Source organism: Pedobacter sp. D749 (assembly GCF_019317285.1).
Taxonomy (GTDB): domain Bacteria; phylum Bacteroidota; class Bacteroidia; order Sphingobacteriales; family Sphingobacteriaceae; genus Pedobacter.
Map to the genome: position 1 here is coordinate 1,038,083 of NZ_CP079218.1, position 115,343 is coordinate 1,153,425.

Sequence of the window (115,343 nt, forward strand, 5' to 3'; positions counted from 1 at the left end):
CCCTATCGGATTGGCATCAAAATCGACATAGTCTGCCGTAAAATAGCCAACCCTGGAATCTGAAAATCTTGGCTTCATGGGTATTTTAGGCAACAGCATGATAGAACTGTTCAGTTCCAGTGTAGCCGCTGAAGCACCGATTATTGCATCGCCGATAAGCGGGGATTTATTATAGGTCTTTACGGCACGTACCTCAACATTAAGCGGGAAAGCTTTTACGCTTTCCAGGTACGACCTATCGGCGATGAGTGCACCCAGTGATAAACCTCTTTTGGTAATGGTGTTAAAGTAAAAGAGCTCATTGTCACTGTTAAGGATGTCTGTCATCTCTATTACAGTGCCCTTCATTCCTGAAATTGAATCCTTTGCATAAGCTTTGATATCAAATGAACTCAGTATCGGTTGGATATTAGAATTCATGACAGACCGGTTCATGCCGGTGCTGTCATTTGATCTTTCCTCAAAGGAGATGCTCCTGATAAATAATTTATGGTTTGGGCCCTTTTCAAATCTGATTACATTTTCATTAATCTGATCGCCTGCATATCCCATCATTAAGCCCCGTACGCCAGCGCCTGATTTACTGATGCGGCTAACAATCAAAATATCTCTCCCCAATATGGAGTCAGCAATTTCAAAAAAATACTTTTGCTCAATTTTGTGGACCTTAATCATGCCAGGGCTTGTGATCGCCTTATCCGTAATGATTTCTTTATAAGGTTTAGGTTCACTTACGGGCTTTGCCGCCTCTATAGTCTTCTTCGCCGAAATTTTGCTTTGCAGAGAATCTTTGGTTGTTTTCGGATTTTTTTCCTGCCCTTTTACCAGGCTTGTAACCATGAGTAACGTTGAGCAGAGTATTAAAAATTTGTACATTTAGGTATAAATAATTGGTCTATTTGAATTTAAAAGTAATTGCTCTGAAATATACCGAAGGCATTTCTCCCTGTTCCGCCAGGTACTCCCTTAACCACCAGCGAAATGTTCTTGAAATAGCCGGAATTTGGCGTAAGTGTTAAGCTAAAGTTTGCAATCAGCAATTCACCGGTTGCTGCATTTCGCACTTCAAAATTGTATACCGTTCTGGTGGCAGCTTTGGTTGGGTATTTACTCCATGGAGAAATTTCGCGGTAAGCCAATGCTACAGGTGCTGTAACCGATGGAACATTTGCCTGGATAGGGGAGTCTGGCACATTTAACGCATCTTTTAAAATGACTTTCAGTACCGTGCTTTCTGACGACAGGTTTACAAACCGGATGTGCGAAACACTGTCTGCAGCTATAGGTGTTCTATCCGTCTGGATATAAGGGATATCCACTTCGGCCCGCAATATGGTGTCAGGTTTCAAGGCCGTACCACAAAGATACATGGAGTAATTCATCTGCTTGAGGGTATAAGTCCCGGAGAAAAGCACATTCTTACCATCTTTAGAAGAAACCGTTATCATTGCAGGGGATTCTGCCTTAGGGTAAATTAAAACACTACTTGCAAAATTTAGCGTAGCATTCAACTTTACGGCATCTTGACCGGTCCATGCATTTACCACCCTTACTGTTGCAAACCGTTCTTTGCTTTCCTCCTTTTTGCAGGCTCCGATTGCCAGCACAAAAAGAAACATTAAGCTTAAATATCTTATATTCATTTTCTATCTCTTAATTTGACTTCGTGATTAATTTTGTGAAATGCCGGATTTCGTAATTTCATCTAATGGAATCGGCATCGCGTAACGCTTATCATTTGGTGGAAGCGTATAAACCACACCATCTATTTCTCTGGACAGGGTGATATTAGCGCCCTCTACATTCAGGCGCCGCACATCAAACCACCTTGCGCCGCGGTACAACAATTCCCTTCTACGCTCGAGTAAAACGAGGTCAAGTGCTGCTTCCGGAGTTAAGGCGCTGAGCACGGGAGCCAATCCCACAGGAAAACGCTTTGTAGCCATCATATTCAAAATTTCAAGTGCCGGAGCTACTTCTTTCTTCCGTGCCAGACATTCTGCCAAAATCAGGTAAACCTCGTCAGTTGCCAAACCGTTAAACGGCACATAGCGTAAGGCTATATTTTGGTACAAAGCTTTGATATACTTAGCCGGATCATTAGCACTCCTGATGAAAAAACACAGTTTTAATCTCAGGTCATCTTGATCGTAAAGGGCAATTTGCTTCGGGCTCACCTTCGACTTGAAAGTATAACCGTAATCGGAGTAGTTTAACGCATAAAAATCGTAGCCAACAGAAGCGTCGCCATGAAAAGTAGTGTAAATCACTTCCGGATTCCCGCCCTCAAATGGCGTGTTGGAATTTACGTCAAGGTCATTGTAGTCGAGTAGCGTTCCCTTGATCTTTAAAGCCTCCCGCGCGCTTTCCATTGCCTTATCGTAGTTCATCATGCACAAATGAACCCTTGCCAGCAAAGCCAGGGCCGCCACTTTAGAGCCTAATGTCGGTTTTGTAGTGGACTCAGAGGTAAAACTCATTTTTGCGGTTTCCAGATCAGACAAGATCTGAGCATAGGTAACCGCTATGGATGAACGCTGCAGAGGATTATTGGCATTTACCTCCAGAGGCAAAGGGATGCCGGGTGTAACTGCCGCATTCTTCGGGTCATAAGGCATTGCAAAAGCCTGTGCAATCTGAAAAAAAGTATGGGCACGCAGAAAGTAGGCCTGCCCTTTAACATCCCCATATTTTGCTGCATTAGCAGGTGTTTTTGCCAATTCATTTAAGCCTGTAATGATGGTGTTGGCGTATAGGAGCGTTTTGTAGGAATTGTTCCAGTCTAAAGAAGTTTGATAAACAGTCGGATTCCAGTTGTAACTGTTGCGAATGGGCTCCTCTTTCGACTGCCAGATACTGGTAGATAAGTATTCGTATTCATCGCCACAGAACATGGAAAAACTCTGGGTATTGTTGATTACTGAGAAGTTGTTTAATAGTCCTTCAAAATCGGCCAGGCTTTCCGGGATCAGGTTTGCCATTACCGGCTTTTTATCCAGAAATTCCTTTTTACAGCTTCCTAACAAAACAGATGCAACCAGTATAATGACAAAAAGTGATTTATTATAAAAAAAAGGCTTTTTCATATGTGTAAATTTGTTTTTAATGGTTATGAAGCTATCATGATTTTTTCACAAGTTTCTATCGTGCTTTAGTGTTCAAGAACTCGCAAGCTCGGTTTACTAATTAGTGTTTGTGATTGGCAAAATCATGATGGTTTCATATCTAATTTTTTAATGGGAGTAATTGATTACAATGTGGTTCTTAAGCCAAATGAATATTGTCTTGGTGATCTTGCTGAAGTTGGGAAATCCGGATCAATGGGAAGCTTTGTCGATTTCCACAACAGACCAATATTATTGGCATAGGCATACACCTGGAGACTTTTGAAGGGCAGCTTTTTAAACTTTGTTTTGCTGATACTGTACGAAAGCTGGATATCCTGTAGTCTGAAACTGTCTCCTTTTTCTACCAGGGCATCCGACGAATCGTAAGTGAGTTGTGCGTAGGTATTATAAGGGTAATTCGTCATTGCCGGAACATTAGTAACCAATTCGTCACCGGGTTTTTGCCATCTGTTTGCAAAATCAGAGAAGAAATAATTGCCAAAGAAAAGGCTGTTGTAGTCCAAGGCCTGACGTTTAAAATAATGACCCAGGCGGTAGGCAATTAAAAATGATAAGGATAGGTTTTTGTAGTTAAAATCATTTCGGATACCGCCAGAAAATTTTGGAATATTATTGCCGATATATACAATATCCTGCTCATTGGCCGCACTAATTACCGAAGCCAGGTCAGTCGTGGCCACACCATTGGAATAAATCATAGGTTGACCAAGTCCGTTTAAACCTGCGTAACGGTAAGTGAACAATGCGGAATAGGCATAACCCAGCCTTGGAATAGTAGAATTGTTCAATACTGAATTTCTCGGGTTTTGTTTGAGGTCGAGTTTAGTGATTTTGTCTATTGCAGAACTTAGATTCAAACTTGTTGACCATGAAAAATCTTTACCTGATATTTGTCTTGAATTGAGGGAGAGGTCGAAACCTTGTGTCTTTACGTCAGCAAAATTCCCGGTAAAATTGATTACACCAACCTGAGGGGCAACGCTCTGTCCGGATATCAAATCGCGGGCATTCTTCCTGAAAAACTCAATACTGCCGCTAATCAGGTTATTCTTGAATCCGAAATCCAATCCAAGGTTCGTTTGTTGTACTTTTTCCCATCTCAATTCTGCATTGGGCGGATTGTTGATCTGATAAAAGGACCCCAAACCGGAATTATTTCCTGCTGATAGGCTGGCAATTGTTTTTGCTGAAGCGCTGGGACTGGTATTTCCACTGTAGCCATTAGTGAGGCGTAGCTTTAACATCGGAAGCCAGTCTATATGGTAAAATGATTCGCGGTTAATTATCCAGGCCACACCAGCAGACCAAAGCGGCACCCCTTTTTGATTAGACGCTACACCAAAAAGATTGGATTCGTCTTTACGGGCACTCGCCGAAATAATATATTTATTTTGATAGGAATAAGAAGCATTGGCAAATAGCGAAACAAAGCGATTGGTGGTATTGCTATTTCCAAATTGTATGGGGATAGTGCTGTTTGCACCACTAAATATAGTTTGATAAATCATATTCTGGTTCACACGCTGATAGGTGTCGAACTCTTTGATATAACCAAGCTCTTGCCTTGTAGAGCCCACATTATTGGTGTTTCTGACTTCCGCACCTGCCAGTGCCGAAATCTGATGATCAGACCCCAATGTCTCGTTGTAAACCAGATTTGCCCTTAGGTTATTGTTATTGTATTTACTGTTTTTAATCAAATTGGTTCCACCATAGGGAAAATTCTGGGTGATTACTCCGGTGGCGGAATTGTAAGTCGTAAACATGTTGATCATTTCGCGTGTTTGAAACGATTCCACATCAAAAATGCTGTTATAGTTGGAAATTCCACTTCCATATTGATAAATGGCACTGAACTGTAATGTTGGCTTAATACTATAGCTAACGTCTGCTTTAATGCTATAGTCCTGAATATGATTTACATTCCTGCCATAATTATATTCATCAAGCGGGATAAAAGTCATATCAATCAGCTTTCCACCTGCTAACCCCGAAATTCGTGTTTTTGAATACTTGTAAGGAATCTCCAGCGGGTTCCCCTGGTCATCTGCCAACCTGGTATAGGGGAAAATTGCACCAGTAGGTAAGCTAAAGTTGGATCCACTCCGCTGCGTGTCAGAAAAAGAAATATCTGCACCAATTTGCAGCTTCCTGTTGAAAAAACTGAATCGTTCGCTCAACACAAAGTTCTTCCGGCTGGAGTTGGATTTATCTGCAGAATGTCCGTTATCTAAACTTCCCGATACGTAGTATTGGTTTTGTGGACCACCGCCCCTGATGCTTAAATTGTATTGCTGATTAAAAGTATTGTCCTGTGTATAACGGGTCAGGTCATCACGGATATCAGTGTTTCTCAGTTGAGCAATCTGCCTTTCTGCTTCAATGGCGCTGATTTTATTACTGCGTTGCTGATCTAAGATGCTGACCAATGGGGAAACCACACTCCCGGGATCTGAAAGGGAATAATCATAATAGCCTTTGCCGAACAAAAAGCTTTCTACATCAATAAATTCTGAAGAACTTAGTTGTGGAACAGAATACAGGTCGGACTTGCCAGCCATGGTAAAACTGGTATTTAAGGATACTTGTGCTGGTTGGTTCAGTTTACCCTTTTTCAAAGTGATCACCAATACCCCATTTCCTCCTCTGGCGCCCCATATGGAAGTGGCTGCGGCATCTTTCAGAATGGTGACACTTTCTACATCATTTGGATTGATGGAATTGATGTCTCCTTCAAAGGGATAGTTATCTACCACAACCAGTGGTTCTACTGCAGACCGGATTGTGCTTCGGCCACGAATAGAAAAACTTGCTTCATTGACAGAGTTGGAGGGATTTCGCAGCGTTAGAATTCCTGGTGCCATGTTTTCAATCCTATCGATAATATTAGGACTAACGCCCCTGTTGATTACGCTGGAATCTAAAAATTCATAGGATCCTGTAGCCCGCTCTCTGGAGATTTTCTGATAACCATTGGATACTACTGCAACTTCCTGTAAGCTTTCTGTATTGACAACCAAAACAATAGGTTGATCGGTAATCGCTTTAGCTGCGATCGTTTTAGCGGTATAGCCCGTGTAAGAAATGATGATCAAGGCATCTTCATCGACATTTTTAATTTCGAAAACGCCCAGTTGATTGGTGATCACACTTCTATTGAAATCTTTCAGTTTTACACTTGCACCAGCCAGGGGATTTCCTTTCTCATCCACAACCTTGCCTCTGATGTCCATATTTTTAAAGACATTTATCAAGGCGTCGAGCACAGTTTTTTTCTTTTCGGCTACAACGATGGTTTTGTCTTCAATAACATAGTTCATCACAGTGCCTTTTAAGCAAACTTCCATCACTTCTTCAAGCGATGCACCGCTAAATTTAGCCTGGATGGTTATTCCGGCGTTCAATTTATCGGGTTCCCAAAGCACATGGAAGCCGGTTTGTTTCCCAATTTCTTTAAACACCTGGGCAAGGGTGATTTTGTTTTGGTTTAAAGTAACCTTTTGAGCAAGTGCAGAGGCACTTACCTGCATGATGAAAGCCAATAATAATACAGCAACGAGTTTAATTCGCATGAGCCATTTTCTAAAAATGTGGCACGGAGGACCACATAAAACTTTAGTGGAAATTTTATACATTTGAGTAGGTTTGGTTTAGAAGTGCTTATACTTTAGCGAGCAGCGCACTTCATCTGTAGTTGATTAATTTATTAATCTTATAAAGCCAGATTATTAGGATTCCGATGGCCATCGGAATCCTTTTTTTTTGAGGCGTCGTGATTAATAGCTTTGCATTTCCGTAGGTAGTTCTTTTTTCATGTTGTTTGGTTGGTTTGGTTATGTTGATTTTGGTTATTTCATTACAATGATAGTGTTGCCCTGTATCTCAAATCGAACGGAGCGGGTTAAGCTCAGTTTACTCAATACATGCGAAACTTTAACATACTTGGAGATGCTTCCACTAAACATCTTTTTCTTCAATTCTTCATCTTTAAACTTTACGTCTAGATCGTACCAACGGCCAATATCGTTCATGATCTGTTCAAGAGGCTCATTGTCAAAATTAAAAAAGCCATTCTTCCAGGAAACAGCGTTGTCTGTATCCACATTTTTCACCTCAATCCGGCCTGCTGTTAAAGTTGATTCTTCGCCGGGTTTCAAAATGACCTGATTTACTTTAACACTTCCTTCCAGTAAAGTAGTCCTGGTACGCAAACCATTTTCATATACATTCAGATTAAAATGTGTTCCAAGTACCTCCACTTCCTGATGTATACTTTTAACGATAAAAGGATGTGCCTTATCTTTCGCTACTTCAAAATAAGCTTCTCCCTGAAGTTCTACATTTCGTGTTGATCCTTGAAACGATACCGGAAATTTAACGGATGATGCTGCATTAAGCCATATTTTTGTACCATCAACCAGTTGCAGCTGATATTGGCCCCCACGAGGGGTTGTGATCTGGTTTTGCTCCATTCCTGCATGTTTGCCCTGATCGCCAATAAAAGTATAAACCAATTGTCCCGCCGCTGTAGTCGTAATCTTCACACCATTCTGTTCCGCCAATGAATGATTTACACAGTCTGCCAAAGCGATCTGTTTCCCGTTCGCAAGGGTAAGCACGGCTTTGTTTGTACCCGGATCCACATCTTTTTCCATGCTCAGCGATGGAAGGTCCTGTTTAGAGTTAAGGTAAATGAAAAGTGAAGCTGTAAGGACCATCAGGGTGAGACAGGCTGCGGCAAGCCGGAGAAACCATATGCGTTTGTAGAGCGGAACAATTTTAGGCAGGGCCTGTTGATTGATGCGTTTTACGGACTTGAAAATCTGGAGCAATTTAATTTCCTCTTCAGGAGTAGGGGAGCCCTCTTCAAAAGGAACCAAAAGCTCAGCATAGATCAAATCTTTCAATAAAAATTCATCTGCAACATCAAAATATGTCAGTAACTCCGATATTTCAGTTTCGGAGCATTGATTTTTGAGGAAATTTGAGTAAATACGCTTTAGCTTGTTTTGATCTTCCAAAATAATTGGCCTTTTTAAAGCTATTACGTTTCAAAAACGATCAACATCTAGTCTAAACAAAAAAATATTTACTATTTACCTGAGCTAGATTAATGTTTAAAAATTAATGTACTTTATTAGGACTAATTGGCTAGCCGTTTCGTCATGCTGATCCGATAGCTATCGGATTTATTTTACAAGTAGAAATAGTGTTTTCAATCGCCTTGTAGCTACTACGTGGTCAGCATCTTTCCTGTTAAACCGCCTTGCTATAAAGACCCTGAAACAAGTTCAGGGTGACGACCGTTCGTGCAAGGCGCCAAATAACCCAAATGAAAGCACATTATTAATCGAACTCAGGTTATTTATTCAGAAATGTGCTGCTGATGGCAACAAAAAACAAAAGTGTGCCTGACTTTTTAAGATATTCTGCTACAGTTTTTGTTGCTTTAACAATGTGGTTATTCACTGTAGAACTGGAAATATTGAGTTCACGGGCAATATCATCATAACTTCGCCCTTCAATTTTACAAGCCTGAAAGACACGCTTTTGCTGGGGTGGCAAAAGTTCTATCGCTTTTTGTATCATTTCTCCGGTTTCCCGGTAATAGATGTCTTCCTCGGTATGGGTATAAGCATTAGTGCTGATCAGTTGAACGGTTTTGGCAAGCAATTCATCCCGCGAAATTTTACGATAAGTATCATAAACCAGGTGCTGGGCGATACTGAACAAATAAGATCTGAAGGATTGATTGGAGTCTACGAGGTGCCTTTTGGTCCAAACCTTCACAAAAACGTCTTGCGTAAGTTCGTGAGCGATCACATCAACCTTTACCATTTTTAATAACTTTCTGTAAATCCTTAAGCTATAGATTTGATAAAGTTTGTCGAAAGCATACTCGTCCCCATTTCTCAGTTTAATGAGTAATTCCTTTTCAACCGTATTTTCAACAAGTGCTTCCTCCACTAATCCTAAAAAAATTTACCAGAGATGGTTATCAGGTTTATAAACGATAAGTTGGGCAAATTAACAAAAGATACTTATAATACCATATTTGTTTTTGTAGTATAAACTCGTCAAAATAAGTCTGATACAGCAGTTAAAAACTACTTCTGGCACCTCCTGAAAAAGAGCCTCAGTTCCAATCGGCGGAGGAGTTTGAAGAGCAGGACGGGCATGAAGCGCTTCGAAAAATCGCTTATTTCAATCAGTTCGTCTACAAACGGTTCGGATTAAGCACTGCCATTGACTTCAAGTTTAGCATTATTTATAATTTTTCATTTTTGCTAAATTATAATCTGCTCAAGGTGGACTATTCGTAAATCGCCTTGATTTCTAACCTCTGACTAAATGAATTTCTTTCCAAATCCTAAATTATAGGCTGCTATTAGCAGCAAAAGCGATTTAACTGTTCAATTATTCCTGCTGATGGGTACTTGAACGGATTTCAAGTTTTTTAATCTTTGCTCCGGTTTTTTTTATTTCCTATTGATTTGCGCTTTAGTAAAAATGATTAATTTATTAAGTTTTGGAAAGCACAAGTTAGCCCCAGCAGCTCCTCAACTGCTAAGAATGCGCTAGAAAAGGGGCAGGAAATGGTACCAATGTTGTGATCCGTTCGAGTTTCTAAAGAATTACCAGATAATGGGAAATATGAGAAGAACTGACCCGCAAAACCCACCTTTACAGCAGGAAGTAAAACGCAAGGCATCTGAGCAAAAGCTTTGTAGTCCAACTACATTTCCCACTATTTTTGAGAACAAATATCATCGGACAAGAAAGCGCAGGGCTAAAAGAAAAAAAACGGATTAACTACATATAAGACTATGAAAATACATCCTATCAAGTTAGCTGATGTTTTTATTTTGGTTTTTTTACGTTCACGGGTTTGGTCATCGTCCTTCCAAACTTTTCTGTTTTTAATGTTGATCCTGGTTTTTCAGTTGATTTATCATTTGCTTTTTCAACCATCATTTTTGTTTTTTCAGTTCCCATTTTGTTTATCGTTTTTCTTAGGTTTTGGCTTAATGATCTTTGCCATCGTCCGGCCTTCATTTAAGGCTTTTTTTTCTGCTGTAACTGGTTTTTCTTTTGCCATGGTTTATTTGTTTCCAGTTTGGTTGTTACCCGTGCCAGCGTTTGAACCCGATCCTTGAGTAGTGTTACCGCTGGAAGCAGTTGTAGATTGAGCAATTGGCTTCATTGATGGAGACATCGTCCTACCTTTGGTGATGTCGGTGCCATGTGTTTGTGGTTTGATTTGTTTTGACATAATTGAATCTTGTTTATTTTTTAATGTGATTTCGTTTTGTGCTTTGGCATTCAGTGCATTCATCGAACAGAATATAACCATTAGGGCAATGCCAAAAAAAAGTGAGAACGTGGTGGCCCAGTTTAATTTTCTTATCTTTGAATTGCAAGACTCGAATTTTTTCTCAGCATGATCGAATCTTTGCTGAAATGTTGCATTCTGCTCATCTGTAGGCTCTTCAGAAAGTTCACCACATTTGTCGTAAAGATCTAGGCATATCTCATGGAACCTGCTGGATAGCTGGTGAGAAACGAGGTTGCCCAACAGTGTGAATGACAATAATCCCCAACTTATAATCAAAAACCAGATTCCTGAAGATGTCTCAACTTTGATGATCTTTTCGAGAAATGTCATAGAGAGCACCAACGTGCCTGCGGCAATGTAAACGATGTTCTTTTCATAGTCATCGTCACTTTTTTCTTTTATCTTGTTGAATGCTTCGTGTTGCTTCTCTGTTAGGCCCATTGATTGAGATGTTAATATTCGAATATAATAAAAAAGTTACGTAATTCAAAATTGATGAATGGCGTATGTATTTGAGTTCGATCAGTTTCTATATTTCTCCCTGACCTTTTTCAAACTTCCGTCTTTCCGAAACTCTTTATATGTTTCTATAGGTCTGTTTTTAAGTCTTACACTATGCTTTTGTCTTAACCATATACATAACATCACTGTTATAGAAACTGAAATTTTTACCTCACTACTGTGATATATAAAATCTACGATTGAGCTATAATCCATTTGGCTGCATTTTAATTATGCTGCAAATTCACAAAATACAATTTCTGTAATTTCTGAATGAAGTTTCGGAAGATACGGAAGTTAAATTTTCGAGATTAAATACTCAAACTGGTTTCCATAAGCCTGTTCGGCTGGTAAAGTTACACTGCTAGTTGATCTCTCCGAAATGGATAGCCCGTGAAACATCTCATTTAAGAGTTCAGCCTTTTGACTAGGTGGGATATTGCTGAATACAACTCCTTTTTTTGATAGTAGATCGAACCATAGGACAATACTGCTCTTTTTTCTTCCCCCTAGTAGATAATCATTTTTGTTACCAATGATCGGAGGAGACACTTGCCTAAGTATTTCAATATATCCATCGGCACTCTCTTTGTTCTTAAATATTGATGAGAATTTGGGTTTGTTTACTTTATTTGATGTAAACCTACTTGCATGATCTATGGCAATAATGGCTTCGTTAAAGACTTGATGTGTAAAAACGCTCAATGTATTGAACTTATGCAGTATTTCTGCTCTTTGTTCGTCAGACTTCTTTACGAATTTTGCAAAAACAGTTATGTCCGTTGCAATATCCATTTCCATTAACTCATGTAGTAAAAATCTGCTTAGTTCATTGTTATTCAGTTTGGATATGATTGCCAATATTGATTGGGCTGCCGCTTTTCCATACTCAGAAAATGTATTAATGTCTGCTGAGGTAAATACATACCCTTTCAATTGGGTCAGTTGGTCTCTGAGTTTTTTTAAGGTACGCACTAAATCTGTCTCTTCTAGCATTCTGCCATAGTATTTAGGATCAACCGAGTTTTTGGAAACCATTTCATTAAATTCCCGAATGATTTCATTTGCCCTGGTCTCGATTTCGGAAGGCATTACAAAGTTTGCTGCGATAATTTCCTTAGAGCGTGAAGTAATCAATGGTTTTGATGATAAGCGATCTTTCTCCCACTCTTCATCGCTAATAAACTTATTAAAATACCAATGTAGCTTTGGCTTTAACGGCAATATTTCAAACTCGCTTTTGAGCTGCTGCAAAAAGTCAACGTTTTTTTTAATGACGTCATCCCATGGAAAGTGCTTGATAGAAAGCTCATAATTAAAATCGGTTACTATATCGGTTGGCAGGGTAGAGGACTTCGCTTGCTCGATTGGGATTTGAGATTCGTTAAGGTTGGAAATCGTAACTCCTATCTCCTCAAGAAATTCCAATTCGAGCTCGATAACCCTGAGCAATTCATCCACAATAGGCTGTGTCTCGTGCTTTTGGATTTTAAGGTCGGTTCGGAACCTTAAAAGCATTTTTTTTCTGTCCTGCTCTTTGGTTATGGCAAGCTGCTCTTTTAACTGCTTTGTTCTGACATCCGCGATCAATGAATAACTAGTTTGCAAAAAATATTTTAAAATAGCCACCAGTTTTCCCATAGAAGTCAGCTTTACAATTTTGGGTACGCTATGCTGAAGTCCATTCTTTTCCAGTTCAGCTTTTTTAAGATAGTGTGCCACAAACCAGATCATTTCCAGCTCGGATAATGAGTTTTCAATACCCTGACTGCAGACAGATATGTGTTTTCCACCAAATTTAATTTTACCATAATTATTGCAATCCAGTATGGTTCGTTCAATAATAGATCTATTGAAGGTTTTGTGTTCGTTAGGATTTGTTTCCAAAATCCCTATAAAGGGATCCCCTAAGTCATCAGTTAAATATGGATCCTGAAAAAGATCATAAGCAATTTGCAGAATATCTGCCATTTGATCTAGTCCTCGGTATCTTAATTCTCCTTGCGCACCAATAGTCTTAAATATAAAAGGCTTATTCTCTTGGTTATCCATGTTTAAAATTACCAATAAGCGACTTGATTCGCAATAGTTAGTTATAACCAGAAATTCCCGTCAGGTTAATAGGGAATGCTTAGCTTTGGTTAAATTTAACGAATATGGCATTTGATTTTGGATTTTCCTTGTATTTTCTTGATCCACCAGAACTGACTGCAGTTGAACAGTTTTTTGTTCAAGTCCAGGGCAAAATTAATATTTATAGGCAACATGCTGAAACAACAATTAAGCTATATCATACAGAAGCTAATGAAAAACTAAAAGCGCAGAAGGAAGAATTTAAAGAAGCGATGAAGGTGGCAGATCTGGTTTATGAAAAAGTTTACCTCGAAACCGGCGGAAGCGAGAATGATAGAGATGCTTACGCGATGCATGAATCTGGCATTCAGGAAATAGAGCATCATTATGCCACCGCAGATGAACACTTGAAGACAAGCTTTATGGGAATGGCAGATCATTATAACAAGTCTTCTGTAGTGACTCTATATGCGTTACTCGAGACCGAACTTCGACGCCTTTGCGGGCATTTACATAGTGCATTTAGCTTACGTTTTACAGTAGAACGTTTTGAAAAAACAGATTATCTAAAATCAATAATCGAATATATATCATTGGTTGCAGATCTGGATATCACCATTGTCGAACCAAAAATGAATAGGTTGCAGGAGCTTCAATTCCTCAGGAACAAGATCATGCATAATGGTGCAGAGTTTACGCTCGAAGCAAATCCTTGGTTAGAGGATTTGGTAAACAGTAGTAATGGAGGTCTTTTTTGGGAGGAGATCCCGGAAGAACAGTTGCATGTCTTACGTGTCCGATCGAAGTTTATCGTACCATATTATACTATTGTCAGTGACTTTTTCTTTGACCTGTTTTCATCATTAAACCTCAAATTACAATTTACGATCCTTACCAATAGAATATCCTTTCTTTTCGGTTTTTTAACTAGGGGAGCAGTTGCATCCTATATTTCCCATAGGAATGTTGCTAACGGAAGACAGTTCATTTTTTTAATTAAATCACCAGAAGGTGATAACGGCTTCACTTTTAATTGCAAAATAACTGTCACAACAGCAAATGTTGACCAAGTTGTCATAACCAATCAATTAGATGTGATAGATAAAATGGAGAGATGGGTAGAGCAAATGAACGAAAATCCAGCTGTTTTGCGCCGGGCAATAGTCGGGTATCTAAATCCGAATAAAGCGCATAAGATTGAAATTATGCTTTATCCTTAAATTTAAGTTGATACAAGCCTTCGAGCATTTACGAGAGATAATTGCGCTGTGGACTATACCTTTGTCATTTTCTTTACCTTTTTACCCAATCTACTCTTTATGAACGAACTTTTTACTGAATTCGAGGAGCTATTAAAAATACAGGAATTTTCTCTAAAAAAAGAGTTGAGGATTGCATATTTATGTACCTATGAAAAAATTGCGAAGGCATTGAAGGACGAGTATTCTGAAAATATTGATGATAAGGTCAATAGGTGGGTAGAGGTTACCAAATTGCAATATTTTGAGAAAGTTGCACCGATCACCTACTTCTTTCAGGCTAAGATGCTGTATAGGGACGGATTCTATGAATCATCTATCATGTTATCACGGTCAATAAGCGAAATGGTATGCTATGAACTGTTATCAAGATTTCCCCATCCCTTCGGTGAACTGAGCCTGATCGAAACCCCGCTTTTCAGGCTTTTTGTAGATTTTCTCGCTCTGCCGAAGAGAATAGCGAAGAAGATATTCGAGGATGATATCGTTTCCAAATTAGGCACTATGGAGGATAAGAACTTTATAAAAGGGTCTTATACCTACAAAAAAGAAAGTAAAGATTATCTCTTAAAAATTGAGGTCGCAAGGGAGAAAAAAAATCAGAAGCGGTTTTTCGATCTTTTTAATATGGTAAGCTTCCAGCAACCTGACACATTCAGTGACAGCACCCATAAATTGTTTCATGAACTTTATGATATCGGCAATGGATATGTGCACTCTAAAGTATCGGCTGGTTCTGCAAAAGAAGACGCATTTAAGGTCTTAATGATGTTGACACAGATTCTGTCAGGTATTTTCGGTCCAACGACAGGTCTCGAAGGCAAAGTCATCAAATCAGGATACTCCGATTTTCCAGATATCTGTAAGGGAATGAACTTTGCAATTGAGGTTGGTCTGACAGTAGAAGATGCGCAGAGGATTTATTATAATATACCAGCGCAAAGACATTTCGAATCTGCTAAAAATATGATTGGGACTTGGAATGGAAGATGGCGTACCGTTAACGGCCAGTCAGCCCGTGGAACACTTACCTGTCAGATGGAGCCAGGCGATATGATCACCGCCTCTATAGTTTTTATCAATTCGGATGGATTTGAAAATAAAATGCCACTGGAAATACGGTTGTTCGACGGTTACATTCATCTTATTGAGTTCGATCCTTCAACCATGCAGCATTCGAGTACAATTCACCTTTCTTTTGAACTTGATTTTTTTGAAAAAGACCTACTGCTTGGCAATAGCCTTTCCCATTCTGGGAAAGCAATTTTTGAACGTCAAGGTACTGCAGACTAGTAATGGGTGATAATAAGGATATCTATCTTGTCGACGGTAATGGCCGTCTACATAAATGTAAGTAAATATGCCCTTCTTCCTGCCAGCATAAATTAATACAACATTTCCATATTTTGCTACTGTGGTGATCATAGAGATTAGTACGGAAATCCTTCTTGAAGCCTTTTTTGCGAAGTTCCACCCCTTCCGTAGTTTTGGGTGATTGTATTCTGTGTGAGCTGACTACGGATAGATGAGTTAGGATCCACTAATTTTTTTAAACTGCCATCACAAATTACAACTCAAACTCAGTCCAATATACTGGGAAACAAGTTAAAGAAAATTGTTTTCGGAACAGAAAATCAAATTGATGGCGTTTAGTATGAATAGATAGCAGTTTCTATTTATCTATACATAACAGGGTTTAACTCGAAGCGGTAGCAGTTCCTAATCACACGCCAGAACACCTAAAGTACGGGTATTGGAAAGGTTAGCCCTCACCATCCGTAAGGGCTTAAATCTAGTTTACCTCACTCAAAAATTCCCTTCCCATCAGCAACATAACTGTAAATCACCAGGTATTCAATTTCGTTCTTTTGAAAATGCCCGATCGGAATATCGCCTTTTTCAAAGTAGGCCGATTTACTTTCGCATGGAATGCCGCAAAGAATGGTATTAGGTTCTGTTTGATGATAAACAACATCATTTCTAGTGCCTGCAATAGCCATTAATGCTGATAAATTTTTGCTCGATCCTTTTTGGTTATACTTAGGATGGTGCGGGTGTTGATTGGCCGATACCCAGGAACCGGGCGCCATTGGTTTATAAAATTTGCCCAGTGGGATATCGAACCTGCGTGGTAAAAAGCAAGAGGTTATTGTTCCATTAGCGGAGATGGTTCCAGTTTCTATAAAGAAATGGGTAATTCGAATCCAATGCCGGGTGAGCTGATACACATATTCCCGAATGGAATTTTGCCCGTCCTCTAAAAATTCTGCCCAACCGGTGTAGCGTGGCAAAGTCATCATGATTTCAGAAACATTCCCATCAATATGATGTAAGGTAGCCTTTACTGCGCAAATGGCAGGTAATACATTCATGTTGGCTGATTCAGCTGCAACCTGAGCAGGGAGCTGTGTGTTTTGATTTTTACTTTTGTTAGTCTGCATAACTTTAAAATAAAGTATCCTGGTCGCTGCAGACTAACAAATAACTCTTTTCAGAGATATAAGAAAATGCGTTTCTAAAACGCTCGACCAGGAATATTGTTAAAAATAATTGCTTTTTGGATTCTCTGAATTAAGGTGAAAAAATATGTTATTTATTAATCTGCACCACTAATTTAAAAACAAAATCTCAAATCACATAGAAAAATCTCGATTATTAAATTAATTAAGAAATAAGCAAGCAAAAAAACATAAGGGCAATGGGGTTGGCAATAGTGGCCCGATGTGCAAAGTCCGAAGCTCGTTATTCTGAAATCAGCTAATATGAAAAGGATGAATGAAAATTTCAATGTATTTGACTTTGAGTTGTTTGCCGATGATCTAAAAGCCATTAAATCGTTAGATAAAGGGAGCGGGTTAATTTATAGTGTTTAAAAAACGTTTGAAAATCTGACTACAACAATTACCAATCCAACTACTTTTTATAAAGCGACAATCAAGAGTTTTGTATTAGAAATTTATTCAGTTTTAGAAATAATTAACATAAAGAATGATGCAAAAGAGAAAATTAGGGAATAGCGGATTAGAAGTTTCCGCATTGGGATTTGGCTGTATGGGTTTAAATTTTTTGGATGGTAAAGGTCTGGATCAAAAAGATGCCATCACACTACTGCACAACGCAGTTGAAAGAGGTATTAAATTTTTTGATACCGCAGAGGCTTACGGTCCTTATACGAACGAAGAACTGGTTGGCGAAGGATTACAGCCTTTTAGAAAAGATGTTGTTATCGCAACAAAATTTGGTTGTAAGGATGCCAGACCAGCAGTAGGCTTAGACAGCAGACCTGAAACGATTAGAGCAGTTACTGAGGCCTCTTTAAAAAGATTAAAGACAGATTACATTGATCTGCTCTACCAGCACAGAGTTGACCCTAATGTCCCGATAGAAGATGTTGCAGGAACAGTAAAAGACCTGATAAAAGAAGGAAAGGTGAAATATTTCGGTTTATCGGAAGCAAGTGCTACAACCATTCGAAGAGCACATTCAGTACAACCCGTATCAGCATTACAAAGCGAATACTCTTTGTTTTGGAGAGAACCGGAAGATGAAATCATACCAACATTAGAAGAATTAGGAATTGGTTTCGTGCCGTTCAGTCCGTTGGGAAAAGGTTTTCTTACAGGGATCATCAACAAGAAATTAGAAGCCGTAGACCGCAGAAATGTTATTCCACGTTTTACCGAAGAAAACATCAAAGCCAACCTGGTTTTAGTGGATGCACTTTCTGAGATTGCGCAACAAAAAAATATTTCAACAGGACAATTGGCACTGGCCTGGCTCTTAGCTCAAAAGCCCTGGATAGCACCAATACCAGGAACTACAAAATTGCATCGCCTAGACGAAAACATTGGCAGTACAGATATAGTATTAACACCCGATGAACTTGCAAAAATTAACGAAACGGTTAATGGAATTACCCTTTTAGGCGACCGCTATCCTGAGTTTTTAGAAAAACAAATAGACAGATAAAAACAAATCGCAATGCAAAATATTAAAGGAAAAGTTGTAGCCATTACAGGTGCAAGCAGCGGAATGGGGAAAGCCATCGCCATAGAATTGGCAAAAAACGGTGCAAAGGTTGTTTTGGGTGCAAGACGAACAGAACAATTGCAAGAACTTGTTGAAGAAATAAAAGGTAAAGGTGGCGAAGCCACTTTTACTAAAATTGATGTGAAGAATAAAGCCGATCTAGTTCGGTTGGTTAATACAGCTGTTGAGCAATACGGAAGATTAGATGTCATGGTAAACAACGCAGGTATCAGTCAGTTAAGTCGTATTGACGAATTGGATATTAACGGTTGGGAAGAAATGATTGATATTAATCTTAAAGGCGTTTTGTATGGGATGGCGGCTGCAATTCCCTTATTCAAACAACAGGAATCGGGACATATCGTCAATATCATTTCAACTTCGGGAATAAAGATAGTGCCCATGCAAGGCGTTTATGCCGGAACTAAAAATGCCATTCGCACTATTGCAGAAGCGTTTCGTCAGGAGTCAGACGGAAACATACGCATTACAGGCATTTCGCCCGGATTTGTCAAAACAGATTTTGCGAACCACATCAAAAACGAAGAAATGAAAACAGCTGTTCAACAAGGAATGGAACAAATGGCAATAGATCCCATAGCCATTGCTAACGCTGTAATTTATGCAATAAGTCAGCCTGATGATGTAGAAATTGGCGACATTGTGATTCGTCCGTCAAAACAAAATTGATTAAATTCGTAAATGAAATGCAGCAACAATCAAACATCAATCAAATTAAAAGTATATCGCAACTCTTGCGGCTATTGGGATTTCCTGCACCATTGCATCCATTAATTGCATTGGTTGATTACAATAATGTTTCGATTGACAGGTTTCCAAAAGGACAAAAAGTAAGTCTCGATTTTTACAAAATATCATTTAAACCTACTTTCAGCGGACAAATAAAATACGGGCAGGGCTATTACGATTTTGAAGAAGGTGGATTAGCATTTTTAAAGCCTAAACAAATTGTTATTTCACCCGAAGACCTGGAAAGCTATGAAGGGATTGCGCTGTATTTCCATCCGGACTTTATCCGAAATTATCCGCTAGGAAAAACAATCAATCAGTATGGCTTTTTCTCTTACGATGTTTCAGAAGCCTTATTTTTATCGGCAAAAGAAAAAGAAGTTATCGCCAATTTATTTGCTTCAATAGTCAACGAATTGGACAACAATATTGACCATTTTAGCCAGGATGTTTTGGTGTCGCAAATAGAATTGTTATTGAATTACAGCAATCGTTTTTACAACAGGCAATTTATTACGCGGAAAGCAATCAATCACGACATCATCACTTCTCTGGATAATCTTTTAAACAAGTATTTCGAAGAAGAGAACAGTTTAAAAAACGGCTTGCCATCAGTTAAATATATCAGTACAGAATTAAAGCTGTCGCCACGCTATTTGAGTGACCTATTGAGTTCATTGACAGGGCTAAGCACACAACAATATATTCAGAATGCAATCATAGAGAAAGCGAAAGAAAAATTATCAACTACAAATCTTTCCGTTTCGGAAATTGCTTATGAATTGGGCTTTGAACATTCACAATCGTTTCGCAAACTTTTCAAGACAAAGGCAAATGTTTCGCCTTTGGAGTTCAGACATTCATTTAATTAAAGACGGAAGAAAGCGAATAATAAAGCCAATGCCACTAACATTGGTTTGACAATATTGGGGTGGATTGCTTCTACAAAACATTTGTGCAAGATTTAACATCAGGTATTCTATTGAAGTTTATTCTTCGATTTCCGCCAAAACGCCAAGCTCAGAAAGGTTAAGATAGCACCAATCACCTCTGACAAAGCTCAGCATCAAAAACCGCTGATAAAGCAGTTAATTGGCAAATTGATTATTCTACATCTGTATAAGCATACCCTCCTATAAAGATCAGTGCATTATCTGGCCTGATAGGCCCACCTTTTGCACCCAATGCAAATGAGGTTTTAACGACTGTACCATTGTTATAGGTGAATTCGATTGAATGGCCGGATATCCGGTACGTACCGCCAGTTGCAGATTTCTTCCAGGCCGCAGCATTTCCGGTTGACATACCCGCGTTTAGTCCTTCGTTAAAATGGGTGGCATCCAAAAAAGTGATTTTTTTAATCGATAAAGCACTCAGGCCGTTACCATAATCGCCACCGCTTACTTTTTCGTATGCAGGCTTCAGTTTAACGGCACCTGTATATGCATAGGCCGGGAACCAGTTACCCTCACCAAGTTTATAGTCATTTGCCTCCCCTTTGCTGTTGGTGAGTACAAACTTCTGGCCTTGTTTCTTCCAGGTACCCCAGGCTTTAGGATGCTTAGTTTTATCGGTAGCGATATTCAATGTTTCCAGCGTTTGAGCACCTGCCTCCCAATAATCGCCATTTTTAAACAGTACAACCGGCTCAAAGGTAATAGCCGCAGGATAGCCACTTATTGCCCGGAAATACCAGCCCTCGACAGCCGGAGCCCCCGCTGTTAAACGCAAAGATTTGCCAGGTTTGTTAAAAGCTGTGGCATCGGCATTGAAAAAGCAAAATACCATTAAAGCGATAGCCAGGCCATTTAGATAGGTTCTTAATTTCATAATTACAGATTTATGTGAATTTCGTTTCTTAAATAACACATGGCTGATGTTTAAAGTTTGCGCTGATATGCGGGATACATCAATCGTTCGCAACTACCGGGCATATGCAGTTCAATTATCCACATGCAATGAAGACTTTATTAATGTTAGTCAATAGCGATACCTTTAATATCCCTGATTACCGGCACCATATTCAAAGCTTCACGGATTAATTTAATTTTACCATTTTCAGCTACAATACGGCCCATGTAATGTTGGGCATAATCTTTACTATTTGATGCAATAGTAGCCGTTGCCTCATATTCTCCAAACGCCTGATCTGGTGTATCAATGTGGATTTGAATATTTTTGAATTTGAATCCAGGAAATGTTTTTGGTAGGTTAGCCAGAAAATTGTACAGCACTTCCCGTCCTTCCCATCGGGCCGGTATTCCAAGGCTTGCCAGGTATGGTAGCTCAAATACAGCATCGTCAGCAAACAGTTCGATCTGAACATCAGGGTTTCCTACATTTTCCAAATAGTCAAGCAATAATTCTTTTGCAGTTTTCATATCTTTAATTTTAAGTTTTTATATTGTTTTAACACTACAAAAATCGCATGTTCTAACGGTCAATTCATTGACATTTCGTAAGAAATATTGTTGATCTATATCAATTTCTGGCCGGACTGACTGCAATAATTAAGGCTTGTTTGCAAAAGCCATTAACAATCTATTCTTGCCAGCGAAGCCAACAGTTGTCAGAATCCTTTTACAAAAAAGATTTATTCATTATCTTAGAGCATTATAACTGCAACATCAGACAAAGGTGATCGAGACTTTTAAAACATATTTGCAAGGAAAAGGAAATTATACAGCAGAGGAGCTGGAAAAGGTGGCTGAAGCTGCAGTTTTAAAGAGCGTCAGGAAAAGACAGTATCTTACCCAGGAAGGTGATGTGGCCAAGAACCATGCCTTTGTTACCAAAGGATGTTTACGTACCTATTCGGTCGATGAAAAAGGGGTTGAGCACATCCTGAATTTCGCTATAGAGAATTATTGGATCGGTGATCGGGAAAGCATTCTCACAGGTCAACCTTCCATTTATAACATAGATGCGATCGAAGATTCAGAGGTGGCTCTGATCAGCAGGGAAAAATTTGACCACCTGTGTTCAGAGGTGCCTGCATTTAATAATATGATCAATTCCATACTGCAAAAAAGTTTTCTCGTAGCCCAAGACAGGATCCATACCTTCATCAGCCTCACCGCTGAAGACAAATACTTGAGATTTCTGGAAAAATTTCCCCATCTGAATATGCGGGTTCCGCAAAGCATGATCGCTTCATATCTGGGAATTACCGCAGAAACGTTAAGCAGAGTCAGGAAACAGATCGTTAGGCGCTAACTAACTGATTTGGAGCCTCAATTTTGTTCAACGGAAAAGGCCCTCTTGACGGATCGTAGAGATACCAAGACTGTCGGTGAAGAATTTATTGTCACTTGCTTTTGAACAATGAAATAGTAGTTGGTCTTTACCAGCCCAAAAAAACTTGTTGAACCATTCTGGGATACGACAGCTTCCTTGCCTGAAGGACTGTTTGTGCCTTCTCAAATTTCAGGAAATACTGGAGGGATTGACTCCAAAACGCTTCTTGAATACAAATGAGAAATGGGACAGGTCTTCAAAGCCCACTTCCGCATAGACATCGGTAGTTTTAAACTTTTCCTCTTTCAACAAGTAATAAGCTTCGTCTAACCTTTTCTGCTGCAACCATTTTGCCGGTGTCATTGAAAACTCCCCTGAAAAATCGCGTTTGAAGGTCGAAATGCTACGGCCGGTAAGGTAAGCAAACCTCGCCAGGCTCAAATTAAAGCGGAAACTCCGCTCCATGAATGCCTTGAGGTTGATCTTTCCGGGAGTTTGAAAATTGAAAAGTATATCCTTTAATTCAGGTTGCACTTTAAGCAGAACGATCAAAGCTTCTTTCAGCTTTATTTTCATCAGGTCATTGTTACCCTCAGTGAAATAAGGAAGGGATTGCTGCAGTGAATCCACGAAATTCTGAAGAAGCGGATGCTTTTTAAGTTGGAACGAGGGTGGAACATATGATGTTGTTTCAGCGATCAGATGGTGCTCATCGGCAAACTCACGCAGGGTTTCTTCGTCAAACTGTAGTGAAAGTGATTTAAAAGGATCACTTTCACCAGGTTGTTTTACAAATTTGGCCAACCTGTTGCGAACATTAAAACGAAAGTCGCCTGGCTGAAAGATCACTTTCTCGTGTCCGTCCTGAACAGTCAGGCTTCCGGCGATCTGGTAAGCAAAAGCGTGCCGGTTGACGATATCCTCGCCATTTACAGATTTCTTGTAATAACAGGAGATCAGTATTTGAGGATGTTCATTCGCAGGTATCATATCATCAAATTTCGCAAATCAAATGTTAAAAGCCAATAATAACGCGAACTTATACGATCTTAAAATTGACCAGGCTTTCTGCCGTTTCTCTAATGGTCGCTTCCTTGGGCCGCGGGCTCCAGTTCAGGACAGATTTGGCCTTTGCATTTGACAGCGTTTTCACCACACCCAACTGTGGAACAATGGGTTTCAATTCCGGCTTGAACCATGAACTAACCTTTACAAGCCAGTTCGGCAGAATTTTAGACGGCACTTTATCAACAGGTAAATTACTGTCTGCCTTTAAAACTTTTGCAATTCCCGGAAATGAAATCATCCCGTCTGATGTTGCCAGGAACCGCTGGCCGTTCGCCGCCGGATTTTTCATTGCTTTGATATGGATATCGGCTACATCACGAACATCCACGATACCGAACGATAGTTGTGGTGTTCCGGGCATCTTTCCTGAAAGTAACTGTACAATCATGCCGATTGAACTGCTAAATTTTTTTCCTAAAACTGGTCCGAATATCCCGACGGGATTGATGACAACCAATTCCATAGCACCAGCATTTTTCTCCATAAAATCCCAGGCTGCACGTTCTGCGATCGTCTTGGATTTGATGTAAGCCGGTAACTTTACATTGGGGTCCGTCCAGTCGGTCTCTGTAAAAACATGGTTCTTAGGGTTAATGGTATAGCCTATAGCTGCGAAGGATGACGTTAAGACCACACGTTTTACCTTTGCAGCCTGCGCTGTGCGCAAAATCCTTATAGCCCCATCCCGTGCGGGTATAATGATCTCATTCTCGTTTTTAGGCTCTCCTGCCGGGAAAGGGGATGCCACATGAAGAACATAATCACATCCTTCAACAGCCTTGTCCCAATTTTCATCGCTCGTGAGGTTAGCCGCAATAAAGGTCAGGTTTTGCATATTATTAGCCTCACCGGCTAAAAGTGTTTCTTTTAATGAATCTATTTTATCTAATGACCGGATCGTCGTTCTGACCGTATATCCTTCCTTTAGTAACTGTATAATGCAGTAACTACCGACGAAGCCAGATCCTCCGGTAACCAACACGGTTTCTTTTTTTGATCGTTCCATTGCTTTTGTAAATTAATTAAGCAAATCTCCGGCTAATTTATCTATTGTACTTTGTTGTGGTGTTCAATTTTTATTTGTTGTAGCGTTCATATTAGACATTGTGCTTGGCGAACCGATGAGTTTCAACAGATTTGATCATCTTTTTATTCCTATCTGCATTTCTGATTGATATATATCAATGCTCCTTCTTATCAAACAACATCATTTCTGTTGTTTGCAATAGCGATTAATGCAATTTTTGCCCGATCCTTTTTGAGTATATTTTGGATGGTGCGGGTGCTGATTGGCAGTTACCCGGTCCACAGAACGTTGCTGAAAAAGAAAAAATTAACTTATATTAACAGCAAACTTAATGATGAGTGCATTCGCAAAAGCTAAGCCTTACATTGCAAATGCCGGCTAAATTTCAATTCCCGTAAATGGGCAGATTATTGGTGTTTAACCTTAATAGAACAAAACAGGCCAAAATAAATAGCTTCTTTTAATGAAAATAAAATTTAAACGGGTATTACTAATAGCAGTGCTTACCACATTAGTGGCTTTAATTGCTTCTTTTGTGGCATTGCCAAATAATTCGGGATATGCAGGGTTGTTTTTCATTGCTTCAAGCCCAATATTTATTTGTGTTTTTATTATTTGGACCTATGTTTTATTAGCTGCTATTAGCAGAAATGAAATTTTCAGAAAATTAATTGTTATTATTCTGATAACTATAGTGTTTGAGTATTTAGTAGCTGTGCTTACTATGGTTACAATTAGTAGCGACAGTCGCGATTATAGTCTAAACGTTTTTCTATCTGATTGCGCCAGTCTTTTTTTTGACAAAGAAATACTTTTTTGTACGGTGACGATCGCTACGGTGTACGCTTTATTATTAAAGTATATGGCTATTCCATCAAAAGATCGTTCTTACGATAAATAAGACAAGCTTTTTTTGGCGATATATTCATTTCGTAAATTCATTGTTTTTAACTAATTATGTGATTCAATAAATGCTTTATTTGCTTTACTGAATATTTTTCCCTTACCCTATGCTGAGTTCACTATCAAAGCGCATTTTTGATTTTAATTAATGGAAGGAGAAGATAGTAAAACACTCAATATCGACGAATTCGAGACGATGTTTCGCAGAAACCATCAATTTCTGTGTGCTGTGGCTATGCAATATGTTCATGATCAGTTTGCAGCGGAAGATATGGTGCAGGACTTTTTCATTGACTTCTGGCAGAGGCGCCATACCATTCAACTGACCACAAGTTTTGAAGCTTACGCACGCAGGGCAGTAAAATATAAATGTATTGACTTTCTGCGTAAAAGTGCCGTTACTGAAAAGAGGAATTCTATGCTGGCTGCCTTGGAAGAGGAACAAGAACATCATGATGAGCAGGAATATAACGAAATCAGACATCAGCGCTATATTAAAATTGTAGAATTGATTCAAAAATTGCCAGAAAACAGGCAAAATATCTTTATTATGCATGCGGTTGATAAAATGAGCTATGCAGAAATCGCTAAAAAGCAAAATATTTCAATCAATACAGTAAAAACACAGTTAAGTAGGGCTTATTCAGCGCTTCGTAATCATGCAATTCTTGTTCTTGTTGCCTTTTCTTCATTATCAGGGCGTTTTTAAATTTATTCTGAAAAAAAAGTAACTATTTTATCATTTTGCTGTCACCCATTTTCGATATAGCTACGACAGTGTATTGATATGGATAAAAATCTCAGTCCTTTTACTCCTGACTGGAACCAGCTTTTAGATAAACTGGAAGCAGATGAACAGTCGCCAAATTCCCTGAGTGCCGATGAACAGGTGCTTTTAGCGGAACTTCGTGCCATCAGGGATGAATCTGCTGATGCATTGAAAACATACTCAACTTTTAATACCAATAAAAAGTGGGAGGAATTAAAAGTGCAGATTGAGGTAACATCTGCTGTTCGGAGCAGGGGCAAGCTGCGTAAACTTTGGTTTAGCATTGCAGCAGCAGCAGCGGCGGTTTTGCTCGTTATAGGGGGCAGCCTTATTTACCACAGCGATCAGCCACAGCCAAAAAATCTGGTGAATATCTTCAGAAACGATATCGCTCCTGGCAAAAACACAGCAACACTTACCCTGGATAACGGCAAAAAAATAATATTGTCTGCCGCCAATGAGGGTAAACTGGCCAGCGAAGCGGGGATAATGATTAGTAAAACTGCTGATGGACAAGTTGTTTATACCGTAAAAGATGATAAAATGGCTGCAGGTACACACATCCATACCTTATCGACTGCCATGGGTGAAACTTACCGCCTCCGGCTTCCAGACCAAAGTGAAGTATGGCTGAATGCATCCTCCTCTATCAAATTTCCTGCATCATTTGCATCGGCGAAATTGCGTGAGGTTGAACTTACAGGTGAAGCCTATTTTGAAATTGCGAAAGACAAAACACACCCTTTTATCGTGAAAACCAACCTTCAGGAGGTACAGGTACTGGGTACACATTTCAATATCAACAGCTACGCTGATCATCAAAAAACATTAACTACGCTGCTTGAAGGAAGCGTGCAGGTATCAAATCATGCGGAACAGGGAAAAATCATCAAACCGGGAGAGCAATCGATAGTACAGGATGGGCAACCTATTACTGTTGCGCCTGCTGACATTAAAAATGTGATGGCCTGGAAAAATGGTTATTTCCGTTTCAGAAATGAGTCGATTAAGGAGGTGATGGCAAAAATCATCCGCTGGTACAATATTGACGTCGTATATACAGGTGAAGTATCAGATGAGAAATTTAATGGTAATATTTCACGTCAAAAAAATATAAGCGAAGTACTAACTATGCTGAGCTATTCTAATGATGTTAAATTTAAAGTTGAGGGAAGGAGGGTGACAGTTATACAATAAAAATCTACTATATCTACTCTATAGGAAATTCAAAGTACATCCCTGGAACCACAGGAGGATGTGCTCCAGAATAAAATACCAGTCCGACGCTAATCGAACTGGCAAAAAAGGCTGGGAATTAACAAAAATTGTCAAACTAACCGCTAAAAGCCGCGATCTCGAAAATACAAGGCTTGAAGCAACAACCTAACTTACCAAATGTACCAAATTTGCACTAAACCAGTGCGCTTTTTCAGCGCGCAAAATAACCTATGGAGAGTTATGAAGCTAACCACTTTACTCATGCTTGCTTTTTTTATGCAGGTAAGTGCGGGCACCTACGCACAGAAAATTACTTTGTCAGCCAGAAATGCTGAATTGTTTACCATTTTTGATCAGATCAGCGACCAGAGCGGTTACGATTTTGTGATTACGAATTCTATATTAAAGAATTCCAAAAAAGTGACGATAGATGTTAAAAATGCAGAATTAAGTGATGTTCTGGATCAGATATTTAAAAACCAGTCGCTGGAGTTCACCATCGCTAACAAATCTGTACTGGTTAGAAAAAAAGAGCCTGCATTCCTGGAGAAAATCATCAAAAGATTTCAATCAATCGATGTTACCGGAAAAGTGCTGGATGAAAATAATCTGCCGCTTCCTGGCGCTACTGTAGGCGTAAAGGGACTGAAAAAACAGGTAGTGACCAATAAGGATGGCGAGTTTACATTGAAGGATGTTGATGAAGATGCTGTGCTGATGATTACATTTTTAGGCTATCAGACAAGAGAAATCAAGGCTTCGGAAAATCTTGGCAATATTATCCTGACCATTCAAACAGGTCAGCTGGATGAAGTGACCGTTTCCACAGGATACCAAACCCTGTCTAAAGAACGTGTAACAGGATCATTTTCTACGTTATCCTCCAAACAACTGGATCAACAGCGTTTGAGCAGTATGCAGTCGCTGCTGGAAGGCAGGATACCCGGTTACAATAACGGTCTGATCAGGGGAACCACTTCAATGAACGGATTGGTACAGCCTTTATACGTGATCGATGGTTTTCCTGTAGAAAACCTGAGCTTAAATGCGAACAGCACAACTGTAGCTGAAGGCATACCGGGACTGAACCTGGAAGATATTGAAAGCATTACGGTATTAAAAGATGCTGCTGCTGCCTCTATTTATGGGGCACGTGCCTCTAATGGTGTCATTGTTATTGTTACCAAGAAAGCAAAAAAAGGCAAGCCACAAATCTCTGCTTCCAGTACATTTACGCTTTCTCCTTACAGACAATACACGGATAATCTTACCAATTCAGCAGATATTGTTGAACTGGAGAAGGAATGGGCTGCCAATAATCCGAATTTACGCGGTGCAAATGCAGGCGCCTACGCGGCCAACTTATTACAGAATGTGGCCTACCCAAGCCAGGGTATCAATGCCATTCTGAGAAATGCTGCAGGCACACTTTCACAGGCAGATCTCAATACAAAATTAGGCCAGCTGGCAGCCGGTGGATACCAGTATTATGATGATGTTGAAAAGTATAGCAAGCGGAATCCTTTTTATCAGCAATACAACCTGAGTGTTGGGAGCGCGACCGAAAAAAATGCGCTATACTCTTCTGTAACCTACCGTAACAATAAAACGCAGGACAAATTCGCAGGTGATGAATCCCTTGGCGTCAATATCAACAATACCACTCAGATCAATAAGTGGCTGAGCATGGAATTAAGTACATTCCTGTCTTACACTGAGGGAGAAACCCAGCCCTACAATACATTATCACCGGGATATAACTTTTTACCTTACGACCGTTTGGTGAATGCCGATGGAAGCAACTTTACTTCCGCTGCCGCATCCCGTTTATCTGCCAATACCATGGCGCTGATCAACAACAACCGTTTATACAGTATGGACATTACCCCATTGGATGAGCAGGCGATGAACCTTGGTAAAACAAGGAACTTCACCAACAGGTCATTTATCAGACTTGGGGCAAAAATTACTGACTGGTTGTCCTATAAATCAAGCTTTCAATACGAATATTCAACCAAAAGGCTGGATCAGTTGTATGACAAAAACTCTTATTATGTACGTAACAAGGTAAACAGTCTGGCCTCCGTTAATCCAGTGGCCGGCGGAACCGCAATTTTTAATCTCCCTTACGGAAATATCAATTACAAAGAAAATCAATTCAGTAATTTCTATGTTTTCAGGCAGCAGTTAAATGTTGATAAAACTTTTGGAGAGAAACACAGCATAAATGCAATTTTAGGCTCTGAGATTAGAAACAGAAAAATAGACTATGAAAATCAGACCCTCTATAACTACAATCCAAACACGCTAACCTATAGCCTGGTGAACCAGACATCGTTAGGCAATACCCCTGCGTCTGTTCTCGGTAGCGGAAGTTTTACAGCAGCGGATGGACGTATACTGAGAGCTAATACAGAGCGTTTTGTTTCTCTTTACAGCAATATAAACTACGCCTATGATGACAAATACCTGTTAACGGGTAGTATTCGCTGGGACAGGTCGAACCTTTGGGGTACGAGCTCCAAATATCAGAATACACCAATCTGGTCAGTGGGTGCAGGCTGGAATATCAACAAGGAATCTTTCTTTAATGCAGACTGGGTAGACAGGTTGAAACTGCGTGTTTCACATGGTATCGCCGGTAACGTTTACACCAATAGTGCACCGTTTACCACTTTCAATTTCAATCCAAATTACAATGTAGGCGGTTTGCAGGCTGTCATAGGCAGCAGGCCAAACCCATTGTTGTCATGGGAAAAAACCACGACCACCAATGCCGGTCTGGATTTCGCAATTTTTAAAAACCGTCTTTCAGGATCGGTTGACTACTACCATAAAAATGGCAAGGATTTGTTGGCCAACACGCAGGGTGTGCCAACTGAAGGGTTTGGTTATTCAACCTATGTGATCAATAACGGAGAGATGCTGAACCAGGGAGTTGAACTGGCCTTGTCTGGTGATATCATCCGTGGCAAAGACCTGACCTGGAATTTGGGACTGCAATATGCCTTTAATAAAAACAAAGTTACCTATGTTAACATAGAGGCACCTTTTTATGTCCTTCAGCTTGATTATCCGCAATCATTCCCACGTATCGGAAATCCATACAATTCCATTTACAGCTATCAATGGGCTGGTTTGAGTAATACAGGATTGCCACAGGTTTACAATGAAAAAGGAGAGAAGGTACTGGCTTCACCAGCTACGCTGCAATCTATTGTGTACAGCGGATCGACCGTTCCAAAATACAGCGGATCATTAAACAGTACGCTTTCCTATCAAAACTTCAGCCTGTCTTTCCTATTAACTTTCGAGGGCGGTCATAAAATGAGAGATACATTTTTACCAGCGCTGGGGGCCAGCTATAACAGTGCCCTGAACGGATATGTAACCCAGATTTCATCCGTAAATAAAGATATCGTAAACAGGTGGAGAAATCCCGGAGACGAGCTGAAGACTAATATTCCTAAAGTTGTTTTTGCTGAAGATCCTACTTATAACAGCCAGAGTGCCGATATCTACAAGTATGCAGACATCAACGTACTGGATGCTACTAATATGCGACTGAGAAATATTTCCCTGGCCTATAACGTACCACAGCAGGTGGCTAAAAAAGCAGGATTGAGCAATATCCGTTTCCAGTTTAACGTGGAGAACGCCTTTACATTGGCCAAATCCAAAACTGCAAAATACCTGCTCAACGGATACCTTACTCCTAATTATGTATGGGGTGCTTATCTTAATTTCTAGGAAACTATTTTATACTGCATTTAGCAGCAAACAATATTTAAAGACATAAGTGATGAAACCGTCATGATTTTAAAAATCACAAAGTGGAATAAGTAAATCATGACAGCTTCATCACCATTAAAAACAAATTTATAAGGATGAAAAATATATTTTCAAACACCATAAAATTAGCCGTTCTTGCTTCAGTATTGAGCTTTAGCAGCTGCAAAAAATTTATTGATATCCTTCCTGTAGGAAATGGCCAGATCCCTACTACGCTGTCAGACTATGAAGCCCTGATCCGCGACGAGTATGGTAACCACCGTTCAGATATCACCCAGGCAGTGCTCTTGCTCAATGATAAATTTGAAACCAGCAGCAACCTGAATTACTATCCGCTATACAAAGCCAACTATAACTGGAACGAATCGGCCGACAGGATTGCATTTAACAATTCAGATGAAGGTGCTTACTATAACAATTACAAAGGGATCAATACCAGCAACCTGATTATTGAAAAGGCAGCGGGAACAACAGAGGGGACGGAGGCACAAAAAGCGGAACTGATTGGACAGGCGAAAGTGCTGAGGGCAATGGATTATGATATTCTGGCCAATTATTATGCAGACACTTATGAAGAAGCAAACGCAGCCACCAAATTATCTGTGCCGCTGATTCTCAGTGCTGATATTGGTGCGGCGTATACCCAGGTATCGATCAAAGAACTCTATGATTTTATGCTGAAGGATATTAATGAGGCCATTCCTGCTTTGGGCGCCACCAGCGCAACCGTGCTGCATCCCAATCTTGGATCAGCGAATGCGCTGAAAGCAAGGATACTTCTGCAAATGGGCAGATATGCTGATGCACTGGCTGCTGCAAATGAAGCCCTGAAGTACAACGATAAACTGTTTGACTGGACAACATTTTACAATACCTATAAAACGCAGATAGAGGCTGTTAATATCTATAACAATGCGCCTTCGCCAATGGGCTTTAATTACGTGGAAAATTATTATTTCCGTCATGGTGCATCGAGTAATGCCGGACGGGAGTCGTCGATCCGCGTTGATCGCGCAACCCGTTTTGAACAGGGTGATGCAAGATTTGCCTCCCGCTGGAAACTCAGGACAGTAGGGGCAGATACCTATTATACCAGCATTACTACAGGTTATTTCAACCAGGGCGGTTTAACGACCACCGAAGTATACCTGATCAAAGCAGAATGCCAGGCACGTCTTAACGATGTTCCCGGTGCCATGTCTACATTGAACGCTGTGCGGGTGAAAAGAATCTTTGCTGCAAAATATGTACCGCTGAGCGCATCTAACACCATAGAGGCGGTAAAACTTATTCAGCGAACCAAAGGAAATGAGCTTATTTTAGGGATTACGCCTTTTGCTGATGCACGCCGCCTGAACAAGGATCCGAATTACGCCGTTACGCTGAGCAAAACAGAAGCCGGACAGGCCTTAACACTTGCTCCTAATTCCCACCTCTGGACGATGCCATTTCCACAGGGTGCTTCTAAAAATCCGGGTAATGGTACCATTAAACAGAATGTAGACAAGTAGCTTAAAACACACATATGAAACTGAAAATTAAGATTTCACTGCTGCTGATACTTTTTACCGTATGCGCTGGACAGGCAAAAGCAGTATCCTTACCAGTTACCATCAATGGTACGGTAAAAGGGCTGCCTGATGGCACGCGTATCGATCTTGTTCCGGGTGCTACACATGCAAATGAGCAGCCTGTGGCAACAGCTGTGGTCAGTAACGGTAATTTTCTGCTGAAAGGAGCAATTGCTACAGAACCAAGACTGTATTATCTGCGGACTGCAGGCATTGGCGGACAAACCTCATTGGTGCTGCAACCCGGGAAGATTGTTGTTACAGCCATGGCTAAACTGACGGGCAGTGCAGAAAACAAATACTATGAGTTTACTGATCTTGTAGTAAAAGGCAGCGAAGCAAATAATCAGTACGTGAAAAAAATAGCGCCCAAGAATGAGCTCAACGCGCTTTATATTGCTAACCAGGAGGCAAATAAAGAAGTGGTGACCAGGCGAAACCAGGCATATGCGGCAAAAGATACCACATTGCTCAAATCGATCATAGAGAGCCCGGCCTGGAAAAAAGCAATGGCTGATGAATCTCAGTTCTTTAAGCAGGCGCAGAGAAATCTGCGCAAAATTGTGACCGACAATAAAGATTCTTTCTGGGGGCCGCTACTTGCACTTGACATCTACAGTTATTTCACCCCGGAAGACAAAATTATGTATGCGGAGCTTTCGCCTGCAGCGCAGAAAAGTTACTATGGTAAAATCCTGGGCGATTTGATTAATCCCGTAGGTTTTAAAGGTCAGCAGGCACCTTTGCTGAATGCGAAAAATGAGGCCGGGCAGGCTGCGGAAATAGGAGTGTTAAAAAAAGGACATCAATACGTGCTGGTCGATTTTTGGGCCTCCTGGTGTGTGCCATGCCGTAAATCTATTCCCGCTCTGAAAAAAGTGTATGCAGATTATAGGGATAAAGGCCTGCAAATCGTTAGTATTTCGATTGATAAAAAAGAGGGCGACTGGTTAAAGGCACAGCAGGAAGAAAAATTGCCATGGCCAAGTTTCCTGGATCATGGTGCAACGGCCAACGCCTGGAAAGTACAGGCTATCCCTGCCATGTTTTTGTTAGATGAGCAGGGAAAAGTAGTATTGGAAAACATGAGCCTTGAAGAAGTAATTACCAAGTTAAAAGCGATATAGGATGAACATTTTATTTAAAAGAATATTAACGATAGTACCCGTGGCACTGGGATGTTATGGCGGTCCGCTATTGGCCCAGAATGGAAAATATGTGTTGACCGGTAATCTCCCTACCGTTAAAGACAAGATTTATCTTGGTCATGAAGTTGGGGATAAATATGCAGTTATAGATTCGGCGAAAGTTGTTAATGGTAGCTTTATGTTTAAAGGAATGGTTAAACAACCAGGATTTTATAAATTGGAAAGTAAGGGCCTGAAAAACCCGATACTTTTTATATTGGAGAATGCTGCTATCCGTGTGACCAAACCTGATAGTTTGTCTCAGGCGGTTGTTAGTGGATCTGCTGCGCAGGATGTATACATGGGCTTTTACAACGGTCCCTGGAAAGCAATCACTGCTAAAGCAGGAGATATTTACGGCCGGCTTGATCAGGCTGAGAAAGCGGGTAAAAAAGATACCGCTACCCGTGCAGGTTTCGACCGGGAATTCAGATCACTGGATACACTGAACATTGCAGCGGTAAAGGAGTATATCCTCAAAAATCCCGCTTCGGCCGGATCTGCAGCAGTTATTTATGACCGTTTTATCAGTTATCCTAATTTTCCGGTTGCCGAAGCGTTTTTCGGGCTGCTTACTAAAAATGCGCAGCAATCAGAAATTGGCGAACAAATTAACACCGCATTAAAAACTAATGCGAAAACCGCTAAAGGGAAGGTTGCCCCGGCCATTGCTATGCCTGATAAGGATGGGAAAATCGTAAAACTTTCTGATTTTAAAGGTAAATATGTACTTGTTGATTTCTGGGCAAGCTGGTGCGGTCCCTGCCGGAGAGAAAACCCCAATGTAGTTGCGGCTTACAAAAAATACCATGATAAAGGCTTTGAAATTTTAGGTGTATCCCTGGATTCAAAAAAGGATGCCTGGTTAAAAGCCATCGCAACTGATGGCCTCACCTGGACGCATGTGTCTGATCTGCAGGCCTGGTCAAACTCCGCCGTTAAAGCTTATGGGGTAAAATCTGTGCCGGCAAGTTTCCTGCTTGATCCGGAAGGTAAGGTAGTAGGTAAAGACTTAAGAGGAGAGGAACTGAACAAAACCCTGGCAGACATCTTCAAATAGCATTTAAACACAATAATTTATAAATAGCTGCAGCCCATGGGTTTGCAGCTATTTTTGTTTTAAGAAGATTATAGGCCTGTGCAAACTTCACCGCGTCATAGTTATTTCTGAGTTCCAGGTTATTGCGCAGATTTTTCTGTGGGTATCGGCTGTAGCTGTGGAAATAAAGAGCCATATGGCATGAGATGCTCTTTTATATTCCATTTAATAACTATTCGCACTTAATAATCAAATTGTTATCTGTTTAAAAGGGGCGAATCTAAGTCCTTGTTTCTTCATCTGGTGTAACCTAATTGATTTATAAGTTGTCTAAATTATCAAAACTTAAATATGAAAAGCATTCTAGCTATATTTCTTCTGATTATCAGTCTTTCCTGCTTTGGACAGAAAAACAAAAATACCCTGATGAGTTTATTAGGCACAATGCCTAATCCACCAAAATTGTTTGTTGATACATTAGAGAAAATAAATATTGAAAATGGCTGGAGATATAAAATTCGTTATTTATCGGAAGATAGCAGTACGGTTTTTCATACACCCAAAGACTACATTACAGCTTATCTATTTATTCCAAATCATAGTTTTGGTACCAAATTACCGGCTATGATTGCTATACATCAAGACGGTAGTCGTAATTATCTTGGCAAAGCTGAACCGGCTGGCCTTGCAGGTGACGACGACCAACATTACGGTATAGAACTGTATAAACAAGGGTACGTGGTTATATGCCCTGATAGGTTTTATCACGGTAACCGAAGAAGAATTAGTAAGCCGGATACCTTGACTAATTTGTGGTATGAAGAGTCGCTGCAAGCAACAGAACATTGGGCTGGACAGCTTATGTCTGTAGGAAGATCTACAATCGGAAAGGAAGTATATGATTTAGAAAGAGCAATGGATGTGTTGTATGCCATGCCTGTGGTTGATAAAAATAAGGTTGGAGCTATCGGCCATTCTGCAGGTGGCAATGCTTTGGCATACTTCATGTTTGCCGATACTCGCGTCAAAATAGGTGTTTCATCCTGTGGCGTATTTGAGATGGTTGACTGGTTTGATGAGAAGGCGCCAAGCAAACGGTATGCGTATACGGCAATTCCCGGATTTCTAAATACAGCACGAACCTCTGATTTTGTGGGCCTGATTGCACCAAGACCTTTTTTAATGACCCGAGGACTTTGGGAATGGGCCAAAGATACTGAGCAGAATAAAGCAAACAGTACAGGCCACGTAAAATCTACCGAGAAACTCTATAATGAAGCATTATCTTATTACAAAAAACTTAAATCTGCTGATAATTTAAAAGTGATATATTTTGACGAAGATGGTGGACGCCACGCTTTTCCACCCAAGGTTAAAAAGCAAGTTTATACGTGGATTGCTTCTTATTTAAAGTAATTTGTCATAGTTATCATTATCCCTTTATCGTAAATATCATGTAGTTAGGATATATACGGCATGAGAAGTTCTTTTATATTCTCGTTAGTAACTAGTAGTTCCCGCCCTGCTCAAATTGCTTGCTGTTAAGGATTGCACCATTGCTATCGATTCCATGAGCTGTCAGAAGCGTATTGCGCAAGCCATCATTTGAGAAAGAGGAAGATTATATTTTTAAAAGCGATTTCCCTCATTTATCACTAAACTATTTAGACTTATTAAAAATAATGGCTTATATTTGCCATTCTATATAAGCAACAAACGCATTTGTGAAAATTTTTAAGGGTAATAAAGATGATAAATTACTGAATCAAATTGATGATTCAAGTTTTCGCACCTTGTTTGAAGAGTTCTGGAAGCCCTTACTTGCTTTTTGTCAATACCATATCAATGATGATGAAGTTGCTATGGATATTGTTCAGGATATTTTTTGTTCTCTTTGGAGGCGTAAAGATTCGCTTCATATTGAAACCCGGATGGAATACTATTTATATCGGGCAGCACGGATTAAAATCAGTGACTACTACCGTGAAAAATTTAAAAGGGAAAGCCAGAACCAGTGTCTGTTAGAAAATTTCTGCGAAAGTATTAACAATACAGAAGAAACTATTCTTTTTAAGGATCTGGATCATTTTGTCGACGGACTTGTGAACAGGTTACCATGTAGGTGCAAACAGGTGTACACGCTAAGTCGTAATAGTGGTTTAACTATACCCGAAATTGCAGAACAGCTTGAGCTTTCAGAAAAAACGGTAGAAGCACATTTAACCAAAGCATTGCGTTTTCTTAAAACTTATTTACATTAAGAGCGGTTTAAATTTTTATAACAAAAATAAATGGCCTTTTGCTGTCACATTGAGGAGTAATTATTTATAAAAATCAAGATAAATGACGGTAGAATTTAATGGAAATATCTCCTAGAGGGATCGTCATTGCGAGAAGGCTTTTTCAGCCGACGAAGCAATCTTTATAGCAAGGATTACTAGCATGATAGATTGCTTCGTCGTTACTCCTTATAATGACGTTTATGTAAATAATTTATATTTAGTGTTATTTTTTTTGACCATATAAGAAATTTAAGGGCCATATAAGCTTACATGTTCTTATATGGTGTGAAAGCCTGAAGGATTATTTAATGAATTAGATGTTCTAAGGTGTCTAAGGTGGTTAATTAAACTGTGTAATTTTTAATTTTTACGACCACCTTATACATCTTAGCTCAATGAGTTTTGCAGGATGCGAAATCTTAAACCTAATACGTTAAAAAGCGAATATAGGACGTTATTCCTATTTTTTTCAGGCCATAGATCTGATGGTTACTCGCAATGACGACCTTTTTTTGGAGTCTGTCATTGATAGCGTAATCGAATTTACTTTATTAATGCGTTGAAATGGTCTTCGATTACGCTCAGTGACATACGAAATAAATTTTTATTTAATTTTGAACAGGTGCTAACCCATAGCAAAAAAAATATTTTTTTTTGACTAAGGGTAAATCTCCCGATCTCCGACTTGTATTCTAAAAGCAGTTCATGTCGGTAGATCATCATTTGTTAGAAAAATATTGGGCGGGTTTATGCACCCCTGTGGAAAGGAAGATCGTAGAACAATGGATGTTGGATGGAAGTCCCGAAAAGTCTTATGAACTTCGTTCTTCCGAAGCAGAATCAAAGCTAAAGGAGCAATTGTGGCAACGTATTTCAGGAGCGCATCCGGAAGTAAAAGCCTATGATGAACCGGCCAGGATTATTCGGATGCCGGTATGGTATAAAAGAATATCGATAGCTGCAATATTCATTTTACTGGCGGGCTTGGGCTTATATCTATCAAACAAACAATCGCCCGCAGGCGCTTCATTAACCTATAAGGTGGTAATGCTTCCATACGGAAAAAAAGCCAAAATCACTTTAGCTGATGGAACCCTGGTGTACCTTAATGCAGGAAGCAGTTTGAAATATCCCGAACATTTTTCAAAAACGGAACGGAGGGTATTTCTGAAAGGAGAAGCCTTTTTTGAAGTGACTAAAAATCCAAACAAACCATTCTACGTTCAAACTAAATATACCACAACTCGCGTACTGGGCACCCACTTCAATCTTCAGAGCTGGGAAGGCCCTTTTGATCAATTGGCTGTGGAAGAGGGCAGGGTACAGTTAACAGCTGCCGGATGTATCGATACGCTGATCTTATATCCCAATATGCAAGGCGCATTTAATGGTCATTCACTAAAACAAACCACGATTAATAGTGCGCATATCGTTGCCTGGACTAAAGGTGTCATGATTTTTAATGATCGTAAATTAAGCGAGGTAGCGGCTGAGCTGGAACGCTGGTATGGCGTTAAAGTTCATCTCAATGATCCTGCTTTGCTTAATTACAGGGTAAAGGCCCGATTTGATAATCCCTCACTAACTGATGTACTTCAGGATATCAGTTTTGCACTTAATATAAAATACAAAATGAAAGATAAGGAGGTCACATTGTCCAGATAAGTAAATTTTAACATAAATACCCGGTGTACGCGTCGCTAAAGTTGTTCACCGGGTATGAGCAATGCACTATAATCAATCACATTACTTCAAATCAAAAATATGAACTTTTTGCTATTTAGCACAAGATTGTTTTCACGTATGGGGAAAACAATCGTTTTAATTTTACTCACCATTTTCATTACCAATTCAGCTATGGCACAAACCACAGCTTTGAAAAAAAGAATCAGTATTCAGCTTAACAATGTCTCTATCGCCCAGGCTTTGGCAGAAATAGAAACCAAGGCAGGTTGCAGTTTTATTTATAGCCCGGATTTGTTGAATGCAAATAGAAAAGTCAATTTGTCTTATCAAAATGCCACTTTAGAATATATTCTCCATGGAATTTTTGGAGAAGAGATCAGGAGAATAGAGGTAAAAGGAAACCAGATTAACCTTCAGCCTTCAAATGGTAAAGGAACGATTAAAGGACGGGTGATCACAAGCGACGGCCTGGCTGCGGCATACGTTAACATAGATCTGGGCGGTAGCAAAATTCAGGCAGATGAAAATGGTCTTTTTAGTTTTACCAATGTAGAAGTGGGAAGTTATACCATCACAGCCAGATATGTAGGGCTAAAAGGGCAGGAGCAGCGCGTTCAGGTTACTGCAAATGCTACGGTGGAAGTTTTATTCACTTTATATGAGGATATGAGGGCACTGCAGGAAGTAGTTGTTAATGGTGAGCGCGTTAATAAATTTGCAAACAAAACGACAGAATATGTTTCCCGTTTACCTTTAACGAATCTGGAAAATCCACAGGTGTATAGTGTAATAACCAAGCAGCTGATGCAGGAACAGGTTGCGGTAACCGTGGCAGATGCCATACGTAATGCCGGGGGCGCGGTTTCTATAACAAACCCTTCTGGTGGCGTAAGTGCATATTTCAGAGGATTTGGAACGGGAATTAATGCACGTAATGGTATGGAATCTACTTCAGACCGTTCTGCTGTAGATTTAGCGAACATCGAACGCATTGAGGTGATGAAAGGCCCTTCAGGTACTTTATTTGGTGCGTCGGTTTCTTCCTTTGGCGGGGTAGTGAATGTGGTGACAAAAAAACCGATAGAAGCAAAACGTACGGAGTTAAACTATACTACCGGGAGTTTTGGCTTAAACCGCCTTACTTTAGATATTAATACACCGCTTGATCAGGAAAAAAAGGTACTGTTCCGGGTAAATTCTGCCCTGAATCGGGAAAGGAGTTTTCTTGATTATGGTTTCAATAATACTTTTTTACTGGCACCAAGTATTACCTACCATGTAAATGAACGGTTATCATTAAATGTAGATGCAGAATTGTTGCAGGTACATAACACGCAGCCTATGAACTACGTATTTAGATCTGCAGCGATTAAACAACCAAGCGATTTATTACTGGACTACCGGAAAACATTGTTTCATGATAATGTTGATGTTGAAAATTATGCAACACGTTTATTTGCTGAAGGGGTGTATAAGCTGTCGGATAACTTTAAGTCAACTACACTTTTTTCTTTTGTTTCTGAAAATGTAGACCACAGTTATCAGCGTTTGGTCATCTGGTCGTCTCCCAGCAATGTAACCCGGGCTTCGTATGTGTATGGTCCGGTTTATAATGGATACACAAATATTCAACAGAATTTTAATGGCAAGTTTAAAACAGGTAGTTTTACCCATAACCTTTTAGTTGGTGCAAATTACCGTCATTATACCTCAAGTTTTCTATTTGCAGATATACAGCCCATTGATCAGATTGATGTAACCAAATCTTTCAAGCCAATTGTTAGCCAGCAAATTGATAAACTGGTAAGCTTTGAACCTTTTCCTTCCCCAACGCAGCAAACGGCCAGTGTTTATGCTTCAGATATGATTAATGTGTTGCCTCGCCTTTCGGCCATGTTATCACTACGTTTGGATCGTTATAAAAGACAGGCTGTTGAAGGTGATGAAGATGGCTATAATCAAACTTCTTATGCACCTAAATTTGGTCTGGTTTATGAATTGCTACCTAAATCGGTTTCACTTTTTGCCAATTACATGAGTGGTTTCCAGAATGTTGCTCCGGTATCACAGCCGAATGGCAGCAGGCAGGTTTTAGATCCCTTATTTGCTACCCAGGCAGAAGGTGGTATCAAAACAGAGCTTTTTGAAAAGAAACTCAGCTTTACCGCCAGTTATTACCGGATCAATATTGACAATGCCACCCGTTTGAATGAGGAGTTATTTACTATACAAGATGGTAAACAATTGAGTAAGGGCTTAGATTTGGAACTAATTACGCAACCCGTTGCCGGTCTGAATATTTTGGCAGGTTATGCTTATAACGATAATCGTATAGTAAAAGCAGCTTTGGATGCTAATATTGATGGAAATAAAGCTGCAAATGCCCCTGAAAATGTAGCGAATTTCTGGGCTTCATATGCTTTTCAGAATCAATTTAAGGGATTGGGATTTGGTGCAGGAATGAATTATGTAGATAAAATGTACAAAGCATCGGATAACAAATTTTTTATTCCGTCATATACCCTGGTTAATGCTGTGGTATTTTACAATAGGCAGGCCTGGGGTATACAGGTTAAAGCCAACAACATTTTTAATAAAAAATATTGGGACAGTTGGGCAAATGCGCAGGCACCGGCGAATTTAGCGGCTAACCTTTCCTTCCGATTTTAAATGCGTGAATAGGCAACTAAGGTTTAATCCCTTAGTTGCCTGATTAGTATATGGACTTAAGAAAAAGATTAATTGCCATCCATTTATGGATTGGGCTACTATCAGGGTTTGTTGTGATGATATTGGGACTAACGGGCTGCATCCTCGTTTTTGTCGATGAAATCAAACCCTTAGTTTATGCAGACCGAATGCATGTCTCCTCAGCATCCGGCGAACCATTATCCATGAATGTAATGGTGCAAAAGGCACAGGAAATATGGGGTAAAGATAAGCCGGTATCGGCTTTAGAGATCGATAATGATCCCATACAAACGTGGCATTTCAGGGCTTACAGGGAAAATGATACCAACGCTGGAAATTGGTATTGGCATGAGAAAAAGTTCTATGAATCGTTGTTTATGAACCCTTATACCGGTGAATTGGTTTTTCATGAACAGTCTGAATTTGAATTTTTCAGGGTTATCCTGTATTTACACTGGAGTTTATTATTAAAAACAGAACTGGGCCAGCCTGTTGTTGGTGTAATCACCCTGCTGTATGTTATTTCCCTGCTCACCGGTCTTTATTTGTGGTGGCCAAAAAATAAAAAGGCCCGGCGGGTTCGGTTTTGGTTTAAGTGGAAAAAGAATACTGGTTTAAAACGCAGGAACTATGATCTCCACAATATCCTTGGTTTCTACGTAATGAGCCTGGGGTTGGTCATTGCCCTAACCGGAATGATGTGGGCATTTCCGATGCTGGATAGGGGTGTGCAGAATGTACTCAATCTGAGTGAAAGTCTTAAGAAGACAAAAGTAGCCATGGTGCATTCTTTGCCTGAACCTAAAAGTACGGGTTTGGATTTTATTTTTAAGGAGATCAAAAAGAAATATCCCACAGCAAAAGCCTACCATTTTTATTTTCCGGCTAAGCGGATGTCAACAGTAACGGTGCTTGCAAGCTATGATCAAACTTTTAAAACGGTTACGAACCGTTACGATGTGCTTTCCGGACAATTGTTAGAAACCAGCAGATTTGAAGACGGACGTATTGGAGAGAAATTCAGTGCGATGAATTATGATATCCATACCGGAAATATTCTGGGTTTACCTGGTAAAATACTTGCTTTCCTGGGCTCAATGATTTCTGCATCTTTACCCTTAACAGGTTTTTTAATCTGGTACAATAGAAAGAAAGGCAAAAGCATTTAGCTAAGATAATGGAAAAATAGCACTTCTTTTGTTAGGGAAACAAATTCTGAAGGGGTTGTGACCTTCTAATTTTAAGCGGTAGCAGCTCCTAATCACACGCCAGAGCGGCTAAAGTACAGGTATTGGAAAGTTAGCCCTCACCATCCGTAAGGGCTTAAATTTAAATTATCAATTTCATTTTACCTCACTCAACACTTCCTTTCCCATCAGCAACATAACTGTAAATAACCAGATATTCTATTCCTTTCTTTTGGAAATGCCAGATCGGGATATCGCCTAACTGGTCTTAGCATCTCGCTAAGACCATATGTAACTTATATAACAAATCTTCTACAGAAACATTCACATCAATATGATGTAAGAGGTAGCCTTTACCGCACAAATGGCAGGTAATACATTAGTGTTGGCTGATTCAGCTGCAACCTGAGCAGGGAGCTGTGTGTTTTGGTTTTTACAATTGTTGTTTCGCATAACATTGTTCAAAAGATCCTGGGTGCTGCGAAACAACAATAAACTCTTTTCAGAGAAAATTTAGATACGGTGCCAAACCGCTCACCCAGGAATATTGTTAAAATTGATTTGCTTACTTAATTGCTTCTATGTCTAAGTTGAAAATTCTGTTTATTATTATTTCGAATAGGTAATTTAGAAGCAATATCTCAAATCACAAAGAAAATCTTAATTATTAAGAGCCTGTTTAAATTTTTATAACAAATATTAATGGCCTTTTGCTGTCACAAGAGCGTAGTCGATTGCTTTATTAATGTGTTGAAATAGTCTTCGACTACGCTCAGACTGACATACGAATAAATTTTATTTAATTTTAAACAGGTTCTAACTCAATTGGAAACTTTAGTTAATCGGATAATTGATATGTATTAAGCCCTCTTTATGATCCAGATCATAAAGAGGGCTTAATACATCTATTATATTTGTCAAATGACTGAATTCCTAATGATAGTCGATAACTGATAAATCTGCAATTTAAATGCAAGTATAATCCTGCATATAAAAAGCGTTATCGATATAAAAAGCAATCAAGTTGGTAGGCTAAGCGCTGGACAACAATGATTTATGTTGTTTAATCAGGTTTTACAGAGATTTATTATATTATTGAATTATAAATAAAACATTGGTGGCATTCTAAAAAATAAATATGAAAAAAATTACATTTTTACTAGGTATGTTTTTCATCGCTTTGATGTCTTTTGCACAAGAGAAAGGAAGCTTTGATGATTCTAAAGTAATAAAAAGTAAAATCCTGAATATGGATCGTAAATATTCGATTTACCTGCCACCTGGCTATGAATCTTCTAACCGTAGTTATCCAATACTCTACTTATTACATCCCGCTGGTCCTGCCAACACCATACCAAATCACAAATCGTGGGTTTCATATGGCGCGTTAGACCAGTATTTAAATGCGGCTATTGCAAAGGGGGAAATCGTTCCGATGATTGTGGTTACGCCTGATGCTAATTTCGAAAACAAACGCATCAGCTATTTTAATGATCCGGGAAATGACTTTAATTTTGAGGACTTCTTTTTTCAGGAATTTATGCCACAAATAGAGAAGATCTACAGGGTAAAAACTGACAAGAATAACAGGGCTATTGCCGGTGCATCGCTGGGAGGAGCGGCAACGTTGCAATATGCTATCCGACACAAGAGTTTGTTTACGACAGTATGCGCATTGAGTGCAGCTGTAAGAGACTATGAAACGGATTACATGACTAAAAGATATCCGGGTATTCCTGAAAATAAACTAGTAGAGTGGTATAAGCCTTATAATGTTAAAAGTTATATAGATAATTTACCTTCGAAAGAAGAACTTGGACAAAAGTGGTATATCGCATGTGGCGATGACGACAAGCTATCGGTAAATAATTGTAATCTGCACATCAGCCTGGCGAATAAAGGTATTTCTCATGAGTTCAGGATACAAAACGGTGCCCACGACTGGAAGTACTGGATATCGGTAACACCTGATTTTTTGAACTTTGTTTCGGAAGGATTTAAAAAATAGATCATGAAAACACCATGCAGTATTCGAACCATAAACTTCAGTTTTATTGTATATCTAGCTTAAAAATAGTTTTTATTGGACAAATCGTAAGCGCTAAACAATCTCGCTGAGAAAAGATTTTTACCTATTAATCAGGTCGCTATTTTAATCCATGGAAATCGCTTTTAAATTTTGAGCCATTTGCGTCCATGATTAAATTTCAACTGATGCCGGTATTTACTTTTATGGATTCCATCGAACAACATTTAAATAGATTCATTTTTTTAAATTGGTATAAAAATTAACACTATGATAATCTGTTATTAGCATAGTTTGCATGCATATTTAATAATTTAGGAGCTGTAAATAGTAAACATCCCTATTCCATTTGCATGTATAACAATATCCTGGATACAATTACCGAGCTTCTTTCGGGGGTATTGTATTTTACTGAATCAGAAAATCCATTTAAAGTAATTAATTGGGGAAAGATTTTGCCTGATGGCATATTGAATAAAATTGCCGTTCAATATCAAGCTGATCTTTCTAATTTAAAACAACTGGATGCTGATGCATTTTTTCATCACATTGTTTCCAAAGTAGACCCATCAGATGCGCCAATGGTAGAAAATGCCCGAAAAATTAAGGCCATCCAGCTGTTTTTAAATCAAAACCTATCTCATTTGCAGGTTATTCGCATAGAAGGTGCAAGCAGGATTCCTGTCCTGATTATTGGCTATCTATCCGATGGCAGCTGCCTGGCTATAGAAACCTTCGCTATAGAAACTTAGCAATAAAATCTAATTACATAACAAACCAAATTTAAGCATGAAAGCATTAAAAAAATTAAGCTTACTGGCCATATTGTGCCTGGGCCTTGCTGCCTGTAAAAAGGAAAATCAAACCGAACCAGGAGCAAATGTCTTTGAGCAAAAACTAAACACCAAAGCAGTTGTAGCAAGCGAGCAAACTGTAGTTTCAGGTTTTCCGGAGTCTTTCGAATCAGGTACGAAAAGCAGTTACACTACTGCATCCGTAACATTAAGCAGCGGAAGCTGGACCATGAACGATGCTTTAATTGGAAATCAGGCTGCTGATGCAAAAAACGGGAGTCAGTCGGTAAGGATCCGCAATACCGGGATACTGGGCATGAACTTCGACGTAAGCGGCGCTGATGTTGTTACCATTGCACACGCCAAATATGGTACTGACGGCAATAGTACCTGGCAATTGTGGTATTCAACCAACGGAGGCTCGAGCTGGCAGCAAACCGGAAGCACCATCACCAGTAGTGCAGCCAGTTTATCAACCGTCACTTTTAATACGGCAATTTCCGGAAATGTGCGTTTTCAGGTTCGCAAAATCAGTGGCGGTACTAACCGCATCAATATCGATGATTTCAGCATTTCAACAGGTGGCGGAACTACAACACCTCCAACTACCACTCCGGGAGATAACAATAACCTTTTAATGGGTAACCCAAGTAATGCAGTTGCAAACATTTCTTATCCTGAAAATTATTTGATGGAGCGTAGCTATTATACCAGTTCATATAGCAAAAGCAGGGCTACACCTAACTGGGTAAGCTGGCATATCTCGTCTTCAGATCTGGGTTCAACCTCTCGTCAGGACGATTTCCGGGCTGATAATACTTTGCCTTCCGGCTGGTATCAGGTATCTAACAGCAGTTACTCTGGCTCTGGTTTCGATCGTGGCCACAATTGTCCTTCTGCTGATAGAACAGCATCAGTAGTCGCCAACTCTTCTACTTTTTTAATGAGCAACATGATGCCACAGGCACCAAATAATAACCAGGGGCCATGGGCTGACCTTGAAAATTATGCCCGTTCACTGGTTACATCAGGAAATGAAGTTTATATCATATGCGGTTCTTATGGTTCTGGCGGCACAGGTAGTAACGGAGGCATTACCTATACCATTGATAACGGTCGGGTTAATGTTCCATCCAATACCTGGAAAGTAATTGTGGTATTGGCAAACGGTAATGACGATTTAAACCGGATTACTTCATCTACCCGTGTTATTTCGGTAAATATGCCTAATACAAACGGCTTAAATACCAACTGGAAAACATACCGTACAAGTGTTGACGCCATAGAATCAGCAACTGGTTATGATCTTCTATCTAACATTCCTGCTGCAATACAAAACGCATTGGAATCGCGAACAGATAATTTATAAAATACTTCTTTCATTTAAGGTAATGAACGGCAACCCAGTGAATGGGTTGCCGTTTTTGTTTTGAATCCGACTGTTTTATTATTCTTGCAAAATCAATATTATCTTCCTGAGTTTTATTCCCTGAAAGCAACGATTTCTTTCTCTTTAGGCAATTCGTTCTTGCGTTGGTCATTAAAACCTTGTTTAACCCCCAGGCGGTAATGATCAATTAAATAAGGTAATCCTTCTCCCTTAAGTAGCATAGGTGAAGTTGTAACCTCGAAATGCAAATGTGGCTCACGCGCATCCCCTGAATTGCCAATTTTGCCTAGTATTTCTCCTTTACGGACATGATCTCCTGCTTTAACACGTACACTGCCCGGCTGCAAGTGCATATAATGTGCATATTGACCGTTACCGAGATCAATCACTATTTTATTACCGGCAAGTTTCTCGAATGTCAGTGGCACAGCAGGATGAAATTCTTTTCCATGCCCCGGAATATTGTCAGGTAAGCCGTCATTTGCAGCGATTACTTTTCCGTCAGCAACCGCAAATACCTGTTCACTATAACAAAAATAGGAATGTACATCGCGCGGATTGCCGGAAAAGGACAGGCTATCTTTGACCTTTTTCCAGTCAATTGCAAATCTTCTTGAATTAACTGCCTGTCCGTTAAGGATAATAACGCCTCGTCGGTGATGATTATCAACGCTGTTGCCTGGGCCATCGGCTGCGATCCAATCGGTACCTTTTACGGGAGGCCTAAGTGTTTTAAGGTTTGTTTTATGGGTAACCATTACTGCCCCGTCTAAAGAGTCATTCCCTGTGATTATCCGGTGTGTTATTTTCTCAGGAAAAGAAAGGGAACTGTTTAATCTGGCCTCAATAAATACAATGGCGCTCTGACCACCTCCAATGGTTAGATTATCCTTTGAGTCCTCTACACCTAAAATTTTTACCATATTATGCAGTTCTAGCGCATTAAAAGATACTATAGGACTGCTGTTTTCGTTATTTGTATCCCTTAATTCAATACCGCGCAAACTTATAGCCGATGTAGTAAAATTGGTTAAGTACAGCTCATATATCAGAAAAGATTTTTGTCCACTTGGAAAAGAAGTGGGATCGAAAAGTACGTGCATTTCCATCTGTAGTGGAAATGAGAAAGGTTTTGTAGCTGCAGCCTTATTGGAAGGAAGGCTTTGTGCTGCCGATGGTGCATAAGATAAAAAAAAGAGGATTATACATGTTAAGAAAGAAAATGTTTGATTGATAATTTTCATCATAAATCCAGGTGTTAAAAGAGTTGATACCAGATCAATTTGACCAGCCGGAAGTTTATAACAATTGCTGCTGGTGGGCAGCTGCTATCAGTTCGGCGACATTCTTGACTTCAAACTTCTGTATCAGGTTCCTCCGATGGGTATCTACTGTCAGCGGACTTAAAAAGAACTCCTGTGCAATATTCTGACTGGTTTTTCCCTGCGCCAGGAGCGATAGAATTTGCTTTTCCCTTCTGGTAAGCTGTGGTGTATTGCGCAACTGGTTTTTAGTTGGGCGGCTGATAATTTCTACTACTTCCTTACTGTAACAGATATCTCCTTTTACAGCCGCTGCAATACACTGCCGAAGTTCCTCAAGTGAACTGTTCTTGAGGAGATAGCCACTGGCACCGTTCTGTATGGTTTGCATAATAATGCTCCGCTCGGTATGGTTGCTGAGGATGAGTATAGTGGTAGCAGAGAATTGCGCTTTGATCATCTGGCAAAGTTCCATCCCACCAATATCCGGCAGGGTAACATCCAGCAAGATAAGATCTACAGGGTTTCTGCTTAAATAAGAAAGGAGCTGTGCGCCATTTGAAAAGCCGCCTACAATTTCCAGATTGTCTTCATTTTTAAGCAGCGTCTTAAGCCCTTCAATAACAATTGGATGATCATCTACGATAACAGTAAGCAGTTTATTCATCGATATTGGTTTTAAGTTCTATATCTATACTTGTTCCTTCGCCAGGAGCAGAATGCACTTCAAATTTCCCTTGCAGAAAGGCGATTCGGTTCTTGAGATTATCAAGGCCCATTCCTTTTTTATCAGAAAGGGTGTCCATATCAAAGCCCTGGCCATTATCTTCAAAAGTAATAAAAATAGTATTTTCGTTTTGGCTGCATTGCAGTATAAGATTGTCTGCATGGGCATGCTTAATTGCATTTGATATGAGTTCCTGCACGATTCGGTAGATGTTTAGCTGCACATTCATCGCAATATTTTTCTGAATGCCGAACATTTCTGAAGTGATACGTAAACCATCACGCATATAAAATTCGCAAAGGTCTTTTAAAGCGATTTCAAGACCAAACTTCAGTAAAGTCTCAGGTACCATGTTGCGGGCAATGCGGCGCAGTTCCGTAACCGAGGTGTCCAGCTGTCCGATAATGCGGTGAAGGTCTTTATCTCCGGACATGCCGGGCTGTGTATCTGTCCAGCCGGAAAGCCCTATTTTAACTCCTGACAGCATGCCGCCAAGTCCATCGTGAAGATCCCTTGCAACGCGTTCCCTTTCAAGCTCTTCACCTTCAAGCATGGCTTTTGTAATCTTGAGCTGTTGCTTTTTTTCCATTTCGCTAAGCTGTTGCTTGTAATTAATCTCCTTTTGCTGGGCAAGTTTGCGCCGGCTCCGGGCTGTGAGCAGAACGAAAACGAGTAAAAGGAGCAGGAAAAGACATCCCAAGCCAAATATAAGCCTGTACAAGCGGTCATTACGGGAATTAAGCTGTGCCTGCCTGTTCTCTGATTGCAGGGCTTGTATTTTTTGCTGGTTTCTTGCGCTTCTGTATTTTGTCTCCAGCTCATTGATCTTTACTTTTGTCAGGTCGTTGCTGATGCTGTCATTGGTCTGCCTGTATTTGTTCAACCAGTGGTATGCCTCTTTATAATCCCTTAACTTTTCGCTCATTTTCGCCAGTTCCAAATAAATCTCTGCCCTGTCGTTAATTTTGGCGGTCAAAGTTCCTTCCTTAACAATATCCAGTAAGATCTGTCGGGCCTCGGCATATTTTTTCTGCTGCTGATAGATATCATATCTGCGGAAAAAAAATTGTTGGTAGATCTGTTTCTGGTTATACTTTTTAGCTAGCGGAATCCCCCTGTCTATACTCGCAAGTGCCTTATCGTATAATGTTTTAGTGGAATAGTAAAGCGCCTCATTATAATAGTATATCGGATAGTTTAAAGAGGAGGGGTATGGCTTCAGCAGCCGTTGTGCTTTTTGCAGAAGTACCTGGGCTTTGTCGGTTTTGTTGTCATAACAATAGATGCTTACCCCTGAAAGATAGGAAAACAACAGATCGGTAGAACCAGGGTTTTTGGTTTCCAGTAAGGCGATGGCTTTTTCATTATAGGCTGTCGCTTTTGAAAACTGGTAGTTGTTCATCAGAATAGTGGCGAGCTGCGTATAATAGTAAGCGATGCGTGCCGGATCGCCCGTTTTTTCTATAATAGGAATAGCTTTTTCCAGGGTTATTTTAGTCATAAAGCCATAGCCCATTTTGTCTACATTCATCAAGGCATAATTAAACCATGATGCAGCCCGCTTTGCATAGGCAATTTTAGTGTTGAATGGAGAAAGTGCTTCTGCAGCTTTTTTAAAAGCATCGGATGCCTTCGCTTTGTTCCAGTTGAAATAATACTGCCCTTTAGAGAAAAGTGCCAGTGCATTTAAAAATTTATCGTTTTTAGCGGCAGCTGTACCTGCCTCCAGGTAGGCTTTACTCTTTAAGGTGTCTTTATATTTCCAGTATTCTACCAATAGAAAATTGGTGCTCGCTCTTGAGCTATCTGTAATTTTTTTCTGTAGAATGTGCTGCAGGCTGTCCAGATAATGCTGCTCATTAAGGGGAACCTGCTGTTGGCCAACAGATTTAAATGAAACCAAAATACATATCAGGAATAGAAAAAATTTTGTCATGGTTAAAAAAGAAGTTTATTCATTGGCCGTAGATCAGGTTATATTTTGGGTAAGGAAATTTACATCTAAATATCAGACATAATTCCCAACCCATCATCATTTCATCCATTTGTTATGGGAAAATACCTAAAAACCAGTAGAAAAAAAACGGTAAAAACCGGTATTTCTTTTAGTGGCCACATCCAATAGCTTTGCTCTCATACCAAAATTAGCATGAAACTATGAAAACATTACCCTTGAAAGAAGCTTTTTTTTCTAAAGCTAGCATTGTCCGGCAGCACTTAAACAGTGCTTTGGCTATACTATGTTTTATAATCGTCTCCATGTGCCTTTCGGGATGCTCAAAAGATGATAATGGCGGGGGTGAACCCACAGGTGATTATTATTTCCGCGCAAAGATAGGGGAAAAAGAGGTCAATTTCCATAACGTGAATTTTCAGGGAAGTGGTGATGATAACCGGTTCGAACATATTGTGGTTGGAGGTTATGAGAGCTCTTATCCATTATCAGGGCCTATTCCGCCTTCCCTCGACTTTGAGATTTGGAGGCTTGGCGGTAATATCGCCGCAGGAACGTATGTCACCCCTGCTGAAAATAAAATGATCGCCCGTTACGCGATACAAAAAACCGAAGGTACGCTACTGTACAATACTTCATTTTCAGATGATGTCTTCACCCTTAAAATTGAAGCGATCAGCAAGTCGGGCATTAAAGGAGCCTTTTCTGGAACTGTCCGCAACAGCGCAGGAGAGGCAATTGAAATTACCGGTGGTACATTTAATCTTCCTTATGAAACCACTATTAATCCATAAAATGAATATCATGAAGCTAAAAAAATATGTCCTTACACTTTTCTATGTGGTATCAGCAACAGCTGTAGTTTCCGCACAATATAAAGAGCCTGAAAAAAAAGATAAGGTAGAGATCTTCCGTCCGGAGATAGCATTCGACTCCCTGCAGGCAAAAAAAATGCTGGCAAAAGGTACAGGTACGATAAAGGGAGTTGCTTTTACCAAAGCTAAAAACAATATGGGCTTTAAAGCCGGTCAAAGGATTTATGCCAATAAAATCAAAGTAACCCTTTTTCCCGTTACCCCTTATTTTGAGGCCTGGTACCAATTAAGAAAAGACAAGGAAAGCCTTAGAAGGAGGCGCTATGTTTATCTTTCCGACCAGGCCTACAGGTATAGGCTCGAAGCAATTACCAATAGTGATGGAGAATTCACTTTTCCAGAGATGAAGCCGGGAAAATATTTTCTACAGGGGGTTCTTGGCTATACTCATTATGGTACATATAACCAATATACAGGCAGTGGCTACAATGGCTATGGACAGACAGATTATTATCAACAGAAGAACTATTCGGTTGACCATGAAGACAGGATCGAAGAGTTTGTCGAGGTAAAAGAAAACGGCGAAATTGTTAAGGTCAAACTGCATTAATTTCACAAAACAATAAGTCTATACCATGCGAACAGATAAAAAAATTACCGGTGTGCTGCTCACATTAATGTTGATTTCCGGAATTGAGGCGCATGCCCAGCTCGGCGGACTGCTTGACAAAGCAAAAGAGAAAGCCACCAAAGCCATTGAAAAAAAGATTGACAAAAATAGCCTTTCAGAAAAATCCGGAGCTACCATTAACGCGGGCAACAGCAATATCGTGACTGGTGATTCGCTGGTTTTCACTGAAGATTTTTCGGCATTTCAACCGGGAGCCAGTGCCACAAGTTTCAAAACCAATGGAGCGGCTAATGTAGTTACAGCAAGTGGCCAGAAAGGGAAATGGCTAGATTTAAGGGATAAGGCAATCTACAAATTTTCCCGCCAGCTCAATTATCCCCGTCGGTTTACCTTATCTTTTGATATCATCGCGAAGGCAGACCAGATTAAGGACATTGCTCCACTGTCATTTGGTTTTGCAAGCGATAACAGCGTCAGGCAGTATGCAAGCAATATTGGCACCTACGTACAGTTGCATTATTACGATGCCAACCAGGTTAACATAGGTAGCAATAAGCCTGAAAAATTCGTAAATACGACCTTTGATCTTGAACCATGGATTAACCGTCCGCTTCATATTGTCCTCTCGGTTGATGGGGAACGGATGGCTGTATATCTCAACAATATCAAACTTGCTGATACCGTTTTGTTTAGTCCTGCTGCGGCTAAAAACTTTTATATAACAGCACCCTGGGAATATGCTAATGATGCGGGCGTTCTGGTGAGTAACTTTAAGGTTTCAGGATTTAGGAATTAGAGTTAAATATAGCTGCAGTCCGCCCAAATTCATCAATCCATTGATATTTCATTGAAAGAGAAGGCAATCATTGTAACCTCCATTTACTTTTCTGCGTCTTAATCATAAATATCTATTATGACAAAATATAAGTATTCCCTTTGCCGGATTGTTTTTCTGTTTATTCTGATCAGCTCTGCTCTTTCTTTGCACGCACAGCGCCTTGAAAAGGGAATCGACAGTTTGATTTTAAAGGATTTTAAGGATCCAAACGGGCCGGGAGGTGTATTTATGGTTTCCAGAAAGGGAAAGCCAATCTATCAAAAAGCTTTTGGTAAAGCGAACCTGGAATTGGGCGATAATCTGAGCACTGAAAATGTTTTCGAACTGGGATCTATGACTAAACAGTTTACAGCAGTAGCTATTCTTATGCTGGAACAAGCGGGCAAACTTAAAGTAGAAGATCCTGTTCTAAAGTACATTCCGGATTATCCCAATGGAGAGAAAATAACCATACATCATCTTTTAACACACACTTCGGGAATAAAGGATTTTACAAAAATGAAGGCGTTATCGGATATTGCGCAAAAGGAAATGACGCCTAAAATGATGGTTGATTTTTTTAAAAATGAACCTGCCGATTTTGCACCAGGAGAAAAGTTTGAATACAATAATTCAGGATATGTACTTTTAGGTTATCTGATCGAAATCATTTCCGGACTGCGTTATGAAGATTTTATCAAAAATCAAATTTTCGATAAAGTTGGAATGAGCCGGTCATATTATGCAAGCGACAGGAAAGTCATCAATCAAAGGGCCTACGGGTATCACAAAAAAGAATCCGGATATGTTAACAAAACCATGATCAGTTTTAGTGTACCCTTTTCATCGGGTTCATTAATGTCGACAGCAAGTGATATGTTGAAATGGCAAATGGCATTAAACGGTCATCTCCTCCTTGATGCGAAAGAAACAAATAAGGCGTTCAGCAAATACAAATTAAACAATGGAACGGAATATACTTATGGTTACGGCTGGCATATCCGCGATATAAACGGAACCCCAACCCGTGAACATGGAGGCAGCATTTTTGGCTTTAAAACAATGGCGGTGTACATTCCGGGCGAGGATATTTACGTAATAGGACTAAGCAATTGCGACTGTAATTCTCCAACAAAGTTAGTAGGAAATATCGCTGGATTTGTATTAAAGGGCATTAAAGAAAAGCGATGGTAATTGAAAGGCCAAGCGCCATAAAGAGTATTTGATTATGAAGACTTTTCTAAAATGGACCAAACGAATAGGCCTGGGCTTAGTTACTTTGCTAATATTGTTACTCCTGATCGGATTTATTTTTGAAAGAGTGTCAAGGAATGCTGCTGAAAAAATTAAACCTGATGGCCAGTTGGTAGAAGTTGACGATCATCGTCTTCATTATTACAAAAAAGGCAGCGGCGGACCAACCATTGTATTTGAAACGGCATTTGATCCAGCCGGACATCTGCAATGGTATAATATTCAACAAGAATTACCAGCCTCTTATACAAGCATCTCTTATGACAGGGCCGGAATTTTATGGAGTGAGCGAGGCAAAAATCCAAAATCAGGTGAAGAAATGGCTAAAGAATTACATCTTTTGCTGGAAAAAGTCAAAGCCCCAAAACCGTATATTCTTGTCGGCCATTCCTTTGGGGGAACACTAGTCCGGTTTTTTGTTAACAAATACTCCAAAGATGTTGCAGGTGTAATATTTGTAGATAGTCAATGCCCTGATGATGAAAGATATTTATCTCCTGAACTATTTAAAATGGTCAATCAGGGGCTGCCAAGTGGCTTTCTAAAATTCGCAAACACTTTTGGACTTGTCAGACTGATGTTTAAAGGTATGTTTCCCAATAACAAGCAATATGAATATCAAAACACCATAATGCCGGCTTTGCTTTACAAAAGCGCTGATGCAGTGCTGGAAGAGCAGGATCAGATGAGTTCCATCAAAAAAGAAGCATCAAAAATAAAATCTTTTGGCAATATTCCACTTTATGTATTGACCGCCGCTGATGGAAAGCGCTTTGATTCTTCCATTAAGGATCGAAAACTAAAGACAGAAATGCTAAATGCCTGGAATAAAATGCAAAAGGATTTTCTGCTACTTTCCACAGAAAGCAAACAGATTCTGGTGGCGAAGAGTGGCCATTATATTAACCAGGAACAGCCAAAAGCGATCGAAACTGCCATCAATGATATGGTGAATAAAATAGTGCCGCAAAAATAAAACATCATATCTGACCTATTAATTAAGGGGAATAATACAGTTTTCAAGATGCCAACTCTTAAACTATCGCATCGTTTTCAAAAGCCAGGGAGGAGTGAATAGTCAGATTATAATACGCTTGCAGTAATTTACTACATAATTTACACTGAAAATTTATACAACATAATATTATATATGAAAAAAATCCTGTTACTTATCCTGATTTCACACAACTACTGCTTCATGCAGGCACAACAAGTGCATGAACCATCTTCAAAAAATCACCCTGAGTGGTCAAAGCCTTTTCCTCCTTTTCGGGTTGTGGGTAATCTGTATTATGTGGGCACAGCCGATCTGGCTTGTTATCTTATCGCTACGCCAAAAGGAAATATCCTGATCAACACCGGACTGGCATCATCAGAAAAGCTTATTGGGGAAAATATTAAAAAACTGGGTTTTAAACTTTCAGACACCAAAATATTACTGACCACACAAGCACATTTTGATCACCTGGGTGCAATGGCTGCAATCAAGAAAGCCACAGGGGCTAAGTTCATGGTAGATGATGCAGATGCAAAAGTAGCAGCTGATGGTGGCCTTTCGGATTATGACCTGGATGGAAAATTTTGTGTATTTAATCCAGTTAAAGTTGACCGCATCTTGCACAACAATGATACCATCAGGTTAGGAGGAACGGAACTAATCATGCTTCACCACCCTGGGCATACCAAAGGTTCTTGTAGTTTTCTGCTCTCTGTTAATGATCAAAAAAGAAAGTACAGGGTGCTGATAGCCAATTTGCCAACTATAGTTACAGAGAAGAATTTTGCAGACATTCCTGCCTATCCTAATATTGCAAAAGATTATTCCTACACCTTACATAGCATGAAGAACTTAAAATTCGACCTCTGGGTAGCATCACACGGCGTACAGTTTGATCTCCTTCAAAAACATAAACCCGGAGATCCCTATAATCCAGCTGCTTTTATGGATGTTAAAAGCTTTTATGACTATATTGATGAACTGCAGGTAGAATATGATAAAAAAATTGGTAAACGATGATTATTCCAGCTTCCTGAGAGATAAGATGAATAAAGATAGCTAAATTCATCCTCTTACATTTTGCTTTTCCATTTTTCTTTCTGAACTTTTATTTTTTGTTGGATAATAGGCAAGAAATCATGAGACAATTTTGAAACGATTTAAAATTTAGCGCATTGATTCTTCCATTAAGGATCGAAAACTAAAGACAGAAATGCTAAATGCCTGGAATAAAATGCAAAAGGATTTTCTGCTACTTTCCACAGAAAGCAAACAGATCCTGGTGCCGAAGAGTGGCCATTATATCAACCAGGAACAGCCAAAAGCGATCGAAACTGCCATCAATGATATGGTGAATAATATAGTACTGCAAAAATAAGCAGCGATTCGGAACAAAAAGTCATCATGGAATAAGGCTAATGAAGTAGATATCTTTCATTTTATAGCGTACAACACAGAAATCATTTGCGGGTTGCGATAAGGTTATCTATTGAAAATGGTTTGCCTGGCTTCAATATACTTCTATAACGGGGGTATTCTGTATTGGATTTGCGAAAGGCTCAGCTTGTGCGCCTATCCGGCAAAATCTTTGATCATGGCATAAAAAAATGCAAATTGCATGAAATTTGAATCGAATGGCAAGAAAAGTTACGGATGGACCAGTTAGGAACAAGCAGCGAACCAAGGCCAACATAATTGCCGCACTAGGAAAAATCCTGAAAAAAAACGGTTTTTCCGGGCTCAGCATCAGCAGTGTTGCTGATCAGGCAAAGGTAGACAGGCGGCTGATCTATGATTATTTTGGCAGCCTAGAAGGATTGGTAAAGGAATATCTTGATGCCAATGATTATTGGAAAATCAATCCTGAAAATGTTGGGGCCATTGTAGAGGCCAGCAGGGCAGATTCAGGGAAAGCGCTTGCTTACAACGTTTTGGAAGACCAGTTTGACAGTCTGATCAAAAACGAGGAAATGCGCCGCATTATTACCTGGGGGCTTAGCGAAAAGCTGCCTTCACTGAAGGAACTGGACCTGAAGCGGGAAAACATCGGCGATCAGGTGCTGGGTGAAGTATTTGATGGCCATTTTAACAATACAGATAAAAACTTCAGGGCAATGTATGCCATATTGATGGGGGGAGTATATTATCTTACCCTCCATGCCAAGATGCAGGAGAACCCTTTCTGCGGGATAGATTTGCAACAGCCTTCAGGTCAGGAAGAGATCAAGAAGGCACTCAAACAGTTTATCGAGCTGGCCTATACATAATTTAGTTCTTTCACAGCCCAACAGGTACTTTTATTAGTGCAGTATGTGAATTTTGGAAGAATTAATCCGGATGCAATTGTTCTGGATCAATTCACTTTTTTCTTTAAATACCTTAAAATATTGGCAAAAATAAATTTAAAGATAACTTATAAATTAGTTTCAAATTCGGGATATTTATTTCTATATTGCCCGTGGATTTAAAAAATACCTTGCTTTTTCTGAATAAGAAAATGGTGATGTTTCGTCATCGATGAAGTAATATTTGACACTCGGCACTACCTGCAATCTTTATGGGGAGAACACGTACCATACGTACGGTTTCGGTTCCATACTCCCGCGAGTTTAACCGTACGTATGGTACGTGTTCTCTGGAGTTGATTGATATAGTCCTATGAAAATACGAAGGATTTTAAATTCGGGCCCTGTTTTATAAAAAAGACAGGGCTTTTTAACTAAAAAAGCTCCAAATGTCAGAAAAACTGAGCCGACAACAAATCTACGACCGTATTCGGGCTACCTCTAAAGAAAGTTATATTCTTGAAGAAATGCAGCGTCTTGGTTTTTGGGAATCTTCTGATACGCCAGGTTTACCAGAAGTTTTAATTAAACGAGAACTTGTTGCAAACCAAGAGCTGAATAACCTTTTGGCGCAGGATCGTAAATACCAGAATCAAGAAGCCATGCTGAAGGAAATGCGTAAAGCACGCATGAAATTGGCAAAAGAAAAAAGAGAAAAAACCAAGCAAAAAAACAAACAAAAGAAAGAAGATAAGGCTGCAAACTGGGCGAATATTCAACAAAAGCAGATTATTTATTTGGGCGATGGCGTTTCGGGGGGCTTAAATCAAACAGAATCTGATATTGAAACTTTGCAGAAATTTAATCTGCCAGTTTTTAATCAAATTGTTGATTTAGCATCGGCCATTGGCGCAGATTTATCCACTTTAAGATATTTACTTTATCAAAGAAAAGTTTCCCGAATAAATCATTACCACACTTTCGAAATTCCCAAAAAAACAGGTGGGAAAAGGCTCATATCGGCACCAAAATCCAGACTAAAAACTTTACAACTCTGGGTATTGGAGAATATTTTAAACCGTATTGAAATTAATGCCCATGTTCATGGCTTTATTAAAGAACGCTCCATCATCAGCAATGCGCAACCACATCTTGAAAAAGACATTGTTATTAATGTCGATTTAAAGGATTTCTTTCCAAGCATTAGTTACAAGCGTGTAAAGGGGTTATTCAATAAATTGGGTTACTCAGAACAACTTGCCACGGTGTTCGGGCTAATTTGTACCTATGCAGAAACAGAACATGTAGAAATGGATGGCGTACCTTATTACGTGCAAAAAGGAGATCGTGTGCTACCACAGGGTTCTCCTGCCAGTCCGGCAATTAGCAATTTAATCGCTTTTAAACTTGATAAGAAAATTAAAGGATTAGCATCAAAATTCAACTTCATTTATACCCGGTATGCTGACGATTTAAGTTTTTCAACATCGAAAGAAAATGAAAAAAATATTGCCGGTTTATTATTTTTTCTCAAAAAAATTATAGAATCAGAAGGTTTTACCATGCACCCTGCCAAAACGCATATCATGCGAAAAGGTAATCTGCAAAAGGTTACCGGCATTGTTGTAAATGAAAAATTAAATGTTCAGCGAGATCAACTGCGCAAATTTAGAGCACTTCTGCACAATATAGAATCGAACGGATGGAAGGACCAAAAATGGGGGAATGCCAAAAATCTGATTAATGCCGTTGAGGGTTACATCAATTTTGTAAAAATGGTAAATAAGAGTAAGGCTGCTGTTTTTAAAGTTCAGCTTGAAAATATTGTTGCTAAACATGGTTATCCGGTTATCGTTGAAGAGGTTGTAGAAGTTAAAACCGAAACCATTGTGCCTGAAATAGTACCTGAAGTTAAATTAGAGACTCCCATAAAACCATCAAATGATGCCAAACAGTACGATTGGTGGAATATTCTTTAAACGTTTTGCATATGAAACTCATTAAACAAAGTAAATTATTTTTTAAAGAAGGGAAATCTGATAAGGTATATGAGATTGATCTTTGCGAGCTTTCTGCAAACGAATTCTTAGTGAATTTTAGATACGGTAGGAGAGGAAGTATACTTAAAGAAGGAACAAAAACACCTGCTGCATTACCTTTGGCTAATGCTGAAGTACTTTTTGCAGAATTGGAAAACGAAAAACGCAAAAAAGGTTATCAAACCGAAACGGAAGTATTTATAGAACTCCCATCCTTAGATACTGTTGAACCTGATACTTTAAATGGTGCAATTTTGCAGCGCTTACAAGATGCTGTAGTGGGTAGAAACAGTTTCAGAACCGAATGGAAAACCAGTCGTGTAATTTGGAAGGCCGGCATGTTAAACCTGCAAGAGGCTATTCCTTTTATTATCAAGCTGGCAACAAGAGGCAATGAAATGCAAACTTACGCAGCCCTGTATGCGTTAACTAAATTAAATGCGGTTACAGCCGGGCCGCTGTTTACTGCTCTGGCTAATAATGTTAAGCAAAAAAGTCATATCGTAAACCTGGCTTTTGAGGGACTTTTAACTATTGCGAATGAGACTGAACAGCAAAAGATTAGCAATCAGTTATTAGAAAAGTTACCTGCGGAAATAAGATATGCTGTAGAAACAAACGATTTAGAGCTGCTTAAGGTTACTTTAGATCAAAATATAAAAGATAAAGAAGTAGAATATCTGACCACGCTTTATTTGTTATGCAAAGTGCAATCAACTTTGTTGCCGGTACTTAATCATGTACTGAAAACCTGCCCATACAAACCACCGTTTTTTAAACACCTGAGGGCAATTTACAAGCTGGCGCAATTAAGAAACGATGTAACAACTTTGGCGATCTTATTTTATGGTTTCGAGAAGCAACCCGCTATGTTTAGGCGAACATATTCACTTGATTCTAATTACAGGCAATATTTAACCGCTATCGACCTCTCCGTTAGGGTAGGTGCAGAGCTTAAAAATAAAGATAGTAAGCTGGCATTTTCGCAATATACCAAAACCTATTTCCAGAAAAATGCAGCCGAATTTCTTAAAAGTACCGGAGCAACCAAAGATGCTGCTGCATATTTAAAACTAGCCGTTAATACTTTACTGCAATATAAAGAAACAGATTATTCTATTGCCGAAGAAAAACCATTGAGCGAATACGGACGATATGATTATAAGACGAAACAATATTCCTATTTAATTGTCAATTATCCTGAATGTTCAGAATCGTTATTGCTTTCTACCATCCTTTTTGGGAATGATCCGAAGCGTCAATTGCAAGCTAATTTAAGGTTTATAATTGATAGCAGAACGGTAACCAGTCCTGATTACTATTACAATGCTGCCAACGTTAGGGCGGCAGCTACCACATCAAATACAGGTTTTAATCATGATAACGGTGTTTCGGTAATTGATGCGGCTAAAAATATTTTTAAAAGTTTATTTGGCAAGAAAGATGTAACACCGCCACCTCTGCCAGTAGTTGAGCAACATACTGCTCCAAAAACAGAGGTGAAAAGTATGCAGCGTTTGGAGTTATACCCTGAGCTTTGGGATGCTATGCCCCAGGCTTATATACAATTGTTGATGCAGGCCAGGATGAACAGGATACATCTTTTTGCTTACGAAAGGTTAACTGCTCATCCACAATATGAAGATATTATTCAGCGTTTTGATGAACGTTCAATTTTGCAATTGCTAAATAGTAAGTTCGATTTGCCAAATCAGTTTGGGTTTGAAATACTGAAAAAAGAAGAAAGCAAGCTTGCTCAGAATCCTGTTTTTGTTGCCGAAGTATTGGCTTGCAATAGTAGCAATGCGAGGGTTTGGGCGCAGGAATTGGTTGGCAGAAATATCGAATTGTATTTTAATGATCTTGAATTTTTGTTAATTGTGCTATTTAATACTCAAGAGGAAAGCAAAAACTGGATCAATCAAACATTGCAGAAATATCCGTTTTCTGAAGATAGGATGCAGGCTATTTTAGGCAAAACCATTACTGAACTGCTTCATTTTGAAAATACAGACGACAACAATCTTAAAGCTAAAAATGCAATTGATCGTTTAGGCTTGTTTGCTATAACGCAAATGGAAAGATTGAGCTGGAATATTGTTGAGCAGTTAATCTCATCTGCATTGAATGCCAATAAAATTCTGGCGACGAAAATATTACTGAATAAGGTTAAAAAGGTTTCTCCAACAGAAATTCCGGTTTCTTTAACAAAAATGTTATTGCTGAGTGAATTTTCTGAAGTTCGTGATGGCGGCATTGAGCTACTGAATCAATATCCTGATCATTTTATCATTGAAAATATCCAATTATTACTGAGCCTGATTGATAGCGGTGATGAGAAGGTTTTAGCGGGGATATTTAAAATTATTGAGAAATTATCTGCTCTTCAATCCGAAATTGGTAATGCCATTGTGCCGCATTTTGTTTATGCTTTAATGCGTAAAGAGAAGTTTGAAGGTGCACACGCAAGGCTAAGCGAATTTTTACTGCAGAATTTAAAGCCGTTTTGGAGCAGTGGCTTACAGCCAAAAGAGATTACGAAACTAATTCACGCACAATACCGGATTAGTCAGTTGGCGGGGTATGAAATTTTGAAAGCTTATGCTAACCCAGATCGTTTTTCTATACGACAAATTATCTCTTTTGGTAGTCATGAAATCCTTGCTATTCGCCAATGGAGCTGGAATTATTTTAAGCAACATGTATCACGAATTCGGGAAGAAAGAAATCAATCACTTTACCTGTTGGATTCGAAATGGGACGATACCAGGGCTTATGCTTTTCATTTTTTTAAAACGGAGTTTACTGAAGCAGACTGGGATCCGGATACCTTAATTGGAATTGTAGATTCGATCAGACCAGATGTTGAAAGTTTTGGCAAGGAAATGATTACCCGGTTTTTCAATGCAGAACATGCCTTAGATTATTTGATGAAATTAAGTGAGCACCCAAGTGTAAATGTTCAGGCTTTTGTAAGCAGCTACCTGTCAATGTACGCCAAAGATAAACCTGATTTGCTGCGGAATTTAACATTTTACTTCCGTTCGACGCTTACCCGGGTGAACAAAGGCAGGGTGGCCAAGGATAGGATTTTTAACTTCTTATCCGAAGAATCAATAAAGAGCGTGGAAACTGCAATCTGGGCAGTGAGCATTTTGGATGATGTTTCAGCACAATCTACCATTCAGGATAAAGCTGTTTGCATCGATATTTTAACAAAAATTAAAACGCAATATCCTGATCTGGATATGCATCTCATTATCAAAAACGAAGCGCATGTTATTCAATTATAAATATAGCGGAAATACTTCCATCAGTAATGCTGCGAATGAAACAGCAATGAGTTTCGTGCCTGATGCACTGCGTGATCCAACTTTTTTTGTTGGGAAATTAAATAAGAAAATTGCGTTTCGTGAAGCAATTTCTGCATTGCATGATGTAGTTGTTTCTGATCTTCGTTACAAACCGAAAGATAAAGCCGAATATAAAGCCTGGGCGGAAGAACAGGAAAAACTTTGGTTAGGCGAATATATGGCTGGTTTTCAGATTGAGCAGGTAAAAAACCGTATTGAAGAAATTAGAAACGATTTAAAGCAGATTTACAGGGAAAAAGATCGCTTACTAGGACCATTTAACAAAGCAAAAAGCAGGTACTTTGATTACTTGTATAAAAATGATCGCGATGCATGGATTGTTCTCGACCCGGTGATTACGGTTCATCCGGATGAGTTGTTTTTTGAATGTTTTAGCCAGGATGAATCCTCATACGGGAAGTTAAGTTGTAACTACAATGTATTTACAGAAATTAATGAATTTAAATGCGGTACAACCAACATCGATTATTCTGCAGAATTATACGGCGAATTCCAAAAAATAAGAGGCTATAAGGATACATCATTTAAAATTGATCCATCGGGATTTGAGGCAAAAACCACTAACGAAGAAGTTTATAAAGAAGTTAAGATAGATTTACCAGATTCGTGGGTGAGGGGCTTTTTGCAGGTTAGTGCAGCAATGACTTTGCCTGCAACCACATTCGAATTGCATCCGATGGATGTTTTCAGCCTTTGCCAATATTTACGCCGCTTTAAGGAAACTGCGGGCCCACGGGCTTTGCGATTTATTTTAGAACCCGGCAAACCAGTGCGTCTGGTTATCGAACCCTGGTATGAAACTCTAACTTTCCATCGATCCATTTATACAGGTTCGGAGGAAAAGACAATCAGAATCTGGGGCAGAAGAAGGTTAATGATTTTGGAACGTTTAATTCCGATTGCGAAAAGCTTTAAAGTAGTTTTATTGGGATCTGGGCTGCCTTCTTTTTTTATGGCCGATTTGGGCGATATGACCTTTACGCTCGGACTGTCAGGATGGACAAATAACGACTGGAGCAGGGCTGGTAATTTCGATTTAATGGCCCCTCGCGGGCATGTAGATATACTAACCAAACAACAGGTTTTTACTACTTTAAAAGAAACCTGGTTTGCATCGACAGCAGAAATAACGAAAAAGACTGGTCTAAGTGCTCCTGTAGTTTCGTCTGCATTAACCGCTTACACACAGGCTGGGCGCGTAATTTACGACTTAAAACAAGGTGTTTATCGTGTAAGAGAGTTAAGCCAGGAACCGCTCGATTTTACCGTTTTACGTTTTGGTAGCGAACAAGAAAGAATAGCGAACGAATTTATAGCTAAAGATCATGTGAAAATTTCTACCAATATAAAAGACGATGTACTTGAAATAAGAGGCAAGGTGAAAACTAAAAATGAAACTTTTAGTACACAGGCATTTATTGATAAAGACCAGCGTTTAATTGAAGGTACCTGCGAATGTGCTTTTTATTTAAGCAACAAGCTTAAAAAAGGACCTTGTGAACATATTTTGGCAACCAGAATGATGTTGCAGAACAATGCCGTTAAAGTTGCAGCTAACTAAAAAATAATTTTTTTAGGATTTCGATAAGCTGTAAATCTGAGATTCTTGAAATCAGGCACAACTCCCGCGTACCCAATGTCGGTTAGGTTCAGCATTTTTTAACCACAGATGCACACAGATAAACACAGATTTTCATAGCTGTGTGCATCCTTCTATCTCCCGAAAATCGGGACAAGTTGTGGTCAAATTATTTTTTGCTTGTGCCGAATACCTAACTTAATAACAAAAGCTTAATATTATTTCTCTTTAGATACCTTAAGCATCGCAAATGGATTTGGCATTCTCCACTTAAGTTCAGAAATCAGTGTGGCTAAAAATATCATCCCGCCACCAATCAATAACCTCGATGTAATTGCTTCACCCAAAATAAAATGTGCGGCAAAAGCCCCGAAAATGGGTTCGAAAAGATAGATGATGGATACCCTTTCGGCACTAATGTATTTTTGAGAAATATTCGATATGGTGTACATATATGCCGTTGAAAATAGTGCGCAAAAGATAATCCCAATCCAAAATGTTTCTTGCTGAGGAATCCAGGTGGGATTTCCTTGAATAAACGTTAATACAAAAGTTAATACGGCGCAAGTAGCAAACATAGGTACAATGGTAGGCACAATATCGTCGGCCTTCGATTCCTTTTCAATCTGGATTAAATATATGGCGAAACAAAAAGCACCGATAATGGTGTATAAATCGCCGGTTCCGATACTGAATTTATCAGTAATAGAGATTACAAAAAGACCAATCAGTGCGGTGCATGCGGCGATCCATATTTTAAGTGCAGCAGCTTTTCTGTAAATAATAAGTTTGATTACCGGAATCATTACAACGGTTATTCCGGCAACAAATGAACATTGCGACGCTGAGGTATGCGTAATGCCCAGTGTTTGCAAATAAATGCCCAATACCAGCGGAATAGCCAAACCGGCACCTCTTTTTATAGTGGTTGCATCGAGATTTTTAACTTGTTTCCAAAAAATAACCGATAATACCATTGTAGCGAGTAAAAAACGGTAAAACAAAAACAGAACAGGCTGATGCTGCCCGATAGCAAGTTTGGTAACAGAAAATGAAATTCCCCAGAATGCGGTACCCAGGATCAGCAAAATCAAAAAGAGGTTTCTTTTTTCCATTAGGATACTTTTAATTCATTATCGTTAGCCAATACTTTTTTCATCATCAGATCTGTTTGCTCATCATCTCCAAGCCAAAATTTATGTTTGCCGAAAGGAGTAAAGCCGTTTTTTTCGTAAAACCGTAAAGCCCTGTAATTTTCTTCCCATACGCCCAGCCACACATAACTGGCTTTCATATCAAGCGCAATATCGATGGCTTTTTGGTAAAGCAACTGACCAACTTTCTGACCGTAAAATGCTTTCAAAAGGTAAATCCGCTCAATTTCAAGTGCATCAAGGTCTAGTTTTTCGGTTTGCGCCTGGCCAATGTTGATCTTTAAATAGCCAATCGCCTTTCCATCAAGCAGTGCGAAATAAAACTGAGAATCCTGATTACTCAGTTCCCTTTTTAGCTTTTCTTCCGAAAAGCCTTTTTCGAGGTAATTTTTCATGTTTTCCTCGGTATTTACCTCCGCAAAAGCTTCAGAAAATGTTGTCCTGCCAATCTCTTGTAATTTTTTAAGATCTGCTACTGTTACCCTTTCAATTATGATCTGCTCCATGGCACGAATGTAACAACTCTTTAAATGTAATAAAATGCTATTTTTTCATTTATTAATGCGTATTTTGCATTAATGGATCTTCAGCGAATTAAGTATTTTCTGGCCCTGGCAGAACAGCTTCATTATTGGAAAACGGCAGAAAAGATAAATATTACGCAGTCTGCCCTCACCAGGCAAATTCAGTCGCTCGAAAATGAATTGGGTTTGCAGCTTTTCGAACGCAATAAACGTAACGTGAAGCTCACCCCAGCGGGTAAATTCTTAAAAGAGAAATGGGAAGTAGAGTTAAGTGAACTCGAATATATTCATCAGTTTGCAAAACAGCTGCACCTTGGCGAACGCGGAACCATTACTATCGCACATCCCGATTCCATATCTGCTTCGATTATGCCCGATATTTTGGCGAAGATAACGCAGGCATTTCCACAGCTTCAAATTAAGCTGGTGCAGGTTTTATATGAAAATCAACTCGATTTTTTAAAAAATTATAAGATTGATCTGGCCATCACGAGGGATATCACCAGTGAGCAGGGTATTAAGTCAAAAAAAATATACTCCGATCACCTGGCTTTAGTGGTGCCATTGGAACATGCTTTCAAAAATTTTGAGGATTTATCTAAAGAAAGCCTTAAAGCCCAGAAATTTATACTGCCCACCAAGGATGAAGGCAGTAGTTACAGCGAAATTATTCAGGCGCTTTTCAAATCTTACGATTTTGTTCCAGATGTATATCTCCATTCCGAATTTGGATCTACAATTATCGCCCTTGTAAGGAAAGGCCTGGGAATAGCCATTTTACCCGATTCTTATATGCACCATCAAAGTCCCGGCTTACGTTTTATTCCATTGCCCTTTAAAACCGATATATTGATTAACTGGCGGGCCGATGACCATAATCCTGTACTTGCGAATATCTTAAAACTCGTTTTTGGAGATTAAAAAGTTAATCAAAAAAAAATTTTATAGCAGTATATAATTTACATATTTTAAGCAAAAAAAGCATTCAGTTTAAATAACTTTGTTTTTCAACTAAAAAATCGAAAAATCGATTTAGTATATCTAATAACCAAATAATTTAAAATGCTTTTAATTATTCTCAACATTATTTTTTGCATCTCATTTTTAGGCTTTGCCTATGTAAATTTAAATGATAACGATGCCTTTCTTTGGGTGTCTATCTATTTGAGTGCTGCTATTTGCTGCGGATTGGCAGCTGCGGGTAAATTTTATCCTTTCGCTTATCTGTTTTTAACTGCTTTCTATTTAATTTATGCCATCATCCTCTTCTTTGCAAAAGATGGTGTGCGCGATTGGATTACCAAATACAGACGCGAGAGTCTCGTGCAGAGCATGCAGGCCACAAAACCTTACATCGAGCAAACGCGGGAATTCTTTGGCCTGTTAATTATTGCAGGCGCACTATTGATCAACTATTTTATTTCTGCCGGGATTTCCGCATAAATGCCATTATACAATTTATCTTATTATGAGAGAAAATCATATGAAGGCGGTAAAGGAAATAATAGCGTCTGTTGTTAAAAACAATATCGATTTAGTAACTGAAAATTGGCTGGAAGAATTTATACTAGCTACAGACCAACCGGCGCAGTTAGCTAAAGTATTTGTAATGCTGCCACGTAAAACAGGAAAATTACCGGTTGCAATTACCAATGATCAGCAAGAAATACTTCATGCTGCAGGCTTTGGGTATATCCGTAATTGGACCATTGACAGGCTTTCCCGTGTTTGGTTGCTCAGCACTTTAAATTCAGAAGACAAGGATACATTCTATTCAACTGTTGATCGTTTATTCCTGGCCGCAGAAATAAATGAGGCGGTTGCCTTGTATTCAGCCTTACCGTTTTTAGCCCATCCTGAAATTTGGGTGAAACGTTGTGCTGAAGGGATCAGAAGTAATATCGGATCGGTTTTGGAGGCGATTATAGAAAACAATCCTTATCCTTCCGGAAATCTGAATGAAGCTGCCTGGAACCAATTGGTACTGAAAGCGTTCTTTACCGAAAAAAATATCAGTTCCATTATTGGTTTAGATCAACGGGCCAATCCGGATCTTGCATTAACGTTGATTGATTATGCAAAAGAACGCTGGGCTGCCGGGCGAAAGGTAAACCCACAACTTTGGCGCCTGGTTGGTAAGTTTATCAATGCCGAAATTTTTGAGACCCTTAAAGTCGGTTTGCAGCATTACGACCAGATTGAGCAACGTGCCATTGCCCTTGCCATTTCGGAGTCAGGTTACCAGCCTGCAAAAGATTATATCAATACTTTTCCTGAACTGAAGCTGGCCCTGGCCGATGGAAGCTTAAACTGGAATTCATTTTAACCCATAAAAATTAACAAAAAGATATGTGTTGTAGCAGTTCAATACAAAGAGATAAAGCAATGATGGGAGCGCCTGAAGCTTTCGATATCAATGCGGTAAAGGGAATGAAGTTCTTCGATCCACATGTTCACATGACTTCGAGAACAACAGACGATTACCAGGCGATGGCTGATGCGGGAGTTGTTGCTTTGATAGAGCCTGCATTTTGGTTGGGGCAGCCACGTACCGGACTGGACAGTTTTAGAGATTATTACAGTAGCCTGATTGGGTGGGAGCGCTTCCGGTCTTCTCAATTTGGCATTAAACATTATTGCACTATCGGTCTTAATTCAAGAGAGGCCAATAACGAAAGTCTGGCCGAACAGGTAATGGAAATCCTGCCGCTGTTTGTTTATAAAGAAGGTGTTGTTGGTATTGGCGAAATCGGTTTCGACGATCAGACGGCTGCCGAAGAAAAATATTACCGGTTACAGCTGGAACTTGCTAAAGAAGCAGGTTTGCCTGTACAGGTACATACGCCGCATCGCGATAAGAAAAAAGGTACACAGCGCAGCATGGACATTGCTTTGGAGCACGGCCTCGATCCTTATAGTGTAATTATCGACCATAATAATGAAGAAACAGTAAAAGAGGTGTTAGATAGAGGCTTTTGGGCTGCATTTACTATTTATCCGTTTACTAAAATGGGTAACGAACGGATGGTAGAAATTGTAAAACAATATGGTGCAGAGCGGATCATGGTAAATTCGGCTGCAGATTGGGGCATCAGTGATCCATTAGCGGTACCAAAAACTGCTTCGTTAATGAAAATGCGTGGTTTAAGCGATCAGGATATTGAGTTGGTTACCTACCGCAATGCAATTACAGCCTTTGCGCAGAGCGGACAGCTAAATGAAACAGATTTTAACGCACAGATAGATCTTACCAGGAAATTTGAAGGAAATACCATCTTGCGTGGCGGACAACAGCCAAGAACAGATAAATCGTCGATCATCATTAGTTAAAGTATTGAAAAAAATAATTATCTATCTGCGCATGATGCGCCCTGCCAATATTGTGACTTCAATAGCCGATATTTTAGCAGGAATTGCCATTTCTGATGTATTAAACAATGGAGTTTCCATTCCATGGTTATCCATTGTACTTTTGGTCGTATCAACAGCCTGTTTATATGGAGGAGGAATCGTTTTTAACGATGTTTTTGATGCCGACCTGGATAAAATAGAACGCCCGGAACGGGTCATCCCCCGTGGGATAATCAGTTTGCAACATGCAACCCTATTAGGAAGTATATTACTTTTTGTGGGAATTGCTTTGGCTGCTTTAAATAGTTTAACATCGGGCGTACTGGCCCTTTTAGTGGCCGTTTTTGCTTTGTTTTATAATAAATTTGGCAAACACTATTCTTTTTTCGGACCGTTAAATATGGGCCTGTGCCGCGGGTTTAACCTGTTGCTGGGTTTGAGTATTGTGCCTCAAATGCTTCACAATCATTATCTGGCTATTATTCCGGTAATTTATATTTTTTCCATCACCATGACCAGCCGTGGCGAAGTACACGGAGGCCGTGCTAAAAACTTATACCTGGCCGCCTTTCTGTATGCAACCGTGATCTGTGCGATTGCTTATTTTGCTTTTGTAAACGAAAGGTTGCTATTGTCGTTGCTGTTTCTGGTTCCTTTTACCTTTATGATTTTCAGACCACTTTTAAAAGCGATAAAAGAGCCTGTTGGTAAAAATATCGGAAGGGCAGTAAAAGCTGGCGTAATTTCGCTTATCTTGATGGATGCCGCATGGGCGGTAACTTTTGACGCCCTGATTTTGGCTTTTATAATTGCCGCGCTATTGCCACTATCCATGTGGCTTTCTAAATTATTTGCCGTTACTTAACCCTCAAACACACATTACCAATTGATATGGAACATTTACATCAATCCTTCACTGTACAATATAATTATAATGTTTTTTTTACCTCATCGCTTTTTCTACCCGAAAACGAACTGTTAAACCGTTTTTTAGTTAATCTAAATCCGGCTGTAACGGTAAAGAAGATTTTATTTGTAATAGATGAAGGTGTAGCAAATGCACATAAGGACCTTAATCCCCAGATTAAAACCTATTTTGCAAAATATAGCCAAACGCAGTTAGTTCAGGATATTTTGGTTATCCCGGGAGGAGAACAGGTAAAAAACAATACTCAGTATTTTGATCAGGTATTGGAAGCCATTAATCTTCATGGTATCGACAGGCATTCGTTTGTTGCTGCCATTGGTGGTGGTGCGGTGCTCGATATGGTGGGTTATGCGGCTACAGTTGCACACCGCGGTATTAAACATATCAGAATTCCAAGTACCGTGCTTTCGCAGAACGATTCGGGCGTTGGGGTTAAAAACGGGATTAATTATTTCAATAAAAAGAATTTTTTAGGCACCTTCTCGCCACCGGTTGCGGTTTTTAATGATGAGGTATTTTTAAGTACTTTATCCGATCGCGATTGGCGTTCGGGCATAGCCGAAGCCATTAAAGTGGCACTGATTAAAGACCTCGAATTTTTTGAATGGCTGGAAGTAAATGCCATTGCCCTTGCAAAACGGAATACTTCGGCAATGAACTACCAGATCTGGAAATGTGCAAAACTCCATATGGAGCATATCCGGAGTGCCGATCCTTTTGAAAATGGTTCTGCCCGTCCATTGGATTTTGGACATTGGAGCGCGCATAAATTAGAATACCTGACCAATTTTGAAGTGAGGCACGGCGAGGCGGTTGCCATGGGCATTGCCTTAGATACGATATATTCCAATTTATCGGGCAGGATCAGTGCCGAAGATGCGCAAAGGGTAATTTTCCTGATTCAACAACTTGGTTTCGAATTAACACATCCATTGTTACAGGTTATAGGAGGGAATAGCCCGATTTTACAGGGATTGGAAGAGTTTAGGGAGCATCTTGGCGGCGAACTGACCATCACCTTGCTTACTGGCCTGGGCAGTGGAGAAGAAGTTCACGAAATTGATGCTGATATTTTAAAACAGGCTGCAGAAATATTAAATAACCAGGCCGCGATTATTCAACATTAAGCTATGAAATTAACTTCCGGACATTTAACCTTCTGTACCAATATTTATGCAGGCGAAGACTGGATGGCACATTTTGCTGTGTTAAAAGATAGTTTTCCAATATTAAAAGCACGATTATCGCCAGAGGCACCCATGGGTATCGGTTTGCGCCTTTCTAATCTCGCCAGTATCGAATTGCAGGAAGAAAATCACCTGGAAGCATTTAAACAATGGCTTGCACAGGAAGGTGGTTATGTTTTTACCATGAACGGATTTCCATACGGAGGCTTTCACCATACTAAGGTTAAAGATCAGGTACATGCACCAGATTGGACAACAGGAGAACGTGTTGAATATACACTCCGTTTGGCCGAAATCCTTTCACAATTGCTTCCTGCTGACATGGATGGTGGCATTTCAACATCGCCATTGAGTTATAAACCATGGTTTACAGCTACTGAAGCCAGAAAAAGTGCCACAGCTAGCGCAACCGCTAATATCATCAAGGTGGCCGGGGCTTTACATTATATACAGCGCCAAAGCGGCAAAGTGATCCATTTGGACATTGAACCTGAACCTGATGGTTTTCTTGAATCCGGCCCGGAATTTATCGATTGGTACGAAAATGTGCTTTTACCTGTCGGGAATGATGAAAGCATGATCAAAAACCACATCCGTTTGTGTTATGATGTTTGCCATTTTGCAATCGGTTATGAACCGCATACAGCCATCATCAACGAATTGCAGCAGAAAGGCATTAAAATTGGGAAAATCCAGATCAGTGCCGCACTAAAAGCTAAATTGCCGGCATCTGTTTCAGAAAGAACTGCGGTGTTAGCTCAACTGAGCCGTTTTGATGAACCCACTTATCTTCATCAGGTAATAGCCAGAAAAGATGACGGTCATTTAATTCGTTATCCTGATCTTAAAGAGGCCCTTGCAGAAGGCGAAAATCCAGTGGTAGCAGAGTGGAGAGCACATTTTCATGTCCCTATTTTTGTTGAAGATATGGGCCTGGTCCAATCTACACAATCGGATATTACCGAGGTACTAAACCTGCAAAAAAATAATCCTTTTACTGCTCATTTAGAAGTAGAAACCTATACCTGGGAAGTTTTACCAACGGCATTGAAAGCACCACTTAACGATTCTATCATCAGAGAGCTGGCCTGGGTTAAAAATTTATTATATTAAGAATATGCATAAAACTGTTGTTATCGATATTGTAGCCTTATCTGCTTCTGTAATTGGAGCACATACGCCTTTTCTTCAGAAATATATTGCCGAAAACCATTTAACAACTATAGAACCCTTATTGCCGGCAGTAACTACGGCAGTACAATCAAGTTATCTGACGGGTAAATATCCTTCAGAAAATGGTATTGTAGGTAATGGCTGGTACGATCATGCGGATGCTGAAATTAAATTCTGGAAACAGTCTAACAAACTGGTAAATGCTGAAAAAATATGGGATAAGGCTAAAAAGGAAAATCCTGATTTTACCTGTGCCAATATGTTTTGGTGGTACAATATGTATTCAACAGCCGATTTTTCGGTAACACCACGTCCAAATTATCTTGCCGATGGACGTAAATTACCCGATTGTTATTCGCAGCCTGCAGAACTGCGCGACCATTTGCAGGCTAAACTGGGGCAGTTTCCCTTGTTTCAGTTCTGGGGGCCTGGTGCAAATATTAAATCAACAAGATGGATTGCAGATGCCTCGATGGAAACTGAAAAGCTACATAATCCTACGCTCACCTTAATTTACCTGCCGCATTTGGATTATTGCCTGCAAAAGTTTGGCCCAGAGCTAGATAAAATCAGCACAGAACTCAAAGAAATCGATCAGGTGGTAGAAGAATTGGTGCGTTTTTACGAAAGTAGAGGTGCGCGTATTATCCTGCTTTCTGAGTATGGTATTGCACCTGTAAATAACCCGATCCATCTTAATCGTTTGTTCAGGGACAATGGCCTGATCCAGATTCGTGAAGAAAGAGGATTAGAGTTGCTTGATCCGGGCGCTTCTAAAGCATTTGTAGTGGCCGATCACCAGGTTGCACACGTTTATATTAATGACAAAGGCGTAACCGAGAAGGTAAAAGCCTTATTGAAAAATATAACTGGCATTGAATTGGTGCTTGATAAGACAGCACAGGAGAAACACCACATTAACCACGAGCGTTCGGGTGACCTGGTACTGGTTGCACAAGAAAACAGCTGGTTTACCTATTATTTCTGGTTGGATGATGCTAAAGCGCCAGATTATGCAAGGGTAGTTGATATCCACAAAAAACCTGGGTACGACCCTGTGGAAATGTTCATGACCTCTAAATTGAGGGCAGGGTATAAACTTTTAAGGAAAAAAGCCGGGTTCCGTTATGTAATGGATGTAATTCCGCTTGATGCTACTTTGGTTAAAGGATCGCATGGTGGTATTAACGGAGCTGAAAAGTTTAAGCCTGTTCTGGTTACTTCAAAAGCAATTGATAAAACCTTACATGCACCAGATATTTATCAGGTGATTTGGGATAGTTTAACTGTTTAAAAAGAACGACTGCTCTGCTGATCTGATAGCTATCAAATCAGCAGGACGATCGCATTTAATGAAGATTTTGTTTAGTTCAAGTTCTAATAAATTATTCTCTTACAAACCTGTATCCACAACCCTCAATACAGGGAGGATTAAGTTCAAGGGATTTTGCCGAAACTTTGTAATAAAAAGTCAACGGCATTTGGTAATTGTTGCTGTAAACTTGCATTTTTACACTGTCCAAAATCCTGAATGAAAATAAATTTGGAAAGGCATCTCCTTTAAAATTTCCAGCTTTATCTGCAGATTTTTCTAAAGTAAGATATTTAATTTCACCGTTTACTTTTGTGTACTTACCCGTTCCATTACCAATATCTGACATGGCTTCCGTCAGTTTCCATTTGCCGTAAACTTCGCCTGGCCCGTCATTATTGTTGTCTGATTTTTTGCAGGATACATAAATAACGCCAACAACCGCTAAAAGGAGTAATACTATCTTTTTCATAAAGCTTTAATTTACAGCTTATACGGTGCAAATGACGAAAACGCTACTTAATTAAATAATTTTCTGAATGCCAGGGGCGATACCTTGGTTTTTGCTTTGAATAATTTATTAAATGATTGCGGATGTTCAAAGCCACGCGATGAACCTGTAATAAACCAAACTTTATAAGCTGGAGCGGTAGTATTATCCTGAATTTCTTGTTGATATTCCATAATTTTCGACTTAAATAAATTGATAATCCAAAGGTGAGCATGGTTCAATGTTATTTTGTAGTCGAATTGAGGGCTTTTGTAGCCAAAATGAGAAAGAAAAAGGGAGTAGGTTAGCTTGATTTTAAAACAACCAAAATGAGTATAACAGTCAGTATGAGAATAAAAAAAGAAAATTTAAAATAAACAGTAAGAAAAGGGAATTTTTTTTCTTGCGCACCATAATGGATTAAATTTTCCTGAAGTTGTTGTACGTATTTTTCGTTTTCCTGTTGATCCCGGCTCAGCTGTTTAAAATCTTTAAACTTTTTAAAATCCTGTGATGTTCCCGGCACCAGTATCCAGAGTTTTTGATCAGTTTGCAGGTAGATCACATTTAACAACAAGGCATCTTTCTTGATCTGGTAGTGTTTAACATTGATGAGGTTATCCGCAACAACAGGACCATTTTCCCATGTAACGTTAATGCGGTGATATGCATTGTAGATAAAAAGTATACCAATGGCTATTGCTATGGGCAAGATAACTTCTTTGGTAAGGATGGAATCTACAATTTTAGGATAGGGGAGTGAATCGTAAGGATCAAGTTCTCCAATCAGCATCACCAGCATTAAAATATTGACCAGGTTGAAAACAAGACTTACTATAAAATAAGCTTGTTTTAAATCAGCACATTTTAGGTGTACTGGAAACATTTTCTGACCAAGGCCATAGGCTTCGGGGAGTACATCAGGGAAATTAGCAACTTCCTGTTGAAATTTTTTATTCCGATAACGGATAATAATGCCCAATACCACGATACAGAGAAACGCTATTCCGATAAACAGGTAAATGGTGTATTGTGAATTCAAATCGCTACAAGAGATTTAGATCTTACTGTTTCAAACTTTTGTAAAGACAAATACACAGGCATAAATGTTTTTCTGGTGCTTGTTTTTCGGTTGTTTAATCGTTAAGTTGTTTTTAAATCCATGGCCTGTGTCCTTACAGGCCATTAAAACACATTTTGTTTCGGTCTGTGGGAACACAGACCGAGGAGTTGGTTAATAACATTGGTGGGGACACGAACCATGGCGATGGAAAAATTCACGCTTTCGGTGGTAGTTTAATGATCTTTCATTTGGAGCGCAATCCCTGTGCAAAACAAGAAGTTTCTTCCCGTTTTCCGTTTTTACGCTTCGCTTCCTCGTGCCTCGTCGCTGCAGGGTAACACTTCAACCGGGGCTAGGTGGGCAAAGCAGCATTTCATTTTTGGGGCTGCAGGGTGAAGAATCCTTGTTGATTAAACCTGATTGAGCGGAATAGCCCGCAGCGCAGCGAGGACTATAAGCGAAAGCGGGGCTGTAAACTGCCAGGAGCCACAAGCCAATCATTTCCTAATTTTAATAAAACTCTTTCTTAATCGTCATTCTGAATTTATTCTATTTCGGTCTGTGGGAACACAGACCGAGGAGTTGGTAGTTTTTCGCAGATCAATTTGTTTTTATTTTTGCTCAAAAATGCTGGCGCATTTTGGAGTGCCAAAGTACCCAAAGCGCTTTGCGTTAAGTTGAAAGTATATGTCGTTCCAGAAAGCCAATGTTTGAAAAAACAAAGGAGTTCGAATAGTAGTTTTTGTTCGTAGGCGCGTCATTTCAACCTTAGTGTAGTACCCGAAGACTATGCGAAGCAAAATCTTTGAACTTTCAATAATCATTGTTCAAAGATTTCTCCATTTCGCTGTGCTTCAGTCGAAATGACGTTCGACTTTGGGAATCTGCCATTATTATTTGGCCGGGAACCTAATGTTTAATAATGGGTATTTTAAGCTTCCCACTTTCGTGATAATGACGACTTTCCTATTGGGGTCTGCCTCAGGCATCTTCCATTTTACATTGTCCATCTTTTAAAGGCTTACACCTCTTTTCCATGGGATAAAATCATCCTGGTTAAGTTGTACGGCTTTTGGAATTTCTTCGCCACTGGCCACTTTAATACAGTACTCCAATATATCTTCGCCCATTTCATTAATGGTTTTTTCGCCATTGATAACTGGTCCGGTATCGATATCGATAATATCACTCATGCGTTTGGCCAGGATTGAATTGGTGGCTACTTTAATGGTTGGGCAAACCGGATTTCCTGTTGGTGTACCTAAACCTGTAGTAAATAAAATTAAGGTTGCGCCGGCAGCAGCTTTACCTGTAGTGGCTTCAACATCATTACCTGGAGTACATACCAGGCTTAAGCCTGGTTTAGTAGCGGGTTCGGTATAGTCTAAAACATCTACCACAGGAGCGGAGCCGGCTTTACGCGCAGCACCAGCCGACTTAATCGCATCAGTAATTAAACCATCCTTAATGTTGCCCGGAGAAGGGTTCATGTAAAACCCCGAACCAACTTTATGTGCCAGATCATCATACTCAGTCATTAAACGGATAAATTTTTCGGCAGTTGGCTGATCAACAGATCTATCGATCATTTCCTGCTCTACGCCACAAAGTTCGGGGAACTCTGCCAATAAAACCTTTGCACCTAAGGCTACCAGTAAATCGGCACAGTAACCAACCGAAGGATTTGCTGAAATGCCGCTAAAGCCATCGCTACCGCCACATTTAACTCCCACACACATCTTGCTTAACGGCGCCGTCGCACGCTCTTGTTTATTAATGAACATCAATCCTTCAAAGGTATCGCGGATGGCATTTTGGATCAATTGCTCTTCGCTTTGTGCTTTTTGCTGCTCAAAAATTAAAAGTGGTTTATCAAAATCAGGGTCAAGTGCAAACAAGTCGCGTTTAAAATCTTCTACCTGCAAGTGCTGGCAGCCTAAACTTAAAACGGTTATACCGGCAACGTTGGGGTGATGGGCATAAGCCGCCAATAATTTGCTTAAAGTATCAGAGTCCTGTCGTGTTCCGCCACACCCACCATTGTGCGTCAGGAATTTAATTCCGTCTACATTTTTAAAGGTGCGGCTGGCTTTATCTACTTTAGGTTCAAAACTAATATGGTTAATGTCTTCTCCCTTTTCATAAGCCTGAACCAGTTTGTGGGTATAAGATTTATATTTGTCATCTACTGCATAACCCAACTCACTATAAAGCGATTCTTTAATAATATCCAGATTTCTGTTCTCGCAAAATACGGTAGGAATAAATAACCAATAGTTAGCGGTACCCACTTCGCCATTTTTACGGTGATAACCATTAAAACTGCGGCTGGCATATTTACTTACATCGGGTGCTTCCCATTTGTAATTAACGTTACGATAAGCAAATGGCTCTGCAGCATGTTTGGTATTCTCTACATTCATCCGCATACCAGCCTTTACCTCAAATTGTACCTTTCCAACCAAAACGCCGTACATCATTACCTCGTCGCCTGCTTTCATATCCTGCATAAAAAATTTATGCTTGGCAGGGATCTCATCAACAGTAACGTAGGTATTTCCTTCATGCGCTATTTTGGTGTCCTGAGGCAAATTCTGTAATGCAACCAAAACATTATCAGCGTTGTTAATCTTGATGACTAAATTTTTCATTGTCAATTTTATGCTTCTAAACTAATTTCTTTTTCAATGTGATTGGGTTTCCATCCTTTCCAGCCGAAGTAGAAAACCACTAAAAAGCATACAAATGGTACCAAATATCCATATTGTATATTGTGTGTGGCATCCGATATCAAGCCTAATATCGGCGGTAAAAAGGCGCCACCAACAATAGACATCACAATTAACGATGAGCCAAGTTTTGTGTCTTTACCCAAACCTGCTATACCCAGGGAGAATATGGTTGGGAACATGATCGACATAAAGAAAGAAACACCGATTAAAGCATAAACGGTAATCATTCCACTTGCAAAAATAGATACCAGGGTAAGTACAGCACTGATTAATGCATAAAGCATCAATAGTTTGTGGGCAGCTACGTATCTCATGAAGAAAGTTCCGGCAAACCTGCCAATCATAAAAGCCAGGCCTGCAGCACCAGCATACCATTTTGCAGCATCCTGACTGATACCTGCCGATGAGGTAACAAAACTGATGAATAAACTCAGTACGCAAACCTGTGCACCAACATAAAAAAACTGCCCAATAATGGCCCAACGCAAATGGCTATGGCCTAACACATGTGAAAAACTACTTTTTTCCTGTGCATTTTCTTCTTCTTTGATATCGGGCAGCTTGGTGAAAATAAATAGTATAGCGACTACAATAATCAGGATGCCTAAAATTAGATATGGCGCTTTTACCGTCGATGCCTCTTCGAGTATATAAGCCTGTTTTTCTAAGGGCAACATTTTCGCCAATTGCGCATCGGTATATTTTACTTCGGTAAAAATAAATTTACCGCCAAGTACAGGTGCTAAAAATGCAGCTAAACCATTAAAAGACTGAGAGAAATTTAAACGCTGGGTAGCTGTTTCTGGTGGGCCTAACACGGTAACATAAGGGTTTGCCGCTGTTTCTAAAAAGGTTAAACCACAGGCGATAATAAAAAGTGCACCTAAGAAAAAGATGTATTGTGCGGTATTGGCGGCGGGTATAAATAATAAACAGCCGATGGCAAATAAAACAAGTCCTAATATTATCCCGCTTTTATACCCGTACTTACGCATAATGTAACCTGCAGGTAGTGCCAATAAAAAATAAGCGATAAAAACAGATGAATCAACCAGGGTAGATTCGAAAACGTTTAGTTGAAAAGCTTTACGTAAATGCGGAATTAATACCGGATCGAGATTGTGGACAAAACCCCAGAAGAAAAAGAGACTGGTGACCAAAATTAATGGGAATAAATATCCCTTGCCGTTTTTTTGCGTATCTGATACCTGAAAGTTCGTTGATGGTGTGTGGCTCATGTTTTGTTTGGTTATAATGGTTTAAGCTGGTTCTTTTTGGTTAGTTGCTGTATTACAAATTAAATTGATAAGTATTAATAAAAATTTAACTTTATGATCTAATTATTAAACGATATTAGCTCGATTTTCTACATTGTAAAATAATTTTGCATATTAGATTGATTTTTTAAGATTTTATGAAACCGCATTTACTTAATGTATCTACCAATTCAGTAGATTCTTTTAGCGCCCGAAGAGATGTTTTGCCCGATATCAACAACCGTTGGCATTACCATTCTGCTTTAGAACTAATCTACGTTAAAAAAGGCAGAGGTACGCAGTTTATTGGCGATAGCATTAAAAATTTTAAAGATGGCGATGTGGTTTTGCTGGGGAGTAATTTACCGCACTATTGGCGCTTTGACCCGGAATTTTTTGATGAAAAGGCTTGCGAAACAGTTGATGTTTATGCGATTCATTTTAAGGAAGATTTTTTGGGTAAAGATTTTCTCGATCTTCCCGAAAATCAGGAACTTAAAAAAGTTTTACTTCAATCCACACAAGGAATTCAGTTACAAGGAATTTCTAAAGAAAAAATTGCCGTTTTGATGCCGCAGATTATCGAATCAACAGGTACAATGCGGATCATAAAAATACTCGAGGCATTAACAGAAATAGCCAATTGCGAAGAAAAAAGCACATTGGTTTCGTTAGGGTTTAAACCAAACTTTTTGGAGAACGAGAAAGATAGGATCCAATCTATTTATAACTATACCATTAGCAATTACAAGAATAAAATCGAACTGAAAGAAATTGCAGCAGTAGCAAAAATTAGCCCCAATTCATTTTGTAAATTCTTTAAAACTAAAAGCAGGAAGACGTATACACAGTTTCTGAATGAGATTAGAGTAGGACAGGCCTGTAAATTATTGATCGAAAATGATCTTACTGTGAAAGAAGTCTGTTACGACTGCGGATTTTATAATTTTACCAGTTTCCACAAATATTTTAGGGAAATAACGGGTAAAACCCCATTGAAATATCAACAGGCTTTTTCTAAACAATAATTACCATTAATAATAGTCGATTATAAGGCTTCCGTTTAACTGAATTTTACGAGTATTCTCGCTAATCCGAAACCAGAAAAAAGGGTAAATGTTTTGACTTGAGAAGAAACGTCAATTTTGATGACAGGAAAAGAACTGATTAAAATTTTTCATCATCGCTGGGAATCTGCTCAGCGGAGTAATAACAGTACAACATTAATCCAAAAGAGATAATATAAAATACGGCTGTGATTAAAAGGAATTTGCTCATATATAGATATTTGGTTAGTGTAATTATAAAGTTAAGTTATCTTAAATAGGAGAGGATACCGCATTTATTTTAAATTAATTATTAACATAGTTGATTTTTAGTGTTGAAAACTATTCATTTAGTTTTTTTGTTGCGCTAGTTACAAGTATACCTACCTGATATTGATGATTTATCTGGGCTGAAATTTCTCGCGGTATTGGGTCGGTGTCATACCTACTGATTTTCTAAACACTTTTCTAAATGCTTTTGGATCGTTGTAACCTGAATTATAAATCACTTCCGTCATTTGCTGTGCGGTTTGCTCTAATAATTTTTTTGCGGCTTCGATACGGGTTTGTTGCAGATACTCAATAGGGGTAATTCCAATCACCTGCTTAAAACGGCGTACAATATTTCTTCTACTGGAAGGAATATCTTTAATCATCTCTTCAATCGTAGCTACATCCTGATAATTATTTTCAATTTTTTCTTGTGCAGAAGCAACAATATCATCATTGTGATGACGGATAGGCTGGAAGGTGCTAAAGTATAATTGGTTTACGCGGTCCATATCGATTGCAAAAATCTTCGCCACCTTAACAGCCATATCTTTTCCGCAATGAAGCTGTAAAAGATGTAACAATAAATGAAAGGTAGAGGTTGCGCCACCACTTGTAAATAACCTGCCGTCTTGTGTTACCGTTTTATCAGCCTTTAAATGCACTAGAGGAAATGCTGTAGAAAAAGCAGAACAGGCATCAACATGGGTGGTCGCCGCTTTGCCATCCAACAATCCCGATGCGGCAAGTAAAAAAGCACCGGTACAAAAGGTAGCAATTTCTGCTCCTGCTGCATGTTGTTTATTTAACCATGGGATGTAGCTGCTGTTGGCACCAATGCAATCTTTTATATCATGGTTTGCAAATGATGGAATCAAAATCAGTTCAAACTGCCCGACATTTTCTAAGGGTATGCAAGGATGTGTGCTAAAATTATAATTTTTATCGTCCAAGCTAATTAAACTAATGTTAAATGGAGTTTCAAGTTCATCTTTGGTGTAAAAACCATTTACAGTATCAAATACATCTAAAATAGCCGCTATGCTTAATAATCTAAAGTTTTTGGGCAGTAAAACACCTACTTGCATCATTTGGTTAGAATTTAGGAATCATAAATATATAAAAATTGTCTGAAATGCCCCTTAAGATTGACTTTTACGGCAAGCCTGTTCACTCGAATTAACAACTAACTTTATTTCAGGTTAATTACTAATTATTTAACGATATGAAAACTACACCAACGAGTGGCAGAATGTGCGGCATTTTAGTATTGTACGAAATGCAAACAGATTTTTTATTAAGGGCTTTAGATGGCATAGCGCAAAATGATGCCCAAAAAAGATTAGATACCAAAGCCAACCACATCGCCTGGATTACGGGCAGTGTAGTGCAGGGGCGCTATTTTCTGGCTAAATCGTTCGGTATCGATCTTCTATCCATCACCGACGAACTTTTTGCCAATAACAAGGGCATTATCGATGATGCAGTTTATCCTCCGCTTGCAGATTTTATAAAAGATTGGAAAACATTTCTCCAAAGCTGCAGGAAGCTTTAACCCAGGCTACGGATGAAAAACTGGAAGAGAAACTCAACATACCTGGAATGGAAATTACCCTTTTCGAAATGATCAGTTTTAGTAGCTACCGGGAAGCCAACTGCATCGGACAAATTGCCCTGTGGCGTAGGTTATTGGGCTATCCAGGAATGAATTACATGTAAATTATGGAAAAAGTAATGAATGAAGCCAACGAAACCTTATTGGCATTGGAAAACGCTTTCTCAAAATTTGATACCTCATTGGTGAATAAAGTGCCTTTTGAAGGCAGCTGGACAGCAGGTCAATTGGCTGAGCACCTGGTTTTGTCGAATTCGGGCTTTTTACAGGTCATCAATGGTCCTGTAAGGGAAACAGATAAACCAGCCGATTTTATGGTAGCGCAAATTAAAAAGGATTTTTTGAATTTCAATGTGAAGTACGATTCGCCTAAAGAAATCTATCCTGAAAATAGAGCCTACAACCCGTCTGAATTATTGGAAAATTTAAGGCAGATCAGGGTGGGGATATCGGAAGCGGCGGGAAACCTGGATTTAACTAAAACCTGTAGCGCTTATGAACTGCCCGGTTACGGTTTTCTTACCCGTTTGGAAGCTGTTTATTTTGTGATCTATCATACACAACGACACGTACATCAATTAAAGAATATGTATAGCCAGCTATATAACAATTGATTTTTAACTAAATTTATGAGAAACAACAGGCTTAACCTATTAAATCCCTATATCGGTAAATGGAAAACAGAAGGTTTAACAAAATCGGGTGATATAATTGCCGGAACAGATATCTACGAGTGGGTTGATGGTGGCTTTTTCTTAACACACCGGGTAGATATCCTATTCGGTAATAAAAATGTCCAATCTTTAGAAATCACACATTACGACGATATGGAAGATGTTTTTAGGTCGCAATCGTTCGATAATGCAGGTTGTATTTCGATATCTACCCTTAAAATTTACGATGATATCATTTTAATATTTGCTGATAAAGAAAGGTTTAAAGGGAATTTTAAAGCCAATACCATCGAAGGGATCTGGGAACAATTTGATGGCAAAAACTGGGTGCATTGGATGGATATAAAGTTGACGAAGATAGAACCTTAAATACAATGAAGAATCTTGATGAAAATTTGCAGGGATATGGTAAAATAAGTAAAAGATTCTTCGTTACGCTATCATTGACAGATTCAATAGAATCGTCGTCATCTCGACTGTAGCGCAGCGAAATGGAGAGATCTATTTAGTTAGATTTAGCTTCGCTGAGCACTTCGTGGTTCTCGACTGCGTTGCACTCCGCTCGAAATGACAGTAACTTGAGGGGGATTTTTACGAGTAGATTAATTGCTGTCAATCATATTGATTTTATAAAACAAATTATCCCTTAGAGTAACAACCCTCAAACTAAAAACTAATATAAAACCAACCCGAAAGGGATAAAACAACAAAACAATGGCAACACTTAACACTTATTTAAATTTTAATGGGAACACCGAAGAAGCATTCAACCTTTACAAGTCAGTTTTTGGTGGCGAATTTTTGGTAGTGCAACGTTATAAAGATTCTCCGGGATGCGATGGTATGGCTGTGGGCGATCAGGAAAAATTGATGCACATCGCCTTACCCATCGGTGGCAATATTTTAATGGGTACCGATATTACCTCCCCAATGCCGCCAGCCACTTTGGGTACGGGCATTTCACTATCTGTTGATGCGGTAAGCGAAGAAGAAGCACATACACTTTTTAATAGCCTATCAGCCGGAGGAACAGTAACCATGGCTTTAGAAAAGACGTTCTGGGGAGCACTTTTTGGTATGACTACAGATAAGTTCGGGATACAATGGATGGTGAATTATGATTACAAGTAAGTAGGGAGTCCAAAGTCTGTAGTCGTGAGTCCTTAGTCCAAGATTACTAATAGAATAATGACTAATCATCAAGGACCAATGATTAATCTACGAATGAAACTAATGGCCAATGAACTAATTAATAAGTCTTGGGATTTGGAGTCGACTGGCCGATTAAACCATGAACCATTAAACTATCAACTATTGAGCAATCTACCAATGAACAATTGAACCAATAAATTTTATTATTTTTAAAATACAAACTAAAAATTAACCACTATGAAAATTGCAGTTATTATTGTACGCGTGCTTTTAGCCGCCATGTATCTTTTTGCTTCTGTAAGCTATTTTCTTAATTTAATGCCGAAGGCTCCGGAAATGACAGCGGCACAAACTAGTTTTATGACTGGCGTAATGGCATCTGTTTATTTAATGCCCTTAATTAAAGTTACAGAGTTAATAGGTGGGATACTTCTGCTTATTAACCGTACAGCACCTTTGGCCGCATTGGTTATTTTCCCGGTTACCTTAAATATTTTTCTTTACCATGCATTTTTAGGTCCGAAAGATTTACCTATGGTTGGCGTGATGCTTATATTTAATTTATTTCTATTTTATGCGTATCGTGCTAAGTATCTGCCGATCGTTTCAAAGTAAATTTTAAATTTTTTAAAATTTCATACTTTTTCTCTTTATTTGGTGTTTCGATATAAGGTGTAATTCATTATCTTTAAAAACTAACTAGAAATAAAAAATATGAGAAAGTTCCCATTGTTAATGCTGCTTTTTGTTGCAGTATCGTTTTCTGCATTTGCACAAAACAAAGATGCTATTGTAGGCAAATGGCTTAATCCATCGGGTGAAGGGCAAATAGAAATTTACAAAAAAGGCGAGAAATTTTTTGGGAAACTGGCCTGGATAAAGGAGCCAAACATCAACGGTAAGCCTAAACTGGATGTTAACAACCCTGATGCCAATCTGAAGAAACGTGCTTTATTAAATCTGGAAATATTAAAAGATTTTGTTTATGATGATGGCAAATGGACGGATGGAACGATTTACGATCCGAAAAGTGGCAAAACATATAGCTGTAACATGTCTTTAAAGAGTAACGATGTGTTAAATATCCGCGGATATGTGGGTATCTCACTTTTAGGACGATCTGAAACTTTTAGACGGGTTAAATAAGAACAGATGAAGAAATTAATATGGTGCCTTTTATTGGCACCTTTTTTTTGCGCCGCGCAGTCGTATTCCATAAAACCCCTGAATGAGCATACTAAGACCAGTTTACGTGGATTAAGTGTCGTATCAGATCAGGTTGCCTGGGTAAGCGGCAGTAATGGATCAGTGGGTAAAACCACTGATGGCGGCAAAACCTGGACCTGGATAAAACCCAAAGGTTACGAAAAAATCGATTTCAGGGATATCGAAGCTTTCAACGATAAACAGGCTATTATTGTGGGCATTGCTTCGCCGGCCTATATTCTGAAAACCATTGATGGTGGCGAAACCTGGACAGAAAATTATAAAAATGTAGATTCAGCAATATTTTTAGATGGTTTGAGTTTCTGGGATAAAAATAAAGGAGTCATTTTCGGCGACCCTATTAATGATAAAATGCAGTTGCTTAAAACGGTAGATGCAGGTAAAACCTGGGAGAATATCTCTTCAAATTTAAAAACCAGTTTAACCAAAGGCGAAGCCAGTTTTGCCGCCAGCGGAACAACCATTAAAACATTACCGGGTGGCAAAACCTGGATTGCTACTGGTGGAACAGTAGCTAACATTTACTTTTCACCCGATTATGGACAAAGCTGGCAGATATTTAAATGCCCTATTTTACAGGGCGAGGGGAGTACCGGTCCTTTCTCTATCGATTTTTTAAACGAAAAAACAGGTATAACCGTCGGCGGTAACTACTTAAAAGATAAAGAAAATTCGAATAATGTGCTTTTAACAAGCGATGGAGGCAAAACCTGGAAAAAGCCAATTTCGCCTGTTTTAGGCTTTCGATCGGCTGTAACCTATATTAATGCTAAAACCATAATTGCAACGGGTACTTCAGGCACAGATATTTCTACAGATTGCGGCCAGAACTGGAAACACATTTCAGATCAAAGTTTTAATGCTGTTCAAAAAGCCAAAAAGGGTAAACAAATTCTTCTAGCAGGAGAAAAAGGTAATATCTATCAATTGGAGGTTAGCAAATAAAATTTCAGCCCTATAACGTAACAGTTTTATTGATTAAGTATCTAATCAGTAAACGATTCAATAAATAAAAAAGATTGACGCATTGAGATTGATAAAATTTTGTTTCTTTGCTGTCAACTAAAACTTTAATTTAAACATACACACTCGTTCAATGGATTTTTTGCATACAATTTTAGGTGATGATATACAGGCCGGATTATTAATTATTTTAAATTTAATTGTGATCGAAAGCTTGCTGTCGGTAGATAATGCTGCTGTTTTGGCAACGATGGTAATGGATCTGCCAAAATCGCAAAGAGAAAAGGCTTTAAAATACGGCATTATCGGTGCTTATGTTTTCAGGGGTATTTGTTTATTCCTGGCAGCATGGTTGGTTAAAATCTGGTGGTTAAAACCACTTGGTGGTTTATACCTGTTATACCTTGCTTTCGATTATTTTAGAAAAAAGAACAGTAAAAAGAATGAGGAAGAAGAGGAAGTAGATAAAAGCAAAAGCTGGATTTATAAATCGACTGTTGGTTTAGTGGGTACTTTTTGGGCTACAGTTGCTTTGGTAGAAGTAATGGATTTAGCCTTCTCTATTGATAATGTTTTTGCTGCAGTGGCTTTTACCGATCATATCTGGTTAATTTATATCGGCGTTTTTATCGGGATTTTGGCCATGCGTTTTGTGGCGCAGGCTTTTGTAAAACTGATGGAGAAATTCACCTTTTTAGAAACAGTGGCCTTTATCGTAATTGGTGTTTTGGGTATTAAACTTACCTCTTCATTATTTACGCATTTTTATCCCGAGTCGCCAATTTCTCATGTTATTGAAGGAGAAAAAACAGATCTTTTTGTTTCTGTTTTTACCGTAGCGATTTTCATTATACCTGTATTAACCTCTCTTTTGTTCAACTATCCTAAAAAACACAAAAGCGACATTGTTATTTCTGAAGAAGCCGGAGAAGTATTGGATAAGTCTTAAAGCTTATCTGTCATAAATCTTACAATCAACCGTTTCTGATTATACAACCAAATTTGTAATATTAGAATCTATTAACAGATTAGTAAACAAGGTGCAATGGCTTTTTACAAACATTACTCATTCGATCTTTGGTTAACGTTGATTAAATCTAATCCAACTTACAAGCAGGAACGGGTACAGTATTTTTTTAGGAATTTTAATGGCAAGCATAAAAGCATTGATGAAATTGCCATCACTTTCCGTCAGGTAGATTTAATGGTAAACGCCATTAATGAAAAAGCCGGTAAAAATGTTGATGCTGAAGAAATGTATTTAATGATCATCAGTATGATCAATGATTACGATTTCAACTTTAATGATGTAGATCTTAAAGTACTCGATCATGACATGGAGCAGATCGTATTTGATCATATGCCAAAGCTTTACTGTGGTGATTGTTTGGATGTACTGGCAAAAATTAAAGAATCGGGCAAAAGCTCTACCAATATATTGAGTAACACGGGTTTTATTAAAGGTAAGACCTTAAAAAAAGTAATTGAACATTTAGGTATTGGTAAGTTTATCGATTTTCAGCTTTATTCTGATGAAGTGCGTATGTCGAAACCCAGTGCAGGTTTTTTTCAGTTGATGTTAGACCGCATCGACAGAACAAAACACCCCGGATTATTGTTAACAGATGTCATCCATGTTGGAGACAACCCGCATGCTGATGTTCGCGGAGCAGAAGCAATGGGGATTAATAGTATGCTGATCAATTCAAACAATTTATCTATCTCAAACCTACTCTATGATACCGTATAATTTCTCACTCCATAAAATAGACAATACAGTCGATTTTGGCTTTAGTGCCGACGATTACAGTCGCTTTAAGTTTGGCGATGACCTTGTTGCCAGATCTTTTGGGAAAGACCTCGCTGATGGTTTTATCAGGTATTACCTGGCCGATAATCTAATCACTGGTCAGATTGTGGTCATTTCCAGTCCTTATAGTTTTATTCCTACGGCAACTTTTGCCATGAAAAACTATTTCGTTTGCCAACTTAACCGTTGGCTGGTCGAAAATGGTGGTTTAGCAGTACAGGAAACCAAAGTGCACAGAACCATTACCTACAAAGAAGATTACGGCGAACTAAGTGCTGAAGAACGACTTTCGCTAATCGGAAACGATTCGTTTCATATCGATAAAGATTTTCTGGTGGGTAAAACCCTTTTGTTTCTGGATGATATCAGGATTACCGGAAGCCATGAACGGATGATCTTAAAAATGGCAAAAGAATATGGTTTAAAAAACGAAATGCATATGCTTTATTTTGCCGAACTCGTCAATAAGAATATCCATCCCAACGTAGAGAACTTTCTGAATTACCATCAGATCAAATCTATTTTCGACCTGGAAGAAATTATCGATGGTGGCAATTTCACATTCAATACCCGTATTGTGAAATACATTTTAAATAGTACCTCGAGCAGTTTTACCATTTTTTTAGAACGCCGGAGTACCGATTTTATCAACCAGCTTTACGATTTATCTCTGGGGAATAATTATCATACTATAGAGGCGTATTCCAAAAACTTACATCTTATAAAAGACTATATCAAAAACAACAATTATAAATTAATTTAAATATGGCTATTAATTTGCAAAAGGGGCAAAGAGAAAATATCGATGCTCCTAAATTTACAATAGGTTTAGGTTGGGATACCAACAGCTCTTCGACCGGTTCTGCATTCGATTTAGATGCTTCAATTTTTTTACTAAACGATCAGAAAAAATTAATTTCAGACGAAAACTTTGTATTCTATAATAATTTGGTTTCTCCGGATGGTTCCGTAGAACATACAGGTGATAACTTAACCGGCGATGGCGATGGCGACGATGAGCAGATTAAAATTGATTTAACCAAAGCTGATGCTAAAGTAAGCGAGATCTGTATTGTGGTAACCATTCACGATGCTGACAACAGAAGACAGAATTTTGGCCAGGTTAGAAATTCTTTCATCCGTATTTTTGATGCGGTAACCAATGAGGTGGTCTTAAAATATGAATTAGAAGAAGACTTCTCTATTGAAACAGCCGTAGAATTCGGAAGGATTTACAAACGCGAAGGCAAATGGAAATTTGAAGCCGTTGGCGTAGGAATGAAAGGTGGTTTACAAGATTATTTAAACAAATATCAATAATATTATGGCAATCAATCTTCAAAAAGGACAGCGCATCAGTCTTGAAAAAAGCAACGGCAGCAAACTTCAGAATGTTTGTGTAGGTATTAACTGGGGTGCTATTGAAAAGAAAGGCCTTTTCGGTTTCGGATCTTCGAAAGAAGCGGTAGATTTAGATGGAAGCTGCGCATTATACAATGAAAACAAACAACTTTTAGAGGTAGTTTATTTCGGTAACCTAAAATCTAAAAACGGTTCTGTAAAACACAGCGGCGACGATTTAACTGGCGATATGGGTGGCGATGATGGTTTAGATAATGAGATCATTACTCTTGATTTTTCACAGCTGGATGCTAATGTAAATTATGTTGCCTTTGTTTTGAACAGCTTTAGAGGTCATGATTTTGGTACCATTCCTTTTGCTTCCATCCGCATTTATGAAGGCACAACGAAACGTGTTAATGAGGTTTTTGCTAAATTCGATATTGCTAACGGAGCAAATTTTGCAGGTCACGTATCAATGGTGATGGGTGTTTTTTACAAGAAAAACGGTGAATGGAAATTTAATGCCATTGGCGAACCAACCAAAGATAAAAAACTGGAAGATACCGTTAAAACTGTCAATCAAAACTATTTATAAGCCGTAAAGCTGGTAATTAATCAAACTATGGAAACCAACCCAAACGTTACCCAAGCCCTTACTCCGGTTAAACTGGACAAAGACGGAAATGTTGACCTCGAAAAAATAACAACCGAGGAAACGCTTAAATACAATGAAATTGGAAAATCGTTAGAGCCATCAGATGTAAATTCGATCCTGAATTACGGAAGCGATGCCCAAAATTCAATGGAGAAATACAGTAACGAGTTTTTATCGTCTGTACGTACCTACAATAGTGGCGAAGTTGGCGGTTTAATTAACGAATTGTTAACCGAATTGAATTATATTGATGTTTCTGAATTGGAACAGAGCGGCTTTAAGAGTTTCATCTCTAAAATCCCGTTCTTAAAAAGTTTAGTAGTTGACGTGAAGAAACTTTTTCAGAAATATGATGTGGTGGTAAATAATATAGATAAAATTACCAACAAGATTAAAGCTGGAAGGTTAAATTCAATTAAAGATAACAGTTCGCTGCAAACCATGTTCGATAGCAATGTTGGTTACATCCACCAGATGGAAGAACTGATTATCGCTGGTCAACTAAAATACAACGAATTGAATATTAAACTGGCCGAAATGGAAGGCAGGCCGGCAGATTACCAGGACTATGAAATCGCCGATTTAAGGGATTATATTAGCCGTTTGGATAAAAGGCTGGCTGATATGAAGATCGTGCGATTCATTATGTTGCAATCTTTGGCGCAGATCCGTGTGGTGCAGAACAATAATACTTCAATTGCAGAAAAAGCACAATCGATTGTTTCTACCACTATTCCGGTTTGGAAAAATCAATTAACCATTGCTGTTGCATTACAAAGGCAAAAGGCCAATGTAGAGATGCAGAAGAAAATTTCGGATACCACCAATACCATTTTGCAGAAAAACGCAGAGATGCTGAAACAAAACAGTATTGATGTAGCCAGGGAGAATGAAAAAACAGTAGTATCTTTGGAAACCCTAAAACGAACCACTTCATCGTTGATTGAAACGCTTAATGAGGTGAAACAGATTCATGAAGCAGGTGCACAAAGCAGGCGTGTGTTAGATGGCGAACTTAAAACTTTGGAAACAGAGTTGAAAAAGAACGTTACGAGGGTGAGTTAATAAAAATATGGATGAATACCGTTTAAATATTCTCAAAAAATCAAGCGCAGAGATCAACCGTTTACAGTTGCTCTCTGTGTTTTTTGATGATGAGGTGATTTATAAAATTTACTTACGTAGTCAGGTTATTCATCAGCTTTTTGCTAATAATGAAGAGCTGGAGATCGAAAAATTAGATCTTTTCCATCTTCAATTTACCGATAGTGTAGTTGAACTGCTCAAAAAGATTAAAAAGAGCAATGAGAAAAATGTATCGCTCATTTACGATGAAATTGACCTGAACGAAGAACTGATCGATCGGATGGCAAATACGCTCGTTGATCAGAAAAGTTTTCAGCAGGATAAACAGAAACAGTCACTTAAAATTAATTTATCGCTACGGAAGCTGTTTAGTGTATTGTCTGAGCTCAGTTCCGATTTCCCATTTTCTAAAAATATCAACGTTTTTAGTTCTAAATACGCCAACGATTTTTATTTCGATCTCACTACGGATCAATTTGCCAAACTAATTGATTTTCAGGATAAACAATTATATACCAATGTGTATGCAACCATCGAGAAAAAACTGATGGGTAAATTGTGTAAATACGATTTTCGGACTGAGTTTTACATCGGCTTAAAATCAGGTGAACTGGTTATAGAAGTCTATAAGTTTTTAGATATTGACAATTATTACCTGTTTTTCCCAAGCAGAAACCTGTTTTTATTCTGCGATTTAACCATTTTGAAAGATTTGGATATGTCTAATAATCTTTCGGAACGCGAACGGATTGTACAGGAACTGCAATATAAAAACGATAAACTGAAAAGTAACGCTGCGGTTTTAAAAACAGCAATTCCACACGAGGTTGTTAATTTATTAGAAGATAGTTACCATAAAATATCTGATATTAATTTCCTGAACCACCTCAATAATTTCGATGTGCAATCGAATATTTTGAAGACGATGCTGAAGACGGACTTGTTTTAGGTTGGTTTTTACCACCTAAGACATTTGAGCGCAGCTTAGAAGTGTCTTGTCGATCAATTATCACTATCGCAAGAAATCGTCATTGCGAGGAGGAACGACGAAGCAATCTTACAACGCTGGGCTGAAAAAGCCTTCTCGCAATGAAGATCTTATGATAGAAATTATTACTACCGCGTCAACACCGCCAATTTATGCTTAAACAGATCAATTGTTCTGCTCCAGGCCAGTTTTGCGGCAGCTTCGTTATATCTGGTAGGTGAGGTATTATTGTTAAAGGCATGGTTTACACCATCATAAATGTAAATTTTGTAATCAATTTTATTTTCTTTTAAAGCCTGCTCATAAGTTGGAATTCCGGCATTAATGCGTTCATCCAGGCCGCCATAATGCAGCATTAAACTCGCTTTAATTTTAGGAACATCTGCTGCATTGGCCTGTGCGCCATAATATGCTACAGCCGCCTGCAATTTCGGATCGTTAACCGCTAATTTATTGGCCATTCCACCGCCCCAGCAAAAGCCCACACAGCCTACTTTACCATTGCCGTCTTTTCTGTTGCATAAATACTCCAGGCCTTTTAAATAATTCTGTAAGTTTTTTTCAGGATCTAATTTACCGATCAACTCGCGTCCCTTATCTTCATCTGCCGGTGTTCCGCCAAGTGGAGAAAGCGCATCAACACCAAGCGCCAGGAAACCTTCGGCGGCAACACGTTTGGTTACATCAATAATATGTGGATTTAAACCTCTGTTTTCATGAATTACCAGTACACAGCCTAAGTTCTTTTTGCCTTTTGGTTTGGCCAGTACAGCTTTCATTTCACCATCAACACCAGCGTAAGTAATATTTTCAACATCGATATCATCACTGTTAAAATCTGCTGCAGCGGCATAGTTATTCTCCAGCATCGGCAGAATAGTCATGGCTAATGCGGTGCTGCCCGCCAGGATAGCCAGCTTTCTCATAAAATCTTTTCTGCTAACCTGACTGTGGGTATACTCATCGTACAGGTTGATTATTTTCTGATCCATCTTATTGATTTTGAATTAATATACAATATAAAAAAGGATGGCGAGATTTTTGGCAGCATTACTTAAAAGTTACAATACATTTCTTCCCATTTTTTAATCAGCGTTATACGGTGTTTTGTATAACGAGGAGTTAAAAAAGTATTCGACCAATCATCGTAATTGTCATAAAAGAACTTCAAAAAGAAAATATGAAAGGTAATCCCCAGATAAGGAATGGCTTTTAATTCATCATCAGTTAAGGTGCGTACTTTTTGATAGGCATTTAGAAAGGTTTCGAAATCCTTTTCAGCTTGTTCTTTAGAGATTAGATTATTGAGCTGATGGAAGAAATAATGGTTAAGGAAAGTCATTAAATCGTTAATCAGGTAACCTTCGCCTGCAAAATCGAAATCAAAGAAGGTAATTTTTCCCTGCTCATCAAAATGGAAATTCTTTGGAAGAAAATCGTAATGGCAATAACCATAACTGAACTTTGAAGTATCAAATTCGTCGAACTTTTTAACGACTTTATCGGCAATGTTGGTCAGATATTCAAATTCCTCTTGCATTTCTATGAAATGAGGTTTTAAGTCGCGCAAAGGCTCAAATAAAGTCGTTTCGAAGTTGAATATTGGTCTTGCGTTATTCAGTTTAATAGAAGATGTGCTTTGGTGTAAGGTGGCAATGTCTTGCCCCAATTGAATAAGCTGTACATTTTCCAGATCCAAAATCACTTTTCCTTCAGCAAAGGAAAACAGTACACCGTTTCTTATTCCTTCTATGGCATTAAACTGTTGTATTTGCTTCCCATTTTTATCAGTTATAGGGTAGGAAACTGAGTTTCCATTTGTCTTTAAAATATTAAGCAATTCTACTTCAGCTTCAATTTCGTTGCGTTTACGGTGTGCATCGCGGTAAATTTTGAAGATATATTTCTGATTCTGATTTTTCAGGATATAAGTATCGCTTACATTTCGGATGAGTAACCGGCATATTGTGGATGGATCTAACTGATAAGTTTCAATTAAATAAGCTTTTAAAGCAGCGGCTGATAAAGTGGAGTATTGGGCAGGGAAAATGGTTTGCATAAGTAGCGCTTTTAGGGTTTTAAATATAAATTTTAGAAATGACATCTTAGCCATTAATTAAGACTACCTTACCAACCTTAGGCATATCGTTTTAAGATTAATACAATCTGTTGAAAAAAATATTTGATTGCCTTATCGATAGTTTTATCGAGGATAAAGTGGGGATTGCCGAGAATTTTTTAAGTATTTCTTTAGCAGCACACCTTAAAGATAACCTGATCGGGTTATTTGAAAACAAAAAACTTTTAAACGCTGGCGTGGGTAATAATTTGGTTGTGAATCAGGATAAACTGATCAGAAGCGATGTCATTTACTGGTTAGACAAAAAGCATAACAACCAATACGAAAATGATTTTTTCGATCTGATGGACGAATTTGTTGCCTACTTAAACCGTAGCTGTTATACGGGCATTACTGGCTATGAGTTTCATTATACGCTTTACGAATCGGGCACATTTTATAAAAAACACATCGATCAGTTTCAGAACAATGGAAGCCGGCAATATTCGATGATTATGTATCTGAATAGCGATTGGAAAATAGAAGATGGGGGAGAGCTGCGCATTTACCATGTTGATGAGGAACAGAATATCTCGCCCAATAACGGTAAAAGTGTTTTCTTTAAAAGTTCAGACCTGGCACACGAGGTGTTGCTTACCCATAAACAAAGGATGAGTATTACAGGCTGGTTAAAGATCGGTTAATTTAATCCTCAATATCGAGCAACTGTTTGATTACCCCTTTATAATTTTTACCAATAGGAACCTCCTGACCGTTTTTAAGCACAATGGTATTTCCCTCTAAATAATCGACGTATTTTTTGTTGAGAATAAAGGATTTATGAATTCTGACAAAATAATCGGTTGATAACTGATCTTCAAAACTAGCCAATGTTCTGGGTGTTAGTAGAAAATTATCGTTTTTCCAGACTTTTACATAATTACCCAGGCTTTCCAGGTATTGTATTTCTTCGGTTTTTACCAGGATGTGTTTTTTGTCTGCTTTAATAGAGATTTGCCCATAGCTTTTGATCTCTGCTTTTTCGGTTTCAATAGGACCAGCAGTTTGTTTTTTGAGGTTATAAAATTCCAGCGCCCTGTTAACGGCTTTTAAAAAACGATCGAATCGGAAGGGTTTTAAAAGGTAATCGCAAACGGCCAGATCAAAACTTTCTAAAGCGTATTCTTCGTATGCCGAAGTAATAATAACAAGTGGTTGATGTTGCAACGTTCTTAAAAAATCCAGACCGTTTAGTTTTGGCATCCTGATATCTAAGAAAATTAAATCTATCTGTTGTTTACTCAAAAAATCCAGGGCTTCTGTAGCACGGTAGCAGTGGCCGGTAATTGAAATAAAAGGAATATCTTTTGCATACTCAGTAATTACACCGTGTGCAAGAGGTTCATCATCTATTATTAAGTAACGTAAGCTCATGTTAGCTTGAGTTTTAATTCCGCTTTAAAGATATCAGCAATGGTGGTAATTTCCAATGTATAACGGCTGGGATAAATCAGTTCGAGCCGCTTTCTCAAATTATCAATCCCAATTCCTTTAATCTCGTTTACCTCTTCAGGATCGAAAGAGTTCTCGCAACTGAAAATAAGCGTGGTATCATTACTGATTAACGACAGTTTTAAAGTAGCCGCATCTTCTGCTGGTTCTATACCATGTTTAAATGCATTTTCGATAAGTACAATAAGCAGCAGTGGGGCAATATCTATCTGATCGTTCGTAACCTGCTTTTCAAATTCGAAATGTAAGGTTTTGTGCAAACGGATTTGCTGCAGTTGAATGTAATCATTAATATAATCCAGCTCCTGCGAAAGTTTAACTGTTTTTTCCTGTCCTTTGTAAATCGTATAACGCATCAGTTCTGATAATTGCAAAATACTTTCTGGTGTTTTATCTGATTTTTGCAGGCTTAATGCATAAAGGTTGTTAAGCGTATTAAAGAAAAAATGTGGATTAAGTTGTTGTTTTAATAAATCAAGTTCAGTTTGCGATTTTTCTTTTTCTAAAGAGAGAATCCTGTTGTTCTGTTTCGCCCATTGCAGCGCCAGAACTACTGGTAAACTGATGAGCATAATGGCAAAGGCCCCAAATGCGTTTTCAAGCTCGAAAGGATTATTTACGAATATACTCCGGCCAAAAACCGTGTTTATCGGCAACAAAATTAACAATTGGGCCAATAGTGGATAAAGAATAGCAACAGTTGCTGAGAGTGATAAAAGGTAAACGATCAAACCTTTCTCTTTAAGGACTTTAGACACAAGTAAACGGCTATTGATCAGGAAAAGCAGGTATCCACATAAGTACATGATCAGGAATTGTGAAAAAAAGCCTAAAAACGTCCCAAAATTGAGCAAGAGTAGCTTAATGTCAAATTCGAAACCGACCAAACGGAACCCCTTTCTTTGGTAAACGGGATTGTCTAAGCTAGAAACGGCCATTACTGATATCGTTGCTGCAAGTAAAATGATGGTAATGAGAACGGCATTCTCCAGGCCGATTTTTTTGACCCACTTAATGTGCTGTACTTTATTTTGGTAGTATTGATTAGCCATCAGCATTAATTCGAGGCTTACTGCTGCCAAAGCGGTTAAAGTAAAAACACCATCATCAAGCTTAACGATTTGCAGGTAAAATGCAATAAGTGTAAACAGAGGAAGTGCGATTAAGAAACAAATACCCCAATAAATAGCGTAATGTTTTTTGCTTAGCCTGTTTTTTAATCTGGCTTTAGCAAAAGAAAAAACAAATACGGGGAGCAAGCAGAAACCCAGAGCCAAAATGCAGCTGACATAGCTTAACCAAATATTGTTGGTTAAGCTGTAAGTGTTAAATATGGCTATCCACAACAAAAGGCCAATAAATATGAAAAAGTCCTGGTACTTATAATTGAATTTTAAATTCTTTGTATTGAGCATTTCGTATTTAATGTATCCGTGAGTTCACATACCACACTCGTATTATTATTTCAGTTCATGGAGACACGAACCGATGCGATAATATTTCTTTCCATCGCCGTGGTCTGTGTCCCCACAAACCAATTTTTCTCCATTCTTTAAAATTAAGAAACTTTGCAGGTTGTTTAAAATATAGATGATGAAAGGTTCATTTTTCATGACGAAAGGAATATCAGGTTATTTTTTCCTTTCATCATCACTTCAGCTTCCTTCGTCACTTAAATTTAACAGATCGGTTTAATCGGTATAATTTGCTTCCATCTTAATTAGTAATATGGTACGGCTTAAAATACAGCAACTTACAAAATCTTATCAAAATGGGGTAAAGGCCCTTGATGATGTTACGCTGAACATTGCAAATGGCATGTTCGGCTTATTGGGACCGAACGGAGCAGGTAAATCTTCACTTATGCGTACGCTTGCAACCTTACAGCTGCCAGACGCTGGTCAGGTTCATTTTGATGGAAATGATGTGCTGCGAAATCCCCAGGAAATGCGGAATAAACTGGGTTATTTGCCACAGGATTTTGGTGTTTATCCTAAAATTTCAGCGCTTGATCTGTTAAACCACCTGGCTGTGTTAAAAGGCCTGAAGCATAAAAACGAAAGAAAAGAACAGGTGACTTCACTCTTGCAACAGACCAATTTATTTGAAGTAAGAAAAAGGTCTGTCAGCACTTTTTCCGGTGGTATGCGACAGCGTTTCGGCATTGCGCAGGCTTTATTGGGCAACCCGCAGTTAATTATTGTTGACGAACCCACCGCAGGCCTTGACCCACAGGAACGGAACCGTTTTCATGATCTACTGAGCGAAATCGGCGCTGCCCGTGTGGTCATTTTGTCTACCCACATTGTGGAGGACGTGAATGACCTTTGTCCTGAAATGGCGGTAATGGCAAATGGAAAGGTGATTTTACAAGGCAAACCTTCAGAACTGACCGGGAAATTAGATGGAAGAATCTGGCGAAGGATAATCGAAAAGTCAGATCTGGCTCAATATTCGTCGGTTTTTAATGTAATTTCTACCAAAATTATATCGGGCAGGTTAAATGTATTCTTACTTGCCGATGAATGTCCTGCACCAGGTTTCGAACCTGTTTACCCTGGTTTGGAAGAGGTATATTTTTCTTCATTATTTGGCTCTGCCAATCAAAATACGGAGGCGAGGTTATGATTATAGATTTACTAAAATTTGAATTGAAATACCATTTTGGGCAGATCTCGTTCAAAGTGGCTGCTCTTTTGTTTTTTATTCTGGGATATTTCTGTGTGATACAGGGTGGATTCGGTTCTGATGAGGTGCATAAAAATTCGCCCTATGTCATCACCAACATCATCGCTCTGCTTTCGCTTTTCTCTATCTTTTCGGGTACATTATTTAGTGCCAATGTGGTGCTGAGGGATAGTATGCACAAAATGGAAGCAGTTGTTTTTACCACTTCGATAAAAAAGCTTCCTTATTTTGTGATCAGGTTTTTAGGCCTGATCATTTCGGTTTTTAGTTTATTGGCATTGGTGGCCCTGGGGATTTATGTGGGCACTTTCTTTATTGATGCAGATCGGTTAGGTAGTTTTCATCTGAACTATTTTCTACAACCACTTTTAGTTTTTGCCTTACCCAATGTATTATTCTCAGCAGCAATCTTATTTTGTACGGCGATATTAACCAAAAGTGTACGCAAAATCTACGTAATGGGTGTGTTGATTTACATTTTGTATATGCTGGCTTCGATATTTGGCAATTCCCCTTTGTTAGCTACATCGGCAATGAAAGCTGGCAGCCCCGATATTTTACCCCTACTTTTAGACCCTTTTGCGCTAGCCTCCTTTTTTGGCGAAACCAGAACCTGGACTGATCTACAGCGCAATCAACAATTATTCCCATTAGACGGTGCATTTTTACTCAACAGGTTACTGTGGCTTGGTTTTACAGCCTTGCTGATGCTGGTTACCTATCGTTTATTCAATTTTCGCGTGCAGCAGCACCGACAATTAAAAATCAAGACCGTTAAAGCAGAACAGTTTGAGCTGATTCCTTACCGTGCTTTACCGATATTATCAAATGGTTTTCGTTACCACATGAATACGTTCTTCGCGCAGTCTAAACTCGAAATGATATTCCTGTTTAAAAACATCCCGATTATGGTAATGCTCCTGTTGTGGGTGTTTATATTCGGGGTGGATTTGAAAGACCAGCTGTTTAATGGTGTTTATGGTATTCATAGCTATCCGGCAACAGGTATTATTATCGAAGAAATACGTTCAATGAAATTCGGACTTGTCCTGATTATTTTTTATGCTGCAGAAACCATTAGCAAAGAAAAATCAGTAAGTATTCATTCGTTGATTTATAGTACACCTGTTCAGAATTCAGCTTTGTGGATGGCAAAAGCCCTGAGTCTTTTTATGCTGGTTTTCACCCTCGTTACTTTAAATATTGGGATTGGCATTGTGCTGCAGCTTACTCATGGTTATTTTCAGATCGAATTGCCCTTGTATTTATCGTTGTACTATTACAGCGCATTCCCTTTGTTGCTTTTTGTGGTGCTCATTATTTTTATCCAGAATTTAAGTGTAAACAAGTATCTAGGGATGCTATTGAGCATGATCGTTGTTTTCCTGATTTCGTATGCTGACAGGTTTGGCTTAACACATTACCTTTTTCGCTTTGCAATAGTACCTGATTTATTACATTCTTATTTTAACGGTTTTGGTTATTATGCCAGTGCATTTAACTGGTATATGCTGTATTGGTCGGCTTTTGTAATGGTTCTTGCGGTTTTAACCGTTGGGTTGTGGCAGCGTTCGGTTGAAAATAAGGCTAAAGCGAGATTTGCATCCATAGGTTTGGCATTGAAGCAGCATAAATGGATTACCGTTTTAGCCTTGCTAGTCTGGCTTTCCTGTGGCGCATTTATTTATCATCAAACAAATATCATCGGGAAGTATAAAAATAAACAGGAGCAGTTAGATTGGAGTCTGGCTTACGAGCAGAAATATAAAGCGCTGTCAAGCCAGCCTCAGCCTGTAATTAAAGCCGTTAAAACGAATGTCGACCTATATCCAAATGAAGGGAAATATACCGTTAAAGGAAAATATGTTCTTAAAAACGAAACAAATGTACCTATTTCGAAAATATGGACTTATGTCAGCCCTGCTATAAATTCATTTTCAATAACCATTATTGGAAGTAAAAAAAGCGAAAGAGATGAAACATTTAACCAACAGTTTATCACTTTAAAAACACCATTGCAACCTAATCAGGAAATAATAATGAATTTTGCTATTGAAGTGATCAGAAATGGATTTACACCTTTTGACAGTGAAAATTCAATTGTTAAAAACGGGACTTACATCGAGATGGAGAAATTTGTACCTCAGTTGGGTTATTGTTATCATTTTGAGAGCGAAGATAAGCGCGAACGTAAAAAAGCAGGTTTAGCCGAAATAGCCAGCAAGCCCAATTTTAACAAAACATACGAACTGATCGATTTGGAAACCACAATTTCTACAGCCGTTGATCAGCAGGTGATTACTGTTGGTGAATTGCAAAAACAATGGATGGCCAATAACCGAAGGTATTTTAAGTACAAAACTTCGATCCCCATAAATTTTATGTTTGCCTTAAGCAGTGCGAGGTACGCAGTAAAAAAGGAAAAGCACAAGGGAATAGAACTCAGGGTATATTATCAGCCTGGACAGGAATATAACCTGAAAAGTATGTTCAATGGAATTAGAGATGCCCTGGATTATGGTAATCTGAATTTTGCTAAATATCCGTTAAAACAGTTAAGCATTGCCGAAATTCCACAATATAAGGGTGCAGCAACAGCTTATCCCGGATTAGTTTTCAGTGCAGAGAACATTAATTTCCTGGGGAATTATAGTCAGAAAAGTACCATTGATCAAAGTTACGCCATTGCCGCGCACGAAACTGCACACCAATGGTGGGCAAATATATTGGCACCTGCAGATGCTGCAGGTTATGCCATGCTCACCGAATCGTTGGCTAAATACACCGAAAATGTGCTGATAGAAAAGGGTTTTGGTAAAATGTATTTGAGAAAATATTTAGCTTATGACAATAGCCTCTATTTTTTAAACCGAAATAACGGTGAAAAGGAATTGCCACTGGCCAAAACTTTAGATCAGGCTTATGTGCATTACCAAAAAGGAGGATTAACGATGTATGCGGTGAAGGAACTATTAGGAGAGGAAAAGTTTAATGCAGTATTAAGGCAACTCATTACCGATCATGAATATCCGAAACCCAGGGCTACAGCAGCCGATTTGGTTAATGCGATTTTAAAGGAAACTTCGCCTGAACAGAAGAAATTTATAGATGATTGTTTTAATCAGGTGGTTACTTATGATTTGGGTATTAAAGTGATCAATTGTAAAAAGCTGAGTAATGGAAAATTTAAAATTGATCTTAAAATTGATGCTGAAAGATTAAGTGATGGCAACAAACAATTACCAAATCTTGAGATTGATCTCGCTTGTTTTGATCAATTAGAAATAGCTTGGCAAGCTGATACCAAACCTACATACGCCCAAAAGCTTTATATAAATCAGCATAAAACCAAACTGTCAATCATTGTTGGGCATAAGCCAAAAACGGTTGCTATAGATCCTTATGGTTATATATTGGATAATGATAGGGGAGGCAACGTAGCTGTGGTGGAATAAAAAGGAATTGCTAATGGAAGGACATTCTCAAAGATACGTCCTGCTGTCCCGATTCTATTATATCGGGATCAGCATCTATTTTTGAAAATCGTTATTGATAAGACCCTGAAACAAGTTCAGGGTGACGACCTTCTCCGTAAATTCCAGGTTTCATTCTACTATCATAGACAGTTTTAGTAAAGGATCGTCATTGCGAGGAGGAACGACGAAGCAATCTTTCATGCTAGTGATTCTGCTATAAAGATTGCTTCGTCGGCTGAAAAAGCCTTCTCGCAATGACGATTCTTCATTGCTTATCACAATACGTTAAGATGATAAAATAAAAAGCACCGTTTCCTAAATTTCAGGATATAGTTAAACGACTACCCCATTCTAGTTGTAGCGTCTCGCTACGACATGCGATCATTTTTATAGGATCTAAGCGAGACGCTAGGACCAGATTGCGTATAGATGACGATTAATCAATTAGCCCTAAACACCTTTGGGGTACATTGCATCTGGCGTTTAAAAAATATATTGAAATTTGCCGGGTATTCAAAACCCAAACAATAGGCAATCTGTGCGATATTCCATTCTGTATGTTTTAGCAAAGCCACGGCTTCGGTAGCGATCCTTCTCGAAATGTGTTCAGAAGTAGTTTTTCCGGTCACTTCTTTTACGGCATGGTTTAAGTGATTTACATGTACCAACAAGCGGAAGGCAAAATCGTGGGCTGTTTTTAACTCCAGAATATGCTCCGTAGAGCCAATTGGGAACTGCCTTTCCAATAATTCAATAAATAATGAAGTTAAACGCACAGATGCATTATTCTGTTTAAAAACAATATCTTGTGGTTTAACTTTTAGTGCTTCGTGAACAATAAGCTGCACATAGTTTCTCAACAGGTCGTATTTATGGATATAATCGCCATCCATTTCTTTCATCATTTTAGTGAAGACATCTGTTAAAATAACTTCCTGTTCTTCGCTAATGTGAATTACCGGACTATCATTAATGCGCCACAATAAAGAATCGCGGAGGGTTTCATTACGGTTATGGATAAAATTCTCTGTAAATAAACAGAAGAATCCGGCAGGTTTTGGAGAAGTACTTTCCCAAGAATATGGAATATTCGGATTGGTAAATAGTAATGCCCGTTCTTTAATTTCGATCTGCGCATCAGGGTAATGCAAAATTCCATTGCCAATGATCAGCGAAATTTTATAAAAATCTCTCCTGCTAAATGCAGATGGTACATTGGTACAAACATTACCCCGGTTAAAAACATTAAAGTGCCCGATGTCGTTAATCATTCCTAAACTTGGCGTAGGAATTTCGGGCCTGGTGATTTTTAATTTATTGTAAAAATCCTCTAATGTTTCCTTTTTTTGAAGGGTAGAAAGCTCTTGATTTTTTGATAACATATTTTAAGTGCTTAATACAAGTAAAGTTATGGTTTAATCGTCATTCCTTCATGCATTTCCTCGGTCGGTTCTGCAACTAATTTGTCACCTTCTGCTAAATCTCCAAAAACTTCAACTTTATCGTCGGTTTCCCTTCCTTTTTTAACAGTCACTTTAACCGCTTTATTATCGGCTACTTTTAATACAAATAATCCTTCGCTGGTATCCAATAAAGCTTTTTTAGAGATGATAAAGGTACTTGCATTGGCCGGTAACGGGATGTTCACCTCTGCCACCATACCCGGTAATAAAACCTTTGAAGCATTTGGTACATCCATTTCAATACGTTCAGAACGTAAACGTAGATCCAGGGCTCCTGATAAGCGTTTCACTTTAGCTTTAAAGGTTTGGCTGGGTAAAGATTTAACGGTAAAACTAATCTCGTCGCCAGCTTTTAAATAACCGGTATAAACCTCAGGAATGGAAACAGCCAGACGCAGGTTTTTCTGATCCTGTAAAGTAAACAAAGGTAAATCAGAACCTTTACCTGTCGGACCAACATAGGCACCTAAATTCACATTTCTGGCTGAGATAATTCCACTGAACGGTGCCCTGATGGTTAAATAATCCTGAACTGAGCTCACCTCCTTATAGGCCGCTTTTGCTGCTTCGAGCTGTGCAAGGTCTGCATTTTTTTTGGCCATCGCCTGGTCCAGGTCGTTGGAAGAGATCGTTCCAGGCGTTTTACTGGTTTCGTACAAACGGTTGTAATTCGCTTTGCTGGCGGTATAAACCGCTTCCTGTGCTTTTATGCGCGATTGTGTCGCTGCCAGTTGCGAATTCATTTCAGGTGCTTCCAGCGTCATTAATAACTGACCTTTGCTTACTTCTGTGCCGATATCAACTTTTAAGGTTTTTACAAAACTGCTTACTTTGGCGTATAAATCAACTTGTTGCAAAGCAATTAGTTCGCCAGGTAAACTCAGTTTAGTGGATAGTTTCTCTTTTTTAAGATCGAAAGTGGCTATCGCTGCTTCTTTTTCTTTCCTGGGTGCTACTTTCGATTCGGAGTGTCCACAGCCATACATAGCAGTTAGCACTAAAAACCCTGTACTTAATAATCCTGTTGAAAATATCTTCGTATTCATTTGTGATGATGATTTTATTCGTTTTCTGGTAAACCTTTAATGTAATGGATGCTTTCTTCGTCTTCCGGATCAAGCGACATCGAGTTGGTTGTCTGTTTTCCCTGAACCCATGCAAATACCAATGGCAATATAATGAGTACGGCGAATGTTGAGGCCAATAAACCACCAATAACTGCCCTGCCCAGCGGCGAAACGGCTCCTCCGCCTTCACCATGACCGATAGCCATTGGCAACATCCCTGCAATCATTGCGATACTCGTCATGATGATTGGTCGTAAACGTAATGCCGCGGCTTCGCGTGCCGATTCGAGTGCATTGCCATTATGCTTTCGTAGTTGCTCTGCATTGGTGATAAGCAATACCGCATTGGCAATAGATACGCCCACCGACATGATAATCCCCATGTACGATTGCAGGTTTAAGGTTGATCCGGTAACAGTTAATAACAATAATGAGCCTAAAATAACGGCCGGTACCGTGGCTAAAATAACCAATGGAACTTTAAAAGACTGGAAATTAGCGGCCAGCATCAGGAAAATTACCACAATGGCTACAAATAAACCCGATTGTAAGCTGCCTAAAGTGTCTGTTAATACTTTACTCAAACCAATTGCGGTCACATTTAATCCCCTTGGCAGTTCGCCAACGTCCTTAATGGCCTTTTCCACATCTTTTGATGCCGTACCCAGGTCGGTATGGTAAAGGTTTGCTGTTACCGATAAAAAAGGCATAGCACCAATGTTGTCGTTTTCGCCTGCCGTAGTATCAGGCGTAATTTTTGCAACATCGCTCAATACTGGTCGTGCTGAATTTTTCAATAAAGGAATTTCGCCGATATCATCTTTACTGGTCATTTGATTCAGCGGTACCTGAACCTGCACACTATAAGGTAAAGATGCCTTTTCATCTAGCCAGACATTTTTATCCGTATAACGCGATGATGAAGTTGAGGCAATTAACGACCTCGAAATGTCGGCCATATCAACCCCGATCTGTGCTGCACGGGTTCTGTCGATATCGATATTTAAGGATGGATATTTAATCGGTTGTGCTAACTGAACATCGCGCATGTAAGGGATTTCCTTCAGTTCTGCCAGGATTTTATTTGCATATTTTTCATTTAGCTTTTTGTTTTTGCCTGCAATACGCACTTCAACAGGGGTAGGAGAGCCTTGACTCAATACTTTATCCGTTAACTCTATCGGCTCGAAAGAAAGTTTAACATCAGGCAGCACTTTTTTGATTTTCTCTCTGAACTGATCCTTAAAATCGTCCATATCTTCTTCAAAGTCTTTTAAACTCACCTGGAAAACAGCTTCGTGTGGACCTGCCATAAACTGGTAGATCGGATTTACTGAAAACTGTGCAGGGTGTTGACCAACGTAAACGGAAGAAATGCCCATATGTTCTTTGCCAACCATTTTTTTCAGCTCAGCTAATACCACATTTGCTTTTTCTTCGGTACGTTCTAAACGTGTTCCATCGGGTGCGCGTAAACGCAACTGGAACTGACTTGAGTTCACTCTTGGCAAAACATCGCGGCCAATATTAGCCAGTAACAACGCGGCCAGACCAATAATCACCACCAAATAAACCAAAACAACAGATTTTCGGTAAGGCAGTATCCGGTCAAGGAAGCGCATAAAACGGTTCCGGAACTTATCGAAGAAACCAATTTTACCATTGCCATTAAAATCTTCACGTTCAACCAGCACTCTTTTCTGGTTCAGGGTATCTTTTTCCGATTCAAGTGTAATGCCGGTTGCTGCAAAATCAGCTTCATCCTGCGTAATGTCAGGGTGATGTTTACTGCCTTTTTTAGGATGTGCAACCATCAGCCAGTTGGCCATAATCGGTACGAAAGTTTGCGATAACAGGAATGAAACCACCATCGAAAAACCAATTGCCAATGCCAACGGTAAGAATAATGCCCCCGGGATCCCAGTCATGGTAAAAGCCGGTGCAAATACGGCAAGGATACAAAACAGGATTAACAGTTTAGGGAAGGCGATTTCTTTACAGGCATCCCAAATGGCCAGGGCCTTTGGTTTGCCCATATCAAAATGCTGGTGGATATTTTCTATGGTTACCGTTGATTCATCTACCAAAATACCAATGGCCAAAGCCAATCCGCTAAGCGTCATAATGTTGATCGTTTGTCCGAATAATTTCAGGAACAAAACACCAGCAATAATGGATGTGGGGATGGTGAGGATTACAATCAATGCCGCACGTTTATCGCCCAGGAAAAGTAAAACCATCAGTCCTGTTAATATTGCACCGATTGCACCTTCGCTGATCAGACTTTTTACCGCATTGATTACATAAACAGACTGGTCGAACTCGTAAGAAAGTTTAACATCCTCTGGCAAGGTATTTTGGATGTTCGGCAAGTTTTTCTTTAAGTTTTTAACCACATCCCAGGTGGAGGCATCGCCGGATTTGGCAATACTTAAATATACCGAACGTTTACCGTTGATTAAGGCATAACCTGCCACTAAATCGGCTCCGTCTTTAACGGTTGCTACATCGCGAAGCTGCAAATTTTGTACGCTGCCTTTAAATAAAGGAATGTTCTCAAAATCTTTAACCTTTTTAATCGTATAATTGGTTGGTGTGATGTAGTTTTTATCGCCAATCCTTACATTTCCTGAAGGTGCAGTCTGGTTATTTAGCCTAATGGCTTCAACCACCTGGTCTACCGTTAGGTTATGGGAGCGCAAAAGGGAGGGATTTACATTGATTTCTATCGTTCTCGGACTACCGCCAAAAGGGGCAGGAGAAAGCAAACCCGGTATAGCGGAAAAACTAGGGCGTACATAAGTATTGGCCAGATCCTGCAATTCGTTGTTGGTACGGATAGGGCTGCTTAATACCAATTGCCCAACCGGAAGCGACGAAGCATCAAAACGGATCACAAACGGGGGTTGCGAACCTGGCGGGAAAATGGCCTGGGCTCTTGTAGATAGGGCACTTAATTCTGCTGCTGCCTGTGCCATGTTGGTACCTTCGTAATAGGTTAATTTCATCAACATTAAACCCTGTGTATTTTTGGTTTCGATACTTTTGATACCATTTGCAAAAAGCAGGATGTTAACATATTGCTTGCCGAAATAAGCCTCCATCTGGTCGGGTGTGTAACCACCAAAGGGGTGGGCAATATAAATTACCGGAAGGTTCATTTGCGGAAGGATATCAACCTTGATCTGATTGATAGCACCAATACCGAAAAAGAACAGTCCAGCCACTAAAACTAAGATGGATATGGGTTTGCGGAGTGCGAAACGTATTAAATTCATTTATATAGCCAGATTAAAATTCGTTGATAAATATGTCGTAATTGCCCAAAGCAGCCGATTTTAACAGCAGGGCCTGCCAAACATTGGTAAAGGCAATATCCCGATCGGTTTCGGCGCGGTTTAAGGTAAAAAGGGCCTGTGTAAGGTCGACGAGTGTGGTGAGCCCGTTTTTATACAAAATGCTCTTTTGCAGATAGGCGTCAGATGCCGCTTTTACCTGAACAGGTGCTTCCCTGTAATTGGCCAAAGCATTGGTTAATTTAGTTTCGGCAAGGGCAAGCTGTGCTTTCAACTGTTGATCAACAAGGTTATATTCTTCTTTTAAGCCCTGACTAATGTATTCCTGTGCGCGTACCTGCGGACGGTTTTTAAGTAAGGTTGACAGGTTCCAGGTCATTCCTATGCCAATCAAATAGTTTCCGCGGGTGGGATTTATACCATCGGCATAACTGGTAGAATAGGCAGTCTGATCTAAAGCATAGCCTGGGCTGAAACCGGAACCACGGCCTTGCATCACACCGAATAAGGTAAACGTTGGGTAATATAATTTTCTGAAATAATTAACCTGTTGCTGGCTAACATCAACACGGTTTTGGTAAAACTTTAACAATGGATGTGAGCTTTTGATCACTGTATCTTCGAGCAGATTGCCAGGGATACGTGTAATTGAAGCAGTGTCTAGTTCGTATGAGGTTGCGGTTAATCCCATTAAAACGCCTAAACGGTTGGCTTGTTCCTGTTCCAGATCTTTAGCTTTAGTTAGCGCGATTCTGGCATTAGAAACTTCGGCTTTTGCGAAAGAAGAATCAACTCCCGCAATTAATCCGTTTTTAGCCCTGATTACGGCTGTATTTTTAAAGGTAACAGCGCGATCAAGATTTTTCTGTTGCGATTTTGTTAACCTTTGCGCAGCCAGTAAATTTAAATAAGCGGCAGAAACACGGATTTCCTGTTGGAATTTTTCCTGTTCCAGGTCATTTTTGTCTCTTTGGTAAGCGGCGTCTGCAATTTTAATACGTTCCCTGATTTTTCCAAAAGTGAAAAAATCCCAGTTTACGTTGGCCAGGTAGAGTCCGCCAAACGCGGCATTCCAGTTTTGTTTGTCTAAAGCAGGACCAGAGGAAGCGGTTCCCAAACCACCGAGACCATATTGCGGTCCGTTTTGACCGTTAATGGTACCATAATCTTGTTGGGCGCTTAAACTGAAGTTGGGTAGATACTCTCTTTTGGCCTGTTGAATCGATGATTTTGACGCATTGGCATAATTATCTTTGGCCTTAATGGTCCCGTAATTGGTAATTGCAGTGTTTACTGCTTGCTTTAAACTTAGCATTTGAGCGCTTGCACCGATAGAGGAACTAATAAAAAATAATAGTGAAGAATAAAATAAAGATATGCGTGGCATAGTGTATAATTTACACGGCAAATGTAAATTATGGCAGCAATTTCAAAGTATTCCGTTCAAATCAAAAATTATGCGAATCAAATAATAATAGAAATGTTACTTAAGGCTGCTATGTGAATGATTTCTGTAAAATAAGAAGAGGCTGTATCATAAAAATGAAATTGTCATCCTGAGCCTGAAGGACTTTCTTAAATATCTCTTAAGACATTTCGACTGTTTGTCCCGATTCTTTGTGTGGACACAATTGCATTCATCACGCGTCATTCCCGCGAAAAACCTATCGTGTGGACACATCTTTTGTTAATTCTATATTTGTTTTTAGTACACATACATTAAGTCGGGTCGTCATGCTGAATTTATTTCATCTTTCCAGTTAAAAAAGCATTTATTTCGAAAAAAAATATTAATTAAATTATATAACATTGTCTTTTTCGCTCTATGCCGCGGGGCATGGTAGTTTTTCGCAGATGATGTTGTTTTTATTTGTGCTCAAGAATGCTGCGCATTTTGGAGCGCCAAAGTACCCAAAGCGCTTTGTCAATCCAGCAATGGGCCTTTTGCACAATCCTACACACATCAAAAAAACAGCGGCACTTCGTTTAATCAGGTGTTGTGTGTGTTTTCTTTGGTCTGATTGAGCCCTGCGGGGTTTGTGTTCAATATTTCTTTAAAATTAAATCATCGGTCATGAACACAAAACCACTGCGTTTAGGTTTTGGCAGTACTATTTGTTCTGTCCTACAACTGTTTTTTTGATTTCTCTGGCCCCTGGGATTGACGGCGTTCTTCGGTTAAAACATGTATATTATTAAAGCAGGTCAGCATAATGCATAAAAACCCATACATCAAAATATGTCCACACGATAGGTGAAAACGGGAATCTTAAAGCTTCAGATCTTGCTCATTAAACTTTCTTGTTGCATTAAGATTGCCAGTCAAGCTGACAATGACGGTCGACGCTAACAATATTGCATAAGATGCGTCCACACTGTAGGATTCTTGAGGAGGTTCAACGTAACAAATTCGAATGGAATTACAAATATGATACAGCCCGTTATTAACAAGACTTTATTATTCCGCTGTATAACTTTTAAAATTATCCAGAATGGCCTGCCATCCGCCATGTTGCATTTCGATGGGGTTGGTCGATTCGGCATCGAAAGTTTCGGTTATCCTGGTTTGTTCGCTCAATGCATCAAAAGTAATGCTTACGGTTCTACCATCCTCCATGGTATATTCGATTTTTTTATGCTGATCGACCGTAGTATAGGTGCCGCCGAAATCAAAACTCATACTGCCATCTTTTGCTGCCATGGTACTTTTAAATTTACCGCCAACTTTTAAATCGTTTTCCGAATAAGGGGTATGCCAATCTGGTGAGGCAAAGGCCCATTTAGTAATGTGGTCTGGATTATTCCAAAATTCCCAAACTTTTTCTACTGTTGCATTTACTGTCGTTTCTACGGTGATCGATGTTTTATTTTCCATGTTTAAGGTGTTTAATTTTTAATAAAATTATGGGAAATTTAACAACCCAGAAAGCGTAAATGCGACAAAATAGGGAGTCAATATCTCACTTTTGTTAAGTTGAGTTTATGCTTAGGGAAATGGCAAGTGCATATAAAAAGATTGCACACAGTAATTAGCCGTGTGCAATTTTTTTATTTGAGTAACTAAATAGAAATGACAGAAAGTAGGGAGATCTAACTTAATATTAGTGCAAATCCGTATAAATAAAAGTAACCGTGTCTCTTGATACCAGGCCGCTCATATTTCCGCCTGTGTAAACTGCTTTATAGCTTGATCCTTTTTTTAGATCGTAGGCTTTAAGTAAATCGGCATTTGCAACAAGGCTATCACCTGGATTTACCTTTGTATAACTAGAGGCCGGAGGTGGCATTACTCTTTTGGCCATTGCACCTTTGTATTGCGCTTCTTCTCCTTTTTCATTGGTAATGCTTAAATAGCTGCTCATTAAAGGCTCGAAGGGCGTATGCCAGATACAGAAACTTTTAGTGCTATCGGTATTGTTATGTACTACAAATCTCAGCAGCAGTGAATCGCCGGTAGCTACATTGCCATTTATTTTTAATTTAACCTCAAGCGAATCGGTTTTATTGGAAGTGCTTTGAGGAATACTATCGCTTTTACTTGTTGTGGTATTTCTGGTGGCCTCGCTGCAGGCAGAAAACAGTACCAAGAGTACCGGGATAATTAATTTAATGTTTTTCATCGATGTTTTTTTTTAATAAGCAAATGAACGTTGATATTGTTTGAATTATTGAACTAAAACGATTAAGTAATGCAAGTATATTGAATTATTCGCAGATTGCAGTACGGTGTATCTGGGTTTCATCCCGTTTTACTTTGCCTGTGTCTTCGTGTTCACTACAGGGGTGCTATTTTTGGCAGGGTGCTTACCTGCAAGAGCCTTTGTTCAATAAACCCGGTAGCAGCGGCAGCCCCCGATTCTTCATTGGGGCCATAGCGAATAACTGGACTGCTGGTTCTGAAGAGCTACTTAACGATCGTTTTCAAAAAAAATAATTATTAATATGTGGCAAGTTTTTCTTTATATGGAGAGCAATTTGGTACTGCTATTCTTGTTTCTCCCCGCTTTCCGTTATGCTTCGCGTCCACTTCAATCGGGTCTAGATAGCCCAGCCTGTAATAAGATAATAGGCCGGGTGGACAAGCATGAGGAATAATTTATTTCAAAGGTCAATATGAATGAAGTGTATTTATTGAATTGATAGGAGGCGAGGAATCGTCATTGCGAGGAGGAACGACGAAGCAATCTTACAACGATCGCTACCTGCGTGTGCATTAAGATTTATCGAATTATACTTTATGTAGCAAGCTTTGTTCAATAAACCCGGTAGCAGCGTCAGCCCCGGTTCTTCATTGGGGCTATAGCGAATAACAGGACTGCTGGTTCTGAAGAGCTACTGAACGATCGTTTTCAAAAAAATAATTATTAATATGTGGCAAGTTTTTCTTTATATGGAGAGCAATTTGGTACAGCTATTCTTGTTTCTCCCCGCTTTCCGTTTTGCTTCGCGTCCACTCTAATCGGGTCTAGGTGGCCCAGCTTGTAATAAGATTATAGGCTGGACGTCGTGGAAAACTGAACGATCGTTTGAAATAAAAATAGATATGAAATATTAATCTGCAGCCAGTTTTTTCTTTCTCCTAAACCTTTTCACCTGCCCCATATGCTCTGTCGGGATATTATCTCCCAGTAATTTACCCCAGGGTTTAAGTCCGTCAATACGATCAAAGATGATTTTCATTACCGCAATAAATGGAATAGAAAGGAACATGCCGGGGATACCCCAAAGTGCAGCGCCCATCAATACAATTACGATAGAAATAAGCGCATTGATTTGTACTTTGCTCGAAACAATGCGTGGTACAAGAATATTATTATCAATAAACTGGATCAGCGCATAAGCGCCTATAATTAAGAGTTGGGTAGTAAAACCATCCTTCGTTAAAGTAGCCATTAACACTGGTAAGGCAATTGCTATAATGCCGCCAATGTAGGGCAGTAGGTTTAATATCGCGCCGATAACGCCAATTAAAATGGCATTTGGTACGCCAAGGATAAGCAAGGCGGCAGAGTTCATTATTGCAACAATAGAAGTTTCGATCAATAAGCCTACAATATAACTTTGGATGGCCGCTTTCGTTTCGCCTAAAATTTCGGCAACTTTTTGTTTATTTTCTTCTGAAAACACTTCATAAATGAAGTTTAAAATGAGCGTTTTGTATAATAAAATTAGAAAAGTATAAACCGGGATCAGGAAAACCACACTTAAAACCCCCAACAAGCCATTAAGTGTCTGGCCAATTAAGGCTTTACTGCCATTGGCTGCATCATTAAGCATTTGCGTCTGCTTTTGTGTTGAAATGCCGAAGGTACCTTGTAACCAAGCCCTTATTTGCTCAAGCAACTGCGATAATTTTTGTTTAATGCTATCCAGGTCATCAAAAAAGTGCGCTACCTGTGATGACAAAAAATAGAGTACGGCAACCACCACCAGCAAACCGATGAGCATAGAAAGTATAATACTGACTATTTTGGGCATTTTTCTTTCGAAACGATTGGTTAATGGGTTGAGTAATATGGCAATCAGGGCGGCAAAAGCAAGCGGCACAAGAATATCTCTCAGCACACTCATTATAAATACCGTAATTACTAATCCTAAAAGAATTACAGGCGCTTTAATATAAAATGGGTAGGTTTTAAGCATTTTTTAGATAAGTTAACCGTTCAACAACTTAAAAGGTAATCAAATTGTTTTAAAGTTTTTAGCCGTTTAAGGAGTAAGTAAGAAAGGTATCATTTTTTTTGGTCTCAACTCGCAGAAATGGTAAACAATAGCAAACTTATTTTATAAATTTAACACCACATCATCATGATTAAAATTACCATGAAAAATAACTTTTTGATAACCGCCTGTTTGTTTTTGTTTAGCCATGTTTTAAGTGCTGCAGAGGTAGATACTGCTTTAACCTATAGCAAATCGATGAACAAAAATATTAAAGCTGTGGTAATTAAGCCCGATAGTTATAAAACCGGAAAAAAATATCCGGTGGTATATTTGCTACATGGCGCGGGGGGAAACTATGCAGAATGGGTTAAAAAAGTGCCTGGGATTAAAAACCTGGCCGATCTATATCAATTTATAGTGGTATGCCCTGATGGGAATGTAACGAGTTGGTATTTCGATAGTCCGGTAGACCCCGAATGGAAATACGAAACTTATGTGGCTAAAGAATTGGTGAGCTATGTTGACGAACATTATAAAACCATTGCTGAAAAAAAGGGCAGGGCCATAACGGGTTTGAGTATGGGCGGACACGGTGCGTTATACCTCGCAATTAAGCATCAGGATGTTTATGGTGCAGTGGGTAGCATGAGTGGTGGTGTAGATATTAAACCTTTTCCAAATGGATGGAATATTTCAAAAAGGTTAGGGCCAGAGGATGAATTTCCAGAGCGGTGGAAACAAAACAGCGTAATTGATATGATTTATCGTATTAAACCCGGATCGCTTGCTATTGCCATTGAATGTGGCACTGAAGATTTTTTCTATAAAATGAATGTACGTTTGCATGATGAACTTTTGTATCACAATATCCCTCACGATTTTAGCACCAGGCCCGGTGTGCACAATTGGGATTACTGGGCCAACGCTATTAAGTTTCAGTCTCTGTTTTTAAGCAATTATTTTAACACAAAACCTTAATATTTAGGCGGCAAATTGTGCATTTATTTTATTAATCAGGTTACTGACATCGAATGGTTTAGCGATGAAATCGTTAGGGGTGCAAACATTACCTTTGCTATCTTTTAAATTATGACTGGCCGAGATCATGATTACTGGTATGTGTAATGTTGATTGATCTGATTTAAGTAAATTGCAAAGATCTCTGCCATCGAAGGCGCCCAGCATCACATCAAGCAGAATTAAATCAGGTTTAAATTCGTTGATCCGTTTGCTAAAATGGCTTACATCCATTAATCCACTGATGTTGTAGCCTTCCAGCTTTAAAATCAATTCTATTACCTCTAATATTTCCTCATTATCATCAACCACTAGTATTTTTTTCATTTTCTTGCTACCCATCGGGTTATTTAGTGCATTAATGTTTTGTAAATTACTGTCTTAACAAAATTAACCTTAAAAAGTTTCAATATGTAAATAATAA

General features: G+C 39.1%; 97 protein-coding genes (1 of these 97 cut by a window edge). 60 read left to right on the forward strand and 37 right to left on the reverse strand.

Features of this window, described 5'->3' with window-relative positions; all coding sequences use genetic code 11:
• The 9 genes from KYH19_RS04355 to KYH19_RS04390 form a co-directional block, all read right to left on the reverse strand.
• Window positions 1–840: the beginning of a zinc-dependent metalloprotease gene (locus tag KYH19_RS04355; protein WP_255562546.1), read on the reverse strand. The gene continues 1,647 nt to the left of window position 1, outside the view; the window shows 840 of its 2,487 coding nt (coding positions 1–840); its start codon is at window positions 838–840; its stop codon lies off the left edge, out of view.
• Between the two features lie 65 nt (window positions 841–905).
• Complete coding sequence (locus KYH19_RS04360; RefSeq protein ID WP_219077702.1) at window positions 906–1,643, reverse strand: hypothetical protein; 738 nt, start codon at window positions 1,641–1,643, stop codon at window positions 906–908.
• Between the two features lie 27 nt (window positions 1,644–1,670).
• On the reverse strand, window positions 1,671–3,086 hold the full coding sequence (locus KYH19_RS04365) for a RagB/SusD family nutrient uptake outer membrane protein (protein ID WP_219077703.1): 1,416 nt from the start codon (window positions 3,084–3,086) through the stop codon (window positions 1,671–1,673).
• A 164-nt stretch (window positions 3,087–3,250) separates the two neighbouring features.
• A complete protein-coding gene (locus KYH19_RS04370) occupies window positions 3,251–6,700 on the reverse strand; it encodes a SusC/RagA family TonB-linked outer membrane protein (RefSeq protein WP_219077704.1) in 3,450 nt (1,149 codons plus the stop codon).
• A gap of 276 nt (window positions 6,701–6,976) precedes the next feature.
• Entirely contained in the window at window positions 6,977–8,149 is a 1,173-nt protein-coding gene (locus KYH19_RS04375) for a FecR family protein (protein WP_219077705.1), read from the reverse strand.
• A gap of 340 nt (window positions 8,150–8,489) precedes the next feature.
• Window positions 8,490–9,095, reverse strand: a complete 606-nt coding sequence (locus KYH19_RS04380) for an RNA polymerase sigma factor (RefSeq protein ID WP_219077706.1) — start codon at window positions 9,093–9,095, stop codon at window positions 8,490–8,492.
• 894 nt (window positions 9,096–9,989) lie between these two features.
• Window positions 9,990–10,124: a hypothetical protein gene (locus KYH19_RS24125; protein ID WP_255562547.1), complete on the reverse strand. Its 135-nt coding sequence runs from the start codon at window positions 10,122–10,124 to the stop codon at window positions 9,990–9,992.
• Window positions 10,125–10,230: 106 nt separating this feature from the next.
• Window positions 10,231–10,905: a hypothetical protein gene (locus KYH19_RS04385; RefSeq protein ID WP_219077707.1), complete on the reverse strand. Its 675-nt coding sequence runs from the start codon at window positions 10,903–10,905 to the stop codon at window positions 10,231–10,233.
• Window positions 10,906–11,262: 357 nt separating this feature from the next.
• Window positions 11,263–13,017: a hypothetical protein gene (locus tag KYH19_RS04390; protein ID WP_219077708.1), complete on the reverse strand. Its 1,755-nt coding sequence runs from the start codon at window positions 13,015–13,017 to the stop codon at window positions 11,263–11,265.
• Window positions 13,018–13,121: 104 nt separating this feature from the next.
• Here KYH19_RS04390 and KYH19_RS04395 point away from each other — a divergent pair, with 104 nt between their 5' ends.
• Window positions 13,122–14,258, forward strand: a complete 1,137-nt coding sequence (locus KYH19_RS04395) for a hypothetical protein (protein WP_219077709.1) — start codon at window positions 13,122–13,124, stop codon at window positions 14,256–14,258.
• Window positions 14,259–14,357: 99 nt separating this feature from the next.
• Entirely contained in the window at window positions 14,358–15,590 is a 1,233-nt protein-coding gene (locus KYH19_RS04400; RefSeq protein ID WP_219077710.1) for a hypothetical protein, read from the forward strand.
• A gap of 509 nt (window positions 15,591–16,099) precedes the next feature.
• Here the strand turns inward: KYH19_RS04400 and KYH19_RS04405 are convergent.
• A complete protein-coding gene (locus KYH19_RS04405; protein WP_219077711.1) occupies window positions 16,100–16,738 on the reverse strand; it encodes a hypothetical protein in 639 nt (212 codons plus the stop codon).
• Between the two features lie 550 nt (window positions 16,739–17,288).
• On the opposite strand from KYH19_RS04405, the gene KYH19_RS04410 reads away from it, so the two are divergent.
• From KYH19_RS04410 to KYH19_RS04420, 3 genes are read left to right on the forward strand one after another with little or no spacing between them, the layout of a single operon-like run.
• Complete coding sequence (locus KYH19_RS04410; protein WP_219077712.1) at window positions 17,289–18,266, forward strand: aldo/keto reductase; 978 nt, start codon at window positions 17,289–17,291, stop codon at window positions 18,264–18,266.
• A 12-nt stretch (window positions 18,267–18,278) separates the two neighbouring features.
• Window positions 18,279–19,016, forward strand: a complete 738-nt coding sequence (locus KYH19_RS04415; RefSeq protein ID WP_219077713.1) for an SDR family oxidoreductase — start codon at window positions 18,279–18,281, stop codon at window positions 19,014–19,016.
• 17 nt (window positions 19,017–19,033) lie between these two features.
• Window positions 19,034–19,948: an AraC family transcriptional regulator gene (locus KYH19_RS04420; RefSeq protein ID WP_219077714.1), complete on the forward strand. Its 915-nt coding sequence runs from the start codon at window positions 19,034–19,036 to the stop codon at window positions 19,946–19,948.
• A gap of 232 nt (window positions 19,949–20,180) precedes the next feature.
• Here the strand turns inward: KYH19_RS04420 and KYH19_RS04425 are convergent, their stop codons facing one another.
• Complete coding sequence (locus tag KYH19_RS04425; RefSeq protein WP_219077715.1) at window positions 20,181–20,906, reverse strand: hypothetical protein; 726 nt, start codon at window positions 20,904–20,906, stop codon at window positions 20,181–20,183.
• Window positions 20,907–21,052: 146 nt separating this feature from the next.
• Entirely contained in the window at window positions 21,053–21,457 is a 405-nt protein-coding gene (locus KYH19_RS04430) for a nuclear transport factor 2 family protein (protein ID WP_219077716.1), read from the reverse strand.
• Window positions 21,458–21,737: 280 nt separating this feature from the next.
• On the opposite strand from KYH19_RS04430, the gene KYH19_RS04435 reads away from it, so the two are divergent.
• Window positions 21,738–22,292, forward strand: a complete 555-nt coding sequence (locus tag KYH19_RS04435) for a Crp/Fnr family transcriptional regulator (protein ID WP_255562548.1) — start codon at window positions 21,738–21,740, stop codon at window positions 22,290–22,292.
• Window positions 22,293–22,502: 210 nt separating this feature from the next.
• Here the strand turns inward: KYH19_RS04435 and KYH19_RS04440 are convergent, their stop codons facing one another.
• Together KYH19_RS04440 and KYH19_RS04445 are read right to left on the reverse strand one after the other, a co-directional pair.
• Window positions 22,503–23,303, reverse strand: coding sequence for an AraC family transcriptional regulator (locus KYH19_RS04440; protein ID WP_219077718.1), 801 nt, complete (start codon window positions 23,301–23,303; stop codon window positions 22,503–22,505).
• A 49-nt stretch (window positions 23,304–23,352) separates the two neighbouring features.
• On the reverse strand, window positions 23,353–24,387 hold the full coding sequence (locus tag KYH19_RS04445) for an aldehyde reductase (RefSeq protein WP_219077719.1): 1,035 nt from the start codon (window positions 24,385–24,387) through the stop codon (window positions 23,353–23,355).
• 484 nt (window positions 24,388–24,871) lie between these two features.
• Between KYH19_RS04445 and KYH19_RS04450 the strand changes: the two genes are divergently transcribed.
• From KYH19_RS04450 to KYH19_RS04520, 15 genes are all read left to right on the forward strand, one after another.
• A complete protein-coding gene (locus tag KYH19_RS04450; protein WP_193425795.1) occupies window positions 24,872–25,309 on the forward strand; it encodes a hypothetical protein in 438 nt (145 codons plus the stop codon).
• A gap of 150 nt (window positions 25,310–25,459) precedes the next feature.
• Entirely contained in the window at window positions 25,460–26,020 is a 561-nt protein-coding gene (locus KYH19_RS04455) for an RNA polymerase sigma-70 factor (protein WP_219077720.1), read from the forward strand.
• A 78-nt stretch (window positions 26,021–26,098) separates the two neighbouring features.
• Window positions 26,099–27,277, forward strand: coding sequence for a FecR family protein (locus KYH19_RS04460; RefSeq protein ID WP_219077721.1), 1,179 nt, complete (start codon window positions 26,099–26,101; stop codon window positions 27,275–27,277).
• Between the two features lie 261 nt (window positions 27,278–27,538).
• Window positions 27,539–31,048, forward strand: coding sequence for a SusC/RagA family TonB-linked outer membrane protein (locus KYH19_RS04465; protein WP_219077722.1), 3,510 nt, complete (start codon window positions 27,539–27,541; stop codon window positions 31,046–31,048).
• Between the two features lie 137 nt (window positions 31,049–31,185).
• Window positions 31,186–32,601 (forward strand): RagB/SusD family nutrient uptake outer membrane protein, encoded by a 1,416-nt coding sequence (locus tag KYH19_RS04470; protein WP_219077723.1) that lies wholly within the window; start codon window positions 31,186–31,188, stop codon window positions 32,599–32,601.
• Window positions 32,602–32,615: 14 nt separating this feature from the next.
• Window positions 32,616–33,788 (forward strand): TlpA disulfide reductase family protein, encoded by a 1,173-nt coding sequence (locus tag KYH19_RS04475; RefSeq protein WP_219077724.1) that lies wholly within the window; start codon window positions 32,616–32,618, stop codon window positions 33,786–33,788.
• A 1-nt stretch (window position 33,789) separates the two neighbouring features.
• A complete protein-coding gene (locus KYH19_RS04480) occupies window positions 33,790–34,908 on the forward strand; it encodes a TlpA disulfide reductase family protein (protein WP_219077725.1) in 1,119 nt (372 codons plus the stop codon).
• 330 nt (window positions 34,909–35,238) lie between these two features.
• On the forward strand, window positions 35,239–36,303 hold the full coding sequence (locus KYH19_RS04485) for a S9 family peptidase (protein ID WP_219077726.1): 1,065 nt from the start codon (window positions 35,239–35,241) through the stop codon (window positions 36,301–36,303).
• Window positions 36,304–36,611: 308 nt separating this feature from the next.
• Window positions 36,612–37,148, forward strand: coding sequence for an RNA polymerase sigma-70 factor (locus KYH19_RS04490; RefSeq protein ID WP_219077727.1), 537 nt, complete (start codon window positions 36,612–36,614; stop codon window positions 37,146–37,148).
• 726 nt (window positions 37,149–37,874) lie between these two features.
• The gene (locus tag KYH19_RS04495; protein ID WP_219077728.1) at window positions 37,875–38,834 is read left to right on the forward strand and encodes a FecR domain-containing protein; all 960 of its coding nucleotides are present in this window, start codon (window positions 37,875–37,877) and stop codon (window positions 38,832–38,834) included.
• A gap of 99 nt (window positions 38,835–38,933) precedes the next feature.
• A complete protein-coding gene (locus KYH19_RS04500; protein ID WP_219077729.1) occupies window positions 38,934–41,525 on the forward strand; it encodes a TonB-dependent receptor in 2,592 nt (863 codons plus the stop codon).
• A gap of 50 nt (window positions 41,526–41,575) precedes the next feature.
• Window positions 41,576–42,715: a PepSY domain-containing protein gene (locus KYH19_RS04505; protein ID WP_219077730.1), complete on the forward strand. Its 1,140-nt coding sequence runs from the start codon at window positions 41,576–41,578 to the stop codon at window positions 42,713–42,715.
• 1,156 nt (window positions 42,716–43,871) lie between these two features.
• Complete coding sequence (locus KYH19_RS04510) at window positions 43,872–44,741, forward strand: esterase family protein (RefSeq protein ID WP_219077731.1); 870 nt, start codon at window positions 43,872–43,874, stop codon at window positions 44,739–44,741.
• 371 nt (window positions 44,742–45,112) lie between these two features.
• Window positions 45,113–45,511 carry a nuclease A inhibitor family protein gene (locus KYH19_RS04515; protein WP_219077732.1) on the forward strand — a complete coding sequence of 133 codons (399 nt, stop codon included), beginning with the start codon at window positions 45,113–45,115 and terminating at the stop codon, window positions 45,509–45,511.
• A gap of 37 nt (window positions 45,512–45,548) precedes the next feature.
• Window positions 45,549–46,922, forward strand: coding sequence for a DNA/RNA non-specific endonuclease (locus tag KYH19_RS04520; protein ID WP_219077733.1), 1,374 nt, complete (start codon window positions 45,549–45,551; stop codon window positions 46,920–46,922).
• A gap of 113 nt (window positions 46,923–47,035) precedes the next feature.
• On the opposite strand, the gene KYH19_RS04525 is transcribed toward KYH19_RS04520, so the two are convergent.
• The 3 genes from KYH19_RS04525 to KYH19_RS04535 are packed head-to-tail and all read right to left on the reverse strand — an operon-like array spanning window position 47,036 to window position 50,868.
• Window positions 47,036–48,190, reverse strand: a complete 1,155-nt coding sequence (locus KYH19_RS04525) for a M23 family metallopeptidase (protein WP_219077734.1) — start codon at window positions 48,188–48,190, stop codon at window positions 47,036–47,038.
• Window positions 48,191–48,242: 52 nt separating this feature from the next.
• A complete protein-coding gene (locus tag KYH19_RS04530) occupies window positions 48,243–48,872 on the reverse strand; it encodes a response regulator transcription factor (protein WP_219077735.1) in 630 nt (209 codons plus the stop codon).
• Window positions 48,865–50,868, reverse strand: a complete 2,004-nt coding sequence (locus tag KYH19_RS04535) for an ATP-binding protein (protein WP_219077736.1) — start codon at window positions 50,866–50,868, stop codon at window positions 48,865–48,867. Before KYH19_RS04535 ends, KYH19_RS04530 begins: the two co-directional genes overlap by 8 nt.
• A 221-nt stretch (window positions 50,869–51,089) precedes the next feature.
• On the opposite strand from KYH19_RS04535, the gene KYH19_RS04540 reads away from it, so the two are divergent.
• From KYH19_RS04540 to KYH19_RS04590, 11 genes are all read left to right on the forward strand, one after another.
• Window positions 51,090–51,680: a hypothetical protein gene (locus KYH19_RS04540; protein ID WP_219077737.1), complete on the forward strand. Its 591-nt coding sequence runs from the start codon at window positions 51,090–51,092 to the stop codon at window positions 51,678–51,680.
• Window positions 51,658–52,311: a carboxypeptidase-like regulatory domain-containing protein gene (locus tag KYH19_RS04545; RefSeq protein ID WP_219077738.1), complete on the forward strand. Its 654-nt coding sequence runs from the start codon at window positions 51,658–51,660 to the stop codon at window positions 52,309–52,311. The genes KYH19_RS04540 and KYH19_RS04545 overlap by 23 nt, the downstream gene beginning before the upstream one ends.
• 25 nt (window positions 52,312–52,336) lie before the next feature.
• Complete coding sequence (locus tag KYH19_RS04550) at window positions 52,337–53,128, forward strand: hypothetical protein (protein ID WP_219077739.1); 792 nt, start codon at window positions 52,337–52,339, stop codon at window positions 53,126–53,128.
• Between the two features lie 117 nt (window positions 53,129–53,245).
• Complete coding sequence (locus tag KYH19_RS04555; RefSeq protein WP_219077740.1) at window positions 53,246–54,343, forward strand: serine hydrolase; 1,098 nt, start codon at window positions 53,246–53,248, stop codon at window positions 54,341–54,343.
• Between the two features lie 34 nt (window positions 54,344–54,377).
• Window positions 54,378–55,379, forward strand: a complete 1,002-nt coding sequence (locus tag KYH19_RS04560; protein ID WP_219077741.1) for an alpha/beta hydrolase — start codon at window positions 54,378–54,380, stop codon at window positions 55,377–55,379.
• A gap of 174 nt (window positions 55,380–55,553) precedes the next feature.
• A complete protein-coding gene (bla, locus tag KYH19_RS04565) occupies window positions 55,554–56,420 on the forward strand; it encodes a subclass B3 metallo-beta-lactamase (RefSeq protein ID WP_219077742.1) in 867 nt (288 codons plus the stop codon).
• Between the two features lie 214 nt (window positions 56,421–56,634).
• A complete protein-coding gene (locus tag KYH19_RS04570; RefSeq protein WP_165902745.1) occupies window positions 56,635–56,778 on the forward strand; it encodes a hypothetical protein in 144 nt (47 codons plus the stop codon).
• A gap of 256 nt (window positions 56,779–57,034) precedes the next feature.
• Window positions 57,035–57,667, forward strand: a complete 633-nt coding sequence (locus KYH19_RS04575; RefSeq protein ID WP_219077743.1) for a TetR/AcrR family transcriptional regulator — start codon at window positions 57,035–57,037, stop codon at window positions 57,665–57,667.
• A 467-nt stretch (window positions 57,668–58,134) separates the two neighbouring features.
• A complete protein-coding gene (locus tag KYH19_RS04580; RefSeq protein ID WP_219077744.1) occupies window positions 58,135–59,664 on the forward strand; it encodes a reverse transcriptase family protein in 1,530 nt (509 codons plus the stop codon).
• Between the two features lie 11 nt (window positions 59,665–59,675).
• The gene (locus tag KYH19_RS04585; RefSeq protein WP_219077745.1) at window positions 59,676–63,017 is read left to right on the forward strand and encodes a hypothetical protein; all 3,342 of its coding nucleotides are present in this window, start codon (window positions 59,676–59,678) and stop codon (window positions 63,015–63,017) included.
• On the forward strand, window positions 63,001–64,659 hold the full coding sequence (locus tag KYH19_RS04590) for a hypothetical protein (RefSeq protein ID WP_219077746.1): 1,659 nt from the start codon (window positions 63,001–63,003) through the stop codon (window positions 64,657–64,659). Before KYH19_RS04585 ends, KYH19_RS04590 begins: the two co-directional genes overlap by 17 nt.
• Before the next feature lie 236 nt (window positions 64,660–64,895).
• On the opposite strand, the gene KYH19_RS04595 is transcribed toward KYH19_RS04590, so the two are convergent.
• Both KYH19_RS04595 and KYH19_RS04600 read right to left on the reverse strand, forming a co-directional pair.
• Window positions 64,896–65,792 carry a DMT family transporter gene (locus KYH19_RS04595; protein ID WP_219077747.1) on the reverse strand — a complete coding sequence of 299 codons (897 nt, stop codon included), beginning with the start codon at window positions 65,790–65,792 and terminating at the stop codon, window positions 64,896–64,898.
• A complete protein-coding gene (locus tag KYH19_RS04600) occupies window positions 65,792–66,337 on the reverse strand; it encodes a GNAT family N-acetyltransferase (protein ID WP_219077748.1) in 546 nt (181 codons plus the stop codon). Before KYH19_RS04600 ends, KYH19_RS04595 begins: the two co-directional genes overlap by 1 nt.
• 72 nt (window positions 66,338–66,409) lie before the next feature.
• On the opposite strand from KYH19_RS04600, the gene KYH19_RS04605 reads away from it, so the two are divergent.
• From KYH19_RS04605 to KYH19_RS04640, 8 genes are all read left to right on the forward strand, one after another.
• Complete coding sequence (locus KYH19_RS04605) at window positions 66,410–67,276, forward strand: LysR family transcriptional regulator (RefSeq protein ID WP_219077749.1); 867 nt, start codon at window positions 66,410–66,412, stop codon at window positions 67,274–67,276.
• A gap of 141 nt (window positions 67,277–67,417) precedes the next feature.
• Entirely contained in the window at window positions 67,418–67,798 is a 381-nt protein-coding gene (locus KYH19_RS04610; RefSeq protein WP_121282883.1) for a transmembrane 220 family protein, read from the forward strand.
• Window positions 67,799–67,823: 25 nt separating this feature from the next.
• A complete protein-coding gene (locus tag KYH19_RS04615; protein ID WP_219077750.1) occupies window positions 67,824–68,681 on the forward strand; it encodes an EboA domain-containing protein in 858 nt (285 codons plus the stop codon).
• A gap of 59 nt (window positions 68,682–68,740) precedes the next feature.
• Window positions 68,741–69,685, forward strand: coding sequence for a TatD family hydrolase (locus KYH19_RS04620; protein WP_255562549.1), 945 nt, complete (start codon window positions 68,741–68,743; stop codon window positions 69,683–69,685).
• 4 nt (window positions 69,686–69,689) lie between these two features.
• Window positions 69,690–70,571 carry a UbiA-like protein EboC gene (gene eboC / locus KYH19_RS04625; protein WP_255562550.1) on the forward strand — a complete coding sequence of 294 codons (882 nt, stop codon included), beginning with the start codon at window positions 69,690–69,692 and terminating at the stop codon, window positions 70,569–70,571.
• 26 nt (window positions 70,572–70,597) lie between these two features.
• The gene (locus KYH19_RS04630) at window positions 70,598–71,761 is read left to right on the forward strand and encodes a 3-dehydroquinate synthase (RefSeq protein WP_219077752.1); all 1,164 of its coding nucleotides are present in this window, start codon (window positions 70,598–70,600) and stop codon (window positions 71,759–71,761) included.
• A gap of 3 nt (window positions 71,762–71,764) precedes the next feature.
• Complete coding sequence (eboE, locus tag KYH19_RS04635) at window positions 71,765–72,934, forward strand: metabolite traffic protein EboE (RefSeq protein WP_219077753.1); 1,170 nt, start codon at window positions 71,765–71,767, stop codon at window positions 72,932–72,934.
• Between the two features lie 4 nt (window positions 72,935–72,938).
• Window positions 72,939–74,288: an alkaline phosphatase family protein gene (locus tag KYH19_RS04640; RefSeq protein WP_219077754.1), complete on the forward strand. Its 1,350-nt coding sequence runs from the start codon at window positions 72,939–72,941 to the stop codon at window positions 74,286–74,288.
• A 91-nt stretch (window positions 74,289–74,379) separates the two neighbouring features.
• Here KYH19_RS04640 and KYH19_RS04645 read toward each other — a convergent pair whose 3' ends face one another.
• From KYH19_RS04645 to fucP, 5 genes are all read right to left on the reverse strand, one after another.
• Entirely contained in the window at window positions 74,380–74,778 is a 399-nt protein-coding gene (locus KYH19_RS04645) for a hypothetical protein (RefSeq protein ID WP_219077755.1), read from the reverse strand.
• 47 nt (window positions 74,779–74,825) lie between these two features.
• Window positions 74,826–74,990, reverse strand: a complete 165-nt coding sequence (locus KYH19_RS24135; RefSeq protein WP_255562551.1) for a hypothetical protein — start codon at window positions 74,988–74,990, stop codon at window positions 74,826–74,828.
• A gap of 110 nt (window positions 74,991–75,100) precedes the next feature.
• Window positions 75,101–75,838 (reverse strand): hypothetical protein, encoded by a 738-nt coding sequence (locus KYH19_RS04655; protein ID WP_219077756.1) that lies wholly within the window; start codon window positions 75,836–75,838, stop codon window positions 75,101–75,103.
• 1,034 nt (window positions 75,839–76,872) lie between these two features.
• Window positions 76,873–78,510, reverse strand: a complete 1,638-nt coding sequence (locus KYH19_RS04660) for a UxaA family hydrolase (RefSeq protein ID WP_219077757.1) — start codon at window positions 78,508–78,510, stop codon at window positions 76,873–76,875.
• Between the two features lie 8 nt (window positions 78,511–78,518).
• On the reverse strand, window positions 78,519–79,829 hold the full coding sequence (gene fucP, locus KYH19_RS04665) for an L-fucose:H+ symporter permease (protein ID WP_219077758.1): 1,311 nt from the start codon (window positions 79,827–79,829) through the stop codon (window positions 78,519–78,521).
• A gap of 176 nt (window positions 79,830–80,005) precedes the next feature.
• Here fucP and KYH19_RS04670 point away from each other — a divergent pair, with 176 nt between their 5' ends.
• The gene (locus KYH19_RS04670) at window positions 80,006–80,875 is read left to right on the forward strand and encodes an AraC family transcriptional regulator (RefSeq protein ID WP_219077759.1); all 870 of its coding nucleotides are present in this window, start codon (window positions 80,006–80,008) and stop codon (window positions 80,873–80,875) included.
• Between the two features lie 419 nt (window positions 80,876–81,294).
• Here the strand turns inward: KYH19_RS04670 and KYH19_RS04675 are convergent, their stop codons facing one another.
• Window positions 81,295–82,254, reverse strand: coding sequence for a GlxA family transcriptional regulator (locus KYH19_RS04675; RefSeq protein ID WP_219077760.1), 960 nt, complete (start codon window positions 82,252–82,254; stop codon window positions 81,295–81,297).
• A gap of 134 nt (window positions 82,255–82,388) precedes the next feature.
• On the opposite strand from KYH19_RS04675, the gene KYH19_RS04680 reads away from it, so the two are divergent.
• From KYH19_RS04680 to KYH19_RS04745, 15 genes are all read left to right on the forward strand, one after another.
• Window positions 82,389–82,718, forward strand: coding sequence for a hypothetical protein (locus tag KYH19_RS04680; RefSeq protein WP_255562552.1), 330 nt, complete (start codon window positions 82,389–82,391; stop codon window positions 82,716–82,718).
• Complete coding sequence (locus tag KYH19_RS24140; protein ID WP_255562553.1) at window positions 82,682–82,882, forward strand: hypothetical protein; 201 nt, start codon at window positions 82,682–82,684, stop codon at window positions 82,880–82,882. The genes KYH19_RS04680 and KYH19_RS24140 overlap by 37 nt, the downstream gene beginning before the upstream one ends.
• 3 nt (window positions 82,883–82,885) lie before the next feature.
• A complete protein-coding gene (locus tag KYH19_RS04685) occupies window positions 82,886–83,392 on the forward strand; it encodes a DinB family protein (RefSeq protein ID WP_132402870.1) in 507 nt (168 codons plus the stop codon).
• 15 nt (window positions 83,393–83,407) lie between these two features.
• Window positions 83,408–83,821 (forward strand): hypothetical protein, encoded by a 414-nt coding sequence (locus KYH19_RS04690; protein ID WP_219077761.1) that lies wholly within the window; start codon window positions 83,408–83,410, stop codon window positions 83,819–83,821.
• A gap of 345 nt (window positions 83,822–84,166) precedes the next feature.
• Window positions 84,167–84,583 (forward strand): VOC family protein, encoded by a 417-nt coding sequence (locus tag KYH19_RS04695; RefSeq protein ID WP_219077762.1) that lies wholly within the window; start codon window positions 84,167–84,169, stop codon window positions 84,581–84,583.
• 258 nt (window positions 84,584–84,841) lie between these two features.
• Complete coding sequence (locus KYH19_RS04700) at window positions 84,842–85,219, forward strand: DoxX family membrane protein (RefSeq protein WP_219077763.1); 378 nt, start codon at window positions 84,842–84,844, stop codon at window positions 85,217–85,219.
• A 99-nt stretch (window positions 85,220–85,318) separates the two neighbouring features.
• Complete coding sequence (locus tag KYH19_RS04705; RefSeq protein WP_193425341.1) at window positions 85,319–85,750, forward strand: DUF2147 domain-containing protein; 432 nt, start codon at window positions 85,319–85,321, stop codon at window positions 85,748–85,750.
• A gap of 6 nt (window positions 85,751–85,756) precedes the next feature.
• A complete protein-coding gene (locus KYH19_RS04710; RefSeq protein ID WP_219077764.1) occupies window positions 85,757–86,776 on the forward strand; it encodes a YCF48-related protein in 1,020 nt (339 codons plus the stop codon).
• 151 nt (window positions 86,777–86,927) lie between these two features.
• Window positions 86,928–87,743 carry a DUF475 domain-containing protein gene (locus KYH19_RS04715; protein ID WP_219077765.1) on the forward strand — a complete coding sequence of 272 codons (816 nt, stop codon included), beginning with the start codon at window positions 86,928–86,930 and terminating at the stop codon, window positions 87,741–87,743.
• A gap of 96 nt (window positions 87,744–87,839) precedes the next feature.
• Window positions 87,840–88,544 carry an HAD family hydrolase gene (locus KYH19_RS04720; RefSeq protein WP_219077766.1) on the forward strand — a complete coding sequence of 235 codons (705 nt, stop codon included), beginning with the start codon at window positions 87,840–87,842 and terminating at the stop codon, window positions 88,542–88,544.
• Window positions 88,531–89,367: a phosphoribosyltransferase family protein gene (locus KYH19_RS04725; protein WP_219077767.1), complete on the forward strand. Its 837-nt coding sequence runs from the start codon at window positions 88,531–88,533 to the stop codon at window positions 89,365–89,367. Before KYH19_RS04720 ends, KYH19_RS04725 begins: the two co-directional genes overlap by 14 nt.
• A 2-nt stretch (window positions 89,368–89,369) precedes the next feature.
• On the forward strand, window positions 89,370–89,924 hold the full coding sequence (locus tag KYH19_RS04730) for a TerD family protein (RefSeq protein WP_219077768.1): 555 nt from the start codon (window positions 89,370–89,372) through the stop codon (window positions 89,922–89,924).
• A 4-nt stretch (window positions 89,925–89,928) separates the two neighbouring features.
• On the forward strand, window positions 89,929–90,543 hold the full coding sequence (locus KYH19_RS04735; protein ID WP_219077769.1) for a TerD family protein: 615 nt from the start codon (window positions 89,929–89,931) through the stop codon (window positions 90,541–90,543).
• A 27-nt stretch (window positions 90,544–90,570) separates the two neighbouring features.
• Window positions 90,571–91,668 (forward strand): toxic anion resistance protein, encoded by a 1,098-nt coding sequence (locus tag KYH19_RS04740; protein ID WP_219077770.1) that lies wholly within the window; start codon window positions 90,571–90,573, stop codon window positions 91,666–91,668.
• 7 nt (window positions 91,669–91,675) lie between these two features.
• On the forward strand, window positions 91,676–92,638 hold the full coding sequence (locus KYH19_RS04745; RefSeq protein WP_219077771.1) for a hypothetical protein: 963 nt from the start codon (window positions 91,676–91,678) through the stop codon (window positions 92,636–92,638).
• Window positions 92,639–92,805: 167 nt separating this feature from the next.
• Here KYH19_RS04745 and KYH19_RS04750 read toward each other — a convergent pair whose 3' ends face one another.
• Complete coding sequence (locus KYH19_RS04750; protein WP_219077772.1) at window positions 92,806–93,669, reverse strand: dienelactone hydrolase family protein; 864 nt, start codon at window positions 93,667–93,669, stop codon at window positions 92,806–92,808.
• Between the two features lie 62 nt (window positions 93,670–93,731).
• Window positions 93,732–94,736, reverse strand: coding sequence for a phosphotransferase enzyme family protein (locus KYH19_RS04755; protein WP_219077773.1), 1,005 nt, complete (start codon window positions 94,734–94,736; stop codon window positions 93,732–93,734).
• A gap of 110 nt (window positions 94,737–94,846) precedes the next feature.
• On the opposite strand from KYH19_RS04755, the gene KYH19_RS04760 reads away from it, so the two are divergent.
• Window positions 94,847–95,440, forward strand: a complete 594-nt coding sequence (locus KYH19_RS04760) for a 2OG-Fe(II) oxygenase (RefSeq protein WP_255562554.1) — start codon at window positions 94,847–94,849, stop codon at window positions 95,438–95,440.
• 1 nt (window position 95,441) lies between these two features.
• On the opposite strand, the gene KYH19_RS04765 is transcribed toward KYH19_RS04760, so the two are convergent.
• Both KYH19_RS04765 and KYH19_RS04770 read right to left on the reverse strand, forming a co-directional pair.
• The gene (locus tag KYH19_RS04765; RefSeq protein WP_132402927.1) at window positions 95,442–96,170 is read right to left on the reverse strand and encodes a LytTR family DNA-binding domain-containing protein; all 729 of its coding nucleotides are present in this window, start codon (window positions 96,168–96,170) and stop codon (window positions 95,442–95,444) included.
• Window positions 96,167–97,663 carry a sensor histidine kinase gene (locus KYH19_RS04770; RefSeq protein WP_219077774.1) on the reverse strand — a complete coding sequence of 499 codons (1,497 nt, stop codon included), beginning with the start codon at window positions 97,661–97,663 and terminating at the stop codon, window positions 96,167–96,169. Before KYH19_RS04770 ends, KYH19_RS04765 begins: the two co-directional genes overlap by 4 nt.
• A 313-nt stretch (window positions 97,664–97,976) precedes the next feature.
• Between KYH19_RS04770 and KYH19_RS04775 the strand changes: the two genes are divergently transcribed.
• Window positions 97,977–98,876 (forward strand): ABC transporter ATP-binding protein, encoded by a 900-nt coding sequence (locus tag KYH19_RS04775; RefSeq protein WP_219077775.1) that lies wholly within the window; start codon window positions 97,977–97,979, stop codon window positions 98,874–98,876.
• Complete coding sequence (locus KYH19_RS04780) at window positions 98,873–102,391, forward strand: M1 family aminopeptidase (RefSeq protein ID WP_219077776.1); 3,519 nt, start codon at window positions 98,873–98,875, stop codon at window positions 102,389–102,391. The genes KYH19_RS04775 and KYH19_RS04780 overlap by 4 nt, the downstream gene beginning before the upstream one ends.
• Before the next feature lie 461 nt (window positions 102,392–102,852).
• Here KYH19_RS04780 and KYH19_RS04785 read toward each other — a convergent pair whose 3' ends face one another.
• From KYH19_RS04785 to KYH19_RS04815, 7 genes are all read right to left on the reverse strand, one after another.
• Complete coding sequence (locus KYH19_RS04785) at window positions 102,853–103,794, reverse strand: AraC family transcriptional regulator (RefSeq protein WP_219077777.1); 942 nt, start codon at window positions 103,792–103,794, stop codon at window positions 102,853–102,855.
• Between the two features lie 26 nt (window positions 103,795–103,820).
• Window positions 103,821–104,921 (reverse strand): efflux RND transporter periplasmic adaptor subunit, encoded by a 1,101-nt coding sequence (locus tag KYH19_RS04790; protein WP_219077778.1) that lies wholly within the window; start codon window positions 104,919–104,921, stop codon window positions 103,821–103,823.
• Window positions 104,922–104,935: 14 nt separating this feature from the next.
• Window positions 104,936–108,220: an efflux RND transporter permease subunit gene (locus KYH19_RS04795; RefSeq protein ID WP_219077779.1), complete on the reverse strand. Its 3,285-nt coding sequence runs from the start codon at window positions 108,218–108,220 to the stop codon at window positions 104,936–104,938.
• A gap of 13 nt (window positions 108,221–108,233) precedes the next feature.
• Window positions 108,234–109,625, reverse strand: coding sequence for a TolC family protein (locus KYH19_RS04800; protein WP_219077780.1), 1,392 nt, complete (start codon window positions 109,623–109,625; stop codon window positions 108,234–108,236).
• Window positions 109,626–110,696: 1,071 nt separating this feature from the next.
• A complete protein-coding gene (locus KYH19_RS04805) occupies window positions 110,697–111,113 on the reverse strand; it encodes an SRPBCC family protein (protein WP_219077781.1) in 417 nt (138 codons plus the stop codon).
• 226 nt (window positions 111,114–111,339) lie between these two features.
• Window positions 111,340–111,858, reverse strand: coding sequence for a protease (locus KYH19_RS04810; RefSeq protein ID WP_219077782.1), 519 nt, complete (start codon window positions 111,856–111,858; stop codon window positions 111,340–111,342).
• Between the two features lie 931 nt (window positions 111,859–112,789).
• Entirely contained in the window at window positions 112,790–113,881 is a 1,092-nt protein-coding gene (locus KYH19_RS04815) for an AI-2E family transporter (RefSeq protein ID WP_219077783.1), read from the reverse strand.
• A gap of 180 nt (window positions 113,882–114,061) precedes the next feature.
• Between KYH19_RS04815 and KYH19_RS04820 the strand changes: the two genes are divergently transcribed.
• Window positions 114,062–114,880 (forward strand): alpha/beta hydrolase family protein, encoded by an 819-nt coding sequence (locus KYH19_RS04820; RefSeq protein WP_132404385.1) that lies wholly within the window; start codon window positions 114,062–114,064, stop codon window positions 114,878–114,880.
• 3 nt (window positions 114,881–114,883) lie between these two features.
• On the opposite strand, the gene KYH19_RS04825 is transcribed toward KYH19_RS04820, so the two are convergent.
• Complete coding sequence (locus KYH19_RS04825) at window positions 114,884–115,246, reverse strand: PleD family two-component system response regulator (RefSeq protein WP_255562555.1); 363 nt, start codon at window positions 115,244–115,246, stop codon at window positions 114,884–114,886.
• Window positions 115,247–115,343 lie beyond the last annotated feature (97 nt).

What these genes read in the sequence shown, in the direction of transcription:
- KYH19_RS04370 (WP_219077704.1), bottom strand. Translation starts at nt 6,700, where the DNA reads ATGCGAATTAAACTCGTTGCTGTATTATTATTGGCTTTCATCATGCAG.
- KYH19_RS04695 (WP_219077762.1), top strand. Translation starts at nt 84,167, where the DNA reads ATGGCAACACTTAACACTTATTTAAATTTTAATGGGAACACCGAAGAA.
- KYH19_RS04545 (WP_219077738.1), top strand. Translation starts at nt 51,658, where the DNA reads ATGAAACCACTATTAATCCATAAAATGAATATCATGAAGCTAAAAAAA.
- KYH19_RS04505 (WP_219077730.1), top strand. Translation starts at nt 41,576, where the DNA reads ATGGACTTAAGAAAAAGATTAATTGCCATCCATTTATGGATTGGGCTA.
- KYH19_RS04515 (WP_219077732.1), top strand. Translation starts at nt 45,113, where the DNA reads ATGTATAACAATATCCTGGATACAATTACCGAGCTTCTTTCGGGGGTA.
- KYH19_RS04780 (WP_219077776.1), top strand. Translation starts at nt 98,873, where the DNA reads ATGATTATAGATTTACTAAAATTTGAATTGAAATACCATTTTGGGCAG.
- KYH19_RS04510 (WP_219077731.1), top strand. Translation starts at nt 43,872, where the DNA reads ATGAAAAAAATTACATTTTTACTAGGTATGTTTTTCATCGCTTTGATG.
- KYH19_RS04705 (WP_193425341.1), top strand. Translation starts at nt 85,319, where the DNA reads ATGAGAAAGTTCCCATTGTTAATGCTGCTTTTTGTTGCAGTATCGTTT.
- KYH19_RS04450 (WP_193425795.1), top strand. Translation starts at nt 24,872, where the DNA reads ATGAAAATAAAATTTAAACGGGTATTACTAATAGCAGTGCTTACCACA.
- KYH19_RS04810 (WP_219077782.1), bottom strand. Translation starts at nt 111,858, where the DNA reads ATGAAAAACATTAAATTAATTATCCCGGTACTCTTGGTACTGTTTTCT.
- KYH19_RS04690 (WP_219077761.1), top strand. Translation starts at nt 83,408, where the DNA reads ATGAGAAACAACAGGCTTAACCTATTAAATCCCTATATCGGTAAATGG.
- KYH19_RS04430 (WP_219077716.1), bottom strand. Translation starts at nt 21,457, where the DNA reads ATGAAAACTGCAAAAGAATTATTGCTTGACTATTTGGAAAATGTAGGA.
- KYH19_RS04395 (WP_219077709.1), top strand. Translation starts at nt 13,122, where the DNA reads ATGGCATTTGATTTTGGATTTTCCTTGTATTTTCTTGATCCACCAGAA.
- KYH19_RS04615 (WP_219077750.1), top strand. Translation starts at nt 67,824, where the DNA reads ATGAGAGAAAATCATATGAAGGCGGTAAAGGAAATAATAGCGTCTGTT.
- KYH19_RS04365 (WP_219077703.1), bottom strand. Translation starts at nt 3,086, where the DNA reads ATGAAAAAGCCTTTTTTTTATAATAAATCACTTTTTGTCATTATACTG.
- KYH19_RS04415 (WP_219077713.1), top strand. Translation starts at nt 18,279, where the DNA reads ATGCAAAATATTAAAGGAAAAGTTGTAGCCATTACAGGTGCAAGCAGC.
- KYH19_RS04460 (WP_219077721.1), top strand. Translation starts at nt 26,099, where the DNA reads ATGGATAAAAATCTCAGTCCTTTTACTCCTGACTGGAACCAGCTTTTA.
- KYH19_RS04420 (WP_219077714.1), top strand. Translation starts at nt 19,034, where the DNA reads ATGCAGCAACAATCAAACATCAATCAAATTAAAAGTATATCGCAACTC.
- KYH19_RS04400 (WP_219077710.1), top strand. Translation starts at nt 14,358, where the DNA reads ATGAACGAACTTTTTACTGAATTCGAGGAGCTATTAAAAATACAGGAA.
- KYH19_RS04405 (WP_219077711.1), bottom strand. Translation starts at nt 16,738, where the DNA reads ATGCAGACTAACAAAAGTAAAAATCAAAACACACAGCTCCCTGCTCAG.
- KYH19_RS04485 (WP_219077726.1), top strand. Translation starts at nt 35,239, where the DNA reads ATGAAAAGCATTCTAGCTATATTTCTTCTGATTATCAGTCTTTCCTGC.
- KYH19_RS04765 (WP_132402927.1), bottom strand. Translation starts at nt 96,170, where the DNA reads ATGAGCTTACGTTACTTAATAATAGATGATGAACCTCTTGCACACGGT.
- KYH19_RS04540 (WP_219077737.1), top strand. Translation starts at nt 51,090, where the DNA reads ATGAAAACATTACCCTTGAAAGAAGCTTTTTTTTCTAAAGCTAGCATT.
- KYH19_RS04390 (WP_219077708.1), bottom strand. Translation starts at nt 13,017, where the DNA reads ATGGATAACCAAGAGAATAAGCCTTTTATATTTAAGACTATTGGTGCG.
- KYH19_RS04775 (WP_219077775.1), top strand. Translation starts at nt 97,977, where the DNA reads ATGGTACGGCTTAAAATACAGCAACTTACAAAATCTTATCAAAATGGG.
- KYH19_RS04710 (WP_219077764.1), top strand. Translation starts at nt 85,757, where the DNA reads ATGAAGAAATTAATATGGTGCCTTTTATTGGCACCTTTTTTTTGCGCC.
- KYH19_RS04535 (WP_219077736.1), bottom strand. Translation starts at nt 50,868, where the DNA reads ATGACAAAATTTTTTCTATTCCTGATATGTATTTTGGTTTCATTTAAA.
- KYH19_RS04800 (WP_219077780.1), bottom strand. Translation starts at nt 109,625, where the DNA reads ATGCCACGCATATCTTTATTTTATTCTTCACTATTATTTTTTATTAGT.
- KYH19_RS04610 (WP_121282883.1), top strand. Translation starts at nt 67,418, where the DNA reads ATGCTTTTAATTATTCTCAACATTATTTTTTGCATCTCATTTTTAGGC.
- KYH19_RS04820 (WP_132404385.1), top strand. Translation starts at nt 114,062, where the DNA reads ATGAAAAATAACTTTTTGATAACCGCCTGTTTGTTTTTGTTTAGCCAT.
- KYH19_RS04575 (WP_219077743.1), top strand. Translation starts at nt 57,035, where the DNA reads ATGGCAAGAAAAGTTACGGATGGACCAGTTAGGAACAAGCAGCGAACC.
- KYH19_RS04725 (WP_219077767.1), top strand. Translation starts at nt 88,531, where the DNA reads ATGATACCGTATAATTTCTCACTCCATAAAATAGACAATACAGTCGAT.
- KYH19_RS04455 (WP_219077720.1), top strand. Translation starts at nt 25,460, where the DNA reads ATGGAAGGAGAAGATAGTAAAACACTCAATATCGACGAATTCGAGACG.
- KYH19_RS04580 (WP_219077744.1), top strand. Translation starts at nt 58,135, where the DNA reads ATGTCAGAAAAACTGAGCCGACAACAAATCTACGACCGTATTCGGGCT.
- KYH19_RS04745 (WP_219077771.1), top strand. Translation starts at nt 91,676, where the DNA reads ATGGATGAATACCGTTTAAATATTCTCAAAAAATCAAGCGCAGAGATC.
- KYH19_RS04550 (WP_219077739.1), top strand. Translation starts at nt 52,337, where the DNA reads ATGCGAACAGATAAAAAAATTACCGGTGTGCTGCTCACATTAATGTTG.
- KYH19_RS04735 (WP_219077769.1), top strand. Translation starts at nt 89,929, where the DNA reads ATGGCAATCAATCTTCAAAAAGGACAGCGCATCAGTCTTGAAAAAAGC.
- KYH19_RS04440 (WP_219077718.1), bottom strand. Translation starts at nt 23,303, where the DNA reads ATGATACCTGCGAATGAACATCCTCAAATACTGATCTCCTGTTATTAC.
- KYH19_RS04360 (WP_219077702.1), bottom strand. Translation starts at nt 1,643, where the DNA reads ATGAATATAAGATATTTAAGCTTAATGTTTCTTTTTGTGCTGGCAATC.
- KYH19_RS04385 (WP_219077707.1), bottom strand. Translation starts at nt 10,905, where the DNA reads ATGGGCCTAACAGAGAAGCAACACGAAGCATTCAACAAGATAAAAGAA.
- KYH19_RS04570 (WP_165902745.1), top strand. Translation starts at nt 56,635, where the DNA reads ATGCAAAAGGATTTTCTGCTACTTTCCACAGAAAGCAAACAGATCCTG.
- KYH19_RS04670 (WP_219077759.1), top strand. Translation starts at nt 80,006, where the DNA reads ATGAAACCGCATTTACTTAATGTATCTACCAATTCAGTAGATTCTTTT.
- KYH19_RS04805 (WP_219077781.1), bottom strand. Translation starts at nt 111,113, where the DNA reads ATGGAAAATAAAACATCGATCACCGTAGAAACGACAGTAAATGCAACA.
- KYH19_RS04445 (WP_219077719.1), bottom strand. Translation starts at nt 24,387, where the DNA reads ATGGAACGATCAAAAAAAGAAACCGTGTTGGTTACCGGAGGATCTGGC.
- KYH19_RS04755 (WP_219077773.1), bottom strand. Translation starts at nt 94,736, where the DNA reads ATGCAAACCATTTTCCCTGCCCAATACTCCACTTTATCAGCCGCTGCT.
- KYH19_RS04675 (WP_219077760.1), bottom strand. Translation starts at nt 82,254, where the DNA reads ATGATGCAAGTAGGTGTTTTACTGCCCAAAAACTTTAGATTATTAAGC.
- KYH19_RS04700 (WP_219077763.1), top strand. Translation starts at nt 84,842, where the DNA reads ATGAAAATTGCAGTTATTATTGTACGCGTGCTTTTAGCCGCCATGTAT.
- KYH19_RS04500 (WP_219077729.1), top strand. Translation starts at nt 38,934, where the DNA reads ATGAACTTTTTGCTATTTAGCACAAGATTGTTTTCACGTATGGGGAAA.
- KYH19_RS04750 (WP_219077772.1), bottom strand. Translation starts at nt 93,669, where the DNA reads ATGGATCAGAAAATAATCAACCTGTACGATGAGTATACCCACAGTCAG.
- KYH19_RS04640 (WP_219077754.1), top strand. Translation starts at nt 72,939, where the DNA reads ATGCATAAAACTGTTGTTATCGATATTGTAGCCTTATCTGCTTCTGTA.
- KYH19_RS04595 (WP_219077747.1), bottom strand. Translation starts at nt 65,792, where the DNA reads ATGGAAAAAAGAAACCTCTTTTTGATTTTGCTGATCCTGGGTACCGCA.
- bla (WP_219077742.1), top strand. Translation starts at nt 55,554, where the DNA reads ATGAAAAAAATCCTGTTACTTATCCTGATTTCACACAACTACTGCTTC.
- KYH19_RS04630 (WP_219077752.1), top strand. Translation starts at nt 70,598, where the DNA reads ATGGAACATTTACATCAATCCTTCACTGTACAATATAATTATAATGTT.
- KYH19_RS04475 (WP_219077724.1), top strand. Translation starts at nt 32,616, where the DNA reads ATGAAACTGAAAATTAAGATTTCACTGCTGCTGATACTTTTTACCGTA.
- KYH19_RS04740 (WP_219077770.1), top strand. Translation starts at nt 90,571, where the DNA reads ATGGAAACCAACCCAAACGTTACCCAAGCCCTTACTCCGGTTAAACTG.
- KYH19_RS24135 (WP_255562551.1), bottom strand. Translation starts at nt 74,990, where the DNA reads ATGGAATATCAACAAGAAATTCAGGATAATACTACCGCTCCAGCTTAT.
- KYH19_RS04425 (WP_219077715.1), bottom strand. Translation starts at nt 20,906, where the DNA reads ATGAAATTAAGAACCTATCTAAATGGCCTGGCTATCGCTTTAATGGTA.
- KYH19_RS04680 (WP_255562552.1), top strand. Translation starts at nt 82,389, where the DNA reads ATGAAAACTACACCAACGAGTGGCAGAATGTGCGGCATTTTAGTATTG.
- KYH19_RS04620 (WP_255562549.1), top strand. Translation starts at nt 68,741, where the DNA reads ATGATGGGAGCGCCTGAAGCTTTCGATATCAATGCGGTAAAGGGAATG.
- KYH19_RS04585 (WP_219077745.1), top strand. Translation starts at nt 59,676, where the DNA reads ATGAAACTCATTAAACAAAGTAAATTATTTTTTAAAGAAGGGAAATCT.
- KYH19_RS04600 (WP_219077748.1), bottom strand. Translation starts at nt 66,337, where the DNA reads ATGGAGCAGATCATAATTGAAAGGGTAACAGTAGCAGATCTTAAAAAA.
- KYH19_RS04825 (WP_255562555.1), bottom strand. Translation starts at nt 115,246, where the DNA reads ATGAAAAAAATACTAGTGGTTGATGATAATGAGGAAATATTAGAGGTA.
- KYH19_RS04785 (WP_219077777.1), bottom strand. Translation starts at nt 103,794, where the DNA reads ATGTTATCAAAAAATCAAGAGCTTTCTACCCTTCAAAAAAAGGAAACA.
- KYH19_RS04555 (WP_219077740.1), top strand. Translation starts at nt 53,246, where the DNA reads ATGACAAAATATAAGTATTCCCTTTGCCGGATTGTTTTTCTGTTTATT.
- KYH19_RS04660 (WP_219077757.1), bottom strand. Translation starts at nt 78,510, where the DNA reads ATGAAAAATTTAGTCATCAAGATTAACAACGCTGATAATGTTTTGGTT.
- KYH19_RS04410 (WP_219077712.1), top strand. Translation starts at nt 17,289, where the DNA reads ATGCAAAAGAGAAAATTAGGGAATAGCGGATTAGAAGTTTCCGCATTG.
- KYH19_RS04685 (WP_132402870.1), top strand. Translation starts at nt 82,886, where the DNA reads ATGGAAAAAGTAATGAATGAAGCCAACGAAACCTTATTGGCATTGGAA.
- KYH19_RS04590 (WP_219077746.1), top strand. Translation starts at nt 63,001, where the DNA reads ATGTTATTCAATTATAAATATAGCGGAAATACTTCCATCAGTAATGCT.
- KYH19_RS04815 (WP_219077783.1), bottom strand. Translation starts at nt 113,881, where the DNA reads ATGCTTAAAACCTACCCATTTTATATTAAAGCGCCTGTAATTCTTTTA.
- KYH19_RS04560 (WP_219077741.1), top strand. Translation starts at nt 54,378, where the DNA reads ATGAAGACTTTTCTAAAATGGACCAAACGAATAGGCCTGGGCTTAGTT.
- KYH19_RS04525 (WP_219077734.1), bottom strand. Translation starts at nt 48,190, where the DNA reads ATGATGAAAATTATCAATCAAACATTTTCTTTCTTAACATGTATAATC.
- KYH19_RS04715 (WP_219077765.1), top strand. Translation starts at nt 86,928, where the DNA reads ATGGATTTTTTGCATACAATTTTAGGTGATGATATACAGGCCGGATTA.
- KYH19_RS04530 (WP_219077735.1), bottom strand. Translation starts at nt 48,872, where the DNA reads ATGAATAAACTGCTTACTGTTATCGTAGATGATCATCCAATTGTTATT.
- fucP (WP_219077758.1), bottom strand. Translation starts at nt 79,829, where the DNA reads ATGAGCCACACACCATCAACGAACTTTCAGGTATCAGATACGCAAAAA.
- KYH19_RS04495 (WP_219077728.1), top strand. Translation starts at nt 37,875, where the DNA reads ATGTCGGTAGATCATCATTTGTTAGAAAAATATTGGGCGGGTTTATGC.
- KYH19_RS24125 (WP_255562547.1), bottom strand. Translation starts at nt 10,124, where the DNA reads ATGGGAACTGAAAAAACAAAAATGATGGTTGAAAAAGCAAATGATAAA.
- KYH19_RS04770 (WP_219077774.1), bottom strand. Translation starts at nt 97,663, where the DNA reads ATGCTCAATACAAAGAATTTAAAATTCAATTATAAGTACCAGGACTTT.
- KYH19_RS04470 (WP_219077723.1), top strand. Translation starts at nt 31,186, where the DNA reads ATGAAAAATATATTTTCAAACACCATAAAATTAGCCGTTCTTGCTTCA.
- KYH19_RS04720 (WP_219077766.1), top strand. Translation starts at nt 87,840, where the DNA reads ATGGCTTTTTACAAACATTACTCATTCGATCTTTGGTTAACGTTGATT.
- KYH19_RS04520 (WP_219077733.1), top strand. Translation starts at nt 45,549, where the DNA reads ATGAAAGCATTAAAAAAATTAAGCTTACTGGCCATATTGTGCCTGGGC.
- KYH19_RS04795 (WP_219077779.1), bottom strand. Translation starts at nt 108,220, where the DNA reads ATGAATTTAATACGTTTCGCACTCCGCAAACCCATATCCATCTTAGTT.
- KYH19_RS04605 (WP_219077749.1), top strand. Translation starts at nt 66,410, where the DNA reads ATGGATCTTCAGCGAATTAAGTATTTTCTGGCCCTGGCAGAACAGCTT.
- KYH19_RS04730 (WP_219077768.1), top strand. Translation starts at nt 89,370, where the DNA reads ATGGCTATTAATTTGCAAAAGGGGCAAAGAGAAAATATCGATGCTCCT.
- KYH19_RS04645 (WP_219077755.1), bottom strand. Translation starts at nt 74,778, where the DNA reads ATGAAAAAGATAGTATTACTCCTTTTAGCGGTTGTTGGCGTTATTTAT.
- KYH19_RS04790 (WP_219077778.1), bottom strand. Translation starts at nt 104,921, where the DNA reads ATGAATACGAAGATATTTTCAACAGGATTATTAAGTACAGGGTTTTTA.
- eboE (WP_219077753.1), top strand. Translation starts at nt 71,765, where the DNA reads ATGAAATTAACTTCCGGACATTTAACCTTCTGTACCAATATTTATGCA.
- KYH19_RS04465 (WP_219077722.1), top strand. Translation starts at nt 27,539, where the DNA reads ATGAAGCTAACCACTTTACTCATGCTTGCTTTTTTTATGCAGGTAAGT.
- KYH19_RS04480 (WP_219077725.1), top strand. Translation starts at nt 33,790, where the DNA reads ATGAACATTTTATTTAAAAGAATATTAACGATAGTACCCGTGGCACTG.